This window comes from Cupriavidus sp. GW823-FHT07A04, from assembly GCF_058794615.1.
This window is the reverse complement of sequence record NZ_JBXAHA010000025.1, coordinates 1-113661: the sequence shown is the minus strand read 5'-3', so window position 1 is coordinate 113661 and position 113661 is coordinate 1. Positions and strand designations below refer to the sequence as shown.

Below are 113661 nucleotides of genomic sequence, written 5' to 3'. Positions count from 1 at the left end.
GGTGCGGGTAGCGCCCCGATGCATTGCATTCTAGTGATTGCCGGTCCTCTTCCAAAACGATATATTTTCCTTGTTCTTGTTAGGTACACTCACATAAGACGAGGTGGATGATGGCGCTGAAGGGAGCATGGGAGAGAGATTTGCCACGTGGCTGGCATCGCGAGCTGCCGCGCCTGCCGGGGCTGACCGCGCTGCGCGCGTTCGAGGCAGCCGCCCGCCACGAGAGCTTTTCGCGCGCGGCCACCGAACTGTTCGTCACCCACGGCGCGGTCAGCCACCAGATCCGCGCGCTGGAGGAAGAGCTGGGGCAGGCCCTGTTCGAGCGCAACGGCAAGCGTGTGACCCTGACACCCGGCGGCCGGGCCTACGCCGGGCGCGTGCGCGAAGCCCTGCTGGAGATCGCCGATGCCACCCGTGCGCTGCAGGCCGGGAACCGCGACAAGCGCCTCACCATCAGCACCATGCCGTCGTTTGCCGCGCGCTGGCTCACGCCGCGCATCGGCAGCTTTATCGAGCAGCACCCCGAGCTGGACGTGGAGCTGCTGTCGTCCAACACGCTGGTGGATTTCGGGCGCGAGGAAGTCGACATCGCGTTGCGCATGGGCAGCGGCGACTATCCCGGCCTGTATGTGGAGAAGCTGCTGGACGACGTGTTCTTCCCGGTCTGCAGCCCGGCCTTCAACGGCGGCAAGCTGCCGGCACGGCCGCAGGACATGGAAGGCATGTCGCTGCTGCGCGGCGAGGGCGATCCGTGGAAGCCGTGGTTCGAAGCCGCCGGCCTGGACTGGCCGGAGCCGCGCAAGGGCCTGCTGCTGGAGGACTCCTCGCTGCTGCTGCAGGCAGCCGCCGCGGGCCAAGGCATTGCGCTGATCCGCTCGTCGCTGGCCTATAACGACCTGCTGTCGGGGCGCGTGGTGCGGCTCTTCGATGTGAGCATTACCTGCCCGTGGCTGCTCTACTTCGTCTGCTCGGCAGGCATGCTGGAAGCGCCCAAGGTAAAGGCCTTCCGCGCCTGGCTGCTGCCGGAGATGGAAGCCTTCCGGGGCATCCTGGCGCAGTGGGAGGGCTAGTCGCCCTTGCCGGCTTCTGCGTCTTTTGCGACTTCGGCGTCCTTGCCCTCATCCGCGGCCTTCGGCGCGGCCACCGGGGCAACTACCGGAGCAACCACTGGCGCCGGCCCTGAGTGCGCCCTGCCCGCGCGCGGGTGCGCCTTGTCGTAGACCTTGGCCAGGTGCTGGAAATCCAGCGCGGTATAGATCTGGGTGGTGGCCACGCTGGCGTGCCCGAGCATTTCCTGCACCGCGCGCAGGTCGCCAGAGGATTGCAATACGTGGGTGGCGAAGGAGTGCCGCAGCATGTGCGGATGCACGTCGGTCGGCACGCCGGCCCGGATCGCCTGCTGCTTGATGCGCAACTGCACCGTACGTGCGGGCAAGCGCCGCCCGCGCACGCTCAGGAACAGCGCATGCGCATCATCGGGCAGCGCGCCGGGGCGCAGCAGCTCCGGGCGCACCGCCAGCCACGCGCGCAGCGCTTCCATGGCCTTGCTGCCGACAGGCACGGTACGCCGTCGCGAGCCCTTGCCGATCACCGTGACCTCAGCGCCGTCCATGTCGATCCAGCCGGCGGAGCGGTATTCCCCATCCTCGGCATAGCGCGCGTCCAGCTGCACCAGCTCCGACACGCGCAGGCCGCTGGAATAGAACAACTCGTAGACAGCTTGGTCGCGCCGACCCTCGGCGCCGTCGCCCGCGTTGTGCGAGACCAGCGCCACCGCGTGCTCCACCGACAAGGCCTTGGGCAGCCGGTGCCCGGATTTTGGCGCGCGCACGCCGTCCACCGGGTTGGCCTGCACGCCCAGGCCATGGCGCGCGGCCCACAAAAAAAAGCCACGCCACGCCGACAGCGTGCGGGCAATGCTGGTGCCGGCCAGGCCGCCGCCGTGCATGCGCGCGGCAAAGGCGCGGATATGGTGGGTCTGCAGCGACAACAGCGCAATGCCCGGCGCATGGCGTGCGGCGTGCGCTTGCAGCACAGACAGGTCGCGGGCGTAGTTGGTCAGTGTGTGGACAGCCAGCTTGCGGCTGCTGGCGAGCCACTCCAGATAGCGCAGCACGACCGGATCGGGCGGCGGCTTGTCGAGTGGCGCCTCGGCGGCCTCCTTGCGCGCGGCCGGCTTCTTCGCCGCGGGCGAAGCGGCCTTGCGCGCGCGGCTCGGCTCCATCAGTCGCGCAGGCGGTTCAGCGCGGCACCAGCCACTTCGCCGATCTGCGCCAGATAGGCCGTGCCCATGCCCTCGTGGAAGCGCCGCGGCTCGGGCGAGCCCAGCACCAGCAAGCCAAAGGCCGCGCCGAGCGTCCCGGCGTCGCGCGTGGGCACGCGCAGCGTCACCATGGCCAGCGAGGCGATATCGTCGCGCTCCAGCCACGCCGCGGCCTCGAAGCCACTGTTGGCGCCGCAATACGGCGCGCGCAGGCCCTCGGCAAACAGGCGGACGTCTTCGCTCGCGCCCTGCGCCACTTCCATGTGCGCGTAGCTCTGCGCCACATTCCACAGCTTGAGGGCCACGCCGGGCACGTCGAACACTTGCTGCAGGCCGTCCTGCACCGCATACGGCAGCGCGTGCGAGTCCGCCTCGGCCAGCAAGCGCAACTGCCAGGCGTGCATGCGCTGCTGGGTGCGGTCGTTGTCATGGCCGTGGCGAACCAGGTCCGCCAGCTTCAGCTCCAGGCCTTTGTTTTTCTCGCGCAGGATTTCCATCTGGCGCTCCTGCAGCGACACCGCGCGGTGGCTGTGCGGGCTGGTGAGTTGCACCGCGGCCAGCAGTTCGGCGTTGTCTTCGAAGAACTGGGGATTGGTCTGCAGGTAGGAGGCAACTTCTTGGGCGTTCATTGGCTTCAACCGGATTGTTTGGGGGGCAGTGTAGCAAATGGTTAGGGGGAAATTTTGGGGGAGTGGTCGGCGTTGGTTTTTGGGCGCAAGGGCTCGGATGTGTGGGCTCGTTGGTTCGTCTCTATCGGCGTTGGCCTTTGCACCCAACAGCCATACGACATCCCCCTGCGGGGGCTGCCGGTCACTCTTCTTTGCGTCGGCAAAGAAGACTAACGAGAAGAAAGCCGACCCTGCCGGGCGCAGAGCAATAAGGCTCATGGGCCTCGGTGGTTGCGTCGTACTGCCCGGAGTGCCGGCGGGCTTCTGCCGGTACCGGCTTGACTGGCCACGATCCTGCCAGCTTCCGGGATGCGTGGTGAGGCCCCCGGTAGCAGGCACCACTTGCTTCAAGCCGTCTGTCGCTCGCGGCGTGGCCGGCCACGAAGTTGCAGGCGCACCGGTTCCGTCGTGGGCGCGGTGGCACCGGATTGATACGCCCACGACCCTGACCACCGCGCCCGCCCCACCACGAAACCATTGACGGGTGATGTGTCGTGATGGCGCGCGCCGGTAACGGCAGATGGTGGAATGCTCACCGGGCAAAGCGATCAGGGGCACCACCACGTGACCATTGGGTAATGCAGTAGCGATGCCCTATGGGCCGGTAGGATCCGCCAGCCAACACTCAGGGCCGTACGACGCAACCACAGCCCCACATAAGCCCGATTGCTCTGCCCCCGGCAGGGTCGGCTTTCTTCTCGTTAGTCTTCTTTGCCGACGCAAAGAAGAGTGACCGGCAGCCCCCGCAGGGGGATGTCGTACGGCTGTTGGGTGCAAGAGCCAACACCGCTCAAAGAAAAAGCGAAAGCCCCCCCAAAAGCCACTACCCCCCCTACACCCCCTCCCCCCCTTACGCCCCCAACTTCCTCTTCAGCAACTCATTCACCTGAGCAGGATTCCCCTTGCCCTTGGTGGCCTTCATGGCCTGCCCCACCAGCGCGTTGAACGCCTTCTCCTTGCCAGCACGGAACTCCTCCACCGACTTCGCATTGGCAGCCAGCACGTCGTCGATGATCTTTTCCAGCTCGCCCGAGTCGGACATCTGCTTGAGGCCCTTGGCCGCGATGATGGCGTCGGCGTCGGCACCTTCTTCGCCTGCCCACATGGCCGGGAAGACATCCTTCTTGGCCGTGTTGTTGGACACCGTGCCATCGGCAATGCGCACCAGCAGCTTGGCCAGCTGGGCCGGCTTGACCGGGGCGGCTTCCAGCGCGATGCCTTCGCGGTTGAGCAGCGACGACACGTCGCCCATCAGCCAGTTGGCAGCCGGCTTGGCATTGGCCGCGCCAGCTTCAGCGACCACCGCCTCGAAATAGTTCGCGAGCGACTTGGAGGCGGTCAGCACGCTGGCGTCGTAGGCGGACAGGCCGTATTGCGACACCAGGCGCGCTTGCATGGCCACCGGCAGCTCCGGCAGCTCGGACTTCACGCGCGCGATCCAGGCGGCGTCGATCTCCAGCGGCAGCAGGTCGGGGTCGGGGAAGTAGCGGTAATCGTGCGCGTCTTCCTTGGTGCGCATGGCGCGCGTCTCGCCGGTGTCCGGGTCGAATAGCACGGTGGCCTGCTGGATTTCGCGGCCATCCTCGATCTCGGCGATCTGCCACTGGACTTCGTAGTCGATGGCCTGCTGCAGGAAGCGGAACGAGTTCAGGTTCTTGATCTCGCGGCGCGTGCCCAGCTTGGGACTGCCATAGGGGCGCACCGACACGTTGGCGTCGCAGCGGAAGCTGCCTTCCTGCATGTTGCCGTCGCAGATGCCCAGCCACATCACCAGCGCGTGCAGGGCCTTGGCGTAGGCCACGGCCTCGGCCGAGCTGCGCATGTCGGGCTCGGTGACGATCTCCAGCAGCGGCGTGCCGGCGCGGTTCAGGTCGATGCCGGTCATGCCGGCGAAATCTTCGTGCAGCGACTTGCCGGCGTCTTCCTCGAGGTGGGCGCGCGTGAGCTGCACGGTCTTTTCGTAGGTTTCGCCCTTCTTGCCTTCGACCTGGATGCTGATGCTGCCGCCCTGCACCACCGGCAGCTCGTACTGGCTGATCTGGTAGCCCTTGGGCAGGTCGGGGTAGAAGTAATTCTTGCGCGCGAAGATGCTGCGCGGCGCGATGGTGGCGCCGATCGCCAGGCCGAACTGGATGGCGCGCTCGACCGCGCCGCGGTTAAGCACCGGCAACACGCCGGGCAGCGCCAGATCAACCGGCGAGGCTTGCGTGTTCGGCGCCGCGCCGAAGGCGGTGGAGGTACCGGAAAAAATCTTGGAGGCCGTCGACAACTGCGTGTGCGTCTCGAGGCCGATCACCACTTCCCATTGCATGGCGGTATTCCTGTTCGTGTGCTGTATGTGTTGCTACTTGTTTGCTACGTGTGGCTATGTATGGCTACGGTGTTCTTTCACGGATTCGGGCTGGCCAGCCATGAATCCAGTTGCGCCAGCGCCGCATCGCGCGAGATCGGGTCGCCGCCCACGGTCACGCCCTGGCCGTGACGCGAGCCGTTAGGCACATCGCGCCGCACCCGCAGCGGCTCGGTGCCATCAAAGCCGTGATACGCGCCGGGGTAGATCTCCAGGCGAAAACGCGCATCCGGCTGGCGCGCCGCGACCGCCTCGCGCAGCATGGCGCAGCGGGTGGCGGGGGTCCAGTCGTCGGCGCCGCCGGTCAGCAGCAGCAGGGGCGTGCGCAGGCGGTACTCATGCCGCTGTACCGCGCTCTTGCAGCCAGGGTAAAAAGCCACGGCGCGCTCGATCGCCGGTGCGCCCGCCGGCCAGTCGCGGCTGGCGTCGATGGCACTGAGCACCGCCTGCGCGCCGTTGGACCAGCCCAGCAGCACGATATGCGCGGTGTCCACGCCGGGCTGCTGCGCGAGCCACTGTAACGCCGCCAGCACATCGCCGCGCCGCGTGGCGTCGTCGATGTCGCGGCTGTCTATGCGTTCGGTGCAGATGCCATCCGGTTTGCCGCGCGGGCCGAAACTGTCGGGCAGCAGCACCGCGTAGCCGCGCGCGGTCAGCCACTGCACGTACTCGCGGTAACGGCTCTGGAGCGCTGCCGCATCCGCGCCGCCACTGCGGTGCAGCCCGCCGCAGCCGTGCAGCGCAATCACCACGCGTACGGCCGGGACCGGGGCCGCGGCGCTGCGCTGCGGCACGAACCAGTAGCCGCTGAGCGGCTGGCCGCCGTCGGCGCCCGGGAAACGCACCGTCTGCGCCGCCGGCATGGAAGCCTGCGCCAGCACGGCGTGGCTTGCCAGCAGCAAGGCGCATGCGCCCAGGCTGAAGAAGGCCTTCAGGCGAGCGGCGATGCAACCGTGGGCGGCTCGGGACATGGCGTTGAGCGGGTTCATCGGGTCTGCGCGCAACCGCCGCCGCCAGGCTCGAACATCACCGGCCAGGCTTCTTCGTAGATGCCCGGCGAGCAACGCGCCTCGCAATTGGCGTGCGCGAGCGTGACCCGGCGCGGATCCTGCCAGATCATCAGCTTGCAGGCGCTGCCGTCGTTGGCGCGCAGCTCGATATGCGGCTTCTTCTGGGTCTGGCGGAATTCGGCCAGGTTGAAGCTGCACGAGCCGCGCTTGCCCACCCACAGCTTCCATGACAACTGCTGCACGGTGTTGTCCGTCACGCGCACCTGCGCATCCTCGCGAAAGCCGTCTTCCTCGGTGCGGCGGCAATCGCCGGCGAGGTCGATGTCGCGGCTGGCAATCGGCGGGGGCTTGCCGCCAAAGCGCGGCAGCGGGATGCAGGCCGCCAATGCAGCGGCCAGCCCGATGCCGAGCACGATGCGGGACAGCCAGCGCGCTGCGATCATGCCTGCGCGGGCCGGCGCAGGTGCCAGTCCGTTGCCTGCTGGAAGGCGTGCGCCGTTTGCAGCAGCTCGGCCTCGCCAAAGTAGTTGCCGATCAGCTGCAGGCCAACCGGCATGCCACCCTCGCCCAGCCCGCAGGGCACGCTCATGCCGGGCAGGCCGGCCAGGCTGGTCGACAGCGTGAAGATGTCGGCCAGGTACATCTGCACCGGGTCCGCGCTCTTCTCGCCGAGCTTCCACGCCACCGTGGGCGCCACCGGGCCCATGATCACGTCGCACTGGGTGAAGGCGCGCTGGAAATCGTCAGCGATGATGCGGCGGATCTTTTGTGCTTGCAGGTAATAGGCGTCGTAGTAGCCGTGCGACAGCACGTAGGCGCCCACCATAATGCGGCGCTTGACCTCGGGGCCGAAGCCTTCGGCGCGGGTCTTCTTGTACATGTCCATCAGGTCGCGGTACTCGGCGGCGCGATGGCCAAAGCGCACGCCGTCAAAGCGCGACAGGTTGGACGATGCCTCGGCCGGCGCGATCACGTAGTACACGGGGATCGACAGCTCGGTCTTGGGCAGCGACACCTCGACCAGCGTGGCGCCCAGCTTTTCGTACTCGGCAAGCGCCGCGCGCACGGCTTGCTCCACGTCCGCTGCCAGGCCCTTGCCGAAATATTCCTTCGGCAGGCCGATGCGCAGCCCTGACAGCGGCTTGCCGGCGCTGGCGCCCACCCGCGCCTGGCCCAGCAGGCGGGTGTAGTCCTCGTCGACGCCGCCCAGGGCAGGCGCAACGCTGGTGGAGTCGCGCTCGTCGAAGCCGGCCATGCCGCCCAGCAGCATGGCGCAATCCTCGGCGGTATGCGCCATCGGGCCGCCCTGGTCGAGCGAGGAGGCGAAGGCGATCATGCCGTAGCGCGATACGCGCCCATAGGTAGGCTTGATGCCGGTGATGCCGGAGAACGAGGCCGGCTGGCGGATCGAGCCGCCGGTGTCGGTGCCGGTGGCGGCAGGCGCCAGGCCGGCGGCCACGGCGGCCGCAGACCCGCCCGAGGAGCCACCCGGCACGCGGCTGGCGTCCCAGGGGTTCCTGACCGGGCCGAAGTGCGAGTTCTCGTTGGACGAGCCCATCGCGAACTCGTCCATATTGGTCTTGCCCAGCGTGACCATGCCAGCGGCGGCGAGGCGCTCGACCACGGCCGCGTCGAACGGGCTTTCGTAGTTGGCCAGCATGCGCGAGCCCGCCGTGGCGCGCCAGCCACGGGTGACGAACACGTCCTTGTGGGCGATCGGCACGCCGGTCAGCGGGCCGGCTTCGCCGCGCGCGCGGCGCGCGTCGGCGGCGCGGGCCTGCGCCAGGGTGAGTTCGGGGTTGACGTCGACAAAGGCGTTGAGCGCACCCGCCTGCTCGATGCGGGCCAGGTAATCGCGCGCCAGTTCTTCGGCGGAGACGGAGCGTGCCGCCAGCGCGTCGGAAAGCTCGCGCAGGGAGGTCACGGAAGTTGCGGAAAAGGGCATGTCGGTCGGTTTGGCTTGGCAGGTGATGGCTGCCGGCGCAGCCTGGAGGCGGCGCGGCGCAGCCGCTGGGTCGAGGGCCGGGGTGCGTCTGACCTTTATTCGATGACCTTGGGCACCAGGTAGAGGCCGCCTTCGGTGGCCGGGGCGGGACGCTGGTAGTCCTCGCGGCGGCTGGGCTCGGTGACCACGTCGTCGCGCAGCCGCTGCGACATCTCGCGCACCGCGGACAGCGGGTGGGCCAGCGGCACGATGCCGGTGGTGTCGACCGCCTGCATCTGTTCGACCAGGGAGAAGAATTGATTGAGCTGCACAAGCGTCTGCCCGGCCTCGGCATCGTTGATTTCGATGCGGGCAAGGTGGGCGATGCGCTTGACGTCGGATAGGTCGAGAGCCATGGCTTGGGGTCGGTGCGAAAGGCGATGCGGGCGCGGCCGGGGCGGGCCGGGCAAGTGCTGCCGGGAGCGCCCGGGAATCGTCAAAGTTACAGGTTTTTTCGAGGAAGAAGCCCCCGAAACAGGGGGAATTATAAGGTATCATTGCGCGTTGCCATCCTTTGGCCGCGCCTTCGTCACATTGGTGCAAAACCGCCTCCTCCGGAGCATTTCGAGACACTCCGGCGAGACACTCCGGCGGGACACCCCGGCGGCGCACTCCGGCACCCGGGCCAGCCAGCACTGGCCGCGTGGCCCGACCGGCCCGCGCCGGCGCAGGCTTGAAGGCCCCCAAGGGATGACAGACAGGTTCCTCCGATTAGGCCGCCCCCGCCAGCAATTAATTTGTAATTGCAGCGCCGTTCCACCGAACTTTCGCGCGTGGTCTAATCAAAGGTTCCCGTAGAGGCTGCTTTCGCCACCTGGCAAAGCGGCCTTGGCTGGCGGCCCTGGCCCTGGCAGTTCGCAGCGGATGACAACGCGGACTGGCAACGGCGCCGGCCCCACCGGACGACCGGGGGCCTTAATACTACCCGTCGCTATGAATATCGTGGCTGGCCCCGCAGCGGCGCCGGCCACTTCGCATACTCGCGAACCACCAGAAACAGGATTCCTGATGTTCGGATTTCTCCGCAGCTACTTCTCCAACGATCTCGCGATCGACCTCGGCACCGCCAACACCCTGATCTATATGCGTGACAAGGGCATCGTCCTTGACGAGCCGTCCGTGGTCGCCATCCGCCAGGAAGGCGGACCCAACGCCAAGAAGACGATCCAGGCAGTGGGCAAGGAAGCCAAGCAGATGCTGGGCAAGGTGCCGGGCAACATCGAAGCGATCCGCCCGATGAAAGACGGCGTGATCGCCGACTTCACGGTCACCGAGCAGATGCTCAAGCAGTTCATCAAGATGGTGCACGACACCAAGCTGCTGCGCCCCTCGCCGCGCATCATCATCTGCGTGCCCTGCGGCTCGACCCAGGTCGAGCGCCGCGCCATCCGCGAATCGGCGCTGGGCGCCGGCGCCAGCCAGGTGTACCTGATCGAGGAGCCGATGTCGGCCGCGATCGGCGCCGGCCTGCCCGTGTCGGAGCCGTCGGGCTCGATGGTGGTGGATATCGGCGGCGGCACCACCGAGGTGGGCATCATCTCGCTGGGCGGCATGGTCTACAAGGGCTCGGTGCGCGTGGGTGGCGACAAGTTCGACGAAGCCATCGTCAACTACATCCGCCGCAACTATGGCATGCTGATCGGCGAGCAGACCGCCGAAGCCATCAAGAAGGCCATCGGTTCGGCTTTCCCCGGCTCAGAAGTCCGCGAAATGGAAGTCAAGGGCCGCAACCTGTCCGAAGGCATCCCGCGTGCCTTCACGGTGTCGTCCAACGAAATCCTGGAAGCCCTGACCGATCCGCTCAACCAGATCGTGTCGGCCGTCAAGATCGCGCTGGAACAAACCCCGCCGGAACTCGGCGCGGACATCGCCGAGCGCGGCATGATGCTGACCGGCGGCGGCGCGCTGCTGCGCGACCTGGATCGCCTGCTGGCCGAGGAAACCGGCCTGCCGGTGCTGGTCGCCGAAGACCCGCTGACCTGCGTGGTGCGCGGCTCCGGCATGGCGCTCGAGCGCATGGACAAGCTCGGCAGCATCTTTTCTTACGAATAAAGCGTAAGCAGAGGATTCGCACGTGGCGCGACGCGGCCTGCCGGACTACCTGGTCGAGGCAGCGCCTTGCCGCGCTACCCTCCCGACCCCGCCAGTCCCCGTGCACCACACCGCGCCGCGACGCCCCAGCCACTCCGGCTGGCGTGCCGCGGCGCGGTCGTGCCTGTGGCACCGGGGGACCTTTCTGCCAGCGCACGGGTAAATGGATTACACTCCGCCGCCGCTCTTCAAGCAGGGCACTTCCGCCGTTGCGCGCCTCGTCTTCTATGTGACGATCGCGCTGGCGCTGCTCATCGTTGATGCGCGCTTTGACGCCCTGCGCGTGGTGCGCCAGGTTGCCGCCACCGTGCTGATGCCGGTGGAGCGCGCGGTGCTGGTGCCGCGCGACGCGCTGCGCGCCACCTTCGACTACGCCCAGTCATCCGCCACCCTCGCCAGCGAGAACCGCGAGATCAAGCGCCGCATGGTGACCGAGGCCGAGGGTTCGGTGCGCCAGTCCCAGCTCGAGGCCGAGAACAACCAGCTGCGCAAGCTGCTTGGCCTGGTACAGCAGTCGGCCACGCCGGTGACGGCGGCCGAGATCCTGTACGACGCCCGCGACCCTTACAGCCAGCGCATCGTGATCGACCGCGGCAGCCAGCATGGCCTGCGCGCGGGCTACCCCGTGATCGACGAACGCGGCGTGATCGGCCAGGTCACGCGGGTTTCGCCGTTCCAGTCGGAGGTCACGCTGCTGACCGACAAGGAACAGGCCATTCCCGTGCAGGTAGTGCGCAACGGCTTGCGTAGCGTGGCCTTTGGCGGCGCCCGCGCCGGCCTGCTCGACCTGCGCTTCATGGCCGCCTCGGCCGACCTGCAGCAGGGCGACCTGCTGGTGACCTCCGGCCTGGACGGCACCTACCCGCCAGGCCTGCCGGTGGCCAAGATCGTCCAGATCGAGCGCAAGGCCGATACCGCCTTCTCGCGCGTGTACTGCGAACCGGTGGCCGGCGTGCGTTCGCACCGCCAGTTGCTGGTGATCCGCTACGAAGCGCAGTTGCCGCCGCGCGAGTCCATCGACGGCCCACGCGACGCCAAGGAGGCGCGAAGCGTCAGGGCGAACCGCCCGGGCGTGCGGGATGCCGAACGCTCAGGAGAGCGGCCGGCCGAGAAGCCCGCCGACAAACCCGCAGTACAGCCCGCTGACAAGCCCGCTGACAAGCCGGCGCAAAGGCCGGCCGACAAGCCCGCCCCGGCCAAGGAGCCCAAGCGTTGACCAATCCCCAATACCTGCTGCGCCCGGTCAACCCCGCGTTTATCGCGCTGAGTTTCGTGCTGGCCTTCCTGTTCAACCTGATGCCCTGGGGCACCACGCTGTGGGTGCCCGACATGGTGGCGCTGGTGCTGGTGTTCTGGAACATCCACCAGCCGCGCAAGGTCGGCATGGGTGTGGCCTTCGCGCTCGGCCTGCTGATGGACGTGCATGACGCGCGCCTGCTGGGCGAGCACGCCATGGCCTACTCGCTGCTGGCGTACTTCGCCATCACCATCCATCGCCGCGTGCTTTGGTTCACGGTCTATACCCAGGCGCTGCACGTGCTGCCGCTCCTGTTCATCGCCCACGCTGTGCCGGTGCTGATCCGCCTGGCCATGGGCGCGCCGCTGCCCGGCTGGCAATTGCTGCTGGCGCCGGGCATCGAAGCGCTGCTGTGGCCGCTGGCCACCGGCATGCTGCTGGCGCCGCAGCGCCGCAGCGCCGACGTGGACGAAACCCGGCCAATCTGACGCTTTACCCCAACCGAAGTCCCGCCGTGCCCCCTTGGGGGGCGCGGCAAACCGCAAGGCTGACGCAGTACCATGACCGAAATACGCAATGTCGAACAGGAGCTCGGCCGCTTCCGCATCCGCGTAGCGGCGGCGGGCCTGTTTGCCGTGATCTGCTTCGGCCTGCTGTTCAGCCGTTTCCTGTGGCTGCAGTGGTACAAGCATGACCAGTACTCGGCCAAGGCCGAGGACAACCGCATCTCGGTGGCGCCGATCGAGCCCAACCGCGGCATCATCATGGACCGCAACGGCGTGGTGCTGGCGCGCAACTATTCCGCCTACACGCTGGAAATCACCCCGTCCAAGCTGTCCGACACGCTCGACAACACCATCGAGGAACTGGCCCAGCTGATCGACATCCAGCCGCGCGACCGCCGCCGCTTCAAGCGCCTGATGGAGGAGTCGCGCAGCTTCGAAAGCCTGCCGATCCGCAGCCAGCTCACCGATGAGGAAGTGGCACGCTTCTCCGCCCAGCGCTTCCGCTTTCCCGGCGTGGACGTACGCGCCCGGCTGTTCCGCCAGTACCCGATGGGCGAGTCCGCCTCGCACGTGATCGGCTACCTGGGCCGCATCTCGCAGCGCGACCAGGAACGCATCGAGGCCATGGACGAGGCCAACAGCGCCGAAGGCGCCAAATACGATCCGCGCAAGGACGCCGACAACTACAAGGGCTCCAACTACATCGGCAAGATCGGCATCGAGCAAAGCTACGAGACCGAGCTGCACGGCCTGACCGGTTTCGAGGAAGTGGAAGTGAGCGCGGGCGGACGGCCCATCCGCACGCTGTCCACCTCCCCAGCCACGCCCGGCAACAACCTGATCCTGTCGCTCGACATCCGCCTGCAGCAACTGGCCGAGGCGCTGTTTGGCGACAAGCGCGGCGCGCTGGTGGCAATCGAGCCGGCCACAGGCGACATCCTGGCCTTTGTCTCCAAGCCGACCTACGACCCCAACCTGTTCGTCGAAGGCATCGACACCAATACCTGGAACGAGCTCAACGGCTCGCCCGACAAGCCGCTCCTGAACCGCCCGCTGCGCGGCACCTACCCGCCCGGCTCCACCTACAAGCCGTTCATGGCGCTGGCGGCACTCACCACCGGCAAGCGCACCGCGGCCTGGGGCTTCCACGATCCGGGCTCGTTCACGCTCGGCAACCATACCTTCCGCGACGACAAGCCGGGCGGCCACGGCTGGGTGGACATGAACGCCTCCATCATTCAGTCGTGTGACACCTATTACTACATGCTGGCGCGCGACATGGGCGTCAACGGCATCCACGACTTCATGAAGCCGCTGGGCTTCGGCCAGATCACCGGCATCGACATCGAAGGCGAGAGCCGCGGCATCCTGCCCTCCACCGACTGGAAACGCCGCGCCTACCGCAAGCCCGAGCAGCAGAAATGGTATGACGGCGAAACCATCTCGCTGGGGATCGGCCAGGGCTACAACAGTTTCACCATCCTGCAGCTGGCCAACGCCACCTCCATCCTGGTCAACAACGGCATCGCCATGAAGCCCCACCTGGTCAAAGCGGTGGAGGATTCGGTCAGCCGCGAGCGCGAGCTCACCGTGCCCAAGGAAAGCTACCGCCTGCCGCTCAAGCAGTCGGATATCGACGTGATCAAGCGCGCCATGGTCGGCGTGACGCACTCGGGCACCGCCGCCCGCGCGTTCGCCGGCGCCGCCTATGAGTCCGCCGGCAAGACCGGGACGGCGCAGACCTTCACCATGGGCAAGAACGAGAAGTACAACCACCACGCGCTGGACGAGCGCAAGCGCGACCACGCGCTCTATACCGCGTTCGCTCCCGCCGACAACCCGAAGATCGCGCTGGCGATGATCGTGGAAAACGCCGGCTTCGGCGGTGCCGTGGCCGCGCCGATCGCACGCAAGGTGATGGATTACTATTTGACGGGCAAGTGGCCGGAAGAACTGGCGAACATCGCCCCGCCCGCGTCCGAACGCGCCGGCGGCAAGCCGCCCGTGGATACGCCCAGCGTGTTTACCACCGGCCACACCGCCAGCATCGCCAGCGCCACCGTCATGGGCGCGAGCGAAGCCGCCGCCACCAGCGAAGGCGCCAGCGTGCCGGCGGCGCGGGTGGCAGCCCGCGCCGGCGCCTCCGCCACGGCCGCCTCTGCCGTGGTGGCGCCGGTGATCGACCCCGCCGCCATCCCGCCCGCCTCGGCGGTGCAGACGCTGGACCAGCGCATGGCGCAGGCCCTCGGCCACAGCCGCCCGGCGCCGCCCCCCGCTCCGGCCGCCTCGCCAGTCATGGCGCCCGCCAGTTCGAAACCCCGCGCCAAACCGGCAACCGCGCCCGCCGCGGCCGGCGGCAACGCTTCACGCTGAAGGAGACGCGCCATGGATCGCCGCCGCGTCCTATCGTTCATCAAGACGGCCCTGACCGGCTTTGACAAGCCACTCGCGCTCATCGTCTTCCTGCTGTTCGCCACCGGCATCGTGGCGCTCTACTCCGCTGCGATCGACATGCCCGGCCGGGTCGAGGACCAGTTGCGCAACATCCTGCTGTCCTACCTGGTGATGTGGGTCATCGCTTACCTGCCAACCCAGACGCTGATGCGGGTGGCGGTGCCGCTCTATACGATCGGCGTGGCCCTGCTGGTGGCGGTGGCCATGTTCGGCCTGATCCGCAAGGGCGCGCGGCGCTGGCTCTACGTCGGCATGGTGATCCAGCCCTCCGAGATCATGAAGATCGCCATGCCGCTGATGCTGGCGTGGTACTTCCAGAAGCGGGAGGGCTCGATCAGGTGGTTCGACTTTGTGCTGGCGCTGGTGCTGCTCGGCGTGCCCGTGGGCCTGATCGCCAAGCAGCCCGACCTCGGCACCGGCCTGCTGGTGATGGCTGCCGGCCTCTACGTGATCTATTTCGCCGGCCTGTCGTGGAAGATCATCCTGCCGCTGCTCGCCATCGCGGTGGTCGCCATCACCGCGCTGGTCAGCTTCGAGCACGATATCTGCGCCCCCGGCGTGAACTGGCCGATCCTGCACGACTACCAGCAACACCGCATCTGCACGCTGCTGGACCCCACCACCGACCCGCTCGGCAAGGGCTTCCACACCATCCAGTCCATCATCGCCATCGGCTCCGGCGGGGTGTTCGGCAAAGGCTGGCTCAAGGGCACGCAGACGCACCTCGAGTTCATCCCCGAGAAGCACACCGACTTCATCTTCGCGGTGTTCTCCGAAGAGTTCGGACTGATCGGCAACGCCGTGCTGCTAGTGCTCTACCTGCTGCTGATCTTCCGCGGGCTGTACATTGCGGCCAACGCGCCGACGCTGTTCTCGCGGCTGCTGGCGGGATCGATCACACTGATCTTCTTCACCTATGCCTTTGTGAACATGGGCATGGTGAGCGGCATCCTGCCCGTGGTGGGCGTGCCGTTGCCGCTGCTGAGCTACGGGGGAACGGCGCTGGTGACGCTGGGCATGGGCATCGGGATCCTGATGAGTATCTCGCGGCAAAAGCGGCTGATACAAACATAGCCTGGCGTGCGATTTGGCCGCTGAAATGACACCTTGCTAAGGTATCCTCTCTCCTTTGGAACGTTCACCTCCAAGGGCTCAAATGCGGCGCGTCGTATTCAATCAGAAAGGCGGAGTCGGTAAGTCGACCATCGTCTGCAACCTGGCGGCCATCAGTGCCAGCGAAGGCCTGCGCACCCTGGTCATCGACCTCGATGCGCAAGGCAACTCCAGCCAGTACCTGCTCGGCGCGCACGCTGCCGAGGCCACCCCGACGGTGGCCGACTTCTTCGAGACCGCGCTCACATACAGCTTCAAGCCGCTGGATGTCACCGCGTTCATCCACGCCACGCCGTTCGAAAACCTCGATGTGATGCCTGCCCATCCCGAGCTCGATACGCTGCACGGCAAGCTCGAATCCCGCTACAAGATCTACAAGCTGCGCGACGCGCTGATCGAGCTGGAAGACGCGTACGACGCCATCTACATCGACACCCCGCCCGCGCTGAACTTCTACACCCGCTCCGCGCTGATTGCCGTCCAGCGCTGCCTGATTCCCTTTGACTGCGACGACTTCTCCCGCCGCGCGCTCTACACGCTGCTCGACAACGTGAAAGAGATCCAGCACGACCACAACGCGGACCTGGAAGTCGAAGGGATCGTGATCAACCAGTTCCAGCCGCGCGCCACCTTGCCGGTGCAACTGGTGGAGGAACTGGTCGGCGAAGGGTTGCCGGTGTTGAATTCACGGTTGTCGTCGTCCGTGAAGATCCGGGAGTCGCATCAGCATGCGATGCCGATGATTCACCTGGATCCGAGGCATAAGTTGGCGTTGGAGTATTTGGCGTTGCATCGGGAGTTGGTGGGGTAGCTTTTTTGCTGCGGCGTTGGCCTTTGGACCCAAGGGCCATACGACATCGCCCTGCGGGGTTGGTCGCTGTTTCTTTGAGCGGCGATGGCTTTTGGACCCAACAGCCGTACGACATCCCCCTGCGGGGGCTGCCGGTCACTCTTCTTTGCGTCGGCAAAGAAGACTAACGAGAAGAAAGCCGACCCTGCCGGGCGCAGAGCAATCGCGGGTGCGAGGGACGCTGGTTTCGTCGTATGGCCTCAGTTCTGCGGGCATCTGCCGGTACCGGTTTGAAGGGCCACGACGCTGCCGATTTCCGGAATGCGTGGTGCGGCCCCCGGTAGTGGAGTCTGTGCCCATTCGCCAATCTGCCGTTACCGGCGCGCGCCATCACGATACATCGCCTACCAATGGTTTCGTGGTGGGGCGGGCGCGGTGGTCAAGGTCTCGGGCTAATCAAGGCGGTGCCACCGCGCCCACGACGGAACCGGTGCGCTTGCAACTTCGTGGCCGGCCACGCCGCGAGCGACAGACGGTTTGAAGCAAGTGATGTCTGCTACCGGGGGCCTCACCACACTCACGGCGCTCGTCCTCCGAGACAAAACCACGAAACCAGCCACGCCCGAAACGGCGCAGCCCCTCGCACCGCGAACGGCAGATCTGGGAACGGGCACCGCACACGAGGTCAGGGGCACCACCACGTAACCCATGGGTCATGCAGAAACGATGTCCTTGGGGCCGGTAGGATCGGCCAGCCAACACTCAGGGCCGTACGACGCAACCACCGAGGCCCATGAGCCTTATTGCTCTGCGCCCGGCAGGGTCGGCTTTCTTCTCGTTAGTCTTCTTTGCCGACGCAAAGAAGAGTGACCGGCAGCCCCCGCAGGGGGATGTCGTATGGCCCTTGGGTCCAAAAACCATCACCGCTCAAATAAACAGCGAAAGCCCCCCAAAAGCCACTACCCCCCTTACCCCCCCACCCCCTTCATCAAAAAATCCCGACTAACCCCACCCCCAAGCTCATGGATCCTGCGAAGAAAATCGCTAAGCCACCCATGAATCCCGACAGAAAAAATATCCTCGATCCGAGTGAATTTAAGCTCGGCATGCAGTTTCCCCGCCCGCCGCTCCGTCTCCACTGACTGCCCATTGCGCACCTGCGCCAGCAACGAAACCACCTCCCGCAAACTGGCCGCCAGCGACCGCGGCATATCCGGATGTACGATCAGCAACTCGGCCACGCGCTCCGGCGTGACCACCGAGCGATAGACCTTGCGATACATCTCCAGCCCCGACACGGAGCGCAATACCGCGGCCCACTGGTAGAAATCGTCTTGCTGCAGGCCGAGGTCGGTGGCCTGGAACTTGACGTCGAGAATGCGCGCGGTGTTGTCGGCGCGCTCCAGGAAGGTGCCCAGCCGCATGAAACAGTAGGCTTCGTCCTTGAGCATGGTGCCGGCTTCCACACCACGCGTTAAGTGGGAGCGGAACTTGACCCACTCGAAGAACTGCGCCGGATCTTGGCGCAGGATGCCGTCGGCAACCATCTGCTGGACATCGAGCCAGGTGGTGTTGATGGTCTCCCACAGCGGCGTGGTGAGTGCGCCGCGCACGGCGCGGGCGTTTTCGCGGGCGGCGCGCAGGCAGGACATGATCGACGCCGGGTGGCTCAGGTCGCGCACCATGAAATCGATCACTTCCTCGTGCACGACCGCGCCGTGGTGCGCGGCGAATACCGGCGTGAGCTCCGTCACGTCGAGCATCGCCAGCCAGCCTTGCTGTGCCACCTCGGGTGATTGCGGCAGCATCGAAGCCTGGTAGTTGACGTCGAGCATGCGGGCGGTGTTTTCCGCGCGCTCGGTGTAGCGGGCCATCCAGAACAGGTGGTCGGCGGTGCGGCTTAGCATGATGATTCCCCCTTTTCTCGGCAAACCCAGGCTACTGACAAGCAATTGGCTTGCCAGCCGCTGACCGCGGCGCGGTGCCTACTCGACCGGCAGCACGCTGACCTCCACTTCCACATCGTGCGCGCCGCCGCCCACGATGACGCCGCGCAGCAGCGAGACATCGCTATAGTCGCGCCCGAACGCCAGCGTGACGTGGCTGGTGTCGGCCAGCACGTCGTTGGTGGGATCGAGGTCGACCCAGCCGGCCAGCGGGCAGTACACCGACAGCCACGCATGGGAAGCGTCGGCGCCGATCAGCCTGGGCTGGCCGGGTGGCGGCTCGGTGCACAGGTAGCCGCTGACGTAGCGCGCCGCGAGGCCGAGCGAGCGCAGGCAGCCGATCATGACCTGGGCGAAATCCTGGCACACGCCGCTGCGCAGGCCGAAGGCTTGCAGCGCCGGGGTATCGACCTCGGTGGCCGTGGTCTGGTATTCGAAGTCGGCGTGCACGCGATGCATCAGGTCGATGGCGCCGGCCACCACGGGCACGCCGGGCGCGAAGCTGGCGAGCGCGTAGGCCTTGAGATCGGGATGCAGCGCCACGTTGGGCGAGGCGAAGCAGAACTCGCTTTCCGGCAGGAAGGGCTGCCCGGCGCGAAAGCGCAGCGCGGCGACGGCCGTCTCCCACGGCATGCTGGCGGCGGGGTCGAGCGACGCCCAGCGCGGCGTGACGCTGACTGTGCTCTCGCAGGCGAGCTGCATATAGTCGTGCGGCACGTCGATGGTGAAGTACAGCACGTTGTTGCCGAAGGCGTCGATGTCCGCATGCTGGTGCGACGGCGGCGGCTCGATCTGCGTGCTGTGCGCGTGCACCGCCTGCCATGGGCAGGTCACCGGAAACACCACGGCGCGCTGCTGGGCGTTCTCCACCGGCGCGGAGTAATCGTAGATGGTTTTGTGATGAATCGTCAGCACGGAGGCCACGCGTTCTGGCGCGGGCTCGGCAACGTCTTGCGCCTGGCTCATCGTCGCATTCATGGTTGCGCTCATGGTTGCGCCCCGACGCGGGTGCCGGCCATGCCGGCATGGCTGAAGTAGCGCGCACTGATTTCGTCCGAGAGCTGCACCATCATGTCAGTCAGTTGCTCGCACAGTTGCACCAGATTGGTGTATTTCCCGTCGGCGCCGCGCTGGCATAGTGCTTCCCAGCCGGGCAGCGTCTCCACGGTGGGCAGCCATTGCGGCAGCGGCACGCGCCCTGTGCCGGCCGGGCTGGCCGGCGGCGAGATCTGGCCGAGCTTGACGCGCAGCCGCGCCAGCAAGCCGTAGAGCCCGCGCGGGTTGGTCGGCTCGATCACCAACTGGTCGACCAGCGCGGGCACATCGGAGCGGCCCGGGTACAGCGCGCGGAAGGTCAGCGTGCTGTCGAACAGGTGCAGCAGCAAATCGAAGCAGGTCCGGTGCAGCAGCGCGCCGTTGTGCGCAAACACCCGCAGGAACGTCGAGAGCGTGGCCACGCGCTCGATATGGCGGCCGATAAACAGCAGGCGCCAGGCTTCGTCGCGGGTCATGCGGTCGCCCTGCGCGCCACTGATGGCGGCGAGCTGCATGGAGAGGTGATCCAGCGCCGCCAGCACGCGCGGACGGTCGTAGATGCCCGCGTCGCCGCCACCGCCGGGACTCCCCGCGCAGGCCGCCTCCATGGCATCGCCGAAATCGTTGCGCGCGGCCAGGATGGTGCGCCAGTGATCGTTGGACAGCCGGTTGCGGATTTCGGTGGCGGCGTGCACGTGGCTGGCCAGGTTCTGGCCCACGCTGGTCCAGCCGGCGCTTTGCGCCAGCGCGGACACCAGGCTGCGCTCGAACACACGCAGCGAGGCGCGCGGCTGCGGCGCGCCGGTCGGCAGCAGGCCGCAGGCGAGCACCAGTTCGCCGATCACGTCGAGCGCGCTGTCGTCGCGGTCGTCGCTGCTTTCGATCGAGCCCAGCACCAGGCGGCACAGGCGTACGTTGTTTTCCGCGCGCTCGGCATAGCGGCCGGCCCAGAACAGGTTCTCGGCGGCGCGGCTGGACACCGCCAGCGGCTTGGCCGCCGGCCCGCGCGCCGCGCCGGCCATGGGGAACTGCAGCGGCGTGGCGCCCGGCTGCGCCGGCTGGCTCGACAGCACCCAGGTGTCGACGCTGGAGCCGCCGAGCTGCATCGATACCGCCGGCTGCCCCTCGCCCGCAAGCCGGGTGAAGCCGCCGGGCATCACCTGCCAGCCGCCCCGCCCGTCGGCAATGGCATAGACCCGCAGCATGGCAGCGCGCGAGCCGATATGCGGCCCTTCCCAGCGTGGTGCGTGCGACAGCGGCAGATCGGCCTGGATGGTGAACAGATCCGGCACCTGCTCGATGCGCTCGCGCCAGTCCGCCAGGCGCTGCAGCCCGCGCTCCATGCCCAGGCGCGGGCCTTCCCACGGCTGCGCCATGCCGCGCGGGTAGGTTGGCATCAGGAAGGCTTCGGTGAATTCCCCGAGCGCCTCCTCACGCGCCGTGGCCTCGCCGCACCACCAGCTGGGCACGCCCGGCAGCAGCAATTCCTCGCCCAGCAGCGCGCGGGAAATGGCCGGCAGGAAGCCGTGGATGGCCGGCGTCTCCAGGAAGCCCGAGCCGGGCGCGTTGGACACCAGCACATTGCCCGCGCGCATCGCCTGCAGCAGCCCGGGCACGCCGAGCGTGGAATCCTGGCGCAGCTCGACCGGATCGCAATAGGCGTCGTCCAGGCGGCGCAACACCACATCGACGCGCTCCAGCCCGGCCAGCGTCTTCAGGTACACCACGTCGTTGCGCACCGTCAGGTCCTTGCCCTCGACCAGCGTGATGCCGAGGTAGCGGGCCAGGAAGGTGTGCTCGAAATAGGTTTCGTTGTAGGGCCCCGGGGTGAGCAGCACGATGTGCTTGCTGACCGAGGCGGCGGCGCCCGCCGCGGATTCCGGCGCGGGTGGCTGCGCCGCGGGCTGCTGCGCCAGCGTGGCCACCAGCTGCGAGAACGCGGCGGGCAGGCGCCGCACGCGCAGCTCGCGAAAGGCATCGGCGAACAGGCTGGAGATGATGAGGCGGTTCTCCAGCGCGTAGCCCATGCCGGAAGGCGTCTCCGTGCGGTGGGCCATCACCGTCCAGCCGCCCTCCAAGGTATGCGCGAGGTCCACCGCGACGATGTGCAGGAAGTTGCCGCCCGGCGGCTGGTAGCCCTTGAGCGGGCGCAGGTAGCCGGGATGGCCAAAGACCAGGCCGGCCGGCAGCAACCCCTTGGACAGCAATGCCTGCGGCCCGTAAATGTCGGCCACCATGGCGTTGGCCAGCTCAGCGCGCTGCGCCACGCCGCGCTCGATCCGCTGCCAGTCTTCCTCGCTCACCAGGAAGGGCAGCAGGTCCAGCGCCCAGGCGCGCGCACCGGCCTTGTCCGTGTTGTCGGCGTAGACGTTGTAGGTCACGCCGTTGTCGCGGATCTGGCGCGCCATGGCGGCAGCCTGCTGGTCAAGGCCGTCGATCCCTTCCTCGCCCAGTATCTGGAAAAAGCGCGCCCAGGGCTCGCGCAACCCGTCCCCGCATGCCCCCAGTTCATCAAGGTGCCCGGGCGGCACCGGCCGCGCGCGGTGCATCACCGCGTCGACGGCAGGGGCGGTTTCATCAAAAGGCAGGGACGGCTGAAGAGACACGGGGCGCGGCTTTGGGGGCTGCCGGATCAGCGTTGTCGCAAATCCAGCGTGAACGGAAACTCGAGGCTGCGCCGGGGCGGTTCCACGCGCATCACGCCCGGCGTGTGGCCAAGCGTGAAGAAGCGTGTCAGGCGCCGGCTCTCAGCCTCGTACGCATTAACCGGGAAGGTCTCATAGCTACGCCCGCCCGGATGCGAAACATGATACTGGCATCCACCGATGCTGCGCCCCATCCATGTGTCGACAACGTCGAAAGTCAGCGGCGCATGCGAGGCAATGGTGGGGTGGAGCGCAGACGGCGGCGCCCAGGCGCGGTAGCGCACCCCGGCCACGAACTCGCCGACGCGCCCGGTGGGCTGCAGCGGTACCGCGCGGCCATTGACGGTGACCACATGGCGGCTGTCGTTCATGCCCAGCACACGCACCTCGATGCGCTCGAGCGACGAATCCACATAGCGCACGGTGCCACCGGCACTGCCCTCCTCGCCCATCACGTGCCAGGGTTCGAGCGCGGTGCGCAACGTCAGCGACAGGCCGCCGGCCGCGAGCTCGCCCACGCGCGGGAAGCGGAACTCGAAGTGCGGCGCGAACCAAGCGTTGTCGAACGCGAAGCCGGCTTCGCGCATCTCGGTGAGCACGTCCTCGAAGTCCATCTGCACGAAGGTGCCGAGCAGGAAACGGTCGTGGAGCTCCGTGCCCCAGCGCGTGAGCCGCCCGCGATAAGGCTCGCGCCAGAAGCGGGCCACCAGCGCGCGCAGCAGCAACTGCTGCACCAGGCTCATGCGCGCATGCGGCGGCATCTCGAACGCGCGCAGCTCCAGCAGGCCGAGCCGGCCGGTGGGGCCGTCGGGCGAATAGAGCTTGTCGATGCAGAACTCGCTGCGGTGGGTGTTGCCGGTGACGTCGATGAGGATATTGCGCAGCGCACGGTCGACCAGCCACGGCGGCATGTGCGCGCCGACCCCACCCTCGGCGCCGCAGAGCCGGTCGAGCTGGTGCTGCAGCTCGGCAAAGGCGATCTCGAGCTCGTAGAGCTGGTCGTTGCGCGCCTCATCCACGCGCGGCGCCTGGCTGGTCGGGCCGATGAACATGCCCGAGAACAGGTAGGACAGCGAGGGATGGTTGTGCCAGTACGCAATCAGGCTGGACAGCACATCGGGGCGCCGCAGGAAGGGGCTGTCGGCCGGCGTGGCGCCGCCCAGCACGAAGTGGTTGCCGCCGCCGGTGCCGGTGTGGCGCCCGTCGAGCATGAACTTCTCGGTGCTGAGGTAGGTCTCGTGGGCGGCCTGGTAGAGGAATTCCGTATGGTCGACCAGTTCGTCCCAGTTGGCGGCCGGATGGATGTTGACCTCGATCACGCCGGGATCGGGCGTGACCTGCAGCAGCTTGAGGCGCACGTCGCGCGGCGGCGGGTAGCCTTCGAGCACGATCTTCACGCCCAGCCCGGCGGCGGTGGCTTCCACCGCCGCCAGCAGCTCCAGGTAGTCCTCCAGCACGGTCAGCGGCGGCATGAAGACGTAGAGCATGCCGCGCTTGTCGCCCGCGGCCGCTCTCTCGGCCTTGGGGCCGGCGGCGCGGCTGGGATGGCGCACTTCCACGCACAGCGCAGTACGCGTGATCCAGCCCGCGGATTCGCCGCGCTCGGGCACGCGCGCCAGGTCCGCGGCCAGGGCAGCGGGCGCGGCCGTGCCACCGATCGTGCCCGCCCCCGGCTTGGCCCCGGCAAGCTTGCCGGCACGCGCGGTCGCGGCCGAGCCGGGCGCGGGATAGGCCGCGGTGCTGGCACGGAACTCCGCCGCCTGGCCGGGCTCGGCGCCTTGGCCGGCAAGCCCGGGCAACTGCGCGCGCAGCTGCGCCCCGGTGGGCAGCGGCGAACGCGCCGCGAACGGGTCCTGGTCGAACTGCCACGGGTAGTCGGCCTCGCTGACCCAGGGCAGGGCATCCAGCGGCAGGCGGTAGCCCATCGGCGAATCGCCGGGCAGCAGGTACATGCGGTCGTCGCGGAAGAACCACGGCCCGCTGATCCAGCGGTGGGCGGCCAGCGCCGGGCCATCTTCCAGGCCGGTGCGGCGCAGCGGCAGCACGTAGCCGGTGGGCCGCGCCAGGCCGCCATCGAACACGCGGCGCAGGCGCATGCGCTCCATCTCATCGTCGAGCCGCGCCTCCAGCGGGTCGACGTTGACCGGCAGGCGGCGCTCGCGCCAGAGGTAGTACCAGGTGTCCTCATAGCCGGGCTGCACAAAGCCGGGGTTGAGCCCGAGGCGGTTGGCCAGGCTATCGAGGAAGCGGTGCGCGTCGGCCTCGGTATAGTCGGCCGGCTCGCGCTCATCGGCGAACAGCGACGGGTCCTGCCAGCAGGGCTGGCCGTCGGCGCGCCAGCAGATCGACAAGGCCCAGCGCGGCAATTGCTCGCCCGGGTACCATTTGCCCTGGCCAAAGTGCAGGAAGCCGCCCTTGCCATAGCGCGCGCGCAGTTTATGCACCAGTTCGGTGGCATAGGCGCGCTTGGTGGTGCCGAGCGCATCGGTGTTCCATTCCGCGCCGTCGCGATCCTTGACCGCGACAAAGGTCGGCTCGCCGCCCATGGTCAGGCGCACATCCTGTGCGTTGAGCTGGATATCGACCTCGGCGCCCACGGCCGCCACCGCCTGCCACTGCGCCTCGGTATAGGGCTTGGTCACGCGCGGCGATTCATAGATGCGGGTGATCGACATCTCGTGGTGGAAGGTCACCTCGCTCTTGTCGACCGCGCCGCTGACCGGCGCCGCGCTGCCCGGCTCGGGCGTGCATGCCACCGGGATATGGCCCTCGCCGGCCAGCAGGCCGGAGGTGGGGTCGAGCCCGATCCAGCCCGCGCCCGGCAGGTAGACCTCGCACCATGCGTGCAGGTCGGTGAAGTCCACGTCGGTGCCGCTGGGGCCGTCGATGGATTTCACGTCAGGCGCCAGTTGCAGCAGGTAGCCGGACACGAAGCGCGCGGCCAGCCCCAGGTGGCGCAGCGTCTGCACCAGCAGCCAGCCGGAATCCCGGCACGAGCCGGCGCCCGTCTCCAGCGTCTGCTCCGGCGTCTGCACGCCAGGTTCCATGCGGATCAGGTAGCGGATGTCCTCTTGCAGGCGCTGGTTCAGGGCCACTAGGAAATCGCTCGTGGTCTGCTTGTTGCGCGGAATGCTCTCCACGAAGGCGGCAAAGCGCGGCGTCAGCTCGCCCTTGACCATATAGGGCGCCAGCTCGTAAGCCAGGCCGGGCTCATAGGTGAAGGGAAAATTCTCCGCGTAGGGCTCGAGGAAGAAGTCGAACGGGTTGTAGACCGCCATCTCGACCACCAGGTCGACGGTGATCTTGAACTCGGTGGTCGGCTCGGGGATCACCAGCCGGGCGAGGTAGTTGGCGAACGGGTCCTGCTGCCAGTTCACGAAATGCTGCTCGGGCTCGATGCGCAGCGAATACGAAAGGATCGGCGTGCGGCAGTGCGGGGCAGGACGGAGCCTGACCACCTGCGGCGAAAGCTTCACGGGCCGGTCGTACCGGTAGTGGGTGACATGGTTCAGTGCGACGTGTGTTGCCACTAGTGCCTCCCATTGGCGCAGGTTTCGTGTGGTTCTCTCAAGCAAGAGTTGTACCGCCCCCGGCGGCGCACCCCAGATAGCGGCCGGCGGCGGCCGCCCTTGCATGGCAACATGCCCAGACTACCGCAGCATTACATGGCGCCAGCCTGTTTTGCCTTCAGTCCCTGCTCGATCAGCGAGCGCAGCTTGGCCAGCGCCCCGGGGTCGCCGTGCGCGGCGGCGCGGGCGTACCAGATCTTGGCCTGCTCGATGTCCTTCTCGACCACGCCGGGCTCGCCACGCTCGTAATAGCTGGCAACGATGTACTGGGCACCGCCGTCGCCCGCCGTGGCGGCGCGCGTGTACCACTCGAAGGCCTTGCCGTAGTCCCGCGCGATGCCCCGTCCGGTGAAGTAATTGGTCGCCAGTTCCACCTGGGCCTGCACATGGCCGCCTTCGGCCGCGCGGCGGTACCACTGGTTGGCGGACTCCAGCGAGCGCGGCACCAGCTCGCCGTGCTCGTACATCTCGCCAAAGGTGAACTGGGCCTGCGTCATGTCATTCTCGGCCGCGCGGTGCAGCCAGATCAGCGCCTCCTCCTGGCGCACCGGCGTGCCCTCGCCGCGCAGCAGCATCATGGCGTAGTTGTACTGCGCAAGCCGGTTGCCTTGCTGGGCCGCCTTGGCGAAATCCCGCAAGGCCGAATCGAAGGCGCCGGCGTCGTAGGCGGTCACCGCCTGGCGCGTGAGTTCCTGCGCCGGCGCCGGGGGCTGGCGCGCGGCCTGGGCGTGCTGGAAGGCGAACAGGCAGAGGGGAAGCAGCGCGGCAATGGCGGCGGCGCGCAATCGCGAAGGAAAGCGGGCAGGAAGGTAGGCAGGAAAGCGACGGACAAGCGGCATGGCAGGCTCCAGGCAGGGCACGCGCTGACTCCAAGTCTACAAGTGTAGGACTCCGAAGCCGACAGGTGCAGTCGGAAGCGGCCGGCCAAACCTTACGGTTGGCGCCACCAGTTCTGCGCCGGTTCCGCAGGCGCGGGTACGCTGCTAGGCAGCGCTTGCGCCTGCGCCAGCAGGGCCTCGGCCTGCGTGTGCAGCCTGGACAGGCAACGCGCCAGCACCCGCGCCTCCTCCGGATCCAGGCAGGCGGCCAGGCGGGCGTTGAAGGCCTGGGCCTGCGCAAAGGCAAGCTGGTAGACCGCCTCGCCCTGCTCGCTCAGGGCAAACGCCGCAGCCCGCTTGTCCTGCTCGCGCGTGGCGCGCTGCACCAGCCCGCGCGCCATCAGCGCGTGCACGGCGCGGCTTGCCAGCACCTTGTCCAGCCCGGCGCTTTGCGCCAGCTCCGTCAGGCGCGTGCCTGGCTGCTCGCCGAGAAAGGACAGCATGCGCCACTCACGCCGGCTCACCCCGGCTGCGGCGCGCAGGTGATGCCCGCTGGCTTGCAGGGCAACGCGGGTCAGGTGATAGAGGCGGTAATTGAGGAAGTCCGCCAGACGGGCGGGATGCCGCAGGGTTTCGCCGGCGTCCCGCCCCTGGTCCTCCTGGTCCTCCTGCGCCTGCTCGCCCGCCTGGCTGCCGTTCATGCCGCACCCGCAAATTTAGTTGATTTTGTCAATTATATGGCTGGGTGTTAGCGTCTGTGCCGCTGCCTAAGAACTGGCGGGCGCGTGCCAAGCGCATCCGCCGGGGTACGGCCGGGCAGCCATGCGCCCAGGAACGAAACGCGCACATCGATGCGCGAAATCCTTCTTTGGCGCCCGCGGGCCGTATCGATAAATTGGCCGGCTTCCCGCCGATGCCGAACCAACAGGAGAACCCGTGAAACCCGCCAAACTGCTGCGCGCGCTAGTCCCCACCCTCGCCACCATGACCGCACTGGCCGCCGTGTGCCTGGCCAGCGCGCCGGCCAGCGCCCAGAACGACCGCCCGCTGCGCATCCTGGTGGGCTATCCCGCCGGCGGCACCGCCGACCTGGCCGCCCGCCTCATCGGCGACAAGCTGCGCGAGGAACTCAAGCAAACCGTGGTCATCGAGAACAAGCCCGGCGCTGGCGGCCGCCTGGTCATGGACTATGCGCGCACCCTGCCCGCCGACGGCAACACGCTGGTGGTCGCCAACTCCGCGGTGATGACCATCGCCCCGCTGACCTACCGCAAGCTGAACTACGACATCCAGCGCGATTTCGTGCCGGTGGCACAAACCGCCAACTTCCAGCTGGCCCTGGCCACCGGCCCCGGCACGCCGGCCAAGACGCTGAAGGAGTACATCGAGTGGCTCAAGGCCAGCCCGGCCAAGAACAATTCCTACGCCTCGCCGGCGCTAGGCAGCATTCCTCACTTCTTTGGCTTGCTGATCGGCAAGCAGGTGGGCGTGGAGATGTTGCACGTGCCGTTCAACGGCTCGGCACCGTTGATGAATGCGCTGGTGGGCGGGCAGGTGCCGGCCTCGGTCGATACGCTCGCCGATCTCACCGAGATGCATCGCGCGGGCAAGATCCGCGTCCTGGCGAGCTCGGGGACGCAGCGCTCGGTGGCATTGCCGGATGTGCCCACGTTTACCGAGCTTGGCTACAAGGACATCGAGGGGCTTGGCCGCTACGGGTTCCTGGCGCCGGCCGGCGTGCCGAAGGCAACGATCGACCGGCTGAATGCGGCGATCGTGCATGCGGTGCAGTCGGCGGATCTGAAGGAGCGGTTCCTGAAGCTGGGGCTGGAGCCGCAAACCGGGAGCGCGGAGCAGTTCGGCAAGGTGCTGGCGGCGGATGCCGGACGGTGGGGACCAGTGGTCAAGGCCTCTGGCTATACCGGGGATTAAAAATACCCAGTCGTATTTCATCAAATTTATTCACTCCATGAATGTTATTTTCCACATGGATTGAATAAAAAAAAACTACATCACGTTATTTACCTAATTGATGCTGATCAGGTCAGCGGCCCGACCGGCATCGACAAAGCCATGCCCACCAGAAACACCCTCTTCATCATGTGCGACCAGCTGCGCCAGGATCACCTGGCGTGCTACGGCCACCCCACGCTGCGCACAAAGCACATCGACGCCCTGGCCGCGCGCGGCGTGCGCTTCACCAAGGCGTTCGTCACCTCCGGCGTTTGCGGCCCGAGCCGCATGAGTTTCTACACCGGGCGCTACCCCAGCAGCCACGGCGCCACCTGGAACCGCGTGCCGCTGTCCGTTGGCGAAGTCACGCTGGGCGAATACCTGAAGGACAGCCACCGTGCGCTGGCGCTGGCCGGCAAGACGCACGTGATGCCCGACAACGCCAACATGAAGCGCCTGCATCTCGATGGCGGCAGCGAGCTGGAAACGCTGCTGCGCAGCGGGCACTTTGTCGAAGTCGACCGCCATGACGGCCACCACGCCGAGCCGCACAGCGCTTATGCCGAGTGGCTGCGCAAGCAAGGCTACGACAGCGCCGACCCGTGGACGGACTACGTGATCAGCGCCGAGAATGCGCAGGGCGAGATCGTGTCGGGCTGGCAGATGCGCAATGCCGGCCTGCCGGCACGCGTGGCGCAAGCGCATTCGGAGACGGCTTATACGGTGGGCCAGGCAATGCAGTACATCGCCGCGCGCGGCGACGACCCGTGGGTGTTGCACCTGTCGCTGGTCAAGCCGCACTGGCCCTATATGGCGCCCGCGCCCTACCATGCGGCCTACTCGCTGGACGACTGCCTGCCGCTCAAGCGCCACGAGGCGGAGCTGGACAACCCGCATCCGGTGCTCGACGCGTACCGCACGCAGGAAGAATGCGCCAACTTCATGCGCAGCGAAGTCTCGGACACGGTGCGTCCCGCCTATCAAGGCCTGGTGCAGCAGATCGATGATCGCCTGGGCGAATTGTGGGAACAACTGGAGCGCCTGGGCCGCTGGGAAGACACGCTGATCGTGTTCACGGCAGACCACGGCGACTTCCTGGGCGACCACTGGCTCGGCGAGAAGGAGCAGTTCTACGACACCGTGCAGAACATCCCGCTCATTGTCTACGACCCCTCGGCCGAAGCCGACGCCACCCGCGGCAGCGCGGATGCGCGCATGGTCTCGGCCGTGGACGTGGTGCCGACCGTGCTGGACGCGCTGGGCCTGCCGCCGGCCGACCATCGCGTGGAAGGCCGCTCGCTGCTGGACCTCACGCGCGAGCGCGGCAATGGCCAGTGGCGGGATTTCGTGGTGTCGGAGCTGGACTACGCGTATCGCGGCGCGCGGATCGCGCTGGGCCGGCAGCCAGGCGAGTGCCGGGCGTGGATGGTGCGCAATGCGCGCTGGAAGTATGTGCACTGGCAGGGTTTCCGCCCGCAGCTGTTCGACCTGGAACGCGACCCGGACGAGTTCTTCGACCTGGGCGAGGATGCCGGCCACGAAGCCATCCGCTCGACGATGCGGCTGCACCTGCTGGAATGGTTCTGCACCCTCAAGCCGCGCACTACGGTGAGCAACGACGAGGTGGCGGCCAAGACCAATGTCTACAAGCAGGCGGGCGTGTTTTTTGGCGTTTGGTGAGGTGGCTTGAATCGTGGCATGCCGCGCCGGGATAGCGCCCGGGATAGCGCCCGGGGTTAAAGATTCCTGCCGGTCTGGCCGTAATACCGGTTAAGCCACCCTGGGCGCTAGTGCCAGGGCAACGGCCAGTAGGGGGGAGCCCGGGCTGACGCCGTAGAATCTTGTCAGGCAAGCAGGGAGATTCCTCGCCACGATCATCGAACGCAACCGCTGCAAGGTTTTGAAATGGGCAATGTAGTCCTGCTCGAGGATGAGGTCGAGCTGCGCGAGGAAATAGCGGCTTTCCTGCAAAAGCGAGGCTGGAAGGTCAGCCAGGCCGGCAGCCTGGCGCAATTCCTGCCGCTGGCCGCGCAGGCCGACATCGCCGTCATCGACGTCATGCTCCCCGACGGCACCGGTTTCGATGCGGCCAGCCGCCTGCGCCGCGAGCGCCCCGGCTGCGGCATCGTCATGCTTACGGCCCGCGGCGAAACGCAGGACAAGCTGCACGGCCTGAACGGCGGGGCGGACCATTATCTGGTCAAGCCGATCAAGCTGCTCGAATTCGACGCCATCCTGCGCGCCTTGAGCCGCCGCGTCGTCTCCAACTGGTGGCTCGACCGACAGGCCAGCACGCTGGTGGCGCCGGCGGGAGCCCGCCTGGCCGTGTCGTCCAACGAGAGCAAGCTGCTCGAAATGCTGGCGCTCCATCCCACCCAGCCCGTCGATCGCCGCCAGATCGCCGAAGGCTTCGGCTTTGACTGGCTGAGCTACGACGAGCGCCGGCTGGAGACCATGGTCAGCCGCCTGCGGCAACGCTGGCGCAGCGAATCGGGCAGCGAATTGCCGCTCAAGACCGCCCACCGCAAGGGCTATACGTTCGCCGCGCCCATCGCGCTAGCCTGAGCCTGCACGCCCGGCGGCGCCGACGGCAGAAAAATCGTGGCGCGGCAGCCCTGCCCGGGCGCACTGTCCAAGGTCAAGGTGCCACCCTGCATTTCCACCATGCGCCGGGCCAGCGACAAGCCAAGCCCGGTCCCCGGTTTCTGGCCGGCATTCTGGCCGCGATAAAAGCGCTCGAATACGCGCGGCAGGTCCGCCGCCTCGATGCCGGGACCGTTGTCCTGCACTTCCAGCACCACGCCTTCGGCCACCTCCCGGCCCCGCAAGACCACCCGGCAGCCCGCGGGCGTGTACTTCACCGCGTTGTCGGCCAGCGTGCGCAATGCCAGCCGCAGCAGGCTGGCGTCGCACAGGAAGGCTTCTGGCAAGCGCTCCCCATCCACCTCCAGCCGGTGCCCCTCTGACAGCAGTTGCGCTGCTGCCGCGGCGTCCTCCAGCAAGTCCGCCAGGCCGGTGGGTGACGGCCGGGAGCCGTGCCGCAGCAATTCGAAGCCATCCTCATGCAGGGAGTCATTGAGCAGCATGGTCAGGCGTTGCGTGGCGCGCAGGATCTTCTGGTACCGGGCCGAGGTCTGCGGGTCATCATGGGCATCGTCCAGGTCCAGATTCTGGGCGGTGGCATCGATCACCGCCAGCGGCGTGCGCAGTTCATGCGAGACCGTGGACAGGAACTGCCGCTGCTCCTCCTGCGCGCGCCGCTCCAGCGACAGCGACGCTTCCACCTGCGCCATGGCGCTCCTGAGCGCCTGGGTGCGCAAGGCAACCTTGACCTCCAGGTCGCGCTCGGCCTGACGGGCCACGCGCAAGGCTTCGGCCTGGGCGGCCTCCTTTTCGGCGCGCATGTCGGTGTAGCGCCAGCTGATGGCCGAATTCATGATGAGCAGGAACGCCATCATGCCCAGGTAGTTGGCGTTGTCGACGAACGCGCCGGGATCGATCGCGCCGACGTTGCGCGCCAGGCGCAGCACGGTGCCGCCAAAGAGCAGGACCAGGACGAACAAAAGCACACGCGCGGCCTTTTGGCCGCGCCAGGTCATCGCCGCGGAAGCGATCAGCAGTATGCCCATGGTGAGCAGGCCCCAGAGCAGCGCCAGTGGGCGTATCCACCAGACGTTGCCCAGCAGCAAGCAGGGGGTCATGACCAGCGCCACCCCCCAGGCCAGCAGCGAAAAACCGATCGCCCAACGCCGCCACGGCGACTCGTACAGGCCCAGGTAGTGCGCCGTGAACAAGGTGCCAAGCGGCGTCGCAAAAAACCAGCTCACCACGTAGACGGCATCGCTCGTCAGCGGCCATCCAGGCAGGAGGTACTGATACGTGAAGCCCTCGGCGGACAGCGAGGTGAACAGATTGGCCAATACCGTCAGGCTGAACAGGCCAAAGGAAAGATTACGCGTGACCCAATAAAACCAGACGCTGGTAATCAGCAAGACCAGGTGCGCTGCGTAGAACAAGCCAAACAGAAGCAGCTCGGTGCCGATAAAGGAAATGAACGCTTCCGGCGACCACGCCACCAGGGGAAAGCTCATCGTGCTGGTACTGCGCACGCGCAAATACAGCGTGACCGGCTTGTCCACCGGCAAGTCGAGCTGAAACACCGGATTGCGGTAATCCACGTCGCGCCCCGCCACCGGCCGCCTGTCGCCGGACACCCGCTGCGCGTATCCGCCCGCCGCTAGCGGCTCGAACAGCGTGACGTCGTCCAGCAACGCCGAGCGCAGCTCCAGCAACCATACCGGCGCGGCTTGCTCCGGGCGCGTCAGGGTGATGCGCAGCCAGACGGCCCCCTTCACGTAGCCAAGGGCGGGAGGGGAGTACTGGGGCTGGAAAGCCGCCGCGAACTCGGGCCGCGATAACTGCTCGATGGTCAGCGCATCCTGCGGATCGCGCAGCAGCTCCCAATGCTCGCCCAGAGAGACCTCTCCCGCCGGCGGCAGACGCATTTCCGCCCATGCGGCGGAGTGGCCGAGCCAGTACAAGAGAACGATCCAGAATAGCCGAAGCATTGTCCCTTCCAGTCGTGTTTCGCGACAAAAGGCCACGACTATAGCCCAGCAAGGATCGGGCTTTTTCACTTTGCCTGGCAATGTCAGGATTTGTCAGTTTTGCGGTGATTCCATTGGATAGGATCGGCGCTGATAAAAGCACTCGACTCCAATTCGCCATGCGTAATCCAGCCCTTCGCGCCCACTGCGATATCCATCATGGCGTCACCGAGGGGAACCAGTCAGCGACGACACCGCAAGACAAAGCGCCGCGGCCCCGCTCAGCCACCCACGGCGCCGTCGCCGTCGTGGGCCTGGCCGCGTTCCTGCTGGCCGTTACCATCGTGCGGACCGACCGGCCCTTCGGCGACAACATGGTCCACTCGGCCCTGTTCATCGTCGGGGTGACGGCGGCGACCATCTTCTTGCTCGACCTGATCTGGCAGAAGGTGCACTTGCGCGCAGCCACCGGCCTGGATTTTTCCCGGGACGATCCGTCGTGGCACCGCAGCCTGACCAAATTTGCGGGCCTGCTTGGCAGCATGGGCTTTGTCGGCCTGCTGTACTGGCTGTTCCCCGAATACCATGCGGCCTTCTACGCGCGCTATTTCTCCATGCTGGCGATCGTGCTGCCGGCCTGGGTCGCGCTGGCGCTGCCCTATTTCTTCTTCGTCGACCGCAAGATGACCCGGCCCCTGGACGGCTACTGGCACATGGGCAAGCTGGTCACGTTGCAGTGGGACAAGATGGATGGCAAGGTGGTGGGGCAGCATCTGCTCGCTTGGTTGATCAAGGGCTTCTTCCTGCCCCTGATGTTCACCTATATGTGCAATGACCTGGCACGCTTCATCGCCGCCGACTTTGCGCTGCTGACGAGCTTCAAGGCCTGGTTCGACCTGCTCTACGGCTTGCTGTACTTCATCGATGTCGGCCTGGTGGTGATGGGGTACCTGATGGCGCTGCGCATCACCGACACGCACGTGCGCTCGGCCGAGCCGTCCATGCTGGGCTGGGCGGTGGCGCTGATATGCTACGAGCCGTTCTGGTCGCTGATCGGGCGGCAGTACCTGCATTACGAGACCGGCCTGCAGTGGGGCGCGTGGCTTTGGAACACACCGCTGCTCTATGGCATCTGGGGCGGTGCGATCCTGGTGCTGACGGCGATCTACGTCTGGGCGACGGTGATCTTCGGCGCGCGGTTCTCGAACCTGACCCACCGGGGCATCATCACCAACGGGCCTTACCGGTGGACCAAGCATCCCGCCTATGTGGCCAAGAACCTGTCCTGGTGGATGATCTCCATCCCCTTCATGGCCCAGGGCTCAGCGGATGAAACACTGCGCCACTGCCTGCTGCTGCTGGCCTTGAATGCCATCTATGCGATGCGGGCCATGACGGAAGAGCGGCATTTGTCCCAGGACCCGGACTATGTGGCTTACGCCAGATGGATCGACCACCACGGCATGTTCCGCTTCCTGCGGCATCTGCCGGTGCTGGGGAATCTGCGCTACAGGCCACCGGTGCCGCTTGAGCCGACCGCCTGACTACCTGACTACCTGACTATACCCATCGGCCGGCACCCTGTTGCCGGCCGATGGCATCACCCCACAAACCGATATCCCACCCCCACCTCCGTCATCAGGTGCGAGGGTTGCGCGGGATCGGTTTCGAGCTTGTGCCGCAGGTGCCCCATGTACACCCGCAGGTAATGGCTGCTCTCCGAGTGCGCCGGCCCCCAGACTTCGCGCAGCAGTTCGCGATGCGTCATGACCTTGCCGCGATGCGCGATCAGCACGGCGAGCAGGCGATACTCGATCGGCGTCAGGTGCACATCCTGCCCGGCGCGGGTGACCACGCGGTTGGCCAGGTCGATCTGCACCTCGCCAAAGCCGATCTGCGGCGTGCCTTGCGGATTGGTCTTGGCGTGGCGGCGCAGCAGCACGCGCACACGCGCGATCAGCTCGCCCACGCCGAAGGGCTTGGTCAGGTAGTCGTCCGCGCCGGCGTCCAGCGCGGCGATCTTGTCGTCCTCGCCGGAGCGCGCCGATAGCACCAGCACCGGCACTTCGGTCCAGGTACGCATCTCGCGGATCAGCGTCATGCCGTCGCCATCGGGCAGGCCCAGGTCGAGGATCACCACGTCGGGCTGGCGCGTGCCGGCATCGATCAGGCCGCGCTTGAGCGTCTCGGCCTCATGCACGGCGCAGCCTTCTGCCTGCAGCGCCTCGCGCACGAAGCGCCGGATATGCGGCTCGTCTTCGACCAGCAAGACAGTCGGCGAAAATTCAAATGCCATTTCAGTTGGACTCCTTGTTTGCTGCATCGTGCGCAACCAGCCCGGCGCCGTTGCCGTGCGTGGCTAGCAGCGCCGATTCAAGTGCCTCGGGCGGCTCGGGCTCGATCGCAGGCGGATTGCCGCGCGGCAGCGCCACGACAAAGCGCGCGCCGGTGTGGTCCGCGTTCACGCTCTCCACCCAGATGCGCCCGCCGTGCGCCTGCACGATGGCCTCGCACACGGCCAGCCCGAGGCCAACGCCCGCGGTCGCGGACTCGCGCTCGCCGCGCGTGAATTTCTGGAAGATCGAGAGCTCTTGCCCGTGCGGCACGCCCGGGCCGTCGTCCGCCACCGCGAGCCGCACCTCCGCTTCGACCACTTCGCCGGAGATGCGGATGCCGGTGCCCGGCGGCGTGTACTTGGCAGCGTTCTCCAGCAGGTTGCACAGCACCCGCTCCATCAGCACCGCATCGCACTCCACCAGCGGCAGCGCCGATAGATCCGCGACCGACACGCGGTGCCGCGACAGCGCATCGCGCATGCCGGCAAGCGCCGCGCCGACCAGCTCTTCGAGCGACTGCCACTCCTTTTGCATGCGCACGTCGCGGCTTTGCAGCCGCGCCATGTCGAGCAGGTTGACCACCATGGTGCGCATGCGCAGCGCTTGCTCGCGCATGGCATCGACGGTTTCCGACAGCGACGGCGGCAGCGGCGGCTCGGTGCGCTGCATGGTCTCGGCCATGCCGATCAGGCTGGTCAACGGTGTGCGCAGATCATGCGAGACGGCGGCCAGCAGCGAGCTGCGCAAGCGTTCCGACTCCATCGACACCAGCGCCTGCTGCGCGACCTCCACGTAATGCAGCCGCTCGATGGCGATGGCGATCAGCGTGGCGAACACGTCGATCTGGCGGCGCCGCTCGGGCCGCGCAAAGGCGCGCCACTCCTGCGGCTCCACCGCCAGCACGCCGCGCGTCTGCATCGGCGCCTTGAGCGGCAGGTAGAGCACGGTGCTGCCCGGCAGCGTATGCGTGCCGGTGCCGGCGGGCTGGCCGTGATCGAACACCCATTGCGCCAGCACGGGATCGATCGCGTCATTGCCGCGTTGCGTGGGGTTGATCACCGGCGGCATCAACCGCCCCTTGGGCGAGACGAGGAAGAACGCCGAGCGCGCGCCAAGCGCGGCTTGCAGGAAGCGGCTGCTGATATCGATGATCTGCTCGGGCATCAAGGCAGCGGACAACTCGCGCGCCAGCTCGTACAGGGTGCGCGCATCGGTCTCGCGCTCCACCGACACCTGGGCCTGCTCGCGCAGCCCGGCGGTAAGCTGGCCGATCACCAGGCCCACCGTCAGCAACACCGCGAACGTCACGAGGTACTGCACGTCGCTCACCGCGAAGGACATGCGCGGCGGCACGAAGAAAAAGTCGAAGGCCGCCACCGACAGCACCGAGGCCAGCGCGGCGGGGCCGCGGCCGTGGCGCAGCGCCACGCCGACCACGGCCGCGAGGAACAACATCGCGATATTGACCAGGTCGAACCACGGCCGCGTCAGCGCCGACAACAAGCTGGCGCCCCCGCACCATGCGACCGCCCACAGGTAGTCGATGCGGTGCGCCACCACGCTGCTGTCGTCGTTGCGCGCCGGATCCTCGCGCACGTCGGCGCGCCCGCCCGCCGGTTGCGCGCGGCCGCGCGTATCGGCGCCCATGGCGTCGGCGGCTACGCGGATCACGTCGATCTCCGGGCAGCCGAGCGCCAGCGAATCGGCAAAGCTATGGCGCCCGAACAGCCAGGCGCGCGCGCCCAGGAACGGCGACAAGCCGAGTGCCAGCAGCGCCCGGCCGCGTGCCAGGAGGCTGCCGCCGCTGCGGCGCCAGTTGCCGGGAGCCCGCCCGACCACCACCTTGGTAAGGTTGTGGCGCCGCACATAACCCGCCACCGCCTGCACGATATCGCTGCCGGCCAGCGTCTCGGTGCGCGCGCCCAGCTCTTCGGCCAGCCGCATCGCCTCCTCGATATTCGCGCGCTCGTGCTCGGCAAGCGGCGCCAGGCGCGGCGTGGCCACCGTGACCACATGCCAGTCGCAATCGAGTTGCCCGGCCAGCCGGCGCGCGCTCTTGACCACCTGCGCGGCATCATCGCCGGTGCCGATGCACGCGAGCACCGCCTCGCGCGTGCGCCATACCGGCCGGATGGATTCGGCATGGCGGTATGCGCGCACGTCGTCGTCGACGCGGTCGGCGGTGCGGCGCAGCGCGAGCTCGCGCAACGCGATCAGGTTGCCCTTGCGGAAAAAATTGGTGGCCGCGGTGCGCGCCTGCTCCGGCAGGTAGACCTTGCCGTCGCGCAGGCGCCGCAGCAATTCGTCGGCGGGCAGGTCCACCAGGATGACTTCGTCGGCGTCATCGAAGACCGTGTCGGGTACCGTCTCCCACACCCGGATGCCGGTGATGCCGCCCACCGCCTCGTTGAGGCTGTCCAGGTGCTGCACGTTGACAGTGGTCCACACATCGATGCCGGCCGAGAGCAGCTCCTCGATGTCCTGCCAGCGCTTGGGGTGGCGGCTGCCGGACGCGTTGGAGTGCGCCAGTTCGTCGACCAGGATCAGCGCCGGGCGCCGGGCCAGCGCGCCGTCCAGGTCGAACTCCTGCAGCACACGGTCGTCGAGCTTGTGATGCGGCATGGCCTTCATCGGCAGCCGCTCCAGCCCCGCGATCAGCGCCTCGGTCTCGGCGCGGCCATGGGTCTCCACCACGCCGATCACGACATCGCTGCCTTGCTCGCGCAGCGCACGCGCTGCGCTCAGCATGGCGAAAGTCTTGCCCACGCCCGCGGAGGCGCCGAAATACACCCGCAGCTTGCCGCGCGCGGCGCGCTCGCCCTCTTGCTGCATGCGTTGCAGCAAGGCATCGGGATCGGGCCGGCCGGGGGCGTCGCGCTGGGCGGTGTCAGGCATGGTGGGGGTCATTGCCCGGGAGGAGGATGGATGAAAACGATTGTGCCACGCCTGAGGTCAAACACCGGCACGAATAACGCACTTCGGGCGCGGGCCGAAGCCGCCGAACGGGCCAAAGCCGCGCGCCATGACGACGGCTGCCTCTCCCTCTCCCCTCATGGGGAGAGGGCCGGGGAGAGGGGCGGTTTGGCTAGGAGCCACTTGAAGCGAAGCCAACGGTTTCATCCGGCCCGCCCCCTCCCCCAGCCCCTCGCCCGCCATGCGGGAGAAGCGAGCAAGCCAGCCGACATGGTTTGCGCACCAACACCTCCCAGACCTGCCAAACCTCACTGCTTCTCGGCATCCAGCGCCAGGTTCAACTGGAGCACATTCACCACCGGATCGCCCATCACCGCAAGCAGCGGCTTTTCCGTGTTGGCCGCAACCAGCGCTTCTACGCGCTCCAGCGGCAAGCCGCGCAACCGGGCCACGCGCACCGCCTGGTACTGCGCCGCGGCCGGGCTGATCTGCGGATCGAGGCCACTGCCGGAAGCCGTGACCAGATCCACCGGCACGGGCGCCTTGTTGCCGGGGTCCGCCTCGCGCAGCGCGTCGATACGGGCGCGCGCGGCATCGGTCAGGGCCGGGTTGCTCGGGCCGAGGTTGGAGCCGCCGGAAGCTGCCGCGTTGTATGGCATGGGCGCGGTGGCCGACAAGCGGCCCCAGAAGTACTTCGGATCCGAGAACGGCTGGCCGATCAGTTCCGAGCCGATGACGCGGCCGTCCTTGACGATCAGCGAGCCGGCCGCTTCATGCGGGAACACGGCGCGCGAGATGCCGGTGATCACGCCGGGGTACAGCAGGCCGGTAACGGCCGACAGCACGACGAAGATCGTCAGCATGGGGCGCAGCAGGCCACCCTGGATGGGCGTGGCGGGCTGGGCGGGTTGGACTTGCGTATTCATGGATGGCTCCGTTTATGTTCAGCGCGTTCGATGCGTTCGATGCTGCGCTCAGACCCAGCCGAACAGGGTCAGGATCATGTCGATCACCTTGATGCCGACAAAGGGCACCAGGATGCCGCCGAGGCCGTACACCAGCAGGTTGCGCCGCAGCAAGATGGCCGCGCCGAGCGGCCGGTACACCACGCCGCGCAGCGCCAGCGGGATCAGCACCACGATGATCAGCGCGTTGAAGATCACCGCCGACAGGATGGCCGAGGCCGGCGTGGACAAGCCCATCACGTTGAGCTGGTTGAGCTGCGGGTACGTGGTGGCGAACGCTGCCGGGATGATGGCGAAGTACTTCGCCACATCATTGGCCACGCTGAAGGTGGTGAGCGAGCCGCGCGTCATCAGCATCTGCTTGCCGATCTCGACGATTTCGATCAGCTTGGTCGGATTGCTGTCGAGGTCGACCATGTTGCCAGCTTCTTTCGCCGCCTGCGTGCCACTGTTCATCGCCACCGCCACGTCGGCCTGCGCCAGCGCCGGTGCGTCGTTGGTGCCGTCGCCGGTCATCGCCACCAGGCGGCCTTCGGCCTGGTAGTCGCGGATCAGCTTGAGCTTGGCTTCGGGTGTGGCTTCGGCAAGGAAGTCATCGACGCCGGCCTCCGCTGCGATCGACGCGGCGGTGAGGCGGTTGTCACCGGTGATCATCACCGTCTTGATGCCCATCTTGCGCAGCTCGCCGAAACGCTCGCGAATGCCGGCCTTGACGATGTCCTTGAGTTCCACCACGCCAAGCACGCGTACGTGCTCGCCATCGGTGCTGGACTCCGCCACCACCAGCGGCGTGCTGCCGGCGCGGGCCACGTCGTCCACCGCCTGCATCACGGCGTCGGGGAACTTGCCGGCGCGCTCGGTCACGTACTTGCGCACGGCATCGGCCGCACCCTTGCGCACGCTGCGCCCGCCGGCATCCACGCCGCTCATGCGGGTCTGCGCGGTGAACGGCACGAAGATCGGGCGCAGTGCGCTGATATCGGGCGTGGCGGCGCCGGCCTGCTGGCGCGCCAGCGTGACGATGCTGCGGCCTTCCGGCGTTTCATCGGCCAGCGATGACAGCCAGGCGGCTTCGGCCAGTTGCTGCGCCGACACGCCGGGCGCGGCGATAAAGCGCGAAGCCTGGCGGTTGCCGTGCGTGATGGTGCCGGTCTTGTCGAGCAGCAGCACATCCACGTCGCCAGCGGCTTCCACCGCGCGGCCCGAGGTGGCAATCACGTTGGCTTCCATCATGCGGCTCATGCCGGCCACGCCGATGGCCGACAGCAGGCCGCCGATGGTGGTCGGGATCAGGCACACCAGCAGCGCGATCAGTACGGTGATGGTGACGGGCATGCCGGCCTTGGCAACGAACACGCTGTACACCGAGAACGGCTGCAGCGTGGCAGTGGCCAGCAGCAGCACGATGGTCAGGCCCACCAGCAGGATGGTCAGCGCCAGTTCGTTCGGCGTCTTCTGGCGCTTGGCGCCTTCCACCATGGTGATCATGCGGTCGATGAAGCTCTCGCCCGGATTGGTGGTGATGCGCACCACGATCCAGTCGGACAGCACGCGCGTGCCGCCGGTGACCGAGGAAAAGTCGCCGCCGGATTCGCGGATCACGGGAGCCGATTCGCCGGTGATGGCGCTCTCGTCCACCGAGGCCACGCCTTCGATCACGTCCCCGTCGCCGGGCACCATGTCACCGGCCTCGACCAGCACCACGTCGCCACGGCGCAGCGCGGCGGCGCCCCGCGCCTCGGTGGCGCCGGCGGCGCGGTAATCGCGCCGGCCTTCCTTGACCAGCTTGGCGGTGACAGTGGTCTTGAGCCCGCGCAGCGCTTCGGCTTGCTGCTTGCTGCGGCCCTCGGCCAGCGCTTCGGCAAAGTTCGCAAACAGCACGGTGAACCACAGCCACACCGACACGGCCAGGATAAACCCGGCGCTCTCGCCACCCGCCGTGGCGGGCGAGAACAGCGCGCGGAAGAACAGGATCGTGGTCAGGATGCTGCCCGCATAGACCACGAACATCACCGGGTTGCGCAACTGATCGCGCGGCGAAAGCTTCTTCACCGAATCGAGCAGCGCTGGCTTGACGAGTTCGGGCGCGAACATGCCGCCGCGCGGGCGATGATGGCCGCCGCTCTTTTGCGCGGCCAGGGCCGGCGTGACCACGCTGGTGGCCGGGGTAGTGTTTGCCGGTGCCACGCCGGCGTTCTTGCTGCGCGTCACCATGGATTCTTGTTGCATGCGTTTCTCCATTACTTGCTAGCCGCCGAGACCACCGGCGCCTGCAACTGCTCCGCCACCGGGCCCAGCGCCAGCGCCGGGATATAGGTGAGCGCGCCCACCATCAGCACCGAGCCGACCAGCAGCACCACGAACAGCGGGCCGTGCGTGGGCATGGTGCCGCCCGTCACCGGCAGCCTGCGCTTGGCCGCCAGCGAGCCCGCCATGGCCAGGATCGGCACGATGATCCAGAAGCGGCCGAACCACATCGCCGCGGCCAGCGCCACGTTGTAGAAGGGCGTGTTGGCAGACAAGCCGCCGAAGGCGCTGCCGTTGTTGTTGGCAGCCGACGAGAACGCATAGAGGATTTCCGAGAAGCCGTGCGTGCCTGGGTTGAACACACCGGCGCGGCCCGGCTCCACCATCACCGCCACCGCCGTGCCCAGGAGCACCAGCAGCGGCGTGACGAGGATCGCCACCGCGGTCATCTTCATCTCATAGGTCTCGATCTTCTTGCCCAGGTACTCCGGCGTGCGGCCGATCATCAGGCCCGCGATGAACACGGCGAGCACCGCATACACCAGCATGCCGTACAGGCCCGAGCCCACGCCGCCGAACACCACTTCGCCAAGCTGCATCAGCAGCATCGGCACCAGCCCGCCGATGGCGGTGAAGGAGTCGTGCATGGCGTTGACCGCGCCGCACGACGCCGCCGTGGTGATGGTGGCGAACAGCGCGGTGGCGGCGATGCCGAAGCGCGTTTCCTTGCCTTCCATATTGCCGCCCGCCTGCAGCGCGCTGGCCGCATGGTCGATCGGCAAACCCGCCAGCGCGGCGTTGGCCTGCTGCTCGGAGGCTGCGGCGACGCATGCCATCACGATGAAGATCACCGCCATCGATGCCAGGATCGCCACGCCCTGGCGGCGGTCCTTGACCATCTCGCCGAAGGTGAAGCACAGCGCCGCCGGGATCAGGAAGATGGCCAGCATCTCGATCAGGTTGGCAAGCTCGGTCGGGTTCTCGAACGGATGCGCCGAATTGGCGTTGAAGAAGCCGCCGCCGTTGGTGCCGAGCATCTTGATGGCTTCCTGCGAAGCCACCGGGCCCATTGCCAGCGTCTGCTTGTCGGTCTTCATGGCCTCCATCACCGGCGCGCCCTTGGCGTCGAGCACGGGCTGGCCGGCTGCGTCCACCTTGGGCTGGCTGTATTCGACCGGCGTGACCAGGCTGACTTCCTTGTAGCTGTCGAAATTCTGGATCACGCCCTGGCTGACCAGCGCCAGCGCGATCGCCGCGGAAATCGGCACCAGCACGTAGAGCGTGCAGCGCGTCATGTCGACCCAGAAGTTGCCGATGGTGGCCGCGCTCTGGCGCGCAAAGCCGCGGATCAGCGCGAACACCACTGCGATGCCGGTGGCCGCCGAGAAGAAGTTCTGCACCGTGAGCGCCAGCATCTGCGTGAGATAGCTCATGGTGGATTCGCCCGCATAGCCCTGCCAGTTGGTATTGGCGACGAAGCTCACGGCGGTGTTGAAGGCCGAGTCCGGCGACACCGCGCCGAAGCCTTGCGGGTTAAGCGGCAGCCAGGCCTGCATGCGCTGCAGCGCATAGACCGCCACCACGCCCAGCATGTTGAAGGCGATGACCGCGATGGCGTATTGCTTCCAGCCCATCTCGGCATTGGCGCGCACGCCCGCCACGCGGTACAGCACGCGCTCAAGCGGGCGGCCCCAGGCCGTGGCGAGGTAGCGGTCGTCTTCCATCGCGCGGCGGATATAACGCCCCACGAAGGGCGCGAGCGCCAGCAGGATGGCTAGGTAGAGGACCAGTAGTCCCAGGAATTCGGTGGACATCAGAATTTCTCCGGCCGGAACAGGGCGATCAGGAGGTAGATAAAGACAGCAACGGCGAGCACGCCGCCCAGCAGGTCAGCCCAGTCCATCACAGCCTCCTGTCGGTGGCGCTGTCCTTGCGGCGCGCGTCGGCGGCTTCTGCGCCCGGCCCCTCGGCCGCTCCCGGCGGTTTGCCTGCGAGCGCGGCGCACAAGAGCAGCAGTGCGCCAGTCAGCGCACCAAACAGCAACAAACCAATGAAATAGATCCCGTCCATGGCAACACACCGTGAGTGATTCACAGATGGCAGATTAGGGATCGAGTGGTAAAAACGGGATAGAGAGGGGGGGCGGGGGTGTAAAGAAGATATAAAAATCGCGTAAAAACGGTGCGAGAGCCCGTAGCGGCGCCCATCCCGCTTGCCGGGCATCGGCGCCAGCCAAGAAAAAGCCCCGCAGGCTGTTGGCCTTGCGGGGCTATGCAGGTCGCCGAAGCCGGCTGTGGCGCCGGCCGCGTCAGGAGCGCCTGATCCGTTACGTCAGTTGCATGGTCGGTTGTACGGTTAGTTGTATGGTTAGTTGTAGGTAAAGACCGCCGACTTGTTGCTGTTATCCAGCATGCGGTACCCGAACAGCAGCCCGCGGTTGGTGGTGGCCGTGAAGGCCGGCACCGCCGCGTTGACCACGATCGAGGTCGCGCCCCTGGGTGCCGACGTGGAGGTGCTCCAGGTACCGTTGTTGTCGACCGTGGCGGCAACGCTGCCGATCTGCTGGGCGGAGACATTCTGCACCCAGTCCGCCGTCAGCGACGTCTGCGCACCGGCCAGGCTGGCGTTGGACGGGTCCAGTGCGGCCAGCGATTTGCTGCCCAGCGTGTTCCACGGCAGGTTCACCCCTTGGGTGGCCGGCACGAGGTCGCTCAGCAGGGTCTTGTTGTAGCTGTAGGTCGGCGTGGTGTTGGTGCCATGGAACAGCTCGATGCGGTACTTCGCACCCTTGACCACCTTGGAGGCATCCGCGTTGTCCGCCGCTTGCGCCCATACCAGGCTGGCAGGATTGCCCGCCAGGGTGCTGGCCGCGCTACCGCTGAGGCCCGCGGTCCGCGAGAACCAGAAATTCGGGCAGTTGTACGACGGCGAGGGCGGGCTGAACTCGTTGCCGCACTGGGCGGTGACGGGCACCGTGCCGGTCTTGTTGCTCACGTCCATATAGGTCTGGCCCACCTCGGCCGGGACCGGCGCGATATAGACGATGCCATTGCTCGGCAAGCCGGGCCCGGTCACGCGCGCATAGCTCAGGGGCGCGTTGTTGACGACGCTGCCCGGGCCCTTGGCGTTGATCATGAACTGGATGCCGCTCTGGAAGTGGCTGTAGTTGTTGTTGCTCTTGTTGAAGCCCGGGTTCATCTGCTCAACGCGCCGGATCTGGAGCTTGAGCGTGACGTCGACCGGCTGCTGGTTGCCGACCAGCCACCAGCTCGACGGATGCGCGCTGGTGGCGCCGCCCGCGACATCGCGTGCCGTCGTGATGATGTTGCCAGGGTTGCCGCTGGCGTCCAGGTACCGGATGTTGAAGATGGCTTCGTCACGCCCCGAGGCCGTCGAGGCGGCGGGATAGAACGCCATGATTTCCGGCACGCTGAACTGCGCGCCCGTCATGGTGTCGCTGGTCAGGATGCCGTAGAGCAATTGCCCGAAGTAAAAACCGTTGTGCAGGAAATCGACACCGGCCGCGTTGCTGATGTCGGCAGCGATGTTCTGGCATGCGGACGCCACCCCATCGACTTCCGGGCCGCCCTGCGACGCGCTCAGGCTGGTATTGGAGGACGTCACGCGCTGCGCGACGGGCAGCGCGAAGCAGGCTGAGAGCCCCTTGGCGACCGCCTGCGCTGCCTGCGGCAGGGCCGCAACGGCGACTGCCGGCGCGGCGAGCGTGCCGCCCGTGCTGGTGGCGGTGGCGATGGCCACGGGCGTCGGGTTGTCGACGGTGGCCAGCGCCAGCTTGCCGGTGGCCGGATCCGTGACCACCTTGACGATATCGAGCACCTGGTCGGCGGTATTGCCCACGCCGGCGGCCGTGGCGGCGGTGATGGCGGTCGAGAACGGATCGTAATTGGCGGGCGCGCCGATGGCGGCGAGCACGCTGGCGAGCTGCGCGACCACGTTGGCGGTGACTTTTTGCAAGGCGGCGGCGTCCACCGTCTTGCCACTGACGAGAGTCAGCGGATTGCCGTCGGCGGCGAGTTGCGCCACGATGGCCGTGGTCAGCGGCGTGGCGTTGATGGTCAGCTTGGCGCCGGCAGCCGGCGTGACGGTGCTCACGCTGACCAGCGGGGCCGTGTTGCCCGTGGGGTCCGTGACGACCACGAAGAACGGCGCCACCTCGCCCGTCTTCAGGGTGCAGGTGTAGCTGCCCAGGGCGCTGGTGGTGATCGCGGCTTCCTGGCAGGGCGATGCACCCGCGCTATCGGTAATGGCCACATTGGCGTTGGCCAGCGCCGCGCCGGTGGCGGCCGTGCCGGTCACCGCAGCTGCGGCCAGGACCGGCTTGTCGGCGGCGGAGCCGCTGCTTGTGCTATCGCTGCCGCCGCCACCGCAGGCGGCCAGCGCCAGCAGTGCCGCGCCGCTCAGCGCGACCCCGAATGTCTGAAGTTGAAGCTTCATTGGATTTTCCCCCTGAGAATGGATTCCGGTGTTTCTTCTGCTTTTCGTTTTTTTGCCAGCGCCGTGCCGGCAACTTGATTTACGGCAGGACCCTGTTATTCGTTAGCCGGCCGATGGCAGCGGTCTCGCGTCCCCCGGCAGGGCAAGACTAAGCAGCCGGCAAGCAGGTGGGAATCCCATAAACATGGCATGGCGCCCCGCCCCGGACTGCGCAGGGAGGAATGGCGGGGAAAAACGGGGGCGCCGTGGGGGCGGCAGGCGTGGCAACCGGGTTGCCACGCCGCGCGGCTCAGATCCAGCCGGACTTATGCAGCTTGCGCCAGAGCCCGCCGCAGGCGAGCGCGGTCACCCCGATCACGGTCGGATACGCATAGTGGAATTTCAGCTCCGGCATGAAGTTGAAGTTCATGCCGTACAAGCTGAACACCACGGTGGGAATCGCCAGGATGGCGCCCCAGCCGGCCAGGCGCTTGACCACTTCATTCTGGCCCACCGTGACCAGTGCCAGGTTCACCTGCACCGCGGTGGTCAGCATCTCGCGCACCACGTCCAGGGTGCGCACCAGGCGGCTGGCGTGGTCCTCGATGTCGCGGAAGTACGCGCGCAGCTCCTTGGGCACCAAGTCCTCGTGCAACCGGATCAGTTGTCCGCAGATCTCCTCGATCGGGTAGACCGCATTGCGCAGGCGCAGCACCTGGCGCTTGATGTGATACAGGTGCTCGATCGCGGCACGGTCAAATTCGTCGCGGAAGATGCCTTGCTCGAGCTGCTCGAAGCCATCCTCGAGCCGGGTGACGATGGGCATGTAGTGGTCGACCACGAAATCCATCAGCGCGTAGAGCACGTAGCCCGGGCCGTTGGCCAGCGCGCGCGCGTCGCTCTCGCAGCGCTCGCGCACCGGAGCGTAGCTGCTGCTCACGCCGTGACGGACCGACACCACATAGTTGGGGCCGACGAACAGGTGGGTCTCGCCCACCACCACTTCGTCGTCCACCAGTTGTGCGGTGTTCAGCACGATGAAGATGGAGTCGCCGTAGGTCTCCAGCTTGGGGCGCTGGTGGGCATCAAGGGCATCCTCCACCGCCAGGTCGTGCAGGCCAAACTCCTGCTGCACCTTGCGCAGCAGCGGCAGGTCCGGTTCGTGCAAGCCCAGCCAGACGAAGGTGCCCGGGACCGAGATTGCGTCGCTGATCTGGTCCAGGGCGACATCTCCCACGCGCTTGCCGCTGCGGTAGGCCACACTATTGACGATCGCGCCCATGACTGCTCCGTTGTTCAGATGGCGCAATCGTAACAAGGGCGCCATCAACGCGCCGCATCCGGCACTGGTCTCGGGTCATCCGGCATTTGTTACAGTTCTGCACCCAGACGAAGTTAGAATGTCCCATTTCCACGGTCACCGACTATGTCCCAGAAGAAATCGCCACGCTTCGAGCTGCGCAGTGGCAATGTCGACGCCCTCCTCCTCGCTCTCAAGACCACCGACATCGCAGCGCTGCGTGACGATCTCCTGTCCCGCTTCGAATCGACCCCCGATTTCTTCTCCAACGATGTGGTGGCCCTGGACCTGCGCCGGCTGGAAAGCGACGACCAGGTAGCCCTGGACACGGTGATCGAGACCCTGGCCCTGCTCAAGGCCCGCGCTATCGGCGTGGTGGCCCGCGAGGCGCAGCGGGGCTGGGCCGAGTCGTTTGGCCTGCCGCTGCTCGACAGCCAGAGCCGGCGCGGCGGCCGGGACGAAACCCCGCCGGCCGAGCCGGCAGGCCCCTCCCCGGCTGAAGCCCTGGCCGACGCCCAGGCTGCGGCCCAGGCCGAGGCAAAGGCTGCGGCCGCCGAAGTGGAAGCCGCCGCCGCGGCCGCCATTGCCGAAGCCGCGTCGCGCAGCGTGCCCACCATGCTGATCGACAAGCCGCTGCGCTCCGGCCAGCAGATCTACGCCGCCGGCGACGTGGTGATCCTCGACCTGGTCAGCTACGGCGCCGAGGTCATCGCCGAAGGCAACATCCATATTTATGCCCCGCTGCGCGGCCGCGCGCTGGCGGGGGTCAAGGGCTACGCGCAGGCGCGCATCTTCTGCACCTGCCTGGAGCCCGAACTGCTCTCCATCGCCGGCATCTACCGCACCGCCGAACTGCCGCTGCCCGCCGATGTGCTGGGCAAATCGGCCCAGGTGCGGCTGTCGGGGGAGAAACTGATTCTCGAACCGCTCCGGATGAAGTAACACCCGCCGCAGAGCCCAAACCACAGCAGCGCAAGCTTCAACCATTACTGGATCCAAGAGCCATGGCAAAAATCATCGTTGTGACCTCCGGCAAGGGAGGCGTAGGCAAGACCACCACCAGCGCCAGCTTTTCCGCCGGCCTGGCCCTGCGTGGCCATAAGACTGCCGTGATCGACTTCGACGTCGGCCTGCGCAACCTCGACCTGATCATGGGTTGCGAGCGTCGCGTGGTGTACGACCTGGTCAACGTGGTACAGGGCGAAGCCAACCTGAACCAGGCGCTGATCAAGGACAAGAAGTGCGAAAACCTGTTCATCCTGCCGGCCTCGCAGACGCGCGATAAAGACGCGCTCACCAAGGAGGGCGTGGAGAAGGTCATCAATGGCCTGGTCGACATGGGCTTCGAGTACATCGTCTGCGACTCGCCCGCGGGCATCGAGTCCGGCGCCCTGCTGGCCATGTACTTCGCCGACGAGGCGCTGGTCGTGACCAACCCCGAGGTGTCCTCGGTGCGCGACTCGGACCGCATCCTGGGCATCCTGTCGTCCAAGACCAAGCGCGCGGCCGAAGGCGGCGACCCGATCAAGGAACACCTGCTGATCACGCGCTACAACCCGAAGCGCGTGCACGGCGGCGAAATGCTGTCGCTCACCGACATCCAGGAAATCCTGCGCATCAAGCTGATCGGCGTGGTGCCGGAATCCGAAGCCGTGCTGCACGCATCCAACCAGGGCACGCCGGCCATCCACCTGGAAGGCTCCGACGTGGCCGACGCCTATGGCGACCTGGTGGACCGCTTCCTCGGCAAGGACAAGCCGATGCGTTTCACCGACTACCAGAAGCCGGGGCTGCTTTCGCGCATCTTCGGCAACAAGTAAGGGGGGTCTACCATCATGTCGATTCTGTCCTTCCTGCTCGGCGAGAAGAAGAAGTCCGCTTCGGTTGCCAAGGAGCGGCTGCAGATCATCCTCGCCCATGAACGCACCGGCCATTCCGCGCCGGCCGATTACCTTCCCGCCTTGCAGCGCGAGCTGGTCGCGGTGATTTCCAAATACGTAAAGATCAGTGACCAGGATCTGCGCGTGAGCCTGGAACGCCAGGACAATCTCGAGGTGCTCGAGGTCAAGATCGAGATCCCACAGGGATAACCCTGAGCCGGGCCAGCACGCCCCAGCCCGCGCTTCAAGCGGCGGCGCTTCACCGTGAAACGCCCGCCTGGCCTGCCTCGGTGGCCGGAGCGCGCGCGCGCTGCCGGCACCATCCCCCACACCGTGGGGTGCGCGAGTAACGCTGAATTCATCTCGCGATGCACCATTATGTAAATTTGTCGCGGCGTCGCAACGTTTTTGCACCAATTGCCAGCTTAGAGGCTGCCAACGGCGTGCATTAGTGTCTAAATCTTTTCTGTTTTGTTAAATTTTCGCGGGCGTTTACACGAAACGTAAACTCGTCAGTCATCGCGATCCGACCGCTGACACTACAGAATAGAAAAGGAGCCACATGAAGAAATCAGCCCTGACCCTCGCACTTGGTACGCTGCTGGCCGGCAGCGCCTACGCACAAACGTCCGTGACCCTGTACGGCATTGCAGACGTGAGCATTCGCTACACGAGCAATTCCAACCAGGCCAACAACAGCCAGTTCCAGATGACCGACGGCGCTGTAACGCAAAGCCGTTGGGGCCTGAAGGGCAGCGAAGCCCTCGGCAACAACCTGAAGGCGATCTTCCAGCTGGAAAGCGGCTACAGCCTCGACAACGGCTCCATGAATTCGTCCGGCGTGCTGTTCAATCGTCAGGCTTATGTGGGTCTGGCAGGCGATTTCGGCACCGTCAAGCTGGGCCGTCAGTACACCGAAGGGTTTAACTTCTTCGGCGACTTCGATCCGCTGACCATCGGCAACTACCAAGCCAATGCCTGGCCGTTCTTCCTGACCCAGTTCCGCGCCAACAACGTCGTGAGCTACGGCGGCAAGTTCAGCGGCCTGGACGTGGGTGCCAGCTATGGCTTCGGCGAGCAGCCGGGCAGCCTGACCAAGGCCAGCTCCACCGGCAAGCCGTACTTCGGCGCCCGTGCAGCCTATACGGCTGGTCCGTTCGCCTTCGGTGGCGTGTACCAGGAAATCCGCGACACCTTCGGCAACAAGCAGCAAATGTGGGGCGCGGCTGGTAAGTACTCCATCGGCCCGGCGAAGGTATTCGTGGGTTATGTCGGCGGCAAGGACAAGACCGGCCAGATCGACACCAACTTCATGAACGTTGCTGGCAACCCGGTTCCGGTCGGTGGCAACGCTGTGAACAATCCCCGCAAGGATGCCCTCGGCTACCTGGGCCTGACCTATCAGGCAACCCCGGCCCTGGCGCTGACCGGCGTGTTCTACGGCGACCACATCAAGAACAAGAATGGCCTGTCCAACAACGCTGGCAATCGCTACACGGGCGTGCTGCTGGCCGAGTACTCGCTGTCCAAGCGCACCCAGGTCTACGGCACCGTGGACTACAACAAGGTGACTGGCGGCGTGACGACCGAACTGCCGGGCAAGAACAACCAGACCGGTGCGGCAGTCGGTATTCGCCACATTTTCTGATTGTCCTTGTCGGCATGCCCCGCGCTCGCGCGGGGTAACGTCTGACTGCAAGAAAGCACCTTCGGGTGCTTTTTTTGTTTTTCAGGGCATTTTTCAGAGCGACATGGGCAAGTGCAGATGCCAGGTGATCCTGCCATCGGCTTCAGTTCCGGCTTCGGCTTCGGCATCTGCGGCGCGATCCGCATCGAGCGCGCCGCCATGGCGCAACAGCACGCGACGGCAAAACTGCATCGCCGGCGTCCGGGCACGCGCGGCCCGCCACGCAACGTCATCAGCACCGGCATCAGGCACGAAGGCGATCGAAATCCGGCAGAGGCGGCCGTCGAGCCGCTGGCACACCCGCGGCGGCGTGCTCCCGGCAGCGGACATCATGGCCAGCGCCATCAGCACGCGCAGGGCTTCGGCCAGCATGGCGGCATCGCCTCGTATCCAGGCCTTGCTGCCAGCCAGGTCGAGTTCGGGCGCGGGCCCGGCATGCAGGCAGAGCGCGTCGGCGGACTCGCGCAGCAGCGCCGTCAGCTCCAGTATCTCCATGCGGTAGCCGTGGGCAAGCTCGCGCAACAACCGCGCGATGTCGTCGGTAAGCCGCAGCGACGCCTGCGCATAGCCTGCTGTCTGCGCCACGAATGCCGCGTGCGCGCATGCGGACGGCACGTCCTGGTGCAATTGCACCAGCGCCAGGATGGCACTCTGCGGCGAGCGCAAATCGTGCGACAACGCCCGCATGGCGGTTTGCCAGGATGCCAGCGCCGCGCTGTCGCAGGACGGCGCATCGACGGCGCCGCCGGCAGGTAGCATGGCGCGGATGGCGGCCATGCCCGCGGGCCTGTCTTGCCCGCCCTCTTCCATGCCCGCCCCCATCCTGTGGGCGAGACGCTCCAGGCAACGCGCGACAGCACGCAGGCCCGCGACCCAGCGCAGGATTTCACAACGCAGCCACGCCGTCATGGCGCCGCGCCGGTGAGTTCGAGACGGTAGCCATGCGTGTAGACCGGCAGCAGCCGCAGCCCGTGCTCCGGGTGCAGGGCAAGCTTGCTGCGCACGCGCGACATATGCGTATCGATGGTGCGCGACAGCGGCGAGATCTCGCGTCCCCAGACCGCCGCCACGATATGGTCGCGCGACACGATGCGGCCTTCGTTGCGAAACAGCAGCACGGCCAGGTCGAACTCCTTGGGCGTCAGCCTGAGCGGCTGGGCGCGATGGGCCACCGTGCGCGCGGCGCAGTCGATGACATAGTCGGCCAGCGCCACCTGCGCGCCGCCGCTGCCCGGGTCCGGATAGGCGCGGCGCAGCAGCGAACGGATGCGCGCCAGCAGTTCGCCGCGACGCACCGGCTTGAGCATGTAGTCATCGGCGCCGGTGGCGAAGCCATCGACGATGTCTTCTTCCTCCACGCGGCAGGTCAGGAACATCGCGGGCACGCGCCGGTCCAGGTTGGCGCGCACCCAGGTCAGCACCTCCTTGCCGGAAAGATCCGGCATCTGCCAGTCGAGCAGCAGCAGGTCGAAGTTCTCCTCGCGCAGTTGCCGCAGCAGGTCGCGGCTGCGCGTGAAGGTGGTGCAGGCATGCCCGGCCTCGCCGAGAATCTGCCGGATCAGGGCCGCCTCTGCGGGTTCATCTTCCAGTGATGCGATCTTCATACCCATGCAATTTGGCCGGAAAGGCTTGGACGCCTGCCGGTCTCGCGGTAATTGGCGCCGCCGGCGCCAGGGAGTGACCCGACGATGCGGGGCTATCCGTCATTAGAAGCCGCGAGAGAAGTCTTTCGGATGAGAAATTTCGCAATCTGCGGCGGCAGCCTCTATTAACGATCCACCACGCGGACCGCGACGCTAAGATGCCCTGGCAATACCGCGCACGAGGAGAAAGTTCATGCGAGTCGCAGTACTGGAGGACAACCCGGCGCGAGCCGTCCTGCTAGAGCAGACGCTCAGGCTCAGCGGCCATGAGGCGGTGCGCTTTCGCGAAGGGGGTGCGCTGATGCAGGCGCTGCGCAACGAGCCCTACGCGCTGCTGCTGATGGCCTGGGAGGTTCCCGGCATCCCGGCGCGCGACGTCCTGCTGTGGATACGCCGTACCCTCGGCGATGCGTTGCCGGTGATGCTGCTGAGCCAGCACAACGACGACGACCATATCGCCCGGTGCTTCGCCCATGGCGCGGATGCCTTCCTGCCGCCGCCGGTACGCCACGCCGAGCTGGCCGCGCGCGTCGATGCGCTGCTGCGGCGCATGGCGCCGGTAGCGCAGGCCTGCGGCGACCTTGAGCTGGGTGCTTACCGCTTTGTGCTGGCCGAGCGGCGCGCCTTCGTCAACGGCCGCCTGGTCAAGCTGGCGCCCAAGGAGTACGAGCTGGCGGTCTTGCTGTTTCGCCATGCCGGCCAGTTGCTGCTGCGCCAGACCATCGAGGAATCGGTCTGGCGCCGCAGCATGCCGCCGGCATCGCGCACGGTGGACAGCCACCTGTCGCGCGTGCGCACCAAGCTGGCGCTGGAGCCGCGCAATGGCGTGCGCCTGTCGGCGGTGTATGCCACCGGCTGCCGGCTGGACCTGATCGAGCAGCCGTGACGCGGCTGCCCAGCCCGTCAGTCCGCCTTGATGCCCGCTTCCTTCACGATGCGGGCGTTGTCGTCGTATTCCGCATGGATGGCCTTGGCGAATTGCGCGGCGGTGCCGCCGGTGGGGACTTCGCCGCCCTTGAGCAGGCGCTCGCGCACCTCAGGCTCTTGCAGGGCCTTGTTCAGTTCGGCATTCAGCCTGGTGATGATAGCCACGGGCGTGTGCGCGGGCGCGAAGATACCGAAGGTGGAGGTGAGGTTGGCCTTGGGGTAGCCCAGCTCGGCAAACGTCGGCACATTGGGCAGCGACTCGATGCGCTTGGGTGCGCCCACCGCCAGCGCGCGCAGCCGGCCGGCCTGCATGTGCTGGGTCAGCATGGGGCTGGCGTTGGTGCTCATCACCTCGAACTGGCCGCCGAGGGCGTCGTTCATCTGTTGGCCCGCGCCCTTGTAAGGGATCAGGGTCAGGTCGGCCTTGGCCTTCGACTTGACCTGTTCCAGCATGACATGGCCCACCGTGCCCAGGCCCGACGTGGCCCAGCGCACCGAGCCCGGCTTGGCCTTGGCTTGCGCCAACAGGTCCTGGAACGACTTGCCGCCAAAGCTCGACGTGGCGATCACCAGCACCGGCGAATACATCACGCTCATGACCGGCGCGATGTCGCGCTGCGGATCGTAGTTGACGCGGCCCACGTGCGGGTTGAGCGTGAGCGGGCTGGTCGAGGCAAAGCCCAGCGTGTAGCCGTCCGGCGCGGCCTTGGCCACGGCGTCGATGCCGATGCTGCCACCCGCGCCCGCCTTGTTTTCCACCACCACCGAGGCACCCATCTGGGCCGACAGGCGCTCGCCGAGCGCGCGCGCCACGGTATCGCTGATGCCGCCGGTGGGATAGGCCACGATCAGCCGGATCGGGCGCGCGGGATACGCACCAGCGGCGCTGGCAGCGTCAGCGGCATTGGCGAGCGGGCTCGTCAGGGCGGCGGCAAACACGGAGGCAGCAGCCAGCAGGGGAATTCGGTGGGAAGCGGACATGGCGGGGGACGACGAGGACAACGGTTGGAAGACGGAACAACGGAACGACGGAACTGGCCGTGCTGGCGCCGCTGGGCGGCCCGGAACCGGGCGCTGGACCGTCAGCACGCAGGCAGGAAACAGGCGCTATTTTATCCGATCGGCGCCGCGGCCCAGCGCGCGGTCCGGCACCCACGAGACAAAGAGCTCGTTGGCGCGGTCATAGAGCCGCCAAACGGTGCCGCACTCGCGGCACGTGAACGTGAGCATGCTGAACGGCACGCCGGCGGCGCTCTGGCTGACCAGCGGCGCGGTGTGCTTGAGCACAAGCCGCTCATGCGGCTCGCGCCGGCGGGAATCCGCCGCTAGCGCCAGACAGTGATCGCAAGCGGGCCGGGATGAGGTGGGGGAAGGTACGGCGGACGTCATGCCCGCCATGATGCCGCAAAAACGGCGCGCCATTCACCCTGGTCGTTCACCTTTGCTTCGCCCTTGCGTTCACCCTTGCCGCGGCGCCAACGGCGCATGGGCCTTATCTGAAGCCCCGGAGCCTCCGGCAGCGGCCTGCGCCGCCTTCGGCGCGCGCTGCCCGAGCCACACGCTGGCCAGCACCAGCAGCGCGCCGGCCATCTGCGCCGGGCTCAGGCTCTGGCCGAGCACCAGGAATCCCAGCACGGTGGCGCTAACGGGGCTGAGCAGGCCCAGCGCGGACACCGCCGCGGTCGGCAAGCGGCCAATGCCACGGAACCAGAGCGCATAGCTCACGCCGGCGCCGGCCACGCACAGCCACAGGTAGCCGAGCACGTTGGGCACCGTCAGCCGCGCCGGCAGCGTCTCGAAGGCCAGCGCGAAGGGCAGCAGGAACAAGGCGCCCGCGGTGAGCTGCCACGCGGTGAGCACCAGCGGCGAGACCGGTGCCCGCCAGCGTTTGGCGAGCACCGTGCCCAACGCCATCGACACCGCGCCGGCCGCCGCGGCCGCCACGCCCACGCCATCCAGCCGCGCGGCGGGTCCCAGCACCAGCAAGGCCACGCCGCCGATGCCCCCCAGCCCGGCCAGCCACGTAGCCGGACGCGGCCGCGCGCCCAGCAGCAGCCACGCCAGCACCACCACCAGCAACGGCTGGATCGCGCCCACGGTGGCCGCCACGCCGCCCGGCAGCCGGTAGGCGGCGATAAACAACATGGCCTGGAACAAACCAATATTGAGCACGCCCAGCACCGCCGCCTTCCACCACCAGCCGCCGCGCGGCAGTTGCCGGCCCCACGCCAGCATCGCCAGGCCGGCCGGCAGCGCGCGGATCACGCCCGACAGCAGCGGCTGTCCCGGCGGCAGCCATTGGCTGGTGACCAGGTAGGTGCTGCCCCAGATCAGGGACGCCGAAGCGGTCAGCAGGACATCTGCCGTGCGTACCTGAACCTGCGGGGCAGGCGTGGAAGACGGCGAGGATGGGCGCGCTGCGGGCAGCGCTGGCGAGACGGGTTGGGGCGCGGGCTGCGGGTCGGGTTTCATGTTGTCACGGCTCCATTTTTCTTCACAACAATATTCTTGATATCAAGATATAAAATCCACTTTACGAACTGAAAGCCTTGATGTCAAGATTCTCGTCATCCAAGATCAACAGCAGCCCACCATGGCCACCCGCGGCAAACCCAAGGCAAGCAGCGCGACGGCGCCCTCCCCGAAAGCCGGCAACGACGAGGCACCCCAAGACGGGAGCGATCGCGTCGACCATATCCTGGCCCAGTGGGCGCGCGAGCGCCCGGACCTGGACGCAGCGCCGATGGGCATCATTGGCCGGGTCTGGCGCCTGGCGCGCCACACCGACCGCGCGGTGGAGTCCGCGCTGGCACCGACCGGCCTGAATACCTGGGAGTTCGACGTGCTGGCCACGCTGCGCCGCTCCGGCCCGCCTTATGCGCTGTCGCCGGGCGCGCTGATCGATTCGCTGATGATCACCTCGGGCACCATGACCAACCGGATCGACCATCTGGAACGCGCCGGGCTGGTGCGCCGCAGCCCCAACCCGGATGACCGGCGCGGGCTGCTGATCGAGCTGACCCAGCCGGGCCGGGTGCGCATCGACCACGCGCTGGAAGTGCACGTGGCCAATGAGCATCGTTTGCTGGAGCGGCTCTCGGCCGCGGAGCGCCAGCAGCTGGCAAGCCTGTTGCGGCGCTGGCTGCAGGGCTTCGAGGCAGCCGGCGAATGACGCGGCAGGCGAGGCGCGTCGCAGCAACGCATGCGCCTCGCCTGGCACGAACCCTGCAATCCGTCCTGCCTTTTCTCTGTTTCCCCCCACTGCGTTTTTCCTCACTGCATCACGGAGCCCCCACATGCGCTTGAACCTTAGCCCGCGCGCCAGCGCGCTTGCCCACCGCCGCCGTGCGTCCTTGAAAGCGGCGGCCGCGCTCGCCGCCCTGCTCTGCGCCGCTGCCGCGCAAGCGGCGCCGGTGGAGCCCGCCTACCAGCTGTCCCAGCAAGAAAAGCCAGCGCTGATCGCCACCCTCAAGGACCTGGTCTCGATCGAGTCCGGCAGCAAGGACATCGAAGGGCTGGACCGCATCGCCACGCTGATCCGCGACCGCCTGGCCGCGATGGGCGGCGACGCGCAGCTGATCGAGCCCACCGAGGTCTACCGCATGGAAGACACGCCCAAGCAAGTGGGCAAGATGGTGATGGCGCAGTTCAAGGGCACGGGCAAGCGCAACATCATGCTGATCGGCCATATGGATACGGTCTACCTGCGCGGCATGCTGGCGCAGCAGCCGTTTCGCATCGACGGCGAGCGCGCCTACGGCCTGGGCATCGCCGACGACAAGAACGGCGTGGCCGTGATCCTGCATACGGTGGCCATCCTGCAGAAAATGGGCTTCAAGGACTACGGCACGCTGACCGTGCTGATCAACGGCGACGAGGAAATCAGCTCGCCGGGCGCGCGCGCCATGCTGACCAAGATGGGCAGCCAGCAAGACGCGGTGTTCTCCTGCGAAGCCACGCGTGTGACCGGCGACCGCCTGTCGCTGGCCACCAGCGGCATCGGCGCCATCTCGCTGACCGTGCACGGCAAGGCCTCGCACGCCGGCAGCTCGCCCGAGAACGGCCGCAACGCGCTGTATGAACTATCGCACCAGATCCTGCAGATGCGCGACCTGTCCAACCACGAGACCGGGCTCAAGGTGAACTGGACGATCTCCTCGGCCGGCACCAACCGCAACGTGATCCCGGCCACCGCCACGGCCCAGGCCGACGTGCGCGTGCTGCGCACCGCCGACTACGACAACCTGGAGCGCACGCTGCAGGAACGCGTGAAGAAGCAGCTGATTCCCGATACCAAGGTCGAGGTCAAATTCGAACGTCGCCGGCCGCCGCTGGAAGTCACCGACGCCGCGCGCAAGCTGGCCGCGCACGCGCAAGGCGTGTATGCGGAGATCGGCGAGAAGCTCGCCGTGTACGACACCGCCGAAGGCGGCGGCACCGATGCGGCCTTTGCCGCGGCAGCCACCAAGGCGCCCGTGATCGAGCGCTTCGGCCTGCGCGGCTTTGGCGCGCACTCCAACGATGCGGAATACGTCGACCTCAACTCGGTCACACCGCGCCTGTACCTGCTTACGCGCATGATCATGGACGTGTCGCAGGACAAGACCGGCCGCTGATCGGCACGCCCAGCCTGTCGCGCGTGCCGGCCTGATGCCGGGCTGGCACGCTTCTCGCCTATGGAGCACGACAGGAGCGACGCAGAACAAACATGGTGCGGACCGTTTTCAGCAATCGACAGCACACGCCGCGCTCCTGACGGGTCACTGGATCTGAATGGGAGATACCGTATGGCAAGTGCAGACCGCATCGTCGAGCTGTCTCATCACGTTGGGTTGATCGCGGACAACAAGATCTCCAGCATTGCGGAGATCAACCGGGAAACGAAGTTCCTCGCCCTGAACGCCTTGATCGAGGCGGCACGCGCCGGCGATGCGGGCCGCGGCTTCAGCGTCGTGGCGAACCAGGTCAAGCAGGTCTCCGAGCGCATCTCCGGCATCACCGGCGAGCTCACCACGGAGCTGGGCGGCTCCATCGCCGAGCTCACCCAGCTCGGTGACGCCATGATCCGGCAGATGCGCGGCCACCAGGGCCAGCGCCTGGCCGACATGGCGCTGAACATGATCGACGTGGTCGACCGCAACCTGTACGAGCGCTCCTGCGACGTGCGCTGGTGGGCCACCGATGCCGCCATCGTGGACGCGGTGAGCCACCCCGGCCGTGCCAGCGCCAGCCATGCGAGCGAGCGCCTCGGCGTCATCCTCAACAGCTACACCGTCTACCTCGACCTGTGGGTGATCGACGCGCAAGGACGCGTCGTTGCCAATGGCCGCCCGCACGCCTACCCCGGCGTGGCAGGGCGCAATGTCTCGGGTGTGGAGTGGTTCCAGCGCGCGATGGCTACGGGCTCTGGCGACGACTATGTCGCGCACGATGTCGCGGTATCGCGCTTTCTCGACAACGCCAGCGTGGCCACCTACGCCACCGCCATCCGCGAAGGCGGCCGCGCCACCGGCGAACCCGCCGGCGTGCTCGCCATCTTCTTCAACTGGGCGCCGCAGGCGCAGGCGGTGGTCAAGGGCGTACGCCTGTCCCCGGAAGACTGGCAGCGCACACGCTGCCTGCTGGTGGACGCGAAGCACCGCGTCATCGCCGCGTCGGATGGCATGGGCTTGCTGGCCGAGACCTTCCCGCTGAAGGACGACAACCACCCCACCGGCTGGTACGAGGCGCCAGACGGCGCGCTGGTGGCGTTTGCCCGCACGCCGGGTTACGAGACCTATCCGGGGCTGGGCTGGTATGGCGTGATCGTCCAGCATCCGGCCGGCGGCAGGCATGCGGCAGGACACGCTTGATGCGCTGATATGGCAGCCCCACGGGTGCGCCTGGCACCACGTTGGGTTGCTGCAATGTGGCGCATGGGCACTACTTCGGTGCATGAAATCGAACACCGATATCGCCACTGGCCGCTGCGCGCAGGTGCAGGTGCAGGTGCAGGCTCAGGCCAGCTTTTTTCGCCCGCCCAGGTCTGGCAGGAAAATGGCCAGCAGCCCCAGCAACGGCAGGAAGGCGCACAGCTGGTAGACCGATTGGATGCCGTGCGCATCGGCCAGCTTGCCCAGCACCGCGGCGCCGATGCCGCCCATGCCGAAGGCAAAGCCGAAAAACAAGCCCGACACCATGCCCACCTTGCCCGGAATCAGCTCCTGCGCAAACACCAGGATGGCCGAGAACGCCGAGGCCAGGATAAAGCCGATGATGAACGACAGCACGCCAGTCCAGAACAGGTTGGCATGCGGCAGCATCAGCGTGAACGGCGCCACGCCCAGGATCGACGCCCAGATCACGCGCTTGCGGCCGATGCGGTCGCCGATCGGGCCGCCCAGGATGGTGCCGGCCGCCACCGCGAACAGGAACACGAACAGGTAGAGCTGCGAGCTCTGCCGCGTCAGGCCAAAACGCTCCATCAGGTAGAAGGTGTAATACGTGTTCAAGCTCGCCATGTAGAAATACTTGGAGAACACCAGCGCCATCAGCACCACCATGGCCCGCACCACGGTGCTGCGCGGCAGCGGCGCGGCGGCGGCGACAGCCTTGCGCTTGCGCGTGGTGTGCGCCAGTTCACGGCCATACCAGCCGCCGATTCGCCACAGCACGGCAATCGCCAGCAACGCCGCCAGCGAGAACCACGCCACGCTGCTCTGCTGATGCACGATCCACGCCGCCAGCAGCGGCCCGGTCGCGCTGCCCGCGTTGCCGCCAACCTGGAAGATCGACTGTGCCAGCCCGTGCTGCCCGCCCGACGCCATGCGCGCCACGCGCGACGACTCCGGATGGAAGATCGACGACCCGGTGCCCACCAGCGCCGCGGCCACCAGCAGCACGCCATAGGTAGGCGCCACCGACAGCAGCAACAAGCCGCACAACGTGAACCCCATGCCGATCGACAGCGACTGCGGCTTGGGATGCTTGTCGGTGTACAGGCCCACCACCGGCTGCAGCAGCGAGGCGGTGATCTGGTACGTCAGGGTCAGCAGCCCGATCTGGGTAAAGCTGAGGTTGAAGCCGCCCTTGAGCATCGGATAGATGGCCAGGATCAGCGACTGGATCATGTCGTTGAGGAAGTGCGAAAAACTGATCGCCCCCAGCACCCGGAAGCCGGTCCGCTCGGCGGCCTGCGCGGTAGTGGAAGTCTGGGCCAGGCCTTGCGGCGAGGCGTTCGCGCCGCCGGGCGCGGTTTCGATGCGGCTGCTCATGATGGAAACGGGGGGCTGAAAAGGCAATAGGGGAATCCTGGCGCTCATCCTAAATGGCACGATCCCGCCTGTCCTGCGAGAATAGGGCCAGAACCTTGGAGAAAAGGACATGCCCCGCCTCCCCCGCCCGATCGCACAGCGAAGCGCCGAAAACGCCGAAAGCGCCGCACCCACAGTGCCCTCCTCCCTGCCCGCCTCCCCCCGCGCCGACACCTACTCCAAGTCGCCCGCCTACCTGCAGTACGACCGCAGCGCCATGCCGGTCACCGCCATGGCCGCCGACTACGTGCCCGGCCACGTTACCAAGCCGCACCAGCATCCCAATGCACAACTGGTGCACGCGGTGCATGGCGTGATGGTGGTCGCCACCGCCGAAGGGCAATGGATCGTGCCCCCCACGCGCGGCATGTGGATGCCCGGGGGCATGGTGCACTGGATCCGCATGGTTGGGCACGTACGCATGCGCACCGCCTACATCCGGCCGGACGCCGCTGACAACCTGCCCACCCGCTGCACCGTGCTGGGCATCACGCCACTGCTGCGCGAACTCATCCTCGCCGCGATCGATATCCCTTCGCCCTACGCGGAAGCGTCCCGGGACGGGCGGCTGATGCGGTTGTTGCTGGATGAAGTCATGCTGGTGCCGACGTTGCCGTTGCACTTGCCGCGTCCTGCCGATGCGGGATTGCGGGAGATTTGCGACGCGATTGTCGGGGCGCCCGATACAGCGCTGACTTTGGCGCAATGGGGGGACCGGCTGGGAGTGGATCCCAAGACCATTCAGCGGCGCTTTGCTCGGGAGACCGGGATGACGTTCGGGCAGTGGCGGCAGCAGGCACGATTGCTGTCGGCGTTGGAGGGGCTGGCCGCCGGGGCTAAGGTGGTGGATGTGGCGTTGGATCTGGGGTATGAGAGTCCTAGTGCGTTTTCTACTATGTTCAGGAGGCAGTTTGGGGTGCCGCCTAGTGGGTTTTTTCGGTGATTTTTGGGGGGGTTAAGGGGGGAACCGTTGGCTCTTGGTGTTTGGTTTGGCTTTGATTTGGTACGGCGGTGGTTTTTGCACCCAAAAGCCATACGACATCCCCCTGCGGGGGCTGCCGGTCACTCTTCTTTGCGTCGGCAAAGAAGACTAACGAGAAGAAAGCCGACCCTGCCGGGAGCAGAGCAATCGGGCTTATGCGGGGCGGTGGTTTCGTCGTACGGCCCGGAGTGTTGGCTGGCCTTTGCCATACCGGCTTGGAGGGCATCGCAAATGCATGATCCAATGGTCACGTGGTGGTGCCCCTGATCGCTTTGCTCGGTGCGCGTTCGACCATCTGCCGATACCGGCGCGGACCATCACGACACATCGCCTGCCAATGGTTTCGTGGTGGGGCGGGCGCGGTGGTCAGGGCCTTGGGCATATCAAACCGGTGCCACCGCGCCCACGACGGAACCGGTGCGCCTGCAACTTCGTGGCCGGCCACGCCGCGAGCGACAGACGGCTTGAAGCAAGTGGTGTCCGCTACCGGGGGCCTCACCACGAATCCCGGAAGCCGGCAGGTTCGTGATCAGTCAATCCGGTACCGGCAGAAGCCTGCAGAACCGCTGGCCATACGACGAAACCAGCACCCTTAGCACCCGCGATTGCTCTGCTCCCGGCAGGGTCGGCTTTCTTCTCGTTAGTCTTCTTTGCCGACGCAAAGAAGAGTGACCGGCAGCCCCCGCAGGGGGATGTCGTATGGCTTTTGGGTCCAAAAACCATCACCGTTCATATAAACACCAGCCAATACAGCAAAAACCAACTGGTCTACCCTTGCCCCCTTTCACGCCTCCAAATACCTCTCCACCAACCTAGCCCAATAAGCCGCCCCAACCGTCAAATTCTCATCATTAAAATCATACCCAGCGTTATGCAGCAAAGGCTGCCCCGCCCCATTTCCCATCCGCACAAAACACCCCGGCCGCTGCTGCAGGAAGTAAGCAAAATCCTCGCTCCCGGCGATCAGCGGGAAATTCGCCACCACCTTGTCGGATCCCACCAGTTCCTCAGCCACCTGGCGGGCGAACTCGGTCTCGCGCTCACTGTTGATCAACACCGGGTAGCCCCGGATGTAATCAATCTCCACGGTCGCGCCATAACCCTCCACATGCGAGGTCACCAGCCGCCGGATACGATCCTCCAGCGTGCGCCGCACATCGGGGCTGAACGAGCGCACGCTCAACTCCAGCTTGGCGCTCTCGGGGATCACATTGGGCGCATGCCCGGCATGCAACGTGCCGATGGTGACCACGGCGGTTTCGTTCGGGTCGATATTGCGCGACACGATGCTCTGCAGCGCCATCACCAGGCTGCCGGCAACCAGGATCGGGTCGATCGACTGGTGCGGGCGGGCCGCGTGGCCGCCCTTGCCGCGGATGGTGATGGCGACCGTATCGCAGGCCGCCATGAAGGGGCCGGCGCGGAACATGAAGGTGCCGGCTTCCACGCCGGGATGGTTGTGCAGCCCGAAGATCGCGTCGCAGGGAAAGCGCTCGAACAGGCCGTCGGCGAGCATGCGCTCGGCGCCGCCGCCGGCGCCGATTTCCTCGGCGGGCTGGAAGATCAGGTTGACGGTGCCGTTGAAGTTGCGTGTGCGGGCCAGCTGGCGCGCCGCGCCGAGCAGCACGGTGGTGTGGCCGTCGTGGCCGCAGGCGTGCATCTTGCCGGCGTGGATGCTGGCGTACGCCAGGCCGGTGCGCTCATGAATGGGCAGCGCGTCCATGTCGGCGCGCACGCCGATGCTGCGCGGACCGTCGCCCTGGCGCAGCGTGCCGACCACGCCGGTGCCGCCAACGCTGCGCGTCACCGCGTAGCCCCAGCCTTCAAGCTGAGTGGCGACCAGCTCGGCGGTGCGCACTTCGTCGAAGGCGAGCTCGGGGTGCTGGTGGATGCTGTGGCGGATGGCTTCCAGCTCGGCGCGGCTGTCGACGGTGTCGGCCAGTTCACAGAATCGTGAAGCGCGGGAAGCGAAGGTAGCGGAGGCGGCGGCGGCGGGTCGGGTCGCGTGCGAGTCGGCAAGAAGTGACTCGATCAGTTCGGGGGCGTGTTCTGACATGGCAGTACTCTTTTTCTCGATGCCCCTTTGCGAGGCGTGGGGCGTATAGAAAACAGTATTTCACGCTGGGCGCAGAGCGCAAACGGTTTAACCCTTTGTAGCGAAATCAGGGTAACAACTGTTGCGAACGGGGAACGTTCTCGCGTTCGTTGGGATCATGGGGAGATTTGCGGCCGTGGAGGCAGGTGTCGATAGCGGTACAGGCGGCAGGCACGACGCTGGATCTGCGTTGTCGTGCTCCCCTCTCCCGCGCGCGAGAGGGGTTGGGGGGGAGAGCGGGCGCTCGATACGCCGGCGTGCTGGAAAACACCACGGGCTTCGCTTTGCGTGGCTCCTAGCTAAGCCACCCCTCTCCCCAGCCCTCTCCCCATGAGGGGAGAGGGAGCGACAGCCGTCGTCATGGCGCGCGGTTTTGCCCGCCCCTAGGCGTAGGCCACCACCGTCTGGCCCTGCTCGCCCAGGCCGTCGATGCCCAGGCGCATGGTGTCGCCCGCCTTGAGGAAGCGCGGCGGCTTGAAGCCCATGCCCACGCCCGGCGGCGTGCCGGTGCAGATCAGGTCGCCGGGGTGCAGCGTCATGAAGCGGCTGACGTAGCTCACCAGCGTGGCCACATCGAACACCATGGTGGCGGTGCTGCCCTTCTGCACGCGCTGGCCGTTGACGTCCAGCCACAAGCCCAGCGCCTGCGGGTCGGCCACTTCGTCGCGCGTGACCAGCCACGGGCCGACCGGGCAGAAGGTGTCGCAGCCCTTGCCCTTGTCCCAGGTGCCGCCGCGCTCGATCTGGAATTCGCGCTCGGAGACGTCGTTCACCACGCAATAGCCGGCCACGTGCGAGAGCGCATCGGCGAGCGCGACGTTGCGTGCCACTTTGCCGATCACCACGCCAAGCTCCACTTCCCAGTCGGTCTTCTCGGAGCCGCGCGGCAGCATCACCGCGTCGTTGGGCCCGTTGAGCGAGCTGTTGGCTTTCAGGAAGACGATGGGCTCGGCCGGCAACGCCATGCCCGCCTCGGCGGCGTGGTCGGCGTAGTTCAGGCCGATCGCCACGATCTTGCCGATGCCGCTCCAGGGCACGCCGAAGCGCTCGGCCTGCACCACCGGCAGCGTGGCCGGGTCCAGCTTGGCCAGGCGCGCCAGCGCTTCGGCCGACAACGCCTGCGGCCCGAGGCCGTCCAGCACGCCGGACAGGTCGCGCACGCGGCCTTCGGCATCGATCAGACCCGGGCGTTCCGCGCCCGGCTTACCCACACGTACTAGTTTCATCGTTTCCCCTTGGCTTCGGTGGCGATGTGGCCGGCGGGCTCGGAAAGGGTCCGCGCGACCACGGTCAGGACTTCTTTTGCAGTGTTCTCGGAATGCTGGCGCAGCACCTGCGCCAGCCGCGGCCGGCCCGGTTCGCGCAGCGCGGCCATGATGGCCTCGTGCTCCTCGTGCGACTCCTGCCAGCGCAGCATATCCGCATTGGCGGCGCCGCGCGCGCGGTGGACCTTGCTCATCAGCATGGCGTAGATGCCAGCCAGCACGAGGTTGGCCGCGCCGTCGATGATCAGCTGGTGGATTTCCTGGTTGGTGCGGAAGTACTCGGTGCGCCGCCCCGCCGCGTGAGCCTCCAGCATGGCCTGGTGCTTGCGTTCCAGCCGCGCCATGGCCACCTCGGACAGGCGCGCCGCCGCGAGTTCGCCGGCGGTGGCCTCCAGCCCGTGCAGCGTCTCGAAGGTGGAGCGCAGCTCATCCAGATCGAGCGGGGCCACGCGGTAGCCGATGTACTGCCGATGCAGCACCAGGCCTTCGGACACCAGCACCTTGAGCGCCTCGCGCAGCGGCGTCTTGGAGACGTCGAACATCTCGCAAAAGGCGCGCTCGTCGATGCGCGCGCCGGGGGGCAGCTCGCCCTCCTCGATCATGGTGCGCAGCCGCGCGGCGATTTCGGCCGACATGCCGAGGGTGCGCAGGCGGGTGGATTTAGGAAGCGTTTGAGTCACAGACATCACCGAGATGGGGAACATGCACCACAAGAAGGCTAACACATCCCAAAATTGTGCGTTCGCATAACAATAAAATCAACTACTTACGAGAGTTGTAATTACAGATTACGTATCCTATACTCCGTCCCAGTTGCGCGACACACAACACAAACCGCCTAACATTCCCCCAAAGGAGACAAGCGTCATGCAAACGACAAGCCGGGCTGCAGCGCTAACGGAGACGAAGAGCTCCGTGCGCTGGAAGATTTTCCTGATGATGTTGTTCCTCATCGCCATCAACTACATCGACCGGGCCTCGCTCTCGGTCGCGATGCCGCTGATCGCCAAGGAGTTCGATCTCAGCCCCACCATGCAGGGGCTGATCCTCAGCTCTTTCTTCTGGACCTACGCGGTCATGCAGATTCCCGGCGGCATGCTGGCGGACAAGTACAAGCCGCGCATCGTGATCGCCACCGCCACTGTCTTCTGGGGTGCGTTCCAGGCTCTGGCAGCCGTGTGCACCAGCGCCGGCGCGCTGTTGCTGACCCGGCTCGGGCTGGGCGCGGCCGAGGCGCCGATCTACCCGGCCGGCGGCAAGCTCAATGCGATCTGGATGACGCAGAACGAACGCGGCCGCGGCGCCACCCTGCTGGACGGCGGCGCGCCGCTGGGTGCGGCGCTCGGCGCCATCATCATCACCTGGCTGATCACCGCGCTGGGTTCCTGGCGCCTGGCCTTCGTGGTCGCTGGCGTGGGCACCGTGCTGGCCGGCATGCTGGCGTGGTACTACGTGCGCAACTCGCCGCGCGAGCACCGTGGCGTCAATGAGCTGGAAGCGAGCTATATCGAAGCCGCGCAAGCCAGCGAGCACCGCGCCGAGCCGGCCAACCTGTCGGGCCGCTCGCTCGACTTCCTCAAGTACCGCTCCGTGTGGTGCATGGCGACCGGCTGGATGTGCTTCAACAGCGTCTTCTACGGCCTGCTGACGTGGATGCCCAACTACCTGAACAAGGTGCACGGCTTCGACATCAAGCAGATGGGCGGCGCCAGCTTCATCATCTTCTTCTCGGGCTTTATCGGTGAACTCATCGGCGGCTGGATCGCCGACAAGTGGAAGGCCGCGGGCGGCGCGCCCAACCTGGTGATGCGCACCCTGTTCGGCATCGCCGCCGTGGTGGCTACCGTGTCGATCTTCTCGGTGGCGTACGTGAAGGATCCGGTGGTGGTGGTTGCCCTGCTCTCCTCCACGCTGTTCTTCCTGCGCTGGTGCGGCCTGTACTGGTGCATCCCGTCCATCCTCGGCACCCGCAACAAGGTGGGCGTGCTGGGCGGCATCATGAACCTGGGCGGCAATATCGGCGGCATCACCGTGCCCATCATCGTCGGCATGATCGTGCAGTTCACCGGCTCGTACTTCCTGGCGCTGATGTTCTTTGCCGCCGCCGGCGTGGGCCTGCTGATCTCCTCGACTGCGATCGACTACGAGAAGAAGCTGCCGGTCTGAGCGCAGCGCGACCTCCACAGCTAGCCATACAGTCGCACGCGCCGCGCCGGCACACGCCGGCCGCGGCGCGGCATCTCCTAAAGAGCATTACCCCATGACCAAACGCACCCTCCTCGGCATGCTCACGCCGTCGTCCAATACCGCGCTGGAACCCATCACCAGCGCGATGGTGAGCGGCTTGCCCAATGTCAGCGCGCATTTCTCGCGCTTCACCGTTACCGAGATCTCGCTGCGCGACCAGGCGCTGGGCCAGTTCGATCTCGACAAGATCATCGGCGCCGCCAAATTGCTGGCCGACGCGCGCGTGGACGTGATCGCATGGAACGGCACCTCTTCCGGCTGGCTCGGCTTCGAGAAAGACCAGGCGCTGTGCCGGCAGATCACCGAGGCAACCGGCATTCCCGCCACCACCTCGGTGCTGGCGCTGAACGAAATCCTGGAAAAGACCGGCGCGCTCGATTTCGGCCTGGTCACGCCCTATCTCGACGATGTGCAGCAACGCATCGTGCAGAACTACAAGCGCAACGGCTTTAGCTGCACGGCGGAGCGCCACCTCGACCTGCACGTGAACTACAGCTTCGCCGAGGTGGAAGAAGACACCATCCGCCGCATGGTGCGCGAAGTGGCGCAGCACAAGCCGTCTGCCATCACCACGTTCTGCACCAACTTGCGCGCGGCACACCTGGTGCAAGCGCTGGAAGCCGAGACCGGCATCCCCGTCTACGACACCATCTCCACCGTGGTGTGGAAATCGCTGCGGCTGGCTGGCGTGGATACGCGCGCGCTGCGCGGCTGGGGCCGCTTGTTTGCCGAAGTGGAATGAAGGAGCAGGGCGCATGAACACCGAACTTGATCTTGTCATCCGCAACGCCGAAGTGGTCACCGCCTCAGACCGCTTCACCTGCGACATCGGCGTGCGCGACGGCCGCATCGCCATGCTGGGCCATGACCTGCCGCGCGCCGCGCGCGAAATGGATGCCACCGGCCTGCTGGCGCTGCCGGGCGGCGTGGATGGCCACGTCCACCTGGACCAGCCCATGCCCGACGGCATGCGCATGGCGGATGATTTTTTCACCGGCACGCGCGCTGCCGTGTGCGGTGGCACCACCACGGTGATCCCGTTCGCGGCGCAGGAAAAGGGCGGCTCGCTCAAGGCAGCGGTGGCGGACTACCATCGCCGCGCCGAAGGCCGTGCGGTGGCGGACTACGGCTTCCACCTGATCGTGGCGGACCCCACGCCGGATGTCTTGCAGAATGAATTGCCCGAACTGATTCGCAAGGGCTACACCTCGTTCAAGGTCTACATGACCTACGACGATCTGAAGCTATCCGACCGCGAGATGCTGGACGTGCTCGACGTGGCCAAGCAAAACGATGCGCTGGTGATGGTGCATGCCGAGAACGCGGATTGCATCTCGTGGCTCACTGAAAAACTGGTCGGGGAAGGGCGCATCTCGCCGCGTTTCCACGGCATGGCCCGGCCTGCGCTGGTGGAACGCGAAGCCACGCACCGCGCGATCACCTTTGCCGAGCTGGTCGACGTGCCGATCCTGATCGTGCATGTTTCCGGCAAGGAGGCGATCGAGCAGATTCGCTGGGCACAGGGCAGGGGGCTGCCGATCCTGGCCGAGACCTGCCCGCAGTACCTGTACCTGACTGCCGAGGATATGGGCTTGCCTGGCGATGATGGCTACGAAGGCGCCAAGTGCGTGTGCAGCCCGCCGCCGCGCGATCCGGAGAATCAGGCTGCTGTCTGGCGTGCGCTGACCAATGGCGTGTTCAGCGTGTTTTCCTCGGACCATGCGCCGTTCAACTATGACGATCCGCAAGGCAAGAAGCTGGGCGGCACGGCCCAGCCGTTTGACCACATTCCCAATGGCGTGCCCGGGATCGAGACGCGCTTGCCGCTGTTGTTCAACGGCATCGCGCAAGGCCGGCTTTCGTTGCATCAGTTTGTCGAGCTGACTTCGTACCGGCCGGCGCGGCTCTATGGCTTGTATCCGCGCAAGGGAACCATCGCTGTTGGCGCGGATGCCGATATTGCGTTGTGGGATCCATCGCGGAAGGTGCGGATTGCTAATAGCGATTTGCATCATGCGGTGGATTACACGCCGTATGAGGGGATTGAAGTGACCGGGTGGCCGGTGCATTGCTTCTCGCGGGGGGAGTTGCTGGTGGAGGATGGGAGGTATCTGGAGCCGGTTCCGGGGCGGGGGAGGTTCTTGCCTGCGGGCGCGCCGTCGTTGGTTTGAGGCTTGGTGGTTTTGGTTTCGACTTCCACTGCTTAACTTCAAAGTCAGCTTCAAAGTCAGCTTCAAAGGCTCAAAGTCAAAGGCAGTTTCACCACCCCTGCGGGGCGGCGACCTACTTTCTTGTCTTGCCAAGAAAGTAGGCAAAGAAGGCGCGCCGGATGGGGCGACACCCCCTCGTCGTCAGCCAAAAAGAGCGGCCGGGGGCCAAACTCACATCGCCTTAAGGCGATGCTCAGACATGGCCCCCTCTTTTCCGCTCTTTTTGCCTGCCGACGAGGCGCCCCATACGGCCTGGTACACCTTCACGGCTCGCTTCGCATCGCGTGGGGGCCCCTGGGGCCCCTGGGCGCCTGCTGGTGGTGAGCATTCTTTCCGGACATGATCATGCGTATTCTTGTTGTTAATCCTAATATTTCCGAGAGCGTTACCGAGCTGATTCGCGCGGAGGCTTTGCGTACGGCTTCGCCGGGGACTTCGCTGACGATGGCGACGGCGCAGTTTGGCGTGGCTTATATCGAGACGCGTTTCGAGGCGCTGGTGGGGGGCTACGCTACGGCTTGCGTGGCGGCGGAGCATCAGGGGCAGTTCGATGGCCTGGTGGTGGCTGCGTTTGGCGATCCTGGGCTGGCGGGGTTGAAGGAGCTGTTCAATGTGCCGGTGGTGGGCATGACAGAGGCGGCGCTGGCCAGCGCCTGCCTGCTTGGGCAGCGTTTTTCCATCATTGCGATTTCGCATCGGATCGAGGCCTGGTATCGCGAGTGCGTGGCGGCTAACGGGCTGACCTCGCGGCTGGCCAGCGTGCGTTCGCTGCAGCAGCCGCTGCGCGATATCGGCAGCGTGCAGGAGGATCATGCGGCGCGGCTGGAGGAACTCAGCCTGAAGGCAGTGCGCGAGGATGGTGCGGACGTGATCATCGTGGCCGGCGCGCCGCTGGCCGGGCTGGCGCGTACGCTCAAGGACCGGATTCCGGTGCCGGTGGTGGATGGCGTGTCCAGCGCGATCCGGCATTGCGAGAGCTTGATTGCGCTGGCGCCCACTGGCGCGGCGCAAGGCAGCTTCGCGCGCCCGCCGCACAAGCCGAATCGCGGCTTGCCGCCGACGCTGGCAGCGATGCTGGACTAAGTTGCGCGGCCGGGCGCAGGCCGTCTCTTATAATCTCCCGGCTTGGCATTTCGATGCGATCTCCGGAGAGAATACCTTGCGACAAGCCCTGTTGATCGTCGACGTTCAGCCCACCTTCTCGCCGCCACAATGGCTGATCGATGGCCTGTTGCCACTGATCGGCCAGATGCCTTCGGTAGCAACCGTGGAGCACCATGACGAAGCGCGCACGCCGTTCATGCGCCAGCTCGGCTGGGCGCCCGGCACGGGCGACCAGTCCCTCATACCGGCGGATCGCGTGTTCGTGAAGCATGGCTACCTGCCGTGCGCCGAGGCAATTGCGTATCTGCGTGAGCTGGCGCCAGAACGTGTGCTTGTTGCCGGCATCCAGACCGAGACCTGCGTGCTGGCAGCGGGCTTCGCGCTGTTCGATGCGGGCCTGCAGCCCACGCTGATCTCCGATCTCACCGTCGGGTCGTCTCTCGATCCTTCCGGTGCGCTGGGCGAGACGCTGTGGCGGCATCATTTCGGCAGCGTGGTGACGCGCGCCGACATCATTGGGCAGGCCTGACGCCACACTCAGGCGGCCACTCGCAAACCCAGTTCCCCCAGGCTTGCGCGCAGCGCTTGCTTGAGCGGCGTGCGCGGCAGCTCGCCCACCAGGGCTTCCAGCGCCGTGCCATCGAGCGCATGTGGCACCTTCCACAAGTAAGCCATCTCGGCCAGCTCGCGCCACATGGGCACCACCGCGCCGCCTGCGCGGATCAGCCACCATGGCATGCCGCCCACGCGCGGTGCGTGCGCCATGCCGCTGGCTTCGGCCAGCGCGCTCACCAGTTCATCGCCCGTTAGCGTATGCCCCGCGAAATGCAGCACGGCATGGCCGCGCAGATCGGCGTGACGGCCTGCCACCGCAACGAAGGCCTGCGCCAGGTCGGGCAGGTAGGCCCAGGCATGCGCGCGGTCGCGCGGGCCGGGATAGACCACCTTGCCTTGATCGAGCGACTTGGCGATCGCCAGGTCCATCCATGCGCCGCGCCCCGGGCCGCCGAAGAAATCGCCCGCGCGCAGGATCACGCTGCGCAGCTCGGGCGCACGCTCGCGCAGGCCGGCCTCGATGGCGTGGCGGATCTCGCCCTTGCGCGCGCTGGGCCGCTCGGCGGTATCGGGGCGCAGCAGCGGCGGCATCGACTCGCCGAAGTTGTAGACGTTGCCGGGATAGAGCAGCAAGGCGTCCAGCGCCTGAGCCACCTCCATGCCGCTGCGCGTCAGTGCTTCGGCGTGCTGCTCCCATTCGGTATAGACCGGGTTGAGCGCGTTCACCACCACGCTGGCGCCGCGCGCGGCGGCGAGCAGTTGCGCGGTGTCGGCCACATCGATAGCCAGGCTGCGCACGTTGTGCGCTGCCGTGCCCGCCAGCGGACGGCGTGCCTGCGCCAGCACCGTCCAGCCGGCCGCCGCGAAGGCATCCACCAGGGTGCGGCCTAGACGGCCGTTGGCGCCAAGTATCAATACGGTGTCGCGCATCATGTTCTCCTGCATCACGTTCTCCTTGCGGTATCGCCTGAAGACCATTGTGGGCAATCCTTCGCTACGCCACAATTGCATGAATATGCAACACGCGAATTCATTTTTGAATAGAACGCCAGGCAAGGAGCGATGGAGAAAATGGCCGAAGCATTCGACTGGACGCTGATGCGCTCCTTCCTGGCCGTGATGGAGGCCGGCAGCCTGCTGGGCGCGGCGCGCCAGCTTTCCAGCAGCCAGCCCACGCTGGGGCGCCACGTGGCGCAACTGGAGGCGCAGCTCGGCGTGCCGCTGTTCGAGCGCACCGGCCACGGCCTGCAGCCGACAGAGGCTGCGCGCGCCATCGCCGGGCATGCGCGGGTGATGCAGCAGGGCGCGGACGCGGTCGCGCGCACGCTCGCGCGCGACCAGGCGGGCATTGCGGGGACGGTGCGCATCTCCGCGAGCCGCGCGGTGGCCAGCTACCTGCTGCCGCCGCTGCTGGCAGACCTGCGCCTGCGCGAGCCGCAACTCGCCATCGAAGTGGTGTCGTCCAACGCCGTCAGCAACCTGCTGCGGCGCGAGGCCGATATCGCCATCCGCATGGTGCGGCCGGTGCAGGCATCGTTGATCGCGCGCAAGGTGGCGTCCGTGGCGCTATGTGCCTGCGCCCACGAGGACTACCTGCGGCGCAAGGGCGTGCCGCGCACGGCGCAGGACCTGCCGCGCTTCGACCTGATCGGCTATGACGGCGACGACACGATCCTGCGCGGCTTTCGCGCCATGGGCGTGGAGATCACGCGCGAGGCGTTCGCGGTGCGCAGCGATGACGATATCGTGCTGTGGCAGTCGATCCGCGCCGGCCTGGGCGTGGGCTTTGCGGCGCGCTATATCGCCGCCGGCGATGCGCGCGTGCGCACGGTGCTGCCCGCGCTGTCCATTCCACCACTGCCGGTCTGGCTCACCGTGCACCGGGAAATCCGCGGCAGCGCGCGTATCCGCGCGGTCTACGATTTTCTGGCCAGCGCCATTCCCGCCGCGCTGGCGGCGCCGTGAGCGCACGTTCTCAACGCCCTACGCGTCCAGCCTGACATGCTCCGCCAGGTGGCTGACCACGGTGGCGATACGCCGCAGATGCCGGGACTCCGGATGTGTCAGCAGCCACAGGTCGGTGTCGCACTCGTCCAGCGTGCCGGTGAGCGCCACCAGCTTGCCGCTGCGCCGCCCGATCATCAGCGAAACAATGCCGGCGCCGAGCCCTGCCTCGACGCCTTCCAGCACGCCGGCGATGCTGTTGACGCGGTACTGCGGCACCACGCGCGGCAGGTGCTTGCGGCGCCAGCGCACCGACGGGTGATCGGGCATGGCCTCGTCCGGCGCGATCCACGGCAGTGTGGCCAGCGCGGCAAGGTCGACGGCGCCGCCGTGCCCGGGGATCGCGATGCCGGCCGCCTCCACCAACTCCCGCGCCGCGAACACCGCCACGCGCAAGGGGCCGAGGCACTTGCCGATCAGGTGATCGGGTGGATGGCGCGTGGCGCGCACGGCGATGTCGGCGTCGCGCCGGGTCAGGCTGACCAGCTCATTGGTGGCGATCAGCTCGAAGCTCAGCCCGGGATGCTTGCGCCCGAGCGGCGCCAGTGCCGGCAGCACCATGCCATGCAGCACGGTATCGGTGGTGGTGATGCGCACCAGGCCCGACACCGTGCCGGCCGACACCGAGGCATGCGCGCGCGCCGCCTCCAGCTCGGCCTCGATGCGTTCGGCATGCTGTGCGAACTGCTGGGCAAGTTCGGTCGGCAGGTAGCCCGCGCGGCTGCGCTCGAACAGGCGCCGCCCCAGCCCTTTCTCGATGCGCTGCAGCGCGCGGAACACGGTGGAGGCATCAAGCCCGAGCCGGCGCCCGGCTTCGGCCAGCGTGGCGCAACGCACCAATGCCAGCACCACGTCGAGATCGGGGGAAGAGAGTTGGTAGGGTATGTTCATTGCAGATTTGCAGCCATAGCTTGCGTCAGTGCGCATTGTGATTGCGCTTTCGCAATCCTAGACTGCCTGCACTGCCACCACAAGGCGTGGCGGCAAACCCTGAAAAACCGAACCCAAAACAGCGAGGACTACCCGATGAAGCTCTACTACTCCCCTGGCGCTTGCTCCCTGGCCGTGCATATCGCACTGCGCGAAGCCGGCCTGCCGTTTTCGCTCGCCAAGGTCGACCTGGCCCGGCACAAGCTGAGCGAGCCGGAAAACGGCAGCGACGACTTCTACGCGGTGAGCCCGCGCGGCTACGTGCCGATGCTGCAACTGGACGATGGCTCGCGCCACACCGAAGCCGCATCGCTGCTGCAATACGTGGCGGACCTCGCCCCGGGCAAGGCGCTGCTGCCGGCGGCCGGCACCCAGGCGCGCCTGGAAGCGGTGGGCTGGCTGACGCTGGTCTCCACCGAGCTGCACAAGGTCTTCAGCCCGTGGCTGTGGCACAAGGAAACCGCGCAGAGCACACGCGAGGATTGCCTGGCCAAGGTGGCCCTGCGCTTCGCCGAGCTGGACCGGCACCTGGCCACGCGCGACTACTTGTGCGGCACGCAGTTCACCGTGGCCGACGCCTACTGCTTCGCCGTCGCCAACTGGGCCAATATGCTGCAGATACCGCTCAACCCTTACCCCGCGCTGCAGGCCTACCTGTCGCGCGTGGCCGCGCGGCCGAAGGTGCACGAGGCGCTGGTGGCCGAGGGGCTGGCGCGCGATTGATCGTGCAACCGGTGCCGGGCGTCAGGCTGCCGTTGTGGTGACGGGCGGCAGCCTGTAGTTGTCCTGGCTAAGCAGGTCCAGCCCGCACTCCAGCGTCGAGACCCAGTCGATGAACTGCGCCACCATCACCTTGCCGCGAAACGACGGGCCGTGCTGTGGCACGATCCACTCGATATCCAGCCCGCGCGCCATGTTGGCCCACAGCCGGCAGGCGCGGTTGCCGCTCATGTAGCGCTGGTGGAAGGGCAGCATGGCGCGGGTGTGCGCGGCAAAATCGCTCACCACCGCGCCGGCTTCCCGCGCGCTGGTCATGGCCGCGCCCAGGTCGCCGGAGAACAGGATCTTGCTGATGGGATCGTAGAACTGGAAGTTGCCCTCCGAGTGCAGGAAATGCGCCGGCACCGCCAGCAACGTGCAGTTGCCCAGCGCGATCGGCATGCCGGCATCGGGGATGGTGACGATGCGCCCTTGCGTCTTGCCCGCCTGGCAGAAATGCGGCAAGAACCGCGCCCAGACGCGCGAGATCAGGATGCGGCTATCGGAGGCGGTCAGCCAGCGCCCGACCGAGGCCACGATATCCGGATCGGCGTGCGACGCCAGCACGTAGTCGAGCTGCTTGGGCGGAAAGTAGCGGCTGATGGCGAGGTACAGCTCGCCGTAGGTCATGTGCCCGCCAGGATCGATCAGCGCGCCGTGGCCGGCGTCGACGATCAGGAACTGGTTGGTCTGCACCACCTCGCCGTGCTCCTCCTCGACCAGGTCCGAAAACAGCAGGCAGGTGTGCCCGCCGGCATCGTATAGCGTGATGGCCATCGTCTGTCTCTCCCCAAAGCGGCGAAAGTAGCGATGGCGGCGCCCCGGCGGCTTGACGCTGGTCAAGAAGCCAGCGAATCGTGCGCCGATGCCATGGGGGCGGCCACGTTGAAGGGCAGTGTGCGCGGCGCCACCTGGGCGCTTGGCGGCTGGCAGGCGGTGTGCCTGGCCGGGATCGGCTTTACCGCGCTCAACCTGGTGGCGCACGGCTTCACGGCTGCGAAGCCGTGCGGTGCCGATGGCAGCTTAGTAGCCCGGTGGCTTAGCGCGCGCCGTCCAGCAATTGCTCGATCTTGCTCACGAACTGCTTGTCGTCGGGCTTGGTCATGCTGTTATAGCTGCCTACCACCTGGCCGTTGCGGTCGATCACGTACTTGTAGAAATTCCACTTGGGCGTGGTGCCGGACTGCTTGGCCAGCAGCGCGTACATGGGATTGGCATCGCTGCCGCGCACGTGCGACTTGCCCAGCATCGGGAATTTCACGCCATAGGTGTTGTAGCAAAAGTCGGCGATCTCCTTGGAGGAGCCCGGCTCCTGCGAAAAGTCGTTGGACGGGAAGCCCAGCACCACCAGCCCGCGTTCGCGGTACTTGGCGTACAGCGCCTCCAGCCCTTCGTATTGCGGGGTAAAGCCGCAATAGCTGGCGGTATTGACCACCACCACGACCTTGCCGGCGTACTGGCAGAGGTTTTGCGGCGCTTCGTCCTGCAGGCGGGGGAACTTGAAGTTGAGCGAGGCCGGGCAGGCGCCGCCCGGCTTGGCGGCGGTGGCTGCCGGGGTATCGGCGGCTTGCGCAAGACGCGGCGCGGCGACAACAGCGGCGGCAGCGGCCAGGACCAACGCGCCGGACAAGGCGATGCGTTGCAGGGCGCGTGAGCGCTGTTCGGGAAGGCTGCGCATGTAGGAAACTCCGGAGATGGTCTGTCCGTAGTTTACGCCGTTGGGCGTGAAATGGATGCGCAAGCCTCCTCCCGCTTACTCCATGGCCAGCGTGGCCGCGTGCTCGGTCACGCTGCTGCGCAACTCCACGTCCGGCATGCGGCGCACGATCACCAGCGCCAGCAGGGCGGCCACGGTGCCCACGGCAAAAATCAACCGGAAGCCCGACTCCACGCCGCCCGTCAGCACGTCCCGCACTGCGGGAGAGAGATGGGCCAGCGCCTCGCTGCCGTGGCGCAGCGCGCCCAGGTCCAGCGCCTGCGTCACGCCGGAAGCGTGCAGGGCATGGCGGAATTCCAGCGTCAGCAAGGTGCCGGCCAGCGCGCCGCCAAAGGCGCTGCCAAGTGAGCGCAGCACCAGCAGCGCGCCGGTGCCGGCGCCGGTATCGCGGCGCTCCAGCACGTTCTGCACCGTCATCAAGGTGCCGACCATGGTCATGCCCAGCCCCACGCCGGCCACCATCATGGCCAGCAACACCAGCGCCAGCGGCGTGGACGGCGAAACCGCCACGAGCGCCAGCAAGCCCAGCGCCGCCGCGATGAAACCACCGGTCAGGATGCCGCGCATGCGCCCCAGGCGCGGCGCCAGCCCGGCCACGATGAAATTGCCCGCCACCGTGGAGAGCAGGAACGGCACCACCAGCAAGCCGGACTCCGACGCGTCGGCTCCGCGCACCAGCTGGAAATGCAGCGGCAGCGCGAAGATGCACAAGAAGATATTCAGCGCAGCCATCGCGGACGCCGCCACGCCCAGCACATAAGCGCGGTTGCGGAACAGCCGCGGCGGCAGCATCGGGTCGCCCGCGCGGCGCTCCTGCCAGACCAGCGCGGTCACCGCCACCAAGGCCAGCAGCGCCAGGCCAGCGATCTCTGGCGAAATCCAGTCGTAGACATCGCCCCCCCAGCTCATCGCCAGCAAGAAGGCCACAATGGAAACCGTCAGCAGCAACGCGCCGCCCCAGTCCACCCGCGCCGAGCCGCCACGCACCTGCAGCTGGCTTAAGCCCCGATAGCACATGAACATGGCCAGCAGCCCCAGCGGCACATTGATCCAGAACAGCCAGCGCCACGACAGATGATCCGACGTCCAGCCCCCCACCAGCGGGCCGGCAATGGAAGCCACCGCCCACACGGTCGCCAGGTAACCCTGGTAACGCCCACGCTGGCGCGGCGCCACCACATCCGCGATCGCCGCCTGCGCCAGCGACATCAAGCCGCCACCGCCAATGCCTTGCAGCGCACGGAACAGGATCAGCTGCTCCAGCGTAGCCGCCATCGCGCACGCCACCGAGGCCAGGATGAACAGCGCGATCGCCAGCATCAGCAGCCGGCGCCGGCCATAGGTATCCGACAACTTGCCGTACAAGGGGGTGGAAACGGTGGAAGTGATCAGGTAGGCCGTCACGATCCACGACAGATGGCCAAACCCGTTCAGGTCATTGGCAATGGCCGGCACCGCCGGAATCACCACGGTCTGGTCCAGCGCGGACAGCAAGATGCAAAGGATGATCCCGCCGATCACGCGCATGATGGCCTGATGGCTCAGGGCAGGGGTAGCAACAGCAGAAGCAGCAGAAGCAGCAGATGAAGCAGGAGCGGAGGAAGACATCGGAGGCATCGGAGGCAGCGGGGCGCGTAGTCATGAGCAACCAACGTTGCGCCCAACCGCCAACAAACCACCTCGTTTGTCAGCCTATATCGGGGAACATGGCCACAAAATTGAAATCAACCGATTTGACGCGTACCCAGCGCTGCGCGAATCGAGAACTGCCACGAGCTGGCAGATGCCGCCTGCACGGCCCGGGCGGGCCTAATTCAGTGAATGCATAATTATATGCGGATACCAAATATGGAGTGCGGCACTAAGTTGGTTTCTGATGCGGCGCCGACGTGCCTTTTGCCTGAACGTGCGTACTTCTGTTCAGTACGAGCGGCCATCTGCCAGCAAGCCGACACGAAGCAAAAATACGGAATTTTGTAGTTTTTTTGTTGCCGGCAGGGACGGGAGCGTACCCAATACAGCGGGGCCAGATTGGGCTGGCCCCCAACAAGCCACCCGTCACACGCAGCGAAGCAAGACGTGAAGATGTGCCAAGGCCGTATGGGGCGCCTTCCTGGCCTGCCCTTTTGGCGAGACAGGAAAACAGGCCGGCGCCCCGCAGGGGTCATGAAACTGCCTTTGACTTTAAGCTTGTGACCTTAAGCCCTTGAACCTGCGGTAAATCAGCTTCCATTTACCAGGAATCACCGGGGCAATGAGATCAGAGCTTGGGATGGGGCGTCCCGCTAATGTAGTGCTCCAGTTGATCGATGATAAATTTCTGCTCGGAAATAATATCCTTGACCAGGTCCCCGATCGACAACATGCCCACCAGGGCATCGCCGTCCATCACCGGCAAGTGCCTCAACCGATGCTGCGTCATCAACGCCATGCACTCATCGGTACTCTGATCCCCGCGCACATAAATCACCGCCGACGTCATGATGTCGCGAACAAAGGTCTCCCGGGAAGTCCGCTGCATCAGGATCACCTTCCGCGCATAATCCCGCTCGCTCAAAATACCAACGATATCGCCGCGTTCGATCACCAATAACGCGCCAATGCCTTTTTCCGCCATCAGTTGCAGCGCAGCATAAACCGTGGCGCCAGGGGGAATGCTGTAGATAGCCTGAGTCGGTTTGGACTCAAGAACCTGTCGTGCAGTTTTCATCACCCACTCCTTGTTCGATCCCAACGGATTGCAACACGACCCGCGCAAAGGCGGGAGCGCCTGGCAGGGCACCTGCGCACCGCGCCGCTGCCTATCGCCTTCAGATTAGCACCACGCGCGCACGCCTTACAGGGTGACGCACACGAATCTTTGCAAAAAAACCAAGCCGCTGAAAAGCACTGCGCAAACCCGCCGGCAAGCGCTATAAAGGAAAGGGAGCGCGCCACCTGGCGCGCAATGCGCAGGAGGGCCAGCCATGGCCACCGAGTCCGTTGCCGGCAAGCGCGTCATCGTGCTCTTCGACGACAGCCGCTGCATCCATTCGCGCCACTGCGTGCTGGACCGCCCGGACGTGTTCGTGCCCGGCGTGCAGGGCGAGTGGATCCACCCCGACAACGCCAGCGCCGAAGAAATCGCGGAGATTGCGCACAACTGCCCATCGGGCGCCATCAGCTACCAGAACGTCGACGATTCCCCCGGCGAGGCGGCGCCGCTGGTCAATGTGGTGCGCGTGTTCGAGAACGGCCCGCTGGCGCTGCGCGCCGCCATCACCATCGATGGCCAGCCCGCCGGCTTTCGCCTGACGTTGTGCCGCTGCGGCGCTTCGCGCAACAAGCCCCTGTGCGACGGCAGCCACGCCAGCGCGGGTTTCGTCGCCACCGGCGAGGCCGCCACCGTGGCATCGGAGCCGCTGGCGCAGCGCGATGGGCCCCTCGATATCCATCCCATCCCCAACGGACCGCTGCGCGTCAAAGGCAATCTTGAAGTCATCAGCGGCACCGGCAGAACCATCACCCGCATGACCGAGGCCTGGTTTTGCCGCTGCGGCCAGTCGGGCAACAAGCCGTTCTGCGACGGCACGCACAAGAAGGTAGGGTTCAGGAGCGACGCGCAGGATCCATAAAATCCATAGGATCCGAAGACAACGGCGCGGCCCCCAGCGCCAGCAGGCAAAGCCGCTCCATCTGCGCCACCCATGCCGCCCGCGAGGACTCGGCAGCCTGCAGCAGCAGCCGATAGCGGCGCGCGCCCCAGACCACCTCCAGCAGGCTTCGCACCGTGGCGGGGTCCGGCGCGCCCGGCAAATCCGGGCATGCCGCCAGCGCGCGCTGCCAGGCCGCGTACAACTCATCGAACACACGGCGGTGATGCTTGGTCTCGGCGATGCGCGCTTCCAGCATGAGCATCTCGTGTTCGAAGCCCTCCAGCGAGGCATCGTCGGCGCCGCAGGTCAGCCGTGCCAGGCGCTGGACGCGCGTGCGCCAGTCCAGCCCGGGTGCGGCCGCCACTTCGGCCTCGATGCGCGCCAGCAGCAGCTCGATGGTGTGCCGCACATAGCCGGAGAGCAGCGCCTCCTTGTTAGGGAAGTACTCGTACAGGGTGCCTACGGAGCATCCGGCCTCCAGCGCCACGGCGCGCGTGGTCACGCCGTCCCAGCCACGCGCCCGCCATATCCGAACAAACGCCTCGTAAATGGCATCCACGGTAAAGCGCGCGCGCTGCTGCGACGGGCGTTTCAGCGGCCTGGCAGGCGCTTGCGCCGGCTCGGCCGCGGCACCCGCGTTTCCGAACCCGGCGGCCTGCTTGCGGCGATACATTGGTGGCATCGACCTCGACGGTGAGAAAGGGACAGAAAATGGGACAGACGATGGATCAGACGAAGCACAGCGACCATGGCAGCCACCAAGGCAGTCACAACGACAGCGCCGAACAATCGCTCACGGTCACCCGACTGCTGACACGCAAGCATGCCCTAAATGAAAGCCGGCTGGAAGCGCGCCAGGAACGCACCGACGCCGCCCCCGGCGAAGTCCTGCTGAAGATCGACCGCTTCGCACTCACCACCAACAACATCACCTACGCCGCCTTCGGCGACGCCATGAATTACTGGCAGTTCTTTCCCACCGGGCAACAAGAATGGGGCCATATGCCGGTGTGGGGCTTTGCCGATGTGGTGGACTCCAAGGTGCCCGGCGTGGCGGCGGGCGAGCGCTTCTACGGCTACTTCCCCATCGCCAGTCATATCCGCATGCAGCCCGAACGCGTGACCGAGCGCGGCTTCTACGATGCCATCGAGCACCGCCGGTCCCTGACCTCCGCGTACAACCAGTACACCCGCGTGACCAACGACGCCGCCTACGCACCCGAGCTGGAGAACTACCAGATCCTGTACCGGCCACTGTTCATCACGTCGTTCATGCTGGCCGACTTCCTCGAAGACAACCGCTTCTTCGGCACGACCCGGCTGGTAGTGTCCAGCGCCTCCAGCAAGACCGCCTATGGCACCGCCTTCTGCCTGCGCGACATCCCCGGCATCTCGCTGGCCGCCATTACCTCGGAGCGCAACCGCGCCTTTGTCGAAGGCCTTGGCTGCTACGAGGAAGTGGTCAGCTACGACGGACTGGAAACGCTTAGCACCGACGTGCCCACGCTCTACGTGGACTTCTCCGGCGACGAAGCGCTGCGCGCACGCGTGCACCATCACTTTGGCGACGCGCTGGTGTACGACTGCTTTGCCGGCTCGGCGCAGAACACGGGCTTTTTGCGCGATACCGGCCTGCCCGGGCCCAAGCCCGAGTTCTATTTCGCACCGGTGCAGATCCGCAAGCGCAATGCCGACTGGGGGCCCGAAGGCGTGAACCGGCGCTTCAACGCAGCGCAGCGCGCGTTTATCGATTATGTGAAAGAGCCGGCGAACGGCTGGCTGACGCTGATCGAAGCGCGGGGCTTCGGCGCCGCGCAGGAGAGAATCGCGAGCCTGCTGGCAGGTGGAAGCGAGCCGAAGGCGGGGTACGTGGTGCGGCTCGGTTGAGCGCCGCATGCCTGTTGTTGCCAGTGCGCGGACGGGGCTTGCACGCGAGTGGCCGCGCCGGGCTCCTCGCAGACGAAAGCCCGGCGAGCCTGACTGCCAGTGTGTATGATCAAACGAAGAGCCGGGCAGCCACGCGTTGGACGAGAGCCCTGCAGTCCGTTGCGAGGATCTCTCGATGCGCGTCTCTTCGTTTGCCGGCGTACTCGCACTGCACGGCGCCTGTACCTACGCCCAGGCAAACCCGCCGCCCATCGCCAACGCTGGCTGGTTCGAGCCCGCTCGCGTCGGCGTCTCGCTTGGCATTGCGCCCGAAGCCAACCTTGGCCGCCTCGAGTTGCGCTGGGACCTGAGGCAGGACCTGTGGGACAGTGCCGCGCGATCGGTCAGGCTGCGCCTGGGGCTGGAGATTTCTGCGGGCGCCTGGGATCCGCATGGCGGCAGCAGCGGCGCAATGGGCGACATCGGCCTGACGCCCGTCTTTCGCTTGCAGGGTGGGGGCAACGCGACAGCCTTCGTGGATCTCGCCATCGGCGCCCACCTGCTCTCGCGCACCCGCATCTCGGATACGACCGTGTTCTCCACGGCGTTCCAGTTCGGCGACCGCATCGCCATCGGCTACCACTTTGACGATGCCATGCACTCCGAAGTCGCGCTGCGCCTGCAGCACTACTCCAACGGCAGGATCAAGCGGCCCAACCCCGGCATCAACTTCCTGCTCGTACAGTACTCGGCGCAGTTCTGAGCGCAGCGCGGCCGCGCTGCCGCCTTACTCCGCGCTTTGCAGGTAGCGCTGGCGCGCCTCTTCTTCCAGGATCACGTCTTCCACTTCCGCCAGCACGGCGTCCACGTCCACCGGGGTGTCGTCCACGGCAACCTGGCCGGTCAGCTTCACGCCAGGATGCAGCAAGCCGGCCTGGTAAAGCGCCCAGATTTCCTTGCCGTACTGCGTACCATTGAGCGCCGGCGCAAACTGGCCGAAGTAAAACGCGAGGTTATCCACATCGCGCTCCAGCATGGCGCTGGCTTCGCTGTTGCCGGCGGCATCCACCGCCTGCGGCAGGTCGATGATGACCGGGCCGTCGGCGTCCACCAGGATGTTGAATTCGGACAGGTCGCCGTGCACCACGCCGGCGCACAGCATCAGGATCACCTGCTCGATCAGCGCGTCGTGGAATGCCACCGCCTGCTCCGGGCTCAGCGCCACGTCATTCAGGCGCGGCGCGGCATTGCCCTCGGCATCCACCACCAGCTCCATCAGCAGCACGCCCTCGAAGCACAGGTGCGGCGTGGGCACGCGCACGCCGGCGGCGGCAAGGCGGTATAGCGCATCCACCTCCGCGTTGTGCCAGGCTTCTTCTGCCACCTTGCGCCCGTAGCGCGTGCCTTTTTCCATGGCGCGCGCCTGCCGGCTGTTCTTGACCTTGCGCCCCTCCTGGTAGGTCGAGGCCTGGCGGAAGCTGCGTTGCGCGGCATCCTTGTAGACCTTGGCGCAGCGGATCTCGCCACCGCTGCGCACGACATAGACGGTGGCTTCCTTGCCGCTCATCAACTGGCGCAACACCTCGTCGACCAGGCCGTCTTCGACCAGCGGCTGGAGCCGCTTCGGCGTTTTCATCGGGCAGCACCAAGTGGGCACGGCGAGCCCGCCATGCGCGGGGACAGCAGCGTCGCGGCCACCGTTATTCCGTCAGCATGCGCACTTTCACGCGCTTGCCCTTCACTGTCCCGTCATTCAGCTTGCGCATCGCCTCGCGCCCGATCGAACGCTCGACCGCCACGTAGGTGGACATGTCCATCACGTTGATCTTGCCGATCTGGTGCTTGGCGTAGCCTGCGTCGCCGGTGAGCGCGCCGAGGATGTCGCCGGGGCGCATCTTTTCCTTGCGCCCGCCAAGGATCTGCAGCGTGACCATGGGGGGCAGCAGGCGCTCATTGCTGGCGGGAGTCAGGTCGGACAGGGGCTGCCACTCCATCTCGGCGCCCATGGCCTGCTCGATATTGCCCACGCGGCCCATCTCGTTCATGCTCGCCAGGCTAAGCGCCCAGCCATCCTGGTCCGCGCGGCCGGTGCGGCCGATGCGGTGGACGTAGACCTCGGGGTCGGGCGTGACGTCGACATTGATCACCGCTTCGAGCTGGGCAATGTCCAGCCCGCGCGCGGCCACGTCGGTGGCGACCAGCACCGAGCAGCTGCGGTTGGCGAACTGCACCAGCACCTGGTCGCGCTCGCGCTGGTCCAGCTCGCCGTGCAGCGCCAGGGCTTCGAAGCCTTGCGCGCGCAGCAGGTCGACCAGGTCGCGGCAGCGGGCCTTGGTATTGCAGAAGGCCAGCGTGCTGACCGGGCGGAAATGGTTGAGCAGCAGGCCCACGGCGTTCAGGCGATCGCTGTCGGCCACCTCGTAGAAGCGCTGGCGGATCTTGCTGTCATCGTGCTGCTCTTCCAGCTTGACCTCGCGCGGCTTGCGCAGGAACTGCTGGCTGAGCTTGGCGATGCCTTCGGGATAGGTGGCCGAGAACAGCAGCGTCTGGCGCTCCTTGGGGCAGTGGCTTGCCACATAGGCGATGTCGTCGAAGAAGCCCATGTCGAGCATGCGGTCGGCTTCGTCCAGCACCAGCGTGTTGAGCGCATCCAGGTTCAGCGTGCCGCGCTCCAGGTGATCCATGATGCGGCCGGGCGTGCCCACGGCGATATGTGCGCCATGCGCCAGGCTGTCGGCCTGGGGGCGCATCGGCGAGCCACCGCACAGCGTCAGGATCTTGATGTTTTCTTCCGCGCGCGCCAGGCGGCGGATTTCCTGCGTGACCTGATCGGCCAGTTCACGCGTGGGGCACAGCACCAGCGCCTGCACGTCGAAGCGGCGCGCATCGAGCCGGTTCAGCAGCGCCAGCGCGAAGGCGGCGGTCTTGCCGCTGCCGGTCTTGGCCTGCGCGATCAGGTCCTGGCCGGCCAGCGCGATCGGCAGGCTGGCCGCCTGGATCGGTGTCATGGTCTGGTAGCCGAGCTGCTCCAGCGTCGCCAGCGTGGCGGGCGAAAGGGGCAGTTTGGAGAAAGAGGCGCCGGCAGCGGCGGGCGCTGCGGATTGGGTAGGGCTTGAGGTCATGCCGGATTATACCGGGCTGGCTACCGCGCTTCTGTCGTCAATTTGTCGCCTCCCGTCGCCTCCCTGCGTCTATTTACCCCTGGCGCCGGCTTCCCAGGGCGGCGCCTGCCATCCCAGCCGCGCCAGCAGCGCCTGCGCCGCTGCCGGCGCGCGCTCCTTGGCGCCGCTGATAAAGAACACGAAGACTTCGCGCTTGCGCCTTGCAGGTGCGCTGGCATCCACTTGCGGCAGATCCTCCGGCCTCCCGCCCGCCGCCCAGGCCTGCACGCGCTCGCCCCACGCATCCAGCGCCTTGGGCGCGTAGCCACTCCTCAGCGTCTGTGCGCTGCGCATCAGCCGCGCATAAACAAAATCCGCGGTGAGATCCGCGAAGGACGGAAACTTGTCCGAGTCCGTGAAGACGGTGGCCGCCTTGTACTTGCGCGCGAGCTTGAGATAGGCTGGCGTCATGAAGCTCTCGTGCCTCACGTCGAGCACATGACGCAGCTTGCGTCCTTCGACCGATGCCGGCAGCAGCGCCAGGAAGGCCTCGAAATCTTCCGGGTCGAACGGCTTGGTGGGCGCGAACTGCCAGACGATGGGGCCGAGCTTGTCGCCCAGCTCGGCGATGCCGCTGTCGAGAAAGCGCGCGATGGACTCGCCGGACTCCGCCAGCACGCGGCGGTTGGTGGCAAAACGCGATGCCTTGACGGAGAACACAAAGCCATCCGGCGTCTCGTCGCGCCATTTGGCAAACGAAGTGCGCTTCTGGGTGCCGTGGTAAGTGCTGTTGATCTCGATGGCGGTGAGCTGGCGGCTGGCGTATTCCAGCTCCCGGCTTTGCGTCAGTCTGGCGGGATAGAAGTTGTCGCGCCAGGGGGCGAAGTTCCATCCGCCGATGCCGACGCGGGCGATGGGCGCTTCGTGGGATTTGGTTGTGCTCCTAGCGCTTGCTTCAGCCATGCGTTCGCGTCCTGTCCAGGTGAATCGATGGGCCCTGAGCGCGCGCGGACAACTCAAACAAAGCGCACGCAGTAAATCGGCGGCAGATGTGCCGAGAACAGCTTCCAGCGCTCCCCGCCGCTCTCCGATATCCACAGGCTGCCGGTGGTGGAGCCCATGGCAAGCCGCTCGCCGGTATGATCCACCGCCAGCCCGTGCCGGTAGATCAGGTCATACGACGGCGCCGCGGGCAGCCCCTCGGAGAATGCCTCAAAACTCACCCCGCCGTCACGCGTGCGGGTGACCACCAGCTTGCCGTCCACCGGCACGCGGCATTCATCCTTGACTGCCGGCACGAACCACGCGGTATTGGGCCGGCGCGGATGCGCCGCCACGGCAAAGCCAAAGCTCGACGGCTTGGCGTGCAAGCGCTGCCAGTGCATGCCCGCATCGCCGGAGCGAAAGATCCCGCCATGGTGCTGCACCCACATTGCATGCGGATGGCCGGCACATTGCGCCAGCCGGTGCGGATCCTGGATATTGCCATCCTCGCGCCGCTCCGGTGGCATGTAGTCGGCCACCATGCCGCTCGCCGTGCAGGCCCAGTTCCTGCCACCGTCCCGCGTCTGCCACACACCGCCGCACGACACGGCCACGGTGACGTGGCGGCTATCGTGCGGATCCACGCAAATGGAGTGGATGCCCGGCACATCGTAGCCGCCGCCGAACCACTCGCTGCGCTCGGGGCGGTCCCACAGCGGCCGGTTCAGCGCCCAGCTGGCGCCGCCGTCGCCCGAGCGGAACAAGCCACCCGGCAAGGTGCCGGCCCACAGCACGCCGGGCTCGTCGGTCCCGCCGGTTTCCATCGACCAGATCTGCTGCAAGGACCACGGCACCGCCGGCGCGGCGATCGCGGGTTCGCCGGTTTGCGCAGGGATGGGTACGCCCGGCACGGCCGCGTCCCGGGGCGGATCCGGCTCCGGCTGGGGCGGATAAACCGGCACCGCGCAAGCCTCCCACGCCACGCCGCGCGCCCTGCGCCGCCATAGCTTCACGCCAAAATGCCCAAGGTTGAGTGCCGCATACAAGGCACCGTCACGCGGATCGCCCAGCACCATGCTCACTGGCTCGCCCAGGAAATGCACCGACTCCTGCAGCCAGGTGAGCGCGCTGTCGCGCCGCAGCATCAACAAGCCCTTGCGCGTGCCAATGAGAAGTTGATCGTTCATGCTGACCTCCACGCTTGAGCGCCGAGCCTTCAGCGGCAAGCCGTCAACCGCCTGACAGCGCCTGCACCACAAAGATCTGGCTGCTGGCGCCCACGCGATCGCTCATGCGCCGGCGGTCGCGAATGGCCGAGCCATCCACAAACACCGCCAGGTGCCGGCGCAACTGGCCCTGGTCATCGAGGATATAGCCGCGCAGCTCCGGCTGCTCCCGAAACGCCATCTCCAGCGCGGCGCAGACGGTAGCCGCGGGCACTTCCCGCTCCGGGCTCGGGATATGGCGCTGGATCGCAGAGGCAAAGACAAGGCGCGGCATGGCGAAAGGGCCAGCGCGGGGACCGCTGGCCGTGATGGCGAGTGTCTTGCAGTTTAGGAAATACTGCGGGGGAATGGGTGTGCGGTTGCGCGCAGTGGCAACAATCAGGGCTGTGGCGCAGCCGTGGCGCTTTGACGCTGCAACGCAGCATGCGCGGGAAGCCGGGACGCCCACCGGCAAGAAACCTCCAAGGCCTGCATACTGTCGGCTCCATGGCATCCATACCACTCACGTAAGGACGAAAGATGGCAAGCACCTTGTACGACATTCCCCTGAAACGCATCGACGGCACCGACAGCCGGCTCGCGGATTTTCGCGCTCGTGTGCTGCTGGTTGTGAACGTGGCATCGAAGTGCGGCCTGACGCCCCAGTACGAAGGGCTCGAAGCGCTGTACCAGGCCAAGCGCGCCGAGGGCCTGGAGGTGCTGGGATTCCCGGCCAACAACTTCAAAGGCCAGGAGCCGGGCGACGAGGCGCAGATCCAGGAATTCTGCAAGCTGACCTACGACGTGCACTTCCCGATGTTCTCGAAGGTCTCGGTGCTCGGGCCGGACCAGCATCCGCTGTACGCGGCACTGACGCAAGCCCAGCCGGCCGCCATCGGCGACGGCCCTTTCCGTGAGCGCCTGAAGGGCTACGGCGTGAACCCGGAGAACGCCACCGATGTGCTGTGGAACTTCGAGAAATTCCTGATCGACCGGGAAGGCAAGGTGGTAGCGCGCTTCGCACCGGACGTCGCCGCGAACGATCCGCGCCTGCTGGAGGCAATCGATGCGGCGCTGGGCCAGGGCCGCTGACCGGTAGCCGTTGGCTAGCGGCGCGGCGGCGTAGCAGCGGCACGAGGAGGGCATCAGGACTCGCCCACTCCGGCCGCCACCCGCTAGCTACGCGCCCAAGGTCACGTCCGCCTCCAGCGGATACACCGGCCGCGTCAGACGCGCAAACGGGAACTGCGTGTAGCGCGAACTCGTCACGCCGCCGCCATCACACTCCACCACCCCCTTTGCGATCGGCACGAACACCGGCCGGCAGTACATGCGCGACTTCAGCAACAGGTAGCGCTGCGCCAAGGGATCCACACCGATATGGGTAAAGATGCCCAGGTCCCAGTGCTCCTGCGGTGTCTCGGTCACCACCACCTGCGCCGCGCCGATATCGAGCAGCACGGTGCGGCCCATGCGGATGCGCGCGCCGGTGTAGGTCGGGCCACTGATCACGTATTCTCCATTGCTGATGGCGGCCACCCGGCCGGTCAGGGTCAGCGGCGTCGGGTAGATGCCAAGCTGGGTCAACGGCACCTTGTTGCCCACCGGCAACGTCACGCGGGCATCCACGCCGGCCTCGATCATCGCGGCTACGGCCTGCGGGTCGCATACCGGCCCCACGGCAATGCCGGACAAGCCTTGCCGCAAGGCCTCGCGCAGGACCTGCATATCGTCGCAGGTGCCGCCCGACATGCAGTTGTCGCCGTGGTCCAGCAACAGCACCGGCCCGCTGCCACCTTGCGCGGCCAGTTGCGCGGCGCGCGCAATCGATTCAGCCAGCGGCTCGCTCTCATAGACAAAGCCGGCGCGCTCCGCCCAGATCTGCGCGGCAAGCTTGTCGGCCGCCGCCTGCGCCGCAGCCTGGCCGCCATCGGCCACCACCAGCACGCTCAGGCAAGGCGCCGCGATATCCGCCAGCCCGAAGCCGGCCAGCACCGACACCGCCAGCATGCCGTCGGCCTCGGCCTGCCTGGCCGCCGCCACTGCGCGCTGGATCGCGCCTTCGCCGGTATTGCTGCGCAGTGTGTGCGTGACCATCGGCAGGCGCCGCCAGGCCAGCGCGGGCCGCGCCTTTTGCTCGAGCATGCGCATCAGCAGGCGGCCCGCGTGCTCGCCAGTCTCGTACATGTCCACGTGCGGATAAGTCTTGAAGCTGACCGCGATATCCGCGTGATCGATCATGGCCTGCGTCACGTTGCCGTGCAGGTCCAGCGCAACGGCAATCGGCGCGTGCGGCAGCACTTCGCGCAGGCGCGCCAGCAACTCACCCTCGCCGTCGTCGCTGTTCTGCGCGACCATGGCGCCGTGCAGGTCGAGCATCGCGGCATCGCACCCGGGCGCCGCCTTGACGATGGCATCGCACAAGGCCGCATACGCATCGGCCGCGACGCGTCCGCTCGGGTTGGCGCTGGCCGTGACCGGCACCACCAGCTCCGCGCCTGCCGCCTCGGCCAGGTCGATAAAGGCACCGATGGCCGTGCGCGTGCCCTTGCTCGCCCGGTACGCATCCTCGCCGTATTGCGGATGAAAGGACGACAGCGGCGTCGCCACCGGCGAGAAGGTATTGGTTTCGTGGTTCAGTCGTGCGATCAGGATCTTCATGGCGGTGCGGGGGCTCCAGCATGGAAGTGGCCGGGAATGTCCGGCCGGAACGGGGGATGGGGACCAGCGATGCGGCATCGGCGGCCAATGACTGGCATGACCTCGATGCAACGGCCAAAGTCTACCGGCATGTGGCCCAGGATGGAACGGTGAGGAAGAGGGGCACCGGAATTGCATCGCGCGGCGTGCGGCCGTGCTGGACACGATGATGCAGCCATGATGGACAATATCGCGCCAATCTCAACCTCGGAACAATGACAATGAAGAAGCAACTGCTGCGCCTGGGCGCTATCCTGCTGGCCATCGGCGGCCCCGCCATCTCCCACGCGGCCAACCTGCCACCGCTAGCCGCCCTGCTCGACTGCAAGGGCGAAGCCAGCGGCGTGGCCGCCTACGTCGATGCCCTGGAAGACGGCGGGCTGCCCGGGTGGAGCAAGAACGACGAACTGAGCGGCTTTGCCTCCGCCGTGTATCGCACCCCCAAGCCCGTCAGCGTTGCCGGCCTGCCCACCACCGACGTGCGCTTCGGCGACTACCAGCTCGGCAACTACACGGCCTATGGCATCACCAGCGCCACCGACCTCAACGCCGTGGCCAGCCAGCTCGGCCTGCGCGGCGTGGCCGGCCGGGGCCTGGCCCGCGAGAGCGCGCGCGGCGCGTGGATCGTGGCACGCGAGTACAAGGGCCGGGTCGAGCTGGGCTGCGAATATCCCAATCCGCGGCTTGGCGGGCAGAAGGGTGCGCCAGCGCGCTGAAGACTCTCCGGCGGCGCCGCTGCCCTGGCGCCGCTCACCTGGCCCCCTCACCTGGCCCCCTCACCTCAATCCGTGCCGCCCGTCTTCGCCGGATACTTCACCGCATTCATCTCCATCTTGGCCTTCACCGCCGCGTTCAGGTCAACATCGAGCGCGGTCAGCAACTGCGCCAGGTAGATCGTGATGTCCGCCAGCTCCTGCTCCACGTGCGCACGCTCGTCCGTGGACATGACGGCGCGCGCCTCCTCCTCCGTCTTCCACTGGAAAATCTCGACCAGCTCGGCCACTTCCACGCTCAGCGCCATGGCCAGGTTCTTGGGGCTGTGATACTTGCCCCAGCCGCGGGCCTCGCCAAATGCGGCGGCCGCTTGCTGGAGCGTCTTGATGTCGATCAGGGTCATGATGGTTCACTGCAAAAATAAGCACCGCGCCTATTGAACCACGAATGCAAGCGGCTCGCGGCGCGCAACATGCAGAGAAACATTGGTTTCATGTGCGCGCATACACCGAGCCGGACGACCTGGTCAATGGCGCGCGATCCTGCTGGCGCCTAGCGGCCAAGCCACGCCGGCAGCTGCGCGATCAGGTACAGCGCCGCGCCGATGAGCCCGCCGACCACCGTGCCGTTCATGCGGATGTACTGCAGGTCCTTGCCCACGTTCAGCTCGATCTGCCGGGACATATCGCGCGCATCCCAGCTGCGGATGGTGTTGCTGATATGCCGCGTGATGAACTCCGCGAAATCCGGCGCCATATTGCGCGCCGCATCGCGCAGGTGATCGTTGAGCGATGCGCGCAGGGACGCGTTGCGCGCCAGCTCCGCGCCGATCCACTGGCCCGCCGCCGCCACCTTGCGGTGTGTGGCGGAATCCTCGCGCGCCAGGTCGCGCTTGAACCAATCGCGCCACTCGGCCCAAAGCCCCCCGACATAGGCGTTCAGCGCCCCATCCTGCTTCAGGTGCGCCTTCAGCGCCTCGGCCTTGGCGTGGAAGGTGGCATCGTGCTTCAGCCGTTGAATCAAACGCTGCACGGCCGCATCGAAGCGCTTGCGCAACTCGTGATCGGCATCGCCCTCGATCTGGGTCAGCACGCGGCTCAGCGCCGCAGAAATCATGTCAGCGCCATTGCTCCCGATCCACTCGGTGGGAAGCAGCCGCTCCTTCCTGGGGTGATCGCTCTTCAGCCACTCCACGATCCGCTCCGAGATAAAAGCGCGGGCGGGCGGCTCGTTGAGCAAGGCGATCAACTGCGCGATGGTCTCGTCGAGCAGCGCCTGGTGCCGATCGTTCCTGGTCAGGCTGTCGAGGATGGTCGCTGCGGACTCCGACAGATCGACCTTGTCGATCATCGTATCCACCGCCCGCTTCAGCAGCGACTGGATGTTGCGCTCATCCATCACATCCAGCATGCCGCTCGCGAACTTCACCACCACATCACCGATCTGCCGCGCGTTGGCGGGCGACTCCAGCCAGCGGGTGACCACCAGCGCCGGATTGTGCCGCTCGATCAGCGCAACCACGGACGGCACGTCCAGGAACTTCTCCTTCACGAACACCGCCAGGCCGTCCGCGATATCGTCCCGCTTGCGGATGATGATGTTGGTGTGGCGCGCAAAGCCCGGCAACGGAATCCGCCGGAACAGCGCCGCCACCGCAAACCAGTCCGCCAGCCCGCCAACCAGCGCCGCCTCCGCCGCCGCCCGCACGCCATCCGTCAAAGGCGCGCGCGGCAGGAGGACGGTGGTGACAAAAACGGCAAACGCGAACAGTAGCAAGGCCAATGCCTTGCGCTTTGCGACCCTGAGTTCTTCTTCCTGATGCATGGGATACCGGGCCCTGCTGCTGGGCTTGGAGATGGGAGCGCCATCATAAATCGCATTCCGGACAAGGCAATGTCCGGTCCCGCTATCGGCTATCGGCTATCGGCTATCGGCTATCGGCAATCAAACGCTGCTGCCGTAGCGCGCAACATTCAAAGCCCAGGATACTTCGTCCGGATGCGCCGAACCAGCGCCTCGTCTGCCGGGGCGATGCCCAAGTCCCACTCGGGGAACACGCTCAGGTCATCAGCCAGCTCGGTGATCACTTCGCGCAGCTCCAAAGGCGCCAGCCACTCCGGCGGAATCGCCTCCACGCCAAGCAACGTGCCCAGCAGGTTTCCCGTGATGGCGCCCGTGGAATCCGAGTCGCCATCGTGATTCACCGCCAGCACAACCCCGTGACGAAAATCACGCGCGACCAGCGCGCAGTAAATGGAGATCGCCAACGCCTCCTCCGCCACCCAGCCCTCGCCCAGGCGCGCGATGGCATCATCAAAGGCCACGCCGGAGTCGGCCAGCGCCTGCGCATGCAGGATGGCCAGCAGCGTCTGCTCGTGATCCGGCCGCGTGGACAAGCACGCTTTGGCGCTCGACAAAGCATCAGGCAGCGCAGCACCGTCGGCCAGCTCGCGGATCAACACCGCCAGCACGCCGCCCGTCAGCGATCCGCTTGGATGTCCATGGGTCAGCGCGGCCAGCTCCGTTCCCAGGGCAAAGGCATCCTGAGGCGATCGCTGCCCGGCGCGCCGCCACACAAACAGGCCAGCCGGCGCCACACGCATCACGCCCCCGCAGCCCTTGCTATCGTTGCGCGCGAGCTCTCCCAGCTTGAGCATCGCCTCCAGCGCCGATAAACAAGTGTTTCCCGGCGCGCGCCGGCTATGCAGTGCCGCCTGCTGGTAAAGCCATCCCGGCTGGTCCGACAGCACATCGCGATGAAACGCCGGCTGGATCCCCTGCGTCAGCAACCAGCGCAGATAAGCGCGCGAGGCCACGCCAGGCACACTGCCGACGCCCCCGCTCGCCTCGCCCACCCACGCCCGCAGCAAGCCCTCCGCCGTGAACAACGTCATCTGCGTGTCGTCGGTGATGGTACCGACGCCACCGTAGGCCGGGGCGTAGCCGGTGATGCCGTCCTTGCCAAAGCGCTCGCGGATCTCCGCGAGCGACAGGAACTCCACGGGAGCGCCCAGTGCATCGCCAACAGCGCCGCCCAGCAGGCAGCCCTGGAAGCGGCTGCGTGTGATCTCGCAATCCATGACCGAAGCAGAAAACAAAAAACCCTCCGTGTAAGGAGGGTCGACGCATGGCCCGTTTGGTTGCTCCTCAAGGAGCCACATCCGCTTTCGCGATCCACCTTGCCCGGGAAGGCAGGTTGGCTTGGGCGTCGACCCAAATCAGAATGTGGGCGGATTGGAACATGGGGGGTTGGTGGGTGTCAAGGGTGGGGCAAGCAGGGTCAGCCGCATGATCGTGAGCCGGATCAACGGTGTTTGCTATTTCCAGCGGACCGATTTTGTCCGCCTTGCACCTGTTCAAGCCGGCTTGAGGCGCGTGCTTGCCGAGATACCTGTGAGCAGGCAATCAGAAGGTCGCCGGTGAATTGACCCACAAAACCCGCGCCACGCCGGTGCCGGCGTTACGGTAACCGTGCGGCACGCTGCTCGGGAACGTGAACGCATCGCCCACGCCAACTGTGTAGCTCATGTCGCCCAGCGTCAGCTCAAGCGTGCCTTCAAGCACATAACCGACTTCCTCGCCGACATGCTCGATCTGCCCATCGCTGGCTTCGCCCGGTGCCACGATGTGGATATTGGCCTGCAGCAAACCGCCACGCTTGGCAAGCACAATGCGCTCCAGCGCGATGCCGCCCGCCTTGATGACCGGACGCTCGCCCTGGCGCTTGATGGGGCTTTCGCTGGGGTTGTCCTCGCTCGTCAGCGCGGCGATATTGGTGTCGAGCGCAACCGCGAGCCGGTGCAGCATGGCGAGCGAGGGGGAGGCCAGGCCGCGCTCCAGCTTGGAGATCAGGCTTTCCGAGCAGCCAGCCTTCTGCGCCAGCTGCAGCAGCGTGTAGCCCGACACCAGGCGCGCATGGCGCAACCGCACGCCCAGGCTGGAGGCAGGCGTCTTCTTGTCGTTCGGGTCGCTTTGATCTTCTGAGTCGATCTGGTCAACCGCCAGCGCGCTTTTGGCTTTCAATTCACGTTCCGTGCAAGACAAGTTGAAGATGAAGAACCCAGGTTACTGGCTCGCCAGCGCGACCACGGTATAGGCCAGCGCCTGCGCCCCAAGGAATAGTTCGTGCGGAACTGTTTCCTCTGCCGCGTTATGGCTGATCCCACCTTTGCTGGGCACAAAAATCATGGCCGTGGGGCAATGCTCCGCCAGGTACATGGCATCGTGGAACGCTCCGGATGTGAGGTGCAGCGGCTTGCCCTGCGATGCCTGCTCGCTGGCCCGCGCACAGGCCCGCTCGATCAGGTTCAGCATGGCAGCGGGAAAGTGCGTTGGCGGGCGCCGGAAAAAGCATTGGTACGTGATGCCGCCCTGGCGCGGCCGAGCCTGCGCCACCACAGCAGCCAGCATTGCCTCGAAACGCGCCAGCACCGCCTCGTCCACGCAGCGCACATCAATCGTGAATTCTACCTTGCCCGGAATCGTGTTGACGGAGTTAGGGCCGACCTGCCAGCGGCCCAGCGTCAGCCGCAACTGGCTGGCGGCCTCGGCGGCGGCGTAGGTGTACAACTGGTGGGCGATGCCAACGGCGGTAGCCATGGCATCGCTGCGCTCGTCCATGGGCGTGGTGCCCGCATGCGCCATCACGCCGGTGCATTCCACGCGGTACCACCGCACACTCTGGATGCCGGTGACCACCCCCAGCGGCACGGCCGCGCGCTCCAGCACCGGGCCCTGCTCGATGTGCAACTCCACGCAGGCGGACATCGGCCGCTGCATCGGGCGGCGCGGCACATCGTTCGTGGCGGCAAGCGCGGCATCCAGCGCATCGCCGAAGCGGATGTTGGCGCCGTCCACCGACGCGCGATACGCGGGCAGGCAAGCCGGGTCCACAAACGCGCTCGACCCCATGGCCCCGGGCCCGAAGCGGCTGCCTTCCTCGTTGGTCCAGGCCACCACTTCGATCGGGCGCAGCGTCTCGATGCCGGCGTCATTGAGGGCCGCGATGACTTCGAGCCCGGCCAGCACGCCGTAGGCGCCGTCCAGCTTGCCCCCGACCGGCTGCGTGTCGGCATGGCTGCCGGTCAGCACGGGCGGAAGGTCCGCCTTGCCAGCACGGCGGAAAAACAGGTTGGCGCAATCGTCCGTGCTCACCTCGCAACCCAGCGCGCGCGCCTGCTCGATCAGGTAGCGCCGCGCGGCAAGGTCGATATCGGTCAGCGTTTCACGGGAGACGCCGCCATCGTCCCGACCGCCGAAAGCGGCCAGCGCGGCAATGGCCGCCTGCAAGCGGCCACTATTGACATGGTCCTGTGCCTGTTCTGCCGCGCGCTGCGCCAGCGGATCTTGTTGAGTCAATGGATTCTCCTCGGATTCAGATCGGTCATATCGCCGCGCTTCAAGCCACGCAGCGCTCAAGCGTCTGCGCAGCCGCAAGCACGCGCGCATCGCCCCGGTGCGGGCCAATCAGCGTCACGCCCACCGGCATGCCGTGCGCACCCGTGCCGGTAGGTACATGGACACAGGGATTGCCAAGCAGCGTCCACATGCGGTTGAACATCGGATCGCCCGTCGCGCCCAGGCCGGCCGGGGCCTCGCCCGGCGCGCTCGGTGCGAGGACGATGTCGACGGACGCGAACATCTGCTCGAAGGCCCTGCGCGCGGAACTGGCAAGCGCCTGCGCGGCAAAGAAGCGGCTGCCATCGATGCCGCGGCCCGCCGCCAGCAACGCGGCAAAGCCACTGCTGAAACCATCGGGCCGCGCGCGCATTTCCGGGGCGAACGCGGCTGCGGCTTCGTACGCCATGATGTCGATCTGGGCCTGCGTCAGTTCGTCGAACTCCACCGGCAGCAGCAGGTCGCTCAACACCGCGCCACGGCCCTCGAGCAAGCGCGCGGCCGTGTCCAGCGTACGCCGGCTGTCATCACCCGCGCGCTCCCAATGCGGCGTGCGGCAAATGCCAACGCGCAACGGCATCGCCTGCCCGGTCTGCGGCGGCGTGAGCGGCAGGCGCGCCATCGCGCCGATGAAGAAGGCAGCATCGTCGACGCAGCGCGCCAGCACGCCCACGGTATCCAGGCTGGGCGCGAGCGACTTGATGCCAGCCGACGGCAGCGTGCCAAAGGTCGGCTTGTAGCCGACCACACCGCAATAGGCAGCAGGACGGATGATGGAGCCGGCAGTCTGCGTGCCGAAGGCGATCGGCACCATGCCGGCAGCCACCGCCGCCGCCGATCCGCTGGACGAGCCACCCGGTGTGCGCGGGGCATCGGCGGGGGCGCGCGGGTTGCGCGTGGGCCCCGGCTGGAAAGTAGCGAACTCCGTGGTCACGGTCTTGCCCATGACCACCGCGCCCGCGGCGCGCGCCATTGCCACGCAGGCGGCATCCATGACCGGCCGATGGCCGGCGTAGATCGGCGAGCCATAGGTGGTGGGCATGTCGGCGGTGTCCATCAGGTCCTTCACGCCGATGGGCAAGCCGTGCAACGCGCCCAAGGCAGGCCCCGCATCCAGCAACCGTGCCTGCTGCAATGCCTGCGCCCCATCGAAATGCTGCCAGGCCAGAATACCGGCCTCGGCGGCATCGATGCGCGCGATGTACGCGCGTACCAAGGCCTGCACGCTGAGCTCGCGCCGCGCCATGCGTGCCGCCAGCTCGCGCGCCGGCAGTGCCAGGAAATCATTCATGCCTGTTCTCCGTCAGCCGAAATACGCCGAGCGCACTTCGTCGTTGCTGGCCAGCGCTTCGGCCGTGCCCTGGGCCACCACGCGCCCTTGCGACAGCACGTAGCCGTAATGCGAAATGGCCAGCGTCTGCCGCGCGTTCTGCTCGACCAGCAGCACAGTGATGCCCAGTGCGTTGATCTGCTTGATGACCTTGAAGTTCTCTTTCACATACAGCGGCGACAGCCCGAGCGACGGCTCATCGATCACCAGCAGCTTCGGCTCCGCCATCAAGCCCCGGCCAATCGACACCATCGCCTGCTCACCGCCCGACATCGTCCCCGCCAGCTGCGCCGCCCGCTCCTTCAGGCGCGGAAAGATATCGTAGACCTTGGCCAGGCGATCGCGCACCCGCGCCGCGTCGGTCTCCAGGTACGCACCCAGCGCCAGGTTCTCCGCCACCGTCATGCGCGGAAAGATCTTGCGCCCCTCCGGGATGCAAGCAATGCCGGTGGCGATGATGTTGTGCGTCTTCTCGCCAGCCAGGTCCTTGCCATTCCACAAGACCTGGCCCTGGCGCGGCGGCGTGAGGCCGAGGATGGCGCGAATCAGCGTGCTCTTGCCCGCGCCATTGGCGCCGAGGATGCAGGTGATCTTGCCAGGGGCCACGTCGATGGAAACGTCATGCAGCACGTTGACCCTGTCATACCCGGTGGTGAGCCCTTTCACGCTGAGCGTGCCGGGGGAATCGAGCGTGCTCATGCGGCTTCCTCTCCAAGGTAGGCGGTCTGCACATTGGCGTCGGCGGTGATTTCCGTGTAGGTGCCCTCGGCGATCTTCTTGCCATAGTTCAGCACCACGCAGCGGTCGGTAATGCGCTCGATCACGTTCATCTCGTGCTCGATCAGCACCACCGACAAGTTCGGCAGCTTGCCGCGCACATCCAGGATGTCGCTCATCAGCGCATGCGTTTCGTCGTGCGTCATGCCGGCGGAAGGCTCATCGAGCAACAGCAGGCGCGGCTGACTCATCAGCGCGCGGCACACCTCGATGCGGCGGCGATCGATCATGGTGAAGGTCTCCACGGGCTCGAACAACCGCGCCACCAACGGCGGGCTGAAGATATTCAGCAGCCCCTTTACCTTCTCCACATAGGCGTCGTACTCGGCGCGAAACGCCTTGCGCCGGAACAGGTTGAACACCAACCCGTGCTGCATGTGCTGGTAGTCGCCGATGACGATGTTATCGAACACCGTGAGCGGCAAGGACAAGCGCGAGCGCTGGAACGTCCGCGCCACGCCGCTGCGGTAGATGTCCTGCGGCGTCTTGCCGATGACGTTCTCGCCGTTGTAGGTGATGGTGCCGCTGCTCGCCTTGTACAGGCCGGTCAGCACATTGAAGAAGGTCGTCTTGCCCGAACCGTTGGGCCCCAGCAGCCCGAGGATCTCGCCCTCGCGGATTGTCATGTCCAGGCTATCCAGGGCGGTCAAGCCGCCGAAGCGCATGGTCAGCCCCTTGACTTCAATCATGGTCTTGTCACTCATCGCGAAGTCTCCCGGCCAAAGAACAAGCGCGTCTTGCGCGGCAGCAGCCCATCGGGGCGGAACAGCAGGATGGCGATCACCAGCGCCGCATAGAAGAGGAAACGGTACTCCTGGATGAACTGCAGCTTCTCAGGCAGCACCAGCACGATGATGGCCGCCGGAATCAGGCCAACCGCATTGCCCAGCCCGCCCAGGATCACGATCGACAGCATCAGCAGCGAATCCGAGAACGTGAAGTTGTTGGGCGCCACGAAGCCGGTGATCATCCCGTACATGCTGCCCGCGATGCCTGCGAAGAAATTGCCCAGCATGAAGGCCACAACCTTCCAGCGCGCGATATGCAAGCCGAAGGTGGCGGCGGCCGTCTCGTCCGTGCGCACCACGTCCATGCTCAATCCCACCCACGAGCGCTCCAGCGCCTTTACCGTCGCAAAGACACCGGCGCAGATGCCGAGGCTGATCAAGGCATAGCTCACGTAGAACGACACGTCGACACCCGCCACCGTAAAGCCATCGTTCAGCGCGTAGCCAAAGACGGTCATGCCCGGCACCTGCAGGCCTTGCGGCCCGCCCAGCACATCGTTGACCTCGATGAACGTCTTGAACAGGATGCCGAAGGCGATGGTCACCAAGGCCGCATAATGCCCACGCGTGCGCAACACCGGCGTGATCAGCATCGAGCCGACCAGCGCCGCGATCACGCCCGAGATGACGATGATCAGCAAGTGCGGAATGCCGGTGTGCGTGGCCATCACGGCAGTGGCATAGCTACCAATGCCAAAGAACGCCGCGCCCGCGAAGTTGGCCACGCCAGAGAAGCCAAACTGCAGCGTCAGGCCGAGGCAGGCCGTGGTGTACAGCAGCACGGAGCAGATCATCAGCAGCGCGAAGTGCGCATCGTAGAACGCGGCGATCAGCGCCAACGTGCCGCCCACCGCCCACAAGCGGGCCAGGCCAGGACGGCTGGCGCCGGCCTCCTCGAGCGCGCGGTTGGCGCCCAGCTTCCGGCCGGCAATGAGCGCCACGATGGCAACGGCCAGCAAGATGGCCACGCTGAGCTGCGACTCCGCATGCAGGAACAACCACATGTAGACGGTCAGCGCGATGCCGGCCAGCGCCAGCACCACAGCGGGATTGCGCGTGCCTGATGTGTGACGCTTCGGGGTGTTGATGGTGCTCAAGGTGTTCATGGTGTCAGACCCGCTCACTGGATTTTTCTGCGATCAGGCCGGTCGGCTTCCAGGCCATCAGCACGATGACAACGGCAAAAGCGAAAACGTCCTTGTACGCGCTCGGGATATCCGGAATCAGCGCAGGCAATGTGGCGCTGCCAAGCACCTGCAGCGCGGCAAACAGAAACCCGCCGAGGATGGCGCCGTAGATGTTCCCCAGCCCGCCGAGAATGGCCGCGGCAAAGCCGATCACGCCAAGCAACAGCCCCACATTGAAGTTGATCTCGTTGTAGTACAGCCCGTTCATCACGCCCGCCAGCGCGGCCATGCCCGAGCCGAGCGCGAACGTCAGCAGCACGACCGCCTCGAAGTTGATGCCCATCAGCCGCGCCGTTTCGCCATCCTGCGCCACCGCGCGGATCGCCATGCCGAAACGGGTACGCGTAATCAGCAGATGCACGCCGACGATGATGGCGATGCCGGTAGCCAGCAGGATCAGGTTATCGGCACGCAGCGACAAGCTGCCCAGCTCGATGGAAGCCGTTGGCAGCAGCGCCGGGAACGGCTTGGGGTTGGAGCCATCGGGATAGAACAGCCGCACGGATTCGCGCATCACCGTGCCCAGCATCAGCGTGGCCAGCAATGTATTGAGCGGTGCCGCCTTGCGCAGCGGCAGGATCAGGAATTTAGCAATCGCCGCGCCCAGCAGGCCGGTCACGCAGATCGCGCACAGCACCACCGCCAGCAAGCGGATCCAGGGCGACTGGATGTCGAGCATCAGCACGCCAGTGGACGCCGCCAGGCCAGCAAACGCGCCGACCATCAGCGTATCGCCGTGCGAGAACTTGATCACATCCAGCACGCCGAAAAACAGCGTAAATCCCACGGCGACCATGGCATAGATCATGCCGAGCATCAAACCGTTGAAGACGTATTGGCCAATCACACTCATCGAGTTCCCCCCTCCCCCATCCTGACAAGAAGCCAGACGCCACGCGCGGTCGGCCACGGGCCGCCGCGCCTTGCGGTCGCGGGCCCGTGGATTCGTGGGATCGTGGAATCGTGCTTTTCTGGTTTAACGCGTCAGTGATTTACAAGCCGGCGAGCTTCTTCTTGCCCTTGCCGTAGGTGCTGTCCTCCCAGATCACCCACTTGCCATCCTCGACCACATACTTGGTAACCAGCGGCACGATGTTCTGGCGATGGTCGTCGAACGTCACCTTGCCGATGATGGTGTCGGCATCCTTGGTCGCATTGAGCGTGTCGCGCACCTTCTTGCGATCCGGCCCCACCTTCTCCACCGCATCCATGATCAGGTTGGCCGCGGCGAACGCAAACGGGCCATACGCCTCAGGCGGATCGCTGTACTTCTGCTGCGAATACTTGCCCGCGAAGAACAAGCCGCCGGGCAGCTTCTCCCACGGCGCGCCCTCGATAAAGGCCAGCGAGCCCTCGGCCTGCTCCTTGCCCGTACCCTGGATATACGCATCGGACTTGATGCCCGACGTCCCCTCGAACTGCGCCTTGATGCCCAGCTTCTCCATCTGCGTGCGGATGCGCACGCCCAGCGGCGTGAGGCCGCCAAAGTAGACAACGTCCGGCTTCAGCTCGCGAATCTTGGTCAGCTCCGTCGTGAAATCCTGCTGGTCGGCCGTCACGCCGAACGTACCCAGCACCGTGCCGCCGTCCTTTTTCAGGAACTCGCTGAAGTACTTGTTATGGCCTTTGCCGTAATCGGTGGTGTCATGGATGATCGCCCACTTCTTGTAGCCCAGGCCCGTCATGAACTTCGCCGCAACCTCGCTCTGGTTGATCATCGTGCCGTTGACGCGATGGATCTCCTTGAAGTTATTACCGTAAGTGACATCCGGCAACACCGCGCCCCACACCACGGCCGGCATGCCAAAGCGGTTGTACACGCCAACCGTACCCATCGCCACAGCCGAACAGAAATGCGTCACCCCCGCCACGATGCTCTTGTCGGCAGCGATCTTGGTCGCCACCTGCACGCCCACGTTAGGGCGGCACTCATCATCCTGCGTGACCAGCTCATAGGTGTACTTCGACTTCGGGTCGGCATTGCGCAAGCGAACCGCCAGGTCGGCGGAGTTGCGCCCGCCCAGGCCGATGGACGACACGCCGCCAGTCAGCGGGCCCACGAAGGCAATCTTGACGACATCCTTGGCGGCAGCGGGCGCGGACATCCCGGCCAACCCGGCCGAGGCCAGCAACAAGGCAGCGGCAACTACGGTGTTCTTCTTGCGCACTCTCATCCCCTTCGACACGTGGACAAACGGTTGGTATTCAAGTAACTCGAGCAAAACTACATGTGACTTTCTTTAAATTCAAGTTACTTGAATTCTGCAACGCAACAACCGTGCCAGTGAATTTGGGGGTACCCAGGGATGGAAAGCGCCGCAATGGTGGCCGAAAACGCCCATGGCAGGCGGCAAGTATGTGCGCACGGCACGGTTCTGGTGCGCTGCCGCACCAGAAGTATGGAAAGTTGGTGAACGCGGGGATGTCGGTGCCGCGCGAAGGGGCGGCCAAGCCTGGCCGTTGCATCACGACCCACCACACGTAGACCAATCGGAACACTAAAGCTGCATTGTCGCCACAGGCGTCGCCGGCGATGGCGCCGCCGGACCACAGCTATTGCCTGGACACTGCCCTTCGGGGAATGTCGACCTGTCCGAAGGAGCGATATTCCATCACCCCGTCGCGCACAACGATCAACGCACCAATCAATGCGACGGAATCCGCAGGCATGCAGGCCGCATCGAGCACGAGGCGCGCTGCGATGGCCGCACCCGGGCGCAGCGTAAGTAGCTGCGTCGGGAGATCCGTGCCAGCGGTAATCGGCAGATCTGCAGAGCTGAGATCTCTGCAAAGCCCGGTGTGCAGGTCCTTGCCTGATAGTGCAATCTCTAATACATCGGTGCCAGGGTTGGATATGGACACACGGAGATAGCCGGGATCGTCATCATCAACGGCCTCCAGCGCACCGACAGAGATTTTGACTGGCGTCTGCAGCGCTTCAGATGGCCAGTGGCTCACAACATCGCCAGCAAGCGCTTGCGTTAATGCATCGATTTGTCGGCGCATACCCGCTTGCCACTCCAGCATCGCAGGCGTCCCACAGCCATTCGTCATGTTCAGCAGCGTCTGAATGTCTTTGCCGAGGATAGATTGCCACGCGGAACTCTTAGTCAGCTCCTCCGCATATCGTCGGGCGGAGAATCTATGGGACGGGGCAACCGCCTGATCGATGCGATCGAGTCGCCAACGCTCATCGGCCCCCCCCGGACATTCGCTTTGGATCTTTTGCAGGATAGTCCAGCTCCGCACGACCGCCATCGCGCCGTCAGGCTGGCCGGATGCCGCATTGGCACGCGGGATTCCTTGCGTGCCACCCAACATTGCGGCTACCACCAACAGATTGGCAAGGCGCTTGAATTGCCCCGTCGTCGAAGGCAGGAAATGATCCGTCCAGTACATAAATGCACAATCTCCAGTCGCAATTTGATATGCCGGCCGATTGGCGAGCCAAATGCCGGAGGGCCGGAATAGCTGCCAGGCCCCTGGCCGTTTAGGCGAAGGTCCGGTTGGATCGCCGCGCCGAACATGGAGGCCGAGCGTAAGAAGTACATGTAACAAAATTGAGATGATCAGTATTTTCTCGCCCTAAAAATCGATCTTATAAGTAAATTTTTCAACCCAACCGAATCCCTCATCCTGCATTTTCACTCTCTCCAGGATGTTTAAAATATCAAAATACGATTTACCCATGATTTTTTTTGAGACACCTGCATTCACCCATCTTAAAAAAATGGGTCTCCCCACACCTGAACTAAGCAGGTCCCATAACGCGTCCGTATTGAAGCCGTAGGATGACTCAACCCCAAGGATGGAAGCTAGTTCTCGATGAAAATCCACCTCGCTTCTCACCACCTCGCCATTTATCTGAATATTCATTGCGCACCTTACAGCCATCCCCCGCCGCCACGGCGGCTCCACGCCGAGCCGTGCGGCCCTAGATCCAGGGAAAATCGCTCCCTCTCACACACAGGATTGCCCGTCCGGTCACGTCGTGGTGTTCACTTGCCCGGCGCTTCACAAGTCTTCAGAAACCTGGCGTCTACCGGACGCTTAAGAGCAACGCCATCAGGCCCGCCTGCCTCTACCTTGGAAACGGTCAATTGGCACGCGCTGCCCGTCCAGTGAAGCACCGCCTCATAGTCTGCCCCGGACTCCGGGCTCCACAATGCGGCGACACGACATTGATATGAATTTTGAACGTTGGCGCCTATGACAAATGCATCGAGCAGGAAAGGCCTGCCTGCATGAATGTAGGCTTCCGAGAAACGCTGGCTAGCCTGGGCGTCATTGCCGGGAATCCCAAGGCTGGCGTTGTAATGAGCCAATGGGTTGTCAAACAGAGCGATACGCTGCTCGCCAAGCTCCACGCCCTGCTTGATACAGTCTCCCGCCGGCATGTTGGAAAAAGTGTGGAAGCTTGTGCTTGCCGACGGCCCCGTCTTCACCATCCGTATCCTGGCACGGTCGCCCGACGTGGGCTCCGGATATCTCGTTACGCAGGCGGTCAGGACGAGTGCGCAAGCGCTCAAAATCAAGGTTCTCATGATTCCTGGCATGGAGGTTGGCTTTCACTCATATCAATGTTGCTCATTTCGCGAAGTTAGCGCTCGGCCACCGACCGAGGCCGCAGCATGAACGGCACGCGGTTTTCCGGGCCTGCGCCAGGCTTGAGCTCATAAGCGAGCAGTCCGCATCGTCCATTGCCGCCAATCGACGTCCCTTGCAGCAGCACGACGAGCTCGTAATCGTGCCCTGCTTCAGGTGTCATCACTGCCGCCGCGCGACACACAAGACTGCCGTCAAGCGTGGCCGTAAACATTAGCGAGAGCGGCTGTCCCGCGCTCACGTAGCGCTCGAGCACGGGCATGTTGGTATCCTGATCTGTCGAGGCCGGCATGCCGATGCGCTCGCTTTCTTTCGGGGTCTTGCCGATCCCTGCCCATCCCTTCGAAAAGACGGCAAGCAACTGCCGCTTGGGTTCGTTGTCCTGCTCGACGGTCCCAAGAATGATGGCGGGATACGCGTACATATCCATCGCTTTGATGCGCAGGCGTGCCTGCGTGTCAGGGGCGCCTTTTGGCGCGTATTCGGGCATTACGGCACATCCGGTGAGCAAAAGCGGTAGCGCTATCAGCGCACCCAACAATGACCGGCGGGGCAAGAAAGACGTCATGGGAGAACTTTGAACAATTGGGAATTTGCCGACCCGATTCCCGAACCGATCTGGTTGGGGCATGACAGCCATGCCGACCACGGCGTCGTATCGGTATGAATGATGGGTTTCTTTATAAGGATCAATACAAGGGACCCACCCAGGTGGGTCCCGGTGGAACGTATTTCTCTCCACCGCGCGAGAGTGCCCGCAGATCGGTGTGGGTTCAACCGGTTGAACCCACAGCCACTAGCGGCGCAAAAAGCAGTGCTTCGACCAGATGGCGCCAAGAAAAATAACCCGCGTTACACGTGTGCAAATGACGCGACGCACCGCCCCGGTTGAAGGCCACTTGCCAAACGGCAGCCGTGGCCAAGGCCGGGGAATAGCTGCCGGGCACCCGTCTTGGCTACCCGAGTCGCGATGGCGTGACGCCACTCAGTCTGGCCCGCTTACTCACTTTGCCGACGCCTTCACCACGTCCCCGGTATAGCTCAAGGACGGCAGCTCCTCCTTGGCTTTGTCGGGCGTTTCCAGCTCCAGCACCACGCGGCCCACCATCAGGCCCATTGACGGCGAACTGCGCACATACTTCGTTTCCCCACCATCCAGGGCGAAGCTGAGCGTCTTCTCCGTTTCCGTCGCCGCCGAGGCCACATATTTGCCGGCAGGCCGGTCCACGAAGAAGAAGCCGCCTGGCTTGGATTCCCCCACAACCTGGCCGTTTAGGCGAAGGTCCGGTTGGATCGCGGCACCGAACATGGAGGCCGAGCGCAGGAAGTAGATACGCCCCTCGCCCGGCTTGATCGTCGGGATCGAGGCCGCCATATCGGAATGCTTCACACCCGATGCGCAACCCGCCATCAGCAACGACATCGCCATCCCACCCATTGCCATATGTACAACTCGTTTCATTCGGTTTCTCCAAAGGTCAGAGGTACTGCGGTTGAAAGCGGGGAGTAGTTCTGCTCCCCCGGCAAATAGAAGCCAACCAGCTTTTTGTCTTTGAGGACAAGGTAGGCTTCGTGGACCTGACGGCCCTCGATCGTGAAGATCGTTCCGACCGGCCGGTAGACGGCCCCTTGCGGCACGCGTCCCACCGGTTTCCATACGGATTTGGCGGCCAATGTTCGTGAGTACCCCGTATCGAGCTGGATCACTGCTGGTGCCTGGATCGTGATGGATCGCGCGGCAGTCCCATCCTGTGCAAGTTCGACGGCTGACGGTGTTGTTGCGATCATCGGGGCGCAACCGGACAAGGCCACGCCGCAGGCAAATAGCACCCAGAGGCGGCGCAAACGAGTCAGAGCTAAGGTGTTCATAGGAGCGTATGTTTGGATTTAGTTTCTGAAAGCTAAGCCTCGATTCGGAAAGCCGCGCATTCTAAAGTATCTCGTCCACTCTTCCATGGCCGATCAATCTGGCATTCTCGCGAACCTCGAATTCGTCTCCGACGTTTATTTTTTCTGAGAAGAACTGCCAGCTTGCAAAGGTGATTTTTGTCTTGAGTTTTTCACCCGGAAAGTGGAAATCATTGTCTTCATAGGAATGTATTCCACTTGCCAGGTAGTCAACGGCCGCGAACTTGTGATGTGGAGCGTACCCGTTGCGCACGCCCGCCGTCTTTGGCCATTCCACATCCTCCGAGATCACGAAGGTTGCCAGGATGTGATGCATCAATTTCCCTCAAAAGGCATGCTCAACATCTTTGAGCAAAGAATTGAACGGATCTCTTTTTTTACCTTCTCCTCCACCGAAAGGATGCCACTCTTGAGTGTGTGGATTCCCGGGAGACCAACGTTGGAAGTTTCCGCCAACGCCACTCACGACTTCGTCACTTCAGAAACTACGAACCCGCCCTCGACTCCCTCGGGTACGTGTCAAACGCGTTTTTGCCCGTCTCCAAATACAGCCTGTCACATACAGGACATCGGTAGACGGTGATACTTACGTCATCAATCATGTCGTAAAACACCTCCCCACTTGGCCCTGCCCCGTTATCGATCCTGTCTGCTATCTCACCCACGCGTGCCATCGGTACCAGCCGCCATTCACATTCCGGCCAAACGCCTGATAGATTCAACACCGCTCCACATGTGCAAGCAAATTTCGGCATTCTTATCCTCCAGAGGCCGATCGGTCAGCCGTCGCTCAATACTCATGCTCGCCACACGAACCTAGATGGCTAGGCGTTACGGCTGTCCATCTTTTACCTGTGACCGCTCTGTTCTGGTATGCAGCATCCAGTTCAACCCTGACCGCGATTTTCCTATCCTGCCATATCGCGTTATCGCCCGTATTTTTTCACTAACCCCTGACGCCACGCTGGCACCAGTTGATCGAAAGGAAAGACCGGAGAACACCCGCCATCAATTAACTCGTCTATCGGCTTAGCCCACAGTCGCTTCAGAGGTTTCTCGAATCTCCCGATACCGTCAATTCCACGCAACCCAATAATCGCTACATCGTTGCTTTTCTCGCAATAGATGCACCACTCGCCAACATCAGATGCACAAGCATACCTATCAACCCTGTAAAGCCAACCACTCGCAGGACCGCCGTCGCGTAACTTGTCGTCGTACGCGACTCCACTGATCATCTCGTCCAAGAAGATCGCCGCAATGTAGTCAAACTCGAACCTCTCGGTCTTGTCAAGGTTGAGTAGGCACGCGATATTAGCCCGTTCGACACTCAGGAGTTCACGCACAATTTCCGGGAAGTCTGACGCGAAAACGTGGTCGGACTGGAAGAATAGAAAATCGCTCCAGGGTCCAAAATGAACACGGTCGGGTAGCATCCTATCGAAATCCAGTGCCTTCACGACGTTATCAAACGCCTGCTGCCGATAAACAGCATCCCCTTCGCCCAGACTCATACGTCCCTCGTCAATAGTGTCGCCAAACATCGGTTACTGCCCTTTGAGCGAGAACTTGCTCGATGCCCCACCCGGTCCGAAGTACTGAGCCCCCACGCACGCACTCCGAAGCTGCTGCCATCGAAGGTGATGCGGTTGGTCAGCCCGGCGGTGATTGCACCAATTGCATGGCGGTCGCCAGCTTCCCGAAGTTCAGCCCCTGTCCCGAAGCGAGCTGGGTGAAAGCGCTACCGGCCACGCCCATGTGACATACTGGTGCCGTGACGGGTAGGGGCTGCCGTATGAATGCTCCGATAGCTCGCTATGCAAGTTCTTCACAGAACTCTCTGTAAGGTTCAATGAGCGTCATCTTCATCTAATGCTCAGCCAGTTCCAGATCGCTGCCCGCGAGGACCGCCTGAACCCTCGTCGTCCCATCGGGATTGGAGAACTCGACTTCGTAGTTGCCATTGCAATAGTCTTCGATAACGTATCCGATGTCCCCACATCTGAGACCCTCGTATGAGCCCTCTCGACCAAGATAGCGGACGCGGTTGTGAAGCGGAATTTTCATTAACATCCCTTCGCGAAACCCGAGAAAGGTATATGCAACTTCAAAGAGCCGTCAGCCTGGATCATCCATCCTGAGCGAAGGTGACCAGTTTGACCGATGGCAGCACCTTTTCCGGGACTAGTACTCGTACCGCGCTATGGTGTGTCATACACCAAGCGGAAGAACTTGCGCCATCCATATCGCGATATGAGGTATAGATGAAGCAAGAGGAAACCTGCCAACAGAAACAGCTCTCCACTCACCAGATAGTTTAGGTAAAACGAATGCCACCCGTCACCTCGAAAAGTACGAAATAACGACGCAGCAAGCCAACAGATCGGGTAAAAAACCGACATCCCAAGAAAGCGTCGCACGTAGGGTGTAGCGTCCCCCCCATCGTGCCGGTATATGGCACACAGTATCCTGACCATCTTCTCGTGTTGCATTGCTATTTCCCATCGTTTCTTGGCGCCTCCGGCAAACGCACCACACCGCCAGTTGCCGGGAGTAGGCCTGTGCCAAAATCACGAAACGTACTCGGTACGATGCTCTGAATTGGAGTTGCTACGAGACGGCCTCCAGGAGCTTGAAGGAGGACTCCGAGCGCCGGATCATACTGCCGCGTGAAGTTCATTGCACGGCTCAGGAACAAGCCGCCGCCGTCAGCTAGGCCCTTGGATCCCGCCCCAAAGGTCATTCCCACCACCATGGCGGCCAATGCTGAGTCGTGGGCACCTGTCTGACTATTGTTGTAGGCGGTCGCAGCGGCGTTCGAACTACCTCCGATCAACGCGGTGCCCGCGTAGCCAGAGAAAATGCCGCCAAATGGGGCAGTCGCTCCGCCAAGCACTGCGGTATTCGCAATTCGCTCATAGTTTACCGAGCCGTCCCCAAACAGAACCTGATTAACATATTCCCCAAGACCCGCGCTTACACCAGCAGTAAGTCCGGCACCCGGATTGACAAGGCCCAATCGAATCAACGCCGCCGCCGAAATGGGATCTGCCGTCGGCACCACAGCTCCGCTACCCGCTCCAGGCAGCTTGGCCGCGACCCCCGAAAGCTCCTGCGCACTTGGCTGATAGGCTGCCAGACAATCAACCACCCCACCACCACAATCTTTCACGTCTCCCTTCGCGATCTTGTTCAAAAGCGACACCGCCGATTGTGCGGTTTGGCATGCAACTGCGCTTCCGTTCGCGCAAGCGTCTGCCAACGCATTCAATTGCTTGCGTGAAGTCGCGTCCAGCGACAATAGCTGATCCCGCAGAGCACACTGGGACGCGTCACCTGCGGCGCATTGCGCCTTGGCTCGCTCTAGCGCGCCGGCTTGCTTTGGCGACAGGTAGTTGTTTGCGGCCTCGTTCTGGGCAGCACCTGCCGCCGATATGCCATTCTGCCCAAGCGCGTTGGCAAGGGCACCGCCGGCCAACATCGAAGCACCGATCACGACAACCTGATTCAACGAGTTGGCCCGGTCAGCGTTCGTCTCGATTCCCAGCGCGCCGCCAACCAGCGGCGATATCACCGCACCGGTAGCCCCGCCAATGGCACCACTAGCGCAATCGCCGCCCGACTGGCTCTGCGTCGCGCAGCCCAGGCCACAATTGATTGAAGCTAGTGGGTAGTCATCTACTCAAGCGCAATGGTGAGTGCATCCCCGTCCCCATATCGAGTTCGATATTTTGTCAGGACAGCCTCTGCAAGCTTCGATGTCAACACCACCGCGATATCCGCATCCACGCCATCGAGGTAAAAGGTGAACGACCATCCGAGACGCTCTTGCTTCCACGCGACAAACACGTCTTCACTTTCGGTTTTCCAGAACTGAACGCAGTGAATGTTGCCAGAATTCACTTCGCCTGCTAGCGTCGCAGCGAGAACCTCAATCTGGTCTCCATCGTCCGTCCAAGTTGTTATCTTGGCATTCCCCGGGTTGGCAAGCGATACGCCCACGGTCTTTAGCAGCTCCACAACAAAGAGGAACGCTACTTCAAGCGTGTCAGGAATCAATACTCGACATACAAATCTCGCCATCATTGGCTCCCAGGAAAGACTTGGACGTTACCCGCGCCAAGTATTTTAGTCGCAAGGTTAATAGCGGATTGCGGTGTACCTTCAGCAAAGTAGGCCTGTGCCGATACACCTCGTTGATCAGCGATCAAGTTCGACGGATGACGGTGTTGTTGCGATCATCGGGGCGCAACCGGAAAGGGCGATGCAGCAGGCGAGTATCGCCCGAATGGGGCGCCGACGCATTGAAGATTGGCTATTCATAGAGATGGGCATTTGCATTCGATTTTTAGAAACCATGGCCGCAGCGGTAGCCGGTCCTTTCAACCACCTGCCAAGGACAGCTTCTTCGCCTCCGTGACTTCCCCGATCTCGTCACTCGGTGCAGCGACTAAAGGCTAGTCGAAGCGCTGCGCCGATCTCGGAAGGGCTACGGCTCGCCTCAATCACCACGTCTTCAATTCCATCCCCTTTTTCGCGCCCCCAAGCCTCCAGCTTCTCGTGGCGACTCGGGCTGATGATGATGACATCCCCTTCCGCCAGGATTCCGCAACTCTTCATATTCTTGAAGAGCGCTCGTTTTGTTCTGTATCCGTATCGGTCCATCAGTGCTTTTATCCAAGATGCATGTTGCTCAGATATTTTTTTGTAATCAAAAAAAACACCGTACTCCTCCCTCGTCAAAACTCGACTTCTTTTAAGCGCATCAATAATCGAAGCTCCCAGAACATCATCACCAACATCCAATTGTAATAAATGCTGATTACCTGCCGGGTCTCGCCCCGTGAGCCCGAGCCCAGAATATGTCTCAACACAAATAAAATCGCCATTACTCTTGGCACTTGCCCAATATTGTCTCGTCTGGCTCATAGCTACCTTACGGAAGTTACAACGACCTTAACACCCTGCTTCTGGCCGTACTCGATCGCTCTGTTTATCTGCTCCCACTGTGCCGGTGTGGTCTTCGCTGGAATAGCAACTTGCAGTTCGCGCGCGGAAATTCTACTTCCGTCCAACCTTATGGGACCCAGTTCTGCATTGGTAAAGCGCGCCGCCGTGTCGATGTTGCCTTTAAGCGAGTAGTAGACCTGGCTTGGATTAGCCATTTTTGCGGCCGTAGTGGTATCGAGCGTCTTTGCGCTAATGGCTGTCTGGGTTGTTGGATCGTAGAAATCAAACGTCTTAAAGTTCGGCGGCAGACGGGTTCCGGTCGCGAATTGTCCGGCAAGGTAATCCTCCCAAGGCATGCCCTGTCCCTGGATACCCTTGCCCCACTGAATTCCAACTGCGGCCCGCTCGACCGTCGCAGTTCCGCCGCCGGCCCCCGGCAACACATCCGCCGCCGTGTAACCCGGACCCGCATTAGCCACCGTACTCGGCGATCCACCCTGCGCCGGAGAGTAAGGACCACTCTCGGCAGTTAGATTGGGAAACTTGCCCGAGCCAACAGGCGCGCCGAACGGTGCACCTGCGCCACCCACAAAATCTACCAGAGACTGAACGCCCTTGGCCAGATTCGTGTTGCTGCTCGCCATCGACCCCTCGGCCGCACTCAGCGCGGTGCCGACCTGCATATAGGTCTGTGCAAGCGCCTCGCGCTGCTGGGCGGTCAGTTCCAGTGGCTTGCCCAGTTCCGTCGAGGCCTGCTGCATGGTCATGCTGGCGCCGAGGAGCGCTCGGCCCAGAACGCCCATGCCGCCGCTATCGCCGTTAGCCTGGAAGGTGTCATAGAGGCCAGATGCCTGAGTGACAGCCTGCTGCAACTTCAGATAGGCAGCCGCCTTGTCAGCAGGCGTCGATGCCTTTGCGTAAGCGTCCTTCGCACTGGTCAGATCGGTGTAGACCTCGGTTTGCGCTTGATCGACCTTGTCCCACTTGGCGGCTAGTGCCTGCTTCTCTGCCGCAGTCTTTGCAGCCGCGATTTGATCGGCCCGCTGCTTCGTTTGGTTGCCTGACAATGCGTTGTTCAGGACCTCGTTCTGCGCTGCCAGCGTGGCGGATGTCGCATTCGTGCCCAGCAGTACACCGGCTGCTCCACCGATCAGCGTTGCCAGTCCGACCGTGGTCGCATAGCGGATCTTGTCATCGCTGTAGTTCAGCACCGAACTATCGGCATAGATCTGGTCGCGGATCAGCGGTGCTGCAATCGCGCTCGCCGCCCCACCAACCGCACCACCCGCGCAATCGCCCCCACTCAAGCTAGCCGCAGCACATCCAAGAAGCGCGTGACTAGCCGCGTTAGCCAGGATCGTGCTGGTGTCCGCGCCGACCGTGCCGATGCCCGGCAGCGTCACGCCAATGGCGTTGGCCCCAACCGCCGCCGCATCCCGCACCAGCCCGCTCGCAAGGGCTTGGCCGAAGCTGCCGCCGTAGGCCACCGTATTGACCCCGGCGCTGATGGCAGAGCGCACCACGCTCGCAGTGACGTAGCCGCCGAGGTTGGACTGAACAGCATCCCAGGTGCCCTTGGCAAGGCTCTCGCCAATATTCTTGATGCCCACATCACCCAGGTCCAACCCACCCAGCGCGCCCTGCGTGAGGCCTGCGGTCACCCCCGAGACAACGCCGGCCTTGAGCGCCGCGCCCATGTTCAGCGAGCCTGTGGTAATCAACTGGCTCGCCATACTCGACAGCGTGCCGGCAATCAGCCCCGACACCGCCAGCGACATCGCCGCCCCAATGCCCGCAGCCGCGAATGCCGCGCCAGCGGCGACCGTGGCGCCCATGACGGCGGAGTATGCCGCGCCCACGATTGCCGCCCCAGCCCCGGCCGTCACGATCGAAATCGCCACCGCCGCCACCATCGCCACCACCATGCCGATGGGGCCGAACCCGCCCTTCTTCTCCTGAATAAACCGCGTATGAATATCGTCAGCGACCGTGCCTTCGGTGTAGTTCAACCCCAGGTTGGCCTTCAACTGATTCACCAGCGCC

At 65.6% G+C, this 113661-nt stretch carries 102 protein-coding genes and 1 riboswitch; of the genes, 32 read left to right on the top strand and 70 right to left on the bottom strand.

The window, feature by feature from the left end:
- Positions 1–110: 110 nt before the first annotated feature.
- Positions 111–1070 (top strand): transcriptional regulator GcvA, encoded by a 960-nt coding sequence (locus AC1Q7Q_RS34410; RefSeq protein ID WP_492376794.1) that lies wholly within the window; start codon positions 111–113, stop codon positions 1068–1070.
- On the opposite strand, the gene AC1Q7Q_RS34405 is transcribed toward AC1Q7Q_RS34410, so the two are convergent.
- The 7 genes from AC1Q7Q_RS34405 to gatC form a co-directional block, all read right to left on the bottom strand.
- Positions 1067–2224 (bottom strand): tyrosine recombinase XerC, encoded by a 1158-nt coding sequence (locus AC1Q7Q_RS34405; RefSeq protein ID WP_492376792.1) that lies wholly within the window; start codon positions 2222–2224, stop codon positions 1067–1069. The genes AC1Q7Q_RS34410 and AC1Q7Q_RS34405 overlap by 4 nt on opposite strands.
- Positions 2224–2892, bottom strand: coding sequence for a DUF484 family protein (locus tag AC1Q7Q_RS34400; protein WP_492376793.1), 669 nt, complete (start codon positions 2890–2892; stop codon positions 2224–2226). The genes AC1Q7Q_RS34405 and AC1Q7Q_RS34400 overlap by 1 nt, the downstream gene beginning before the upstream one ends.
- Before the next feature lie 889 nt (positions 2893–3781).
- Positions 3782–5242, bottom strand: a complete 1461-nt coding sequence (gene gatB / locus AC1Q7Q_RS34395; protein ID WP_492376565.1) for an Asp-tRNA(Asn)/Glu-tRNA(Gln) amidotransferase subunit GatB — start codon at positions 5240–5242, stop codon at positions 3782–3784.
- Between the two features lie 77 nt (positions 5243–5319).
- On the bottom strand, positions 5320–6270 hold the full coding sequence (locus tag AC1Q7Q_RS34390; RefSeq protein ID WP_492376564.1) for a dienelactone hydrolase family protein: 951 nt from the start codon (positions 6268–6270) through the stop codon (positions 5320–5322).
- A complete protein-coding gene (locus AC1Q7Q_RS34385) occupies positions 6267–6734 on the bottom strand; it encodes a hypothetical protein (protein WP_492376563.1) in 468 nt (155 codons plus the stop codon). The genes AC1Q7Q_RS34390 and AC1Q7Q_RS34385 overlap by 4 nt, the downstream gene beginning before the upstream one ends.
- Entirely contained in the window at positions 6731–8236 is a 1506-nt protein-coding gene (gatA, locus tag AC1Q7Q_RS34380; protein WP_253932840.1) for an Asp-tRNA(Asn)/Glu-tRNA(Gln) amidotransferase subunit GatA, read from the bottom strand. Before gatA ends, AC1Q7Q_RS34385 begins: the two co-directional genes overlap by 4 nt.
- Positions 8237–8331: 95 nt before the next feature.
- A complete protein-coding gene (gene gatC / locus AC1Q7Q_RS34375) occupies positions 8332–8631 on the bottom strand; it encodes an Asp-tRNA(Asn)/Glu-tRNA(Gln) amidotransferase subunit GatC (RefSeq protein WP_441640157.1) in 300 nt (99 codons plus the stop codon).
- Positions 8632–9283: 652 nt separating this feature from the next.
- On the opposite strand from gatC, the gene AC1Q7Q_RS34370 reads away from it, so the two are divergent.
- From AC1Q7Q_RS34370 to AC1Q7Q_RS34345, 6 genes are all read left to right on the top strand, one after another.
- On the top strand, positions 9284–10327 hold the full coding sequence (locus AC1Q7Q_RS34370; protein ID WP_035859663.1) for a rod shape-determining protein: 1044 nt from the start codon (positions 9284–9286) through the stop codon (positions 10325–10327).
- A gap of 202 nt (positions 10328–10529) precedes the next feature.
- Entirely contained in the window at positions 10530–11582 is a 1053-nt protein-coding gene (mreC, locus tag AC1Q7Q_RS34365; protein ID WP_492376562.1) for a rod shape-determining protein MreC, read from the top strand.
- A complete protein-coding gene (gene mreD, locus AC1Q7Q_RS34360; RefSeq protein WP_150992634.1) occupies positions 11579–12091 on the top strand; it encodes a rod shape-determining protein MreD in 513 nt (170 codons plus the stop codon). Before mreC ends, mreD begins: the two co-directional genes overlap by 4 nt.
- A gap of 72 nt (positions 12092–12163) precedes the next feature.
- Positions 12164–14482 (top strand): penicillin-binding protein 2, encoded by a 2319-nt coding sequence (gene mrdA, locus AC1Q7Q_RS34355; RefSeq protein ID WP_492376561.1) that lies wholly within the window; start codon positions 12164–12166, stop codon positions 14480–14482.
- A gap of 12 nt (positions 14483–14494) precedes the next feature.
- Complete coding sequence (rodA, locus tag AC1Q7Q_RS34350; protein ID WP_492376560.1) at positions 14495–15637, top strand: rod shape-determining protein RodA; 1143 nt, start codon at positions 14495–14497, stop codon at positions 15635–15637.
- Positions 15638–15719: 82 nt separating this feature from the next.
- Positions 15720–16487, top strand: a complete 768-nt coding sequence (locus AC1Q7Q_RS34345; RefSeq protein ID WP_492376559.1) for a ParA family protein — start codon at positions 15720–15722, stop codon at positions 16485–16487.
- A 947-nt stretch (positions 16488–17434) separates the two neighbouring features.
- On the opposite strand, the gene AC1Q7Q_RS34340 is transcribed toward AC1Q7Q_RS34345, so the two are convergent.
- The 6 genes from AC1Q7Q_RS34340 to AC1Q7Q_RS34315 form a co-directional block, all read right to left on the bottom strand.
- Positions 17435–18373, bottom strand: a complete 939-nt coding sequence (locus AC1Q7Q_RS34340; protein ID WP_492387268.1) for an alpha-E domain-containing protein — start codon at positions 18371–18373, stop codon at positions 17435–17437.
- 78 nt (positions 18374–18451) lie between these two features.
- Positions 18452–19378, bottom strand: a complete 927-nt coding sequence (locus AC1Q7Q_RS34335; protein ID WP_492376279.1) for a transglutaminase family protein — start codon at positions 19376–19378, stop codon at positions 18452–18454.
- A 20-nt stretch (positions 19379–19398) separates the two neighbouring features.
- Positions 19399–22053, bottom strand: coding sequence for a circularly permuted type 2 ATP-grasp protein (locus tag AC1Q7Q_RS34330; protein ID WP_492376276.1), 2655 nt, complete (start codon positions 22051–22053; stop codon positions 19399–19401).
- Positions 22054–22079: 26 nt separating this feature from the next.
- On the bottom strand, positions 22080–25622 hold the full coding sequence (locus AC1Q7Q_RS34325; RefSeq protein WP_492376275.1) for a transglutaminase family protein: 3543 nt from the start codon (positions 25620–25622) through the stop codon (positions 22080–22082).
- A gap of 131 nt (positions 25623–25753) precedes the next feature.
- A complete protein-coding gene (locus AC1Q7Q_RS34320; protein ID WP_492376274.1) occupies positions 25754–26500 on the bottom strand; it encodes a tetratricopeptide repeat protein in 747 nt (248 codons plus the stop codon).
- 92 nt (positions 26501–26592) lie between these two features.
- Positions 26593–27180, bottom strand: a complete 588-nt coding sequence (locus AC1Q7Q_RS34315) for a MarR family winged helix-turn-helix transcriptional regulator (RefSeq protein WP_492376273.1) — start codon at positions 27178–27180, stop codon at positions 26593–26595.
- 283 nt (positions 27181–27463) lie between these two features.
- Between AC1Q7Q_RS34315 and AC1Q7Q_RS34310 the strand changes: the two genes are divergently transcribed.
- The 3 genes from AC1Q7Q_RS34310 to AC1Q7Q_RS34300 all read left to right on the top strand — a co-directional run bounded on the left by AC1Q7Q_RS34310 (position 27464) and on the right by AC1Q7Q_RS34300 (position 30997).
- Positions 27464–28411 carry a Bug family tripartite tricarboxylate transporter substrate binding protein gene (locus AC1Q7Q_RS34310; RefSeq protein ID WP_492376278.1) on the top strand — a complete coding sequence of 316 codons (948 nt, stop codon included), beginning with the start codon at positions 27464–27466 and terminating at the stop codon, positions 28409–28411.
- 141 nt (positions 28412–28552) lie between these two features.
- Positions 28553–30112 (top strand): sulfatase-like hydrolase/transferase, encoded by a 1560-nt coding sequence (locus tag AC1Q7Q_RS34305; protein ID WP_492376272.1) that lies wholly within the window; start codon positions 28553–28555, stop codon positions 30110–30112.
- Between the two features lie 225 nt (positions 30113–30337).
- Complete coding sequence (locus tag AC1Q7Q_RS34300) at positions 30338–30997, top strand: response regulator transcription factor (RefSeq protein ID WP_492376271.1); 660 nt, start codon at positions 30338–30340, stop codon at positions 30995–30997.
- Here the strand turns inward: AC1Q7Q_RS34300 and AC1Q7Q_RS34295 are convergent.
- Positions 30964–33000, bottom strand: coding sequence for a sensor histidine kinase (locus AC1Q7Q_RS34295; RefSeq protein ID WP_492376270.1), 2037 nt, complete (start codon positions 32998–33000; stop codon positions 30964–30966). The genes AC1Q7Q_RS34300 and AC1Q7Q_RS34295 overlap by 34 nt on opposite strands.
- Positions 33001–33158: 158 nt before the next feature.
- Here AC1Q7Q_RS34295 and AC1Q7Q_RS34290 point away from each other — a divergent pair, with 158 nt between their 5' ends.
- Positions 33159–34523, top strand: coding sequence for an isoprenylcysteine carboxylmethyltransferase family protein (locus tag AC1Q7Q_RS34290; protein WP_492376269.1), 1365 nt, complete (start codon positions 33159–33161; stop codon positions 34521–34523).
- A gap of 56 nt (positions 34524–34579) precedes the next feature.
- On the opposite strand, the gene kdpE is transcribed toward AC1Q7Q_RS34290, so the two are convergent.
- The 9 genes from kdpE to AC1Q7Q_RS34245 all read right to left on the bottom strand — a co-directional run bounded on the left by kdpE (position 34580) and on the right by AC1Q7Q_RS34245 (position 47156).
- Positions 34580–35275, bottom strand: a complete 696-nt coding sequence (gene kdpE, locus AC1Q7Q_RS34285) for a two-component system response regulator KdpE (RefSeq protein ID WP_492376268.1) — start codon at positions 35273–35275, stop codon at positions 34580–34582.
- Position 35276: 1 nt separating this feature from the next.
- Positions 35277–38210 (bottom strand): DUF4118 domain-containing protein, encoded by a 2934-nt coding sequence (locus tag AC1Q7Q_RS34280; RefSeq protein WP_492376267.1) that lies wholly within the window; start codon positions 38208–38210, stop codon positions 35277–35279.
- 326 nt (positions 38211–38536) lie between these two features.
- A complete protein-coding gene (gene kdpC / locus AC1Q7Q_RS34275; protein ID WP_492376218.1) occupies positions 38537–39154 on the bottom strand; it encodes a potassium-transporting ATPase subunit KdpC in 618 nt (205 codons plus the stop codon).
- 48 nt (positions 39155–39202) lie between these two features.
- Positions 39203–41287 carry a potassium-transporting ATPase subunit KdpB gene (gene kdpB / locus AC1Q7Q_RS34270; protein WP_254615669.1) on the bottom strand — a complete coding sequence of 695 codons (2085 nt, stop codon included), beginning with the start codon at positions 41285–41287 and terminating at the stop codon, positions 39203–39205.
- Positions 41288–41433: 146 nt separating this feature from the next.
- Entirely contained in the window at positions 41434–43254 is a 1821-nt protein-coding gene (gene kdpA / locus AC1Q7Q_RS34265; RefSeq protein ID WP_492376217.1) for a potassium-transporting ATPase subunit KdpA, read from the bottom strand.
- On the bottom strand, positions 43254–43343 hold the full coding sequence (gene kdpF, locus AC1Q7Q_RS34260) for a K(+)-transporting ATPase subunit F (RefSeq protein WP_006164365.1): 90 nt from the start codon (positions 43341–43343) through the stop codon (positions 43254–43256). Before kdpF ends, kdpA begins: the two co-directional genes overlap by 1 nt.
- Positions 43343–43510 (bottom strand): hypothetical protein, encoded by a 168-nt coding sequence (locus AC1Q7Q_RS34255; RefSeq protein WP_170301836.1) that lies wholly within the window; start codon positions 43508–43510, stop codon positions 43343–43345. The genes kdpF and AC1Q7Q_RS34255 overlap by 1 nt, the downstream gene beginning before the upstream one ends.
- 297 nt (positions 43511–43807) lie before the next feature.
- Positions 43808–45895 (bottom strand): hypothetical protein, encoded by a 2088-nt coding sequence (locus AC1Q7Q_RS34250; RefSeq protein ID WP_492376216.1) that lies wholly within the window; start codon positions 45893–45895, stop codon positions 43808–43810.
- 289 nt (positions 45896–46184) lie between these two features.
- Positions 46185–47156 (bottom strand): magnesium and cobalt transport protein CorA, encoded by a 972-nt coding sequence (locus tag AC1Q7Q_RS34245; RefSeq protein ID WP_492376215.1) that lies wholly within the window; start codon positions 47154–47156, stop codon positions 46185–46187.
- A 144-nt stretch (positions 47157–47300) separates the two neighbouring features.
- Here AC1Q7Q_RS34245 and minC point away from each other — a divergent pair, with 144 nt between their 5' ends.
- The 4 genes from minC (at position 47301) to AC1Q7Q_RS34225 (ending at position 50702) form a co-directional block, all read left to right on the top strand.
- Positions 47301–48116, top strand: coding sequence for a septum site-determining protein MinC (minC, locus tag AC1Q7Q_RS34240; protein WP_492376214.1), 816 nt, complete (start codon positions 47301–47303; stop codon positions 48114–48116).
- A gap of 62 nt (positions 48117–48178) precedes the next feature.
- The gene (minD, locus tag AC1Q7Q_RS34235; protein ID WP_043342744.1) at positions 48179–48994 is read left to right on the top strand and encodes a septum site-determining protein MinD; all 816 of its coding nucleotides are present in this window, start codon (positions 48179–48181) and stop codon (positions 48992–48994) included.
- A gap of 15 nt (positions 48995–49009) precedes the next feature.
- Positions 49010–49264 (top strand): cell division topological specificity factor MinE, encoded by a 255-nt coding sequence (gene minE, locus AC1Q7Q_RS34230; RefSeq protein ID WP_006164360.1) that lies wholly within the window; start codon positions 49010–49012, stop codon positions 49262–49264.
- Positions 49265–49616: 352 nt separating this feature from the next.
- The gene (locus tag AC1Q7Q_RS34225) at positions 49617–50702 is read left to right on the top strand and encodes a porin (protein WP_492376213.1); all 1086 of its coding nucleotides are present in this window, start codon (positions 49617–49619) and stop codon (positions 50700–50702) included.
- Between the two features lie 93 nt (positions 50703–50795).
- Here AC1Q7Q_RS34225 and AC1Q7Q_RS34220 read toward each other — a convergent pair whose 3' ends face one another.
- Positions 50796–51650, bottom strand: a complete 855-nt coding sequence (locus AC1Q7Q_RS34220) for a hypothetical protein (protein ID WP_492376212.1) — start codon at positions 51648–51650, stop codon at positions 50796–50798.
- A complete protein-coding gene (locus AC1Q7Q_RS34215) occupies positions 51647–52345 on the bottom strand; it encodes a response regulator transcription factor (RefSeq protein ID WP_492376211.1) in 699 nt (232 codons plus the stop codon). The genes AC1Q7Q_RS34220 and AC1Q7Q_RS34215 overlap by 4 nt, the downstream gene beginning before the upstream one ends.
- Before the next feature lie 232 nt (positions 52346–52577).
- On the opposite strand from AC1Q7Q_RS34215, the gene AC1Q7Q_RS34210 reads away from it, so the two are divergent.
- Positions 52578–53270 carry a response regulator transcription factor gene (locus AC1Q7Q_RS34210; protein WP_492376210.1) on the top strand — a complete coding sequence of 231 codons (693 nt, stop codon included), beginning with the start codon at positions 52578–52580 and terminating at the stop codon, positions 53268–53270.
- Between the two features lie 17 nt (positions 53271–53287).
- On the opposite strand, the gene AC1Q7Q_RS34205 is transcribed toward AC1Q7Q_RS34210, so the two are convergent.
- The 3 genes from AC1Q7Q_RS34205 to AC1Q7Q_RS34195 form a co-directional block, all read right to left on the bottom strand.
- A complete protein-coding gene (locus AC1Q7Q_RS34205; RefSeq protein WP_492376209.1) occupies positions 53288–54292 on the bottom strand; it encodes a Bug family tripartite tricarboxylate transporter substrate binding protein in 1005 nt (334 codons plus the stop codon).
- 126 nt (positions 54293–54418) lie between these two features.
- Positions 54419–54709 carry a hypothetical protein gene (locus AC1Q7Q_RS34200; RefSeq protein WP_150985467.1) on the bottom strand — a complete coding sequence of 97 codons (291 nt, stop codon included), beginning with the start codon at positions 54707–54709 and terminating at the stop codon, positions 54419–54421.
- Positions 54710–54769: 60 nt separating this feature from the next.
- Positions 54770–55783 (bottom strand): EamA family transporter, encoded by a 1014-nt coding sequence (locus AC1Q7Q_RS34195; RefSeq protein WP_492376208.1) that lies wholly within the window; start codon positions 55781–55783, stop codon positions 54770–54772.
- Between the two features lie 121 nt (positions 55784–55904).
- Here AC1Q7Q_RS34195 and AC1Q7Q_RS34190 point away from each other — a divergent pair, with 121 nt between their 5' ends.
- The 3 genes from AC1Q7Q_RS34190 (at position 55905) to AC1Q7Q_RS34180 (ending at position 59163) form a co-directional block, all read left to right on the top strand.
- The gene (locus AC1Q7Q_RS34190) at positions 55905–56483 is read left to right on the top strand and encodes a MarR family winged helix-turn-helix transcriptional regulator (protein WP_492376207.1); all 579 of its coding nucleotides are present in this window, start codon (positions 55905–55907) and stop codon (positions 56481–56483) included.
- Positions 56484–56607: 124 nt separating this feature from the next.
- Positions 56608–57927: a M20/M25/M40 family metallo-hydrolase gene (locus tag AC1Q7Q_RS34185; RefSeq protein WP_492376206.1), complete on the top strand. Its 1320-nt coding sequence runs from the start codon at positions 56608–56610 to the stop codon at positions 57925–57927.
- A gap of 171 nt (positions 57928–58098) precedes the next feature.
- Entirely contained in the window at positions 58099–59163 is a 1065-nt protein-coding gene (locus AC1Q7Q_RS34180; protein ID WP_492376205.1) for a cache domain-containing protein, read from the top strand.
- Positions 59164–59307: 144 nt separating this feature from the next.
- On the opposite strand, the gene AC1Q7Q_RS34175 is transcribed toward AC1Q7Q_RS34180, so the two are convergent.
- A complete protein-coding gene (locus tag AC1Q7Q_RS34175) occupies positions 59308–60564 on the bottom strand; it encodes an MFS transporter (protein ID WP_492376204.1) in 1257 nt (418 codons plus the stop codon).
- Between the two features lie 109 nt (positions 60565–60673).
- Between AC1Q7Q_RS34175 and AC1Q7Q_RS34170 the strand changes: the two genes are divergently transcribed.
- Positions 60674–61546, top strand: a complete 873-nt coding sequence (locus tag AC1Q7Q_RS34170) for an AraC family transcriptional regulator (protein WP_492387267.1) — start codon at positions 60674–60676, stop codon at positions 61544–61546.
- A gap of 823 nt (positions 61547–62369) precedes the next feature.
- Here AC1Q7Q_RS34170 and AC1Q7Q_RS34165 read toward each other — a convergent pair.
- The 3 genes from AC1Q7Q_RS34165 to AC1Q7Q_RS34155 form a co-directional block, all read right to left on the bottom strand.
- A complete protein-coding gene (locus AC1Q7Q_RS34165) occupies positions 62370–63641 on the bottom strand; it encodes a M20 aminoacylase family protein (RefSeq protein WP_492376706.1) in 1272 nt (423 codons plus the stop codon).
- A gap of 422 nt (positions 63642–64063) precedes the next feature.
- A complete protein-coding gene (locus AC1Q7Q_RS34160; RefSeq protein ID WP_492376705.1) occupies positions 64064–64906 on the bottom strand; it encodes a fumarylacetoacetate hydrolase family protein in 843 nt (280 codons plus the stop codon).
- Positions 64903–65631, bottom strand: coding sequence for a GntR family transcriptional regulator (locus AC1Q7Q_RS34155; RefSeq protein WP_492376704.1), 729 nt, complete (start codon positions 65629–65631; stop codon positions 64903–64905). Before AC1Q7Q_RS34155 ends, AC1Q7Q_RS34160 begins: the two co-directional genes overlap by 4 nt.
- 181 nt (positions 65632–65812) lie before the next feature.
- On the opposite strand from AC1Q7Q_RS34155, the gene AC1Q7Q_RS34150 reads away from it, so the two are divergent.
- The 5 genes from AC1Q7Q_RS34150 (at position 65813) to AC1Q7Q_RS34130 (ending at position 71035) form a co-directional block, all read left to right on the top strand.
- Positions 65813–67111, top strand: a complete 1299-nt coding sequence (locus AC1Q7Q_RS34150) for an MFS transporter (protein WP_183035833.1) — start codon at positions 65813–65815, stop codon at positions 67109–67111.
- Positions 67112–67205: 94 nt separating this feature from the next.
- Complete coding sequence (locus tag AC1Q7Q_RS34145) at positions 67206–67934, top strand: maleate cis-trans isomerase family protein (protein ID WP_492376703.1); 729 nt, start codon at positions 67206–67208, stop codon at positions 67932–67934.
- Between the two features lie 13 nt (positions 67935–67947).
- Positions 67948–69363, top strand: a complete 1416-nt coding sequence (gene hydA, locus AC1Q7Q_RS34140; RefSeq protein WP_492376702.1) for a dihydropyrimidinase — start codon at positions 67948–67950, stop codon at positions 69361–69363.
- 384 nt (positions 69364–69747) lie between these two features.
- On the top strand, positions 69748–70485 hold the full coding sequence (locus AC1Q7Q_RS34135) for an aspartate/glutamate racemase family protein (RefSeq protein ID WP_416050132.1): 738 nt from the start codon (positions 69748–69750) through the stop codon (positions 70483–70485).
- A 76-nt stretch (positions 70486–70561) separates the two neighbouring features.
- Positions 70562–71035, top strand: a complete 474-nt coding sequence (locus AC1Q7Q_RS34130; protein ID WP_150985420.1) for an isochorismatase family protein — start codon at positions 70562–70564, stop codon at positions 71033–71035.
- 8 nt (positions 71036–71043) lie between these two features.
- Here AC1Q7Q_RS34130 and AC1Q7Q_RS34125 read toward each other — a convergent pair whose 3' ends face one another.
- Positions 71044–72039 (bottom strand): NmrA family NAD(P)-binding protein, encoded by a 996-nt coding sequence (locus AC1Q7Q_RS34125; RefSeq protein WP_492375473.1) that lies wholly within the window; start codon positions 72037–72039, stop codon positions 71044–71046.
- A gap of 93 nt (positions 72040–72132) precedes the next feature.
- Here AC1Q7Q_RS34125 and AC1Q7Q_RS34120 point away from each other — a divergent pair, with 93 nt between their 5' ends.
- Positions 72133–73026, top strand: a complete 894-nt coding sequence (locus AC1Q7Q_RS34120) for a LysR family transcriptional regulator (RefSeq protein WP_492375474.1) — start codon at positions 72133–72135, stop codon at positions 73024–73026.
- Positions 73027–73044: 18 nt separating this feature from the next.
- Here the strand turns inward: AC1Q7Q_RS34120 and AC1Q7Q_RS34115 are convergent, their stop codons facing one another.
- The gene (locus AC1Q7Q_RS34115; protein ID WP_492375475.1) at positions 73045–73956 is read right to left on the bottom strand and encodes a LysR family transcriptional regulator; all 912 of its coding nucleotides are present in this window, start codon (positions 73954–73956) and stop codon (positions 73045–73047) included.
- 135 nt (positions 73957–74091) lie between these two features.
- On the opposite strand from AC1Q7Q_RS34115, the gene gstA reads away from it, so the two are divergent.
- Positions 74092–74718 (top strand): glutathione transferase GstA, encoded by a 627-nt coding sequence (gene gstA, locus AC1Q7Q_RS34110; protein WP_492375476.1) that lies wholly within the window; start codon positions 74092–74094, stop codon positions 74716–74718.
- 21 nt (positions 74719–74739) lie between these two features.
- Here the strand turns inward: gstA and AC1Q7Q_RS34105 are convergent, their stop codons facing one another.
- From AC1Q7Q_RS34105 to AC1Q7Q_RS34090, 4 genes are all read right to left on the bottom strand, one after another.
- A complete protein-coding gene (locus AC1Q7Q_RS34105; RefSeq protein WP_492375477.1) occupies positions 74740–75531 on the bottom strand; it encodes an oxygen-binding di-iron domain-containing protein in 792 nt (263 codons plus the stop codon).
- 262 nt (positions 75532–75793) lie between these two features.
- Positions 75794–76432, bottom strand: a complete 639-nt coding sequence (locus AC1Q7Q_RS34100; protein WP_492375478.1) for a glutathione peroxidase — start codon at positions 76430–76432, stop codon at positions 75794–75796.
- A gap of 75 nt (positions 76433–76507) precedes the next feature.
- Positions 76508–77998 carry an MDR family MFS transporter gene (locus tag AC1Q7Q_RS34095; RefSeq protein WP_492375479.1) on the bottom strand — a complete coding sequence of 497 codons (1491 nt, stop codon included), beginning with the start codon at positions 77996–77998 and terminating at the stop codon, positions 76508–76510.
- Between the two features lie 733 nt (positions 77999–78731).
- Positions 78732–79181, bottom strand: coding sequence for a CBS domain-containing protein (locus AC1Q7Q_RS34090; protein WP_492375480.1), 450 nt, complete (start codon positions 79179–79181; stop codon positions 78732–78734).
- 256 nt (positions 79182–79437) lie between these two features.
- Here AC1Q7Q_RS34090 and AC1Q7Q_RS34085 point away from each other — a divergent pair, with 256 nt between their 5' ends.
- Entirely contained in the window at positions 79438–80085 is a 648-nt protein-coding gene (locus AC1Q7Q_RS34085; protein ID WP_492375481.1) for a CDGSH iron-sulfur domain-containing protein, read from the top strand.
- Here AC1Q7Q_RS34085 and AC1Q7Q_RS34080 read toward each other — a convergent pair.
- The gene (locus tag AC1Q7Q_RS34080) at positions 80060–80779 is read right to left on the bottom strand and encodes a TetR/AcrR family transcriptional regulator (RefSeq protein ID WP_492387266.1); all 720 of its coding nucleotides are present in this window, start codon (positions 80777–80779) and stop codon (positions 80060–80062) included. The genes AC1Q7Q_RS34085 and AC1Q7Q_RS34080 overlap by 26 nt on opposite strands.
- A gap of 50 nt (positions 80780–80829) precedes the next feature.
- Between AC1Q7Q_RS34080 and AC1Q7Q_RS34075 the strand changes: the two genes are divergently transcribed.
- The gene (locus AC1Q7Q_RS34075; RefSeq protein WP_492375483.1) at positions 80830–81993 is read left to right on the top strand and encodes a DUF2855 family protein; all 1164 of its coding nucleotides are present in this window, start codon (positions 80830–80832) and stop codon (positions 81991–81993) included.
- 175 nt (positions 81994–82168) lie between these two features.
- Positions 82169–82735: an acyloxyacyl hydrolase gene (locus AC1Q7Q_RS34070; RefSeq protein WP_492375484.1), complete on the top strand. Its 567-nt coding sequence runs from the start codon at positions 82169–82171 to the stop codon at positions 82733–82735.
- A gap of 24 nt (positions 82736–82759) precedes the next feature.
- On the opposite strand, the gene AC1Q7Q_RS34065 is transcribed toward AC1Q7Q_RS34070, so the two are convergent.
- The 5 genes from AC1Q7Q_RS34065 to AC1Q7Q_RS34045 form a co-directional block, all read right to left on the bottom strand.
- On the bottom strand, positions 82760–83608 hold the full coding sequence (locus tag AC1Q7Q_RS34065; RefSeq protein ID WP_492375485.1) for a PA4780 family RIO1-like protein kinase: 849 nt from the start codon (positions 83606–83608) through the stop codon (positions 82760–82762).
- Positions 83609–83672: 64 nt separating this feature from the next.
- Positions 83673–85094 (bottom strand): ATP-dependent RNA helicase DbpA, encoded by a 1422-nt coding sequence (gene dbpA / locus AC1Q7Q_RS34060; protein WP_492375486.1) that lies wholly within the window; start codon positions 85092–85094, stop codon positions 83673–83675.
- Positions 85095–85163: 69 nt separating this feature from the next.
- Positions 85164–86036 carry a DUF72 domain-containing protein gene (locus AC1Q7Q_RS34055; protein WP_492375487.1) on the bottom strand — a complete coding sequence of 291 codons (873 nt, stop codon included), beginning with the start codon at positions 86034–86036 and terminating at the stop codon, positions 85164–85166.
- A gap of 53 nt (positions 86037–86089) precedes the next feature.
- On the bottom strand, positions 86090–87244 hold the full coding sequence (locus AC1Q7Q_RS34050; protein ID WP_492375488.1) for a WD40/YVTN/BNR-like repeat-containing protein: 1155 nt from the start codon (positions 87242–87244) through the stop codon (positions 86090–86092).
- A gap of 43 nt (positions 87245–87287) precedes the next feature.
- Positions 87288–87557 (bottom strand): MoaD/ThiS family protein, encoded by a 270-nt coding sequence (locus AC1Q7Q_RS34045; RefSeq protein WP_043342689.1) that lies wholly within the window; start codon positions 87555–87557, stop codon positions 87288–87290.
- A gap of 245 nt (positions 87558–87802) precedes the next feature.
- On the opposite strand from AC1Q7Q_RS34045, the gene AC1Q7Q_RS34040 reads away from it, so the two are divergent.
- Positions 87803–88354, top strand: a complete 552-nt coding sequence (locus AC1Q7Q_RS34040) for a glutathione peroxidase (RefSeq protein WP_416050120.1) — start codon at positions 87803–87805, stop codon at positions 88352–88354.
- Positions 88355–88441: 87 nt separating this feature from the next.
- On the opposite strand, the gene AC1Q7Q_RS34035 is transcribed toward AC1Q7Q_RS34040, so the two are convergent.
- On the bottom strand, positions 88442–89923 hold the full coding sequence (locus tag AC1Q7Q_RS34035; protein ID WP_492375489.1) for a M81 family metallopeptidase: 1482 nt from the start codon (positions 89921–89923) through the stop codon (positions 88442–88444).
- A gap of 260 nt (positions 89924–90183) precedes the next feature.
- On the opposite strand from AC1Q7Q_RS34035, the gene AC1Q7Q_RS34030 reads away from it, so the two are divergent.
- Positions 90184–90678: a hypothetical protein gene (locus AC1Q7Q_RS34030; RefSeq protein WP_492375490.1), complete on the top strand. Its 495-nt coding sequence runs from the start codon at positions 90184–90186 to the stop codon at positions 90676–90678.
- 65 nt (positions 90679–90743) lie between these two features.
- On the opposite strand, the gene AC1Q7Q_RS34025 is transcribed toward AC1Q7Q_RS34030, so the two are convergent.
- From AC1Q7Q_RS34025 to AC1Q7Q_RS33905, 25 genes are all read right to left on the bottom strand, one after another.
- The gene (locus AC1Q7Q_RS34025) at positions 90744–91079 is read right to left on the bottom strand and encodes a nucleotide pyrophosphohydrolase (RefSeq protein WP_150985404.1); all 336 of its coding nucleotides are present in this window, start codon (positions 91077–91079) and stop codon (positions 90744–90746) included.
- Positions 91080–91228: 149 nt separating this feature from the next.
- Entirely contained in the window at positions 91229–92500 is a 1272-nt protein-coding gene (locus AC1Q7Q_RS34020) for a DUF445 domain-containing protein (RefSeq protein WP_416050117.1), read from the bottom strand.
- 149 nt (positions 92501–92649) lie between these two features.
- A complete protein-coding gene (locus AC1Q7Q_RS34015; RefSeq protein WP_492375491.1) occupies positions 92650–93774 on the bottom strand; it encodes an ADP-ribosylglycohydrolase family protein in 1125 nt (374 codons plus the stop codon).
- Positions 93775–93802: 28 nt separating this feature from the next.
- Positions 93803–93908: riboswitch (SAM-I-IV-variant riboswitch) on the bottom strand.
- Between the two features lie 173 nt (positions 93909–94081).
- On the bottom strand, positions 94082–94666 hold the full coding sequence (locus tag AC1Q7Q_RS34010) for a helix-turn-helix domain-containing protein (RefSeq protein ID WP_253929463.1): 585 nt from the start codon (positions 94664–94666) through the stop codon (positions 94082–94084).
- Positions 94667–94741: 75 nt separating this feature from the next.
- Entirely contained in the window at positions 94742–96034 is a 1293-nt protein-coding gene (locus AC1Q7Q_RS34005) for a M20 family metallo-hydrolase (RefSeq protein ID WP_492375492.1), read from the bottom strand.
- Positions 96035–96074: 40 nt separating this feature from the next.
- Complete coding sequence (locus tag AC1Q7Q_RS34000) at positions 96075–97364, bottom strand: amidase (protein WP_492375493.1); 1290 nt, start codon at positions 97362–97364, stop codon at positions 96075–96077.
- Between the two features lie 12 nt (positions 97365–97376).
- Positions 97377–98102 (bottom strand): ABC transporter ATP-binding protein, encoded by a 726-nt coding sequence (locus AC1Q7Q_RS33995; RefSeq protein WP_492375494.1) that lies wholly within the window; start codon positions 98100–98102, stop codon positions 97377–97379.
- Positions 98099–98884, bottom strand: a complete 786-nt coding sequence (locus tag AC1Q7Q_RS33990; protein WP_416050112.1) for an ABC transporter ATP-binding protein — start codon at positions 98882–98884, stop codon at positions 98099–98101. The genes AC1Q7Q_RS33995 and AC1Q7Q_RS33990 overlap by 4 nt, the downstream gene beginning before the upstream one ends.
- Positions 98881–100011 (bottom strand): branched-chain amino acid ABC transporter permease, encoded by a 1131-nt coding sequence (locus AC1Q7Q_RS33985; RefSeq protein WP_492375496.1) that lies wholly within the window; start codon positions 100009–100011, stop codon positions 98881–98883. The genes AC1Q7Q_RS33990 and AC1Q7Q_RS33985 overlap by 4 nt, the downstream gene beginning before the upstream one ends.
- Positions 100012–100078: 67 nt before the next feature.
- On the bottom strand, positions 100079–101008 hold the full coding sequence (locus tag AC1Q7Q_RS33980; protein ID WP_043342660.1) for a branched-chain amino acid ABC transporter permease: 930 nt from the start codon (positions 101006–101008) through the stop codon (positions 100079–100081).
- A gap of 139 nt (positions 101009–101147) precedes the next feature.
- Positions 101148–102323: a branched-chain amino acid ABC transporter substrate-binding protein gene (locus AC1Q7Q_RS33975; protein ID WP_150985396.1), complete on the bottom strand. Its 1176-nt coding sequence runs from the start codon at positions 102321–102323 to the stop codon at positions 101148–101150.
- 385 nt (positions 102324–102708) lie between these two features.
- Positions 102709–103554, bottom strand: coding sequence for a hypothetical protein (locus tag AC1Q7Q_RS33970; RefSeq protein ID WP_492387265.1), 846 nt, complete (start codon positions 103552–103554; stop codon positions 102709–102711).
- 186 nt (positions 103555–103740) lie between these two features.
- Positions 103741–104031: a barstar family protein gene (locus AC1Q7Q_RS33965; RefSeq protein ID WP_150985393.1), complete on the bottom strand. Its 291-nt coding sequence runs from the start codon at positions 104029–104031 to the stop codon at positions 103741–103743.
- A gap of 122 nt (positions 104032–104153) precedes the next feature.
- On the bottom strand, positions 104154–104699 hold the full coding sequence (locus tag AC1Q7Q_RS33960; RefSeq protein WP_492376633.1) for a hypothetical protein: 546 nt from the start codon (positions 104697–104699) through the stop codon (positions 104154–104156).
- 56 nt (positions 104700–104755) lie between these two features.
- Positions 104756–105250 (bottom strand): hypothetical protein, encoded by a 495-nt coding sequence (locus AC1Q7Q_RS33955; protein WP_492376632.1) that lies wholly within the window; start codon positions 105248–105250, stop codon positions 104756–104758.
- A gap of 513 nt (positions 105251–105763) precedes the next feature.
- On the bottom strand, positions 105764–106222 hold the full coding sequence (locus AC1Q7Q_RS33950; RefSeq protein WP_492376631.1) for a DUF2846 domain-containing protein: 459 nt from the start codon (positions 106220–106222) through the stop codon (positions 105764–105766).
- Entirely contained in the window at positions 106219–106629 is a 411-nt protein-coding gene (locus AC1Q7Q_RS33945) for a hypothetical protein (protein WP_492376630.1), read from the bottom strand. Before AC1Q7Q_RS33945 ends, AC1Q7Q_RS33950 begins: the two co-directional genes overlap by 4 nt.
- 61 nt (positions 106630–106690) lie before the next feature.
- A complete protein-coding gene (locus AC1Q7Q_RS33940; protein ID WP_492376629.1) occupies positions 106691–106984 on the bottom strand; it encodes a hypothetical protein in 294 nt (97 codons plus the stop codon).
- A gap of 169 nt (positions 106985–107153) precedes the next feature.
- Complete coding sequence (locus AC1Q7Q_RS33935) at positions 107154–107423, bottom strand: DUF8617 domain-containing protein (protein WP_492376628.1); 270 nt, start codon at positions 107421–107423, stop codon at positions 107154–107156.
- Between the two features lie 171 nt (positions 107424–107594).
- Positions 107595–108182 (bottom strand): hypothetical protein, encoded by a 588-nt coding sequence (locus AC1Q7Q_RS33930; protein WP_492376627.1) that lies wholly within the window; start codon positions 108180–108182, stop codon positions 107595–107597.
- Positions 108183–108537: 355 nt separating this feature from the next.
- Entirely contained in the window at positions 108538–108735 is a 198-nt protein-coding gene (locus AC1Q7Q_RS33925; protein ID WP_492376626.1) for a DUF4926 domain-containing protein, read from the bottom strand.
- 427 nt (positions 108736–109162) lie between these two features.
- The gene (locus tag AC1Q7Q_RS33920) at positions 109163–110242 is read right to left on the bottom strand and encodes a hypothetical protein (protein WP_492376625.1); all 1080 of its coding nucleotides are present in this window, start codon (positions 110240–110242) and stop codon (positions 109163–109165) included.
- A gap of 104 nt (positions 110243–110346) precedes the next feature.
- Positions 110347–110754: a hypothetical protein gene (locus tag AC1Q7Q_RS33915; RefSeq protein ID WP_477135091.1), complete on the bottom strand. Its 408-nt coding sequence runs from the start codon at positions 110752–110754 to the stop codon at positions 110347–110349.
- A gap of 348 nt (positions 110755–111102) precedes the next feature.
- On the bottom strand, positions 111103–111597 hold the full coding sequence (locus AC1Q7Q_RS33910; RefSeq protein ID WP_492376624.1) for a contact-dependent growth inhibition system immunity protein: 495 nt from the start codon (positions 111595–111597) through the stop codon (positions 111103–111105).
- 2 nt (positions 111598–111599) lie between these two features.
- Positions 111600–113661, bottom strand: a 2062-nt coding sequence (locus AC1Q7Q_RS33905; RefSeq protein WP_492387264.1) for an endonuclease toxin domain-containing protein, incomplete at its 5' end; no start/stop codon positions are given.

Excerpts from the sequence above, each read along its gene's own strand:
- AC1Q7Q_RS34180 (WP_492376205.1), top strand. The coding sequence starts at position 58,099 with ATGGCAAGTGCAGACCGCATCGTCGAGCTGTCTCATCACGTTGGGTTG.
- AC1Q7Q_RS33940 (WP_492376629.1), bottom strand. The coding sequence starts at position 106,984 with ATGCATCACATCCTGGCAACCTTCGTGATCTCGGAGGATGTGGAATGG.
- kdpE (WP_492376268.1), bottom strand. The coding sequence starts at position 35,275 with ATGGCATTTGAATTTTCGCCGACTGTCTTGCTGGTCGAAGACGAGCCG.
- AC1Q7Q_RS34080 (WP_492387266.1), bottom strand. The coding sequence starts at position 80,779 with ATGTATCGCCGCAAGCAGGCCGCCGGGTTCGGAAACGCGGGTGCCGCG.
- gatA (WP_253932840.1), bottom strand. The coding sequence starts at position 8,236 with ATGCCCTTTTCCGCAACTTCCGTGACCTCCCTGCGCGAGCTTTCCGAC.
- AC1Q7Q_RS33950 (WP_492376631.1), bottom strand. The coding sequence starts at position 106,222 with ATGAAACGAGTTGTACATATGGCAATGGGTGGGATGGCGATGTCGTTG.
- AC1Q7Q_RS34175 (WP_492376204.1), bottom strand. The coding sequence starts at position 60,564 with ATGAGCAGCCGCATCGAAACCGCGCCCGGCGGCGCGAACGCCTCGCCG.
- kdpB (WP_254615669.1), bottom strand. The coding sequence starts at position 41,287 with ATGTTCGCGCCCGAACTCGTCAAGCCAGCGCTGCTCGATTCGGTGAAG.
- AC1Q7Q_RS34205 (WP_492376209.1), bottom strand. The coding sequence starts at position 54,292 with ATGTCCGCTTCCCACCGAATTCCCCTGCTGGCTGCTGCCTCCGTGTTT.
- AC1Q7Q_RS34040 (WP_416050120.1), top strand. The coding sequence starts at position 87,803 with ATGGCAAGCACCTTGTACGACATTCCCCTGAAACGCATCGACGGCACC.
- AC1Q7Q_RS34390 (WP_492376564.1), bottom strand. The coding sequence starts at position 6,270 with ATGAACCCGCTCAACGCCATGTCCCGAGCCGCCCACGGTTGCATCGCC.
- AC1Q7Q_RS33935 (WP_492376628.1), bottom strand. The coding sequence starts at position 107,423 with ATGCCGAAATTTGCTTGCACATGTGGAGCGGTGTTGAATCTATCAGGC.
- AC1Q7Q_RS34150 (WP_183035833.1), top strand. The coding sequence starts at position 65,813 with ATGCAAACGACAAGCCGGGCTGCAGCGCTAACGGAGACGAAGAGCTCC.
- AC1Q7Q_RS34070 (WP_492375484.1), top strand. The coding sequence starts at position 82,169 with ATGCGCGTCTCTTCGTTTGCCGGCGTACTCGCACTGCACGGCGCCTGT.
- AC1Q7Q_RS34185 (WP_492376206.1), top strand. The coding sequence starts at position 56,608 with ATGCGCTTGAACCTTAGCCCGCGCGCCAGCGCGCTTGCCCACCGCCGC.
- AC1Q7Q_RS34125 (WP_492375473.1), bottom strand. The coding sequence starts at position 72,039 with ATGGTCTTCAGGCGATACCGCAAGGAGAACGTGATGCAGGAGAACATG.
- AC1Q7Q_RS34305 (WP_492376272.1), top strand. The coding sequence starts at position 28,553 with ATGCCCACCAGAAACACCCTCTTCATCATGTGCGACCAGCTGCGCCAG.
- AC1Q7Q_RS34345 (WP_492376559.1), top strand. The coding sequence starts at position 15,720 with ATGCGGCGCGTCGTATTCAATCAGAAAGGCGGAGTCGGTAAGTCGACC.
- AC1Q7Q_RS34025 (WP_150985404.1), bottom strand. The coding sequence starts at position 91,079 with ATGACCCTGATCGACATCAAGACGCTCCAGCAAGCGGCCGCCGCATTT.
- mreC (WP_492376562.1), top strand. The coding sequence starts at position 10,530 with ATGGATTACACTCCGCCGCCGCTCTTCAAGCAGGGCACTTCCGCCGTT.
- gatC (WP_441640157.1), bottom strand. The coding sequence starts at position 8,631 with ATGGCTCTCGACCTATCCGACGTCAAGCGCATCGCCCACCTTGCCCGC.
- AC1Q7Q_RS34310 (WP_492376278.1), top strand. The coding sequence starts at position 27,464 with ATGACCGCACTGGCCGCCGTGTGCCTGGCCAGCGCGCCGGCCAGCGCC.
- AC1Q7Q_RS34385 (WP_492376563.1), bottom strand. The coding sequence starts at position 6,734 with ATGATCGCAGCGCGCTGGCTGTCCCGCATCGTGCTCGGCATCGGGCTG.
- AC1Q7Q_RS34000 (WP_492375493.1), bottom strand. The coding sequence starts at position 97,364 with ATGAATGATTTCCTGGCACTGCCGGCGCGCGAGCTGGCGGCACGCATG.
- AC1Q7Q_RS34245 (WP_492376215.1), bottom strand. The coding sequence starts at position 47,156 with ATGGGCGCGATCGTCAATAGTGTGGCCTACCGCAGCGGCAAGCGCGTG.
- AC1Q7Q_RS34255 (WP_170301836.1), bottom strand. The coding sequence starts at position 43,510 with ATGGACGGGATCTATTTCATTGGTTTGTTGCTGTTTGGTGCGCTGACT.
- hydA (WP_492376702.1), top strand. The coding sequence starts at position 67,948 with ATGAACACCGAACTTGATCTTGTCATCCGCAACGCCGAAGTGGTCACC.
- AC1Q7Q_RS33980 (WP_043342660.1), bottom strand. The coding sequence starts at position 101,008 with ATGAGTGTGATTGGCCAATACGTCTTCAACGGTTTGATGCTCGGCATG.
- AC1Q7Q_RS34280 (WP_492376267.1), bottom strand. The coding sequence starts at position 38,210 with ATGCCTGACACCGCCCAGCGCGACGCCCCCGGCCGGCCCGATCCCGAT.
- AC1Q7Q_RS34250 (WP_492376216.1), bottom strand. The coding sequence starts at position 45,895 with ATGAAGCTTCAACTTCAGACATTCGGGGTCGCGCTGAGCGGCGCGGCA.
- AC1Q7Q_RS34410 (WP_492376794.1), top strand. The coding sequence starts at position 111 with ATGGCGCTGAAGGGAGCATGGGAGAGAGATTTGCCACGTGGCTGGCAT.
- AC1Q7Q_RS33910 (WP_492376624.1), bottom strand. The coding sequence starts at position 111,597 with ATGAGCCAGACGAGACAATATTGGGCAAGTGCCAAGAGTAATGGCGAT.
- AC1Q7Q_RS33970 (WP_492387265.1), bottom strand. The coding sequence starts at position 103,554 with ATGTACTGGACGGATCATTTCCTGCCTTCGACGACGGGGCAATTCAAG.
- AC1Q7Q_RS34215 (WP_492376211.1), bottom strand. The coding sequence starts at position 52,345 with ATGAAGATCGCATCACTGGAAGATGAACCCGCAGAGGCGGCCCTGATC.
- AC1Q7Q_RS34335 (WP_492376279.1), bottom strand. The coding sequence starts at position 19,378 with ATGAGCCAGGCGCAAGACGTTGCCGAGCCCGCGCCAGAACGCGTGGCC.
- kdpA (WP_492376217.1), bottom strand. The coding sequence starts at position 43,254 with ATGTCCACCGAATTCCTGGGACTACTGGTCCTCTACCTAGCCATCCTG.
- AC1Q7Q_RS34065 (WP_492375485.1), bottom strand. The coding sequence starts at position 83,608 with ATGAAAACGCCGAAGCGGCTCCAGCCGCTGGTCGAAGACGGCCTGGTC.
- AC1Q7Q_RS34300 (WP_492376271.1), top strand. The coding sequence starts at position 30,338 with ATGGGCAATGTAGTCCTGCTCGAGGATGAGGTCGAGCTGCGCGAGGAA.
- minE (WP_006164360.1), top strand. The coding sequence starts at position 49,010 with ATGTCGATTCTGTCCTTCCTGCTCGGCGAGAAGAAGAAGTCCGCTTCG.
- AC1Q7Q_RS34135 (WP_416050132.1), top strand. The coding sequence starts at position 69,748 with ATGCGTATTCTTGTTGTTAATCCTAATATTTCCGAGAGCGTTACCGAG.
- AC1Q7Q_RS34100 (WP_492375478.1), bottom strand. The coding sequence starts at position 76,432 with ATGCGCAGCCTTCCCGAACAGCGCTCACGCGCCCTGCAACGCATCGCC.
- AC1Q7Q_RS33945 (WP_492376630.1), bottom strand. The coding sequence starts at position 106,629 with ATGAACACCTTAGCTCTGACTCGTTTGCGCCGCCTCTGGGTGCTATTT.
- AC1Q7Q_RS34320 (WP_492376274.1), bottom strand. The coding sequence starts at position 26,500 with ATGCCGCTTGTCCGTCGCTTTCCTGCCTACCTTCCTGCCCGCTTTCCT.
- AC1Q7Q_RS34225 (WP_492376213.1), top strand. The coding sequence starts at position 49,617 with ATGAAGAAATCAGCCCTGACCCTCGCACTTGGTACGCTGCTGGCCGGC.
- gstA (WP_492375476.1), top strand. The coding sequence starts at position 74,092 with ATGAAGCTCTACTACTCCCCTGGCGCTTGCTCCCTGGCCGTGCATATC.
- AC1Q7Q_RS34095 (WP_492375479.1), bottom strand. The coding sequence starts at position 77,998 with ATGCGCGTGATCGGCGGGATCATCCTTTGCATCTTGCTGTCCGCGCTG.
- AC1Q7Q_RS34220 (WP_492376212.1), bottom strand. The coding sequence starts at position 51,650 with ATGACGGCGTGGCTGCGTTGTGAAATCCTGCGCTGGGTCGCGGGCCTG.
- AC1Q7Q_RS33995 (WP_492375494.1), bottom strand. The coding sequence starts at position 98,102 with ATGAGCACGCTCGATTCCCCCGGCACGCTCAGCGTGAAAGGGCTCACC.
- AC1Q7Q_RS34165 (WP_492376706.1), bottom strand. The coding sequence starts at position 63,641 with ATGTCAGAACACGCCCCCGAACTGATCGAGTCACTTCTTGCCGACTCG.
- minD (WP_043342744.1), top strand. The coding sequence starts at position 48,179 with ATGGCAAAAATCATCGTTGTGACCTCCGGCAAGGGAGGCGTAGGCAAG.
- AC1Q7Q_RS34085 (WP_492375481.1), top strand. The coding sequence starts at position 79,438 with ATGGCCACCGAGTCCGTTGCCGGCAAGCGCGTCATCGTGCTCTTCGAC.
- rodA (WP_492376560.1), top strand. The coding sequence starts at position 14,495 with ATGGATCGCCGCCGCGTCCTATCGTTCATCAAGACGGCCCTGACCGGC.
- minC (WP_492376214.1), top strand. The coding sequence starts at position 47,301 with ATGTCCCAGAAGAAATCGCCACGCTTCGAGCTGCGCAGTGGCAATGTC.
- AC1Q7Q_RS34370 (WP_035859663.1), top strand. The coding sequence starts at position 9,284 with ATGTTCGGATTTCTCCGCAGCTACTTCTCCAACGATCTCGCGATCGAC.
- AC1Q7Q_RS34400 (WP_492376793.1), bottom strand. The coding sequence starts at position 2,892 with ATGAACGCCCAAGAAGTTGCCTCCTACCTGCAGACCAATCCCCAGTTC.
- AC1Q7Q_RS33960 (WP_492376633.1), bottom strand. The coding sequence starts at position 104,699 with ATGAGAACCTTGATTTTGAGCGCTTGCGCACTCGTCCTGACCGCCTGC.
- gatB (WP_492376565.1), bottom strand. The coding sequence starts at position 5,242 with ATGCAATGGGAAGTGGTGATCGGCCTCGAGACGCACACGCAGTTGTCG.
- AC1Q7Q_RS33915 (WP_477135091.1), bottom strand. The coding sequence starts at position 110,754 with ATGATGGCGAGATTTGTATGTCGAGTATTGATTCCTGACACGCTTGAA.
- AC1Q7Q_RS34155 (WP_492376704.1), bottom strand. The coding sequence starts at position 65,631 with ATGTCTGTGACTCAAACGCTTCCTAAATCCACCCGCCTGCGCACCCTC.
- AC1Q7Q_RS34105 (WP_492375477.1), bottom strand. The coding sequence starts at position 75,531 with ATGGCCATCACGCTATACGATGCCGGCGGGCACACCTGCCTGCTGTTT.
- AC1Q7Q_RS34050 (WP_492375488.1), bottom strand. The coding sequence starts at position 87,244 with ATGAACGATCAACTTCTCATTGGCACGCGCAAGGGCTTGTTGATGCTG.
- AC1Q7Q_RS34020 (WP_416050117.1), bottom strand. The coding sequence starts at position 92,500 with ATGCATCAGGAAGAAGAACTCAGGGTCGCAAAGCGCAAGGCATTGGCC.
- AC1Q7Q_RS34200 (WP_150985467.1), bottom strand. The coding sequence starts at position 54,709 with ATGGCGGGCATGACGTCCGCCGTACCTTCCCCCACCTCATCCCGGCCC.
- AC1Q7Q_RS33965 (WP_150985393.1), bottom strand. The coding sequence starts at position 104,031 with ATGAATATTCAGATAAATGGCGAGGTGGTGAGAAGCGAGGTGGATTTT.
- AC1Q7Q_RS34340 (WP_492387268.1), bottom strand. The coding sequence starts at position 18,373 with ATGCTAAGCCGCACCGCCGACCACCTGTTCTGGATGGCCCGCTACACC.
- AC1Q7Q_RS34145 (WP_492376703.1), top strand. The coding sequence starts at position 67,206 with ATGACCAAACGCACCCTCCTCGGCATGCTCACGCCGTCGTCCAATACC.
- AC1Q7Q_RS33990 (WP_416050112.1), bottom strand. The coding sequence starts at position 98,884 with ATGAGTGACAAGACCATGATTGAAGTCAAGGGGCTGACCATGCGCTTC.
- AC1Q7Q_RS34290 (WP_492376269.1), top strand. The coding sequence starts at position 33,159 with ATGCGTAATCCAGCCCTTCGCGCCCACTGCGATATCCATCATGGCGTC.
- AC1Q7Q_RS33955 (WP_492376632.1), bottom strand. The coding sequence starts at position 105,250 with ATGCCCGAATACGCGCCAAAAGGCGCCCCTGACACGCAGGCACGCCTG.
- AC1Q7Q_RS34115 (WP_492375475.1), bottom strand. The coding sequence starts at position 73,956 with ATGAACATACCCTACCAACTCTCTTCCCCCGATCTCGACGTGGTGCTG.
- kdpC (WP_492376218.1), bottom strand. The coding sequence starts at position 39,154 with ATGAATACGCAAGTCCAACCCGCCCAGCCCGCCACGCCCATCCAGGGT.
- mrdA (WP_492376561.1), top strand. The coding sequence starts at position 12,164 with ATGACCGAAATACGCAATGTCGAACAGGAGCTCGGCCGCTTCCGCATC.
- AC1Q7Q_RS34090 (WP_492375480.1), bottom strand. The coding sequence starts at position 79,181 with ATGAAAACTGCACGACAGGTTCTTGAGTCCAAACCGACTCAGGCTATC.
- AC1Q7Q_RS34405 (WP_492376792.1), bottom strand. The coding sequence starts at position 2,224 with ATGGAGCCGAGCCGCGCGCGCAAGGCCGCTTCGCCCGCGGCGAAGAAG.
- AC1Q7Q_RS34030 (WP_492375490.1), top strand. The coding sequence starts at position 90,184 with ATGAAGAAGCAACTGCTGCGCCTGGGCGCTATCCTGCTGGCCATCGGC.
- AC1Q7Q_RS34160 (WP_492376705.1), bottom strand. The coding sequence starts at position 64,906 with ATGAAACTAGTACGTGTGGGTAAGCCGGGCGCGGAACGCCCGGGTCTG.
- kdpF (WP_006164365.1), bottom strand. The coding sequence starts at position 43,343 with ATGGACTGGGCTGACCTGCTGGGCGGCGTGCTCGCCGTTGCTGTCTTT.
- AC1Q7Q_RS34295 (WP_492376270.1), bottom strand. The coding sequence starts at position 33,000 with ATGCTTCGGCTATTCTGGATCGTTCTCTTGTACTGGCTCGGCCACTCC.
- AC1Q7Q_RS34035 (WP_492375489.1), bottom strand. The coding sequence starts at position 89,923 with ATGAAGATCCTGATCGCACGACTGAACCACGAAACCAATACCTTCTCG.
- AC1Q7Q_RS34045 (WP_043342689.1), bottom strand. The coding sequence starts at position 87,557 with ATGCCGCGCCTTGTCTTTGCCTCTGCGATCCAGCGCCATATCCCGAGC.
- AC1Q7Q_RS33930 (WP_492376627.1), bottom strand. The coding sequence starts at position 108,182 with ATGAGTCTGGGCGAAGGGGATGCTGTTTATCGGCAGCAGGCGTTTGAT.
- AC1Q7Q_RS34315 (WP_492376273.1), bottom strand. The coding sequence starts at position 27,180 with ATGAACGGCAGCCAGGCGGGCGAGCAGGCGCAGGAGGACCAGGAGGAC.
- AC1Q7Q_RS34210 (WP_492376210.1), top strand. The coding sequence starts at position 52,578 with ATGCGAGTCGCAGTACTGGAGGACAACCCGGCGCGAGCCGTCCTGCTA.
- AC1Q7Q_RS34195 (WP_492376208.1), bottom strand. The coding sequence starts at position 55,783 with ATGAAACCCGACCCGCAGCCCGCGCCCCAACCCGTCTCGCCAGCGCTG.
- AC1Q7Q_RS33925 (WP_492376626.1), bottom strand. The coding sequence starts at position 108,735 with ATGAAAATTCCGCTTCACAACCGCGTCCGCTATCTTGGTCGAGAGGGC.
- AC1Q7Q_RS34055 (WP_492375487.1), bottom strand. The coding sequence starts at position 86,036 with ATGGCTGAAGCAAGCGCTAGGAGCACAACCAAATCCCACGAAGCGCCC.
- AC1Q7Q_RS34170 (WP_492387267.1), top strand. The coding sequence starts at position 60,674 with ATGCCCCGCCTCCCCCGCCCGATCGCACAGCGAAGCGCCGAAAACGCC.
- AC1Q7Q_RS34075 (WP_492375483.1), top strand. The coding sequence starts at position 80,830 with ATGGATCAGACGAAGCACAGCGACCATGGCAGCCACCAAGGCAGTCAC.
- dbpA (WP_492375486.1), bottom strand. The coding sequence starts at position 85,094 with ATGACCTCAAGCCCTACCCAATCCGCAGCGCCCGCCGCTGCCGGCGCC.
- AC1Q7Q_RS34190 (WP_492376207.1), top strand. The coding sequence starts at position 55,905 with ATGGCCACCCGCGGCAAACCCAAGGCAAGCAGCGCGACGGCGCCCTCC.
- AC1Q7Q_RS34120 (WP_492375474.1), top strand. The coding sequence starts at position 72,133 with ATGGCCGAAGCATTCGACTGGACGCTGATGCGCTCCTTCCTGGCCGTG.